Origin of the sequence: Quisquiliibacterium transsilvanicum (assembly GCF_014202215.1) — a bacterium.
Taxonomy (GTDB): Bacteria; Pseudomonadota; Gammaproteobacteria; order Burkholderiales; family Burkholderiaceae_E; genus Quisquiliibacterium; species Quisquiliibacterium transsilvanicum.
In genome coordinates this window covers 278,584-390,794 of the sequence record NZ_JACHGB010000002.1, presented here as the reverse complement: position 1 = coordinate 390,794, position 112,211 = coordinate 278,584, and the positions used below count along the sequence as shown (strand labels likewise).

Sequence of the window (112,211 nt, the reverse complement as noted above, 5' to 3'; positions counted from 1 at the left end):
ATCTTCCCGTTGGTGTTGTGCATTTTCCCCTCGATCTTGATCGTGGTTGCCGGGCCCGCAGTACTGCGGATCGGCAAGCTCCTGTCCACCTTCGGCCAATGACAATGGAGGTCCAATGGAAAGCTCGATGACCAGGACGGCAATGGCGGTGGCGGTGGTGGCCGCGTTGTCCGGCTGCGCGGCGTTCTCGCCCGGCGCGAAGGCCCCGCGGGCGACCACCGTCGCGCTGGAGCGCGTAAGCCACAGCGTCGGCGATGCCGGCGGGCAATACGCGCTCGGCAAGTACTACCTTGGACAGCGCCGCCACGCCCTTGCGCTGGTGGCCTTCACCAAGGCGATCGCCGCGGACCCGGCTCACGTCGAGGCACGCAACGGCCGTGCCGCCGCGCTGGCCCAACTGGGTGACCTGCAGGCGGCGGCTACCGAGCTCGAGGCCGCAATCCAGCGGGCGCCCGAGTCCGCGCATCTGCACGGCAACCTCGGCTACGTGCGCATGCTGGCCGGCGAGCACCGCGCGTCCGCAGAGGCCCTGCGCCGCGCTTTCGATCTCGACCCGCGCAACGAGCGTGTGCGCGCCAACTGGTCTGCGCTCGCCGCGAAGGTTGCCGAAGATCCGGCGAAAGCCGCAGTCCTTGCCGGGCGCCCGGCGGTCGCCAGCGCGGGAATCACAGCCCCTGCGCCGGCCGCTGTCACGCCGTCGGCGGTGCGCGAGGTCGTGTCTGCCTCCGTCATGAACCTTGCATATGCGCCCTCCCCTGTCGACGTGGGGACGATGCAGTCCGCCAGACCCTCCCTGACCGTCATCACCGTGCCCGCCGCCGGGAACAGCACGGCGATCTCCAAGGATTCATCGACCCAGGACGCAGGCCCAGCTCTTGCTGCCCCCTCTACGGTAGCGTCGGCAGCCGCATCGACGGCCAAGCTCCCGCCCTCGGCCCCCCTGGCTGCGCCACCAGCGGCGGTCGCTGCGCTGAAAGCGAGCAGCCTCGAACCGCCGCGCGCTCCGGCCAGAGCCCAGCCGCCTGCGCGTGTAGCGGTTGCCAACGGGAATGGCACCCCCGGCATCGCCCGTCGCTACGGAGAGGCACTGCGTTCTGGAAGCATGCAGGTCGTGCGGATCTCGAATGCGCCGCGCTTCGACCTTGCGCGCTCGAAGATCCTGTTCCGTGACGGCCATCTCGATTCGGCATTGGCCCTCAGCCGCCGCCTGGCCAGCAAACCCGAGATTCACCTCGACAACTCGATCCCGTCCCGCGTGGACGTGCAACTGGTCCTCGGTAACGATGCCCCCCAGGATGGGCCGCTTGCCGAGAACGAGGCAGGCCCTTCCCAGGTCGCATCGGTCTCGGAAGCGCGGACGGAACGCTGAGTCGCCTTGCCGCGCACTGCCACGTCCGCGACATGTCGCATTCGTTCGTCAATCGCGTCTTGCCGCGTCGGGGACCCGCCGACCGCGTTGCCTCCAGGCATCGAGGCGATGTCGGCCAGCTCAGGGTGCAGCCAGCCTCCAGAGCCGCCACGTATTCTGCGTGGCCTCCAGCCGCATGCAGGATGCCGGGACGCCTGCGAACGAGTTCTCGACCAGATGAGTGAACCCGAGCGCCAGCACCGCCACGCAGTCCAGGCGACCTGAGCCCAGGTCGAGGATGGCCCGCTGCACCTCCGGCCGTGCGGCCCCCAGCTCGAAGCCTGGAGAGATCCGTATCCGTCCGGGGTTATGGAACAGCATCGAGTACATCGGCGGCATGTTCCCCGCCAGCACGACTGAGCCGGGCGGCAGTTGGAACCGCACCTGATCGGCCCACTTGGGCACCTGCGGAGGAATGCTCAGCGCGCACAGCAGCAGCACGGCGGCGACCACCGATCGCAGCTTCGCACCGGACTGCGTCCTACTGCGGAGCAGTTCCTCGCCCTTTGCAGCCGCAATGAGCCCCAGCGCACACAGCATGAACATCGCCGCAACTACGTTGGCGTAGCGGATCTGATTGGACAGCAGGAAGAAGCCCGCGAGCAGCACGAACCTCGGCTCGGCGGCACCCTTGCCGATCGCCCAGGCGGCGCCCGCCGCCAGGAGCACGAACTCGGGCGCGGAGACCATCGCGAAGATACTCACGTTCTCCCCGACCGACAGCTCCGGGATACGCCTGCCAACCGCCTCCAGGGGCCAGACGAACGTAGCGACCAGTTCGCCCCCGGTCAGCCAAAGCCAGAGGAGCGCCCACGCGGTGCCCAGCGCGGCCGCTATCGCCAGCCGTGCGCGCAGTGAGGTCTGCAGCAAGAGCGCGGCCGTGTAATAGATCGGCGCCAGCCAGTAGGCGGACCCTAGCGCGACGCCTATGACGACCCAGAGCGCGATCCCACCGCGGCTCCGCGGAATCACCGCGGAAATTGCCCAGGCGGCCATGAATACCTCGGGTCGCGCCAAGGACAGGCGCAGCGCCAGCAGCGAGCACAGTAGCAGCCAGCCCGCCGCCACCCAGAACCAGCGATCCTCCCGGCCGGACAACACGCGCAGGCCCGCGCCGATCACCGCGAACGAATAACAGGCGAATGCCGCCGCCTGCGCAAGCCACATCGTGGCCGGGAGGCCGATGCGTTGGGCCAGGTACCCCAGCAACCCGTCGAAACCCGGGTACAGCGGATGCGGAGGTAGTGCTGTGTGGACGTACATGTCCTGGTAGCCCCGGGGCCAGAACGCCGAAGCGATGTGGCGCAACAGATCATCCGAGGCAGCGGGTGGCTGCAAGACCAGCCGCGCGAGGATCGCCGCGGCCGGAATCGCGACGAGCAGCCACGGCGCCGCCCCAAGCAGGCTGTCGACCCGCAGCGCGAGGCGGTCGGCGTTGGCCCAGACGAGGACCAGGAACGGCAGCATTGCCAAAGGCGACAAGCGTGCGAGCAGCACGAGGCCACAGACGAACACCAGGATGGCCCCGGCGTTCCGGTAGGGCGCGTCCTCGTAGATGCTGAGCAGTCGCCTGCTTGCGCCGAGGATGGGCAGGCGGGCGGAAACACCTTGCCCGGAAGCTGCTTGCGCCGGGGCCCTGGCGCCGGAATCGGGAGCCATGCGTCAGGGCCCGGAAACCTCAGGCGCTCAGGCCCCGACGTTCACGAAGATGTCGGAGATGATGCCCCGGGGCGTTTGCGTCCGGATTCGCACCGCCCCAGAGCCCACGCACTCGCCGCTGACCGGATCGCGCCCGCTGATCGCGAACGCATGGTACGTACCACCACGAGCGTTCGTGTTTGGCACCCTTGTCGGCTCGCTGGAGGTACTGAGCTTGAAGGCTCCGCCCGTATCCGCGGACACGACCGTGCCTTCCGGCATCGGGTTGCCATTCAGGTCCTGCAGCCAGAAGCCGACGACGGCCGAGCATGCAGCCCCGAGGGAGTAGCTCGTCGGAATGTTGCTGATGTTAGGTGACCCGAATACAGGAGAAGTTCGGAAATACGGCACCGACCCCGAGAACACGATCACACCACCCGAGCGCACGTGGGCTCTTCCCCATACGCCGTCGCAGGTGCCGGGTACGCTGGCCGTTCGCACGGCAGGCAGGGAATTGCTCGCGCAGGCGCCGCTCTGGGCCGTGAGGAAGGGGACGAACCGCTCGCCGGCCTCATACGCACCACTCTGGTTCCGGTCGATGAACAGGTAGCCCATGTCGTAGAAAGCCTCGCCGACGTCGTAGCGGTTGTTGCTGTTCCAGTCTTCGTAGTGCTCTTCTCCAACCGCGTAGGCGACCACACCTACCCTGCCATCCGAGGGCCTCGTGCCCTGGCTGAAGACGGAAACACGACAACGCCCCGGCGAGTCCTCCCCCGGCGAGTCCCCCCCCGGCAGCGGTCGTCCCGTTATGACACCGGTCTGGCAGTTGGCTTCCACCATGCCGTGGTCCGCAATGAAGCTGATTGCCGTTCCGTCAGGAACCGGATTGCCCATGGCGTCGGCCGCGATCACCCCGACAGAACCGCATTTGCCGTCGTAGCTCCAGCCTTCGCAGTTCAGCACCTCGAAGCTCGTCGAAAACCGGCTCTGTATCGGCTGCCCCGTCGACACCGCGAGCTGCACCGAGTTGGTGGTGACGGTACGCGTCGCGGTGGTGATTGATGCGATCACCCAGACCGGCGTCGGAAGAGTGCCCGACTGCACCTGAACCTCGACGAACCCGTTCGCGTCGGTCTGCTTGACCACGGGCCCGGGCAACTGGTCGATCAGGATGCCGCCGGTATCATTGCTCAGACTGAGGGTGACGTTGGTCGGCGTTGCGACCGGAACGCCGGCCTCGTCGACGACCTGGAATCGCACCGTGGAGATTTCCGGGAAGCGCACACCCGTGCCGGGCCCCTGCGTGCCCCCGGTCCCCCGCAGCGCGATCACCATCGGCGAAGCGCTTGCGAACTGGATGTTGGCCACCGACGGGCTTAGCACCGGGAGCGTGGCCGCGCGAACCACGCTGGTGCCTTCGACCGTGGCAGTGACCAGGTCCTGCGAGCCGCAGCCCTTGTCCACGTAGGTGGCCCGCGCGATGCCATTCACCGTGGAGACCATCGGCGTGATCGTCGCCCGCGGCGGGTTCTGCGCCGCGCAGGCCGAGGTGAACCGGACCTGCACCAGCGTAGAGGTCGGCACTCCGGAAACCGATACGGAGAACACCGTGGTTCCGTAGGCCGAGAGAGGCGAGATTCCGGGCGCAAGATCGCCGAGCGCCACCTGCGAGGCACCGACTGCGACGCTCGTGCTGCCGGTGAAAGCGCTCTCGCCGACCTGCACGCTGCCGCTGATCGCGTAGGCGCCCGCGGTGGACAGTCTGGCCGGGCCGAGATTCACGCTGGCAACGCCATTCTCATCTGTCAGCGCGGTCGCGGCCGGCGAAAACGTGATGGCCGCTTCGTCCGACGCGCTGAATCGCACCACTGTGTTCGGCAAGGCCTTGCCGTTGCCGTCCTTCACCAATGCCCGCACGAGCGACAGCGACGTGAACGAGATCGTGTTCCTTGCCGCGCCGGTGACCGGATCGATCACGCCGACGGTGACCGTCGCGGTTGTGGATGCGGGGGTCGATGGCGTGCTGATGCCGCCGCCGGGCAGGATCACTGTGTCCTTGGCAGGATCGGACGACCCGCCACCCCCGCAGGCCGCGAGCAGCGTAGTGAGAATCACCACGCCGCACCGGGGGGAAAGCGCCCGGAGTCGTGCACCGTTGAATCGAGCGGCCGTCGTCATTGCAGAGTCCTCGGGATTTGACCGCAACGATTATAGGTTCGGCATCCTGCGCGCCGTACCCACCCGATCGGGTGGCGTATCGAGTGTTTCGCGGCATTCGTCACAATCGCCACGCAAGAGCGGCCTGGAAGCCGCCGGCCGTGAAGCCGTTCCTTACGAATGCGATAACCTCCAGGCAACCTCCGGCGTATCGCCCGCATTTCCTGTCGAACCAATATCCACTTTCACCCCCGAGCCCCAGATGGACATCCTCATCATCGACGACCACCCCCTGATCGTTCAGGCGGTTACCACCGTCATCGAGGCCTTGGCGCCCGGGAAAAGGGTGGCTGCGGTGGATCGTGTCGAAGCTCTCGAAGATGTCGTCGCGAGCACAGACCCCGACCTGGTGCTGCTGGACCTCACCCTGCCAGGCATCAGCGGGCTTGAAGCACTCCGAGTGGTCCGGGCATGGTGCCCCACCGGCCGCATCGTGATCTTCTCGGCAATCCACGACCCACCGACCATCGCACGAGCATTGCGTTCGGGGGCGAGCGGGTTCATTCCCAAGACTTCGCCGCGCAGCGTCCTGTCACATGCACTGCAACTGGTTCTGGATGGGGGCATCTACGTGCCGCCAGACATCCTTTGCCTCATCGACACTGGCGTTCAAGATGCATCGGCTGTTCATGCAGCGGTGCATGACTCCGCCGTGGCGAAGGTCAACGCGCTCATGGCGCCGATCGGGCTCACCGCTGCCGAGCCCAGCACCAGCGCCCTTGCCAACCTGACCGAGCGACAGCGAGAGATCGTCGAGCTGTTGGCCGCTGGCCTGACCACGAAGCAGATCAGCCGGCGTCTCGCGATCTCGTCCAACACTGTGAAGTCCCACGTCGCGGTGATCTTCCGTACCCTCGGCGTAAGCAATCGCGCCCAGGCGGTGGCCGTCACAGGGGCCTCGCGCCGCACCAGCGAGCAGTCGACGAGCCCCTGAGGGCGCAGCGATCGACCTGCCTTCGCACCCCATAGGGGAACTCTAGCTGCCGGCCGGCGGATGGGTATGTCCGCTTGGGGGCAGTCAAGCACCCCTTTCTGGAGAACCCCGCTTCGGCATCGCACGAAGGGCCTCGGCGATCCGCTCCACAGAGATCGGCTTGTGTAAAGTGGAGATACCAAGCTGCGCCGCGCGCCCGATGACCTCTGCCCGGGTGTCTCCCGTGACGAGCAGGAAGCGGCAGTCCCGCAAGCGCTCTCGCATCGCCAGGATCGTCGCGATTCCGTCCATGCTCCCCGGAAGGCCGAAATCCACCAAGGCAACTTCGGGCATGAACCGTCCGAGCGCCGTCAGCGCGAGCGCCCCTTCTGCATCGGACGCAAAGCGGGCGTCGATGCCCAGCGATTCTGCGACTGTGCGCATCGCATCGATGATCAGGCGATCATCCTCAACCACGAGCATGCTGCTCACGTCGAGCGATGTGGCCCACCGCACTCGGGTCGCATGCGCAGGAAACAATTCCGCGTCGGCCTGGGCCCCCGGTACAGTGACCGAGAAACGCGTACCTCGGCCCAGTTCGGATACAACCGACACCGTGCCGCCCAGCAAGTCCAGAAGACGCCGGACGATTGCCAGGCCAAGTCCCAGACCTTGTCCCCGATTCCGATGGGGGTTTTCCGCCTGGAAGTAGTCGTCGAAGATGTGCTCAATGGCCTCCGGTGGAATCCCCCTTCCGGTGTCCGAAACCACGAACTGCATGTCACTGCCGTTACGAGAAGCCTCGACACTGACACCCCCCGCGTCGGTGAACTTGAGCGCGTTCTCGATGAGGTTTCGGAGCACCCTCTTGAGCAGCTCCGGGTCCGTGAAGGCGGCGAAGTCGCCCCCCACTACGCGCAGGTGAAGCCCCTTTGCCTGTGCCCGCGGCAGGTACTCTGCCTCGAGTGCGATCACGATCTCCGCCGGAACGCAGGCCCGGCTGTCCAGCCTTACGACGCCAGACTCGAGACGCGACATCTCGAGCAGCGAGGACAGTATTTCCTCGAGCGCCTGGAGCGGCGCGTCCAGCTTCTCCGCGACGGCGCGCATCGCCTGCTCGTCTCGTGCCGCCTGCATGGCTGACAGCAGGAGGCTCATCGATGTGACCGGCTGGCGAAGATCGTGGCTCGCCGCAGCGAGGAAGGCCGACTTCACCCCCATCGCCGACTCCAACTCCCGTCCGCGTTCCTCGAGTCGCTGACTCAATTCCGCCTCGCGCAGGCGCGCTCGGATGGCGTCGCGGATTGCACGATGCGCTGCACCGACCGTCTGTCGCACCGAGAACAGAAGCATCAGCGTGATGATTGCCACCAGCAGACCAGGGTAGCCGCCGTAGGCGGCCCAGGCCACAGAGAGCGGTCCGAGCAATGCCATGCCAAACAGGTAGGCCGACAGGGGATGCACCAGTGACACCACGACTGCGGCGGCGAACCAGCCGAAGAAGGCCACTGTGATCACCGCGCGCTCGATCTGCAGCAGCTCCGGGAACCAGATGACGGGCGCCAGTCCCGCAGCCAGGCCTGTGAATACCAGTATTCCACTCAGGACACGCGCCCGTGAACGCAGTGCGGCGTCCGCCAGGTCGGCCGAACGGAAGATGCGCGCCAGCACCCAACGGATCAGCAGGCTGAGCGCAATCAGCACGCCCCACCCGATGCGGTGCTCGCGCGATACGTGATCGCCGACGAAGAGGGACAGCACCGGCAGCAGGAGGACCCACATCGGCACTTGCGCGGCCTGCGCGATCAGGACCCGGTACAGCTCCGCGTCAATGGTCGGTGAATGGCCGTTGTCGTCGCCCTTGCGCGTCAATGCGCTCTCCGTGTCAGTTGCCGCGTCCGGCCACCTCTGGCACTGTCGGCGCTCGATTAGAACACCCGGCCCGCAATGCGCGACACCCCCCCGCGGGGCGGTTCGCGAGGAATCGAGCGTCACCCATCGGGGGCGGCGGCTGCGTGCACTCCTACGCACCACGGTCGCTGGGGTTCAGCTAAATTGGTGGAAACGGCAGGTACCACCACGCTAGCGATGGGCACCGCTACTTCGGCGGTGCCCATCGCGCCCGGACGAGGCAGGCAATCACGACCTGGCCGCTTGCTGCCCCCCGCGCGAGACCACACTGCAGACCACCGTCCGAAGTCGCGATGCTGACCCCTGAAAATCCCGCGTACGACTGGTTCGGTCTCAACCAACAGTTGTTCCTGCTGATAAATGGCGTGCGTGGCACGTTCGTCGATGCGTCGATGGCCCCGTTCAGCGTGCTGGGACACCCGCGCCTGTACCCTTTCTACCTCGCGCTGGCCGTATGGTTCGCATGGCGACATCCCGGCCGACTGCCGATGCGCAATGTCATCGTTTTCGCGATCGGATATGTGCTCGTCTCCGCCCTGATCGTGCCGATCCTCAAGAGTGCTCTGGATTTCCCCCGCCCGCTGCTGGCGCTCGGAACACGAGTTGCCGTGATCGGTGCGCAGGACGCCGTGCACGCCTTTCCGTCGGGGCACGCCGCATTTGCGGTCCTGACCGCATGCGCGCTTTCTCCAGGTGCCGCGCGGCCCCTCCGGATCACGCTCATCGCCTTCGCGCTACTCGTCTGCATCTCGAGAGTGTCCGTGGGCGCGCATTTCCCGGCCGACGTGGCGGGCGGCGCGTTCGTCGCCGCACTGGTCACGGCGCTCGTTCGCAGCGCCATCCGGCCTCGCGCCATCATCATGGGAGAGCAGGGATGAGGGAACTTGGCATCATCGCAGGGATCTACGCGGTCGCGATCCTGACGACCGCGGTACTCGCCGCGGCAACCGGATCGCCATTCACGTTCTGGTTTCCGGACGCAACCGTTTTCCTGACGGGATTCCTGGCGATCCTTCTCACGCTTGCAATCCTGTGGGACGGCGCGCTGATCACCATCGGCATGGCATCGCGGAAGCTGGCAGGCCACGTTCGCCACGCCGACGGTATGCCGACCATGGAATCGATGCGCCGCGTGCGGTTCTTCACCTGTGGAGTCCTGCCGATTCCGATGCTGATGCTGACCGCCGCAGCGATACACGGAACGTCGAACATAACGCTGCTCAGCCTGGACATGCTGCAGCACACGACCCAGTGGCGCGACCCGATTCTGTGGCACATCGAGGGGACATTGCTCGCGCACCTCAAGGACCTGCGCATTGACGCCGTCGCCTGGGATCGCCTCTATCACAGCGCATGGGCCATCGAGGTCTTCGCCGCCTTCGCGCTGGTTGTCGTAGGACGCGGGCCGCGAATCATTCTGCGCTACTGCGTGTCGATGATCCTGCTCTTCTATGTCGGCCGCCTCCTCGGCATGCTGAACCCTGTGATGGGCCCGGCCTTCTATCGCCCCGATCTCTTCGCCTACCTGGACGGATCGGCCACACAGACGGCAATGAAGGTGGTTGCCGAGGTGATGGCGCTCCCGCCGTCGGAGGCGATGCAGCGTGGCGGGATTCTTCTCGGCGGAGTCTCGGCGATGCCTAGCCTGCACGTAGCCATGGTTGCGACCACCGCGTTCTGGCTTGCGGTTGCCAATCGGCGAACGCTGTTTCTCACGGTTCCCTGGGTCCTGGCAGTCTGGACGTCAACGGTCCTGCTCGGATGGCATTACATCCTGGATGGCGCGAGCGGAATGTTGCTCGCGGGCTTGTGCGTCCTGCTGACGCGTGCATTGTTGAGGCGGGTAGAGCCCCTCACGGAGCCGGGAACAAGGCCGCCTTTCGCAGTCGGCGGTGCTCACGCGCAGGCGATGAAGCAGACCTCCGATCGGAACGGAGAACTGACATGAGCATGGATAGCGGAAGCGCCGGCGCAGTGGCGGACTCCCCCTATTCCGGGCGCGACAATCTGGACGCGATGCGCTCCGCCGTGCGCTACAACCGGTTCCTGGAGCAACTCGTCGCACGGCACGCGCCTCCTGGCAACGGGCCGGTGCTCGACTTCGGCGCAGGCCTAGGTGACTTCGCGCTGGCACTGAAGCGGCGTGGGCTCGATGTGAGCTGCCTGGAGGTCGACGCTAGCCTGGCCGCACGGGCGCAGGCTGGTGGCCTGCATACGGTCATGGCCATCGACGAGATATCGCCGCAATCGCTGCACTACGCCTACTCGCTGAACGTGCTCGAGCACATCGAAGACGACCGCGCCGCCTTGACAGGGCTGCGCACACGACTGCAATCCGGCGCGCGCGTCCTGGTCTACGTGCCGGCATTCCAGGTGCTTTACTCGGAGATGGACCGGCTGGTGGGCCACCATCGGCGCTACACGCGCCGCTCGCTCGAGGCCGCGCTGTCAGGCGCCGGCTTCCGGGTGGAATTCAGCCGCTACGTGGACACCCTGGGCTTCGCGGCAAGCCTGCTGTACCGCGCGATCAGCGGGTCGGGCACGCTCACCGCCGACTCGATCGCCCGCTATGACCGCCTCGTGTTTCCGCTGAGCCGGATGCTGGATTCGCTCACCGACCGATGGATCGGAAAGAACGTCTACGCAGTAGCGGTCGTTTGAGTCTGCGAAGGAAAGCCCAGTGGAAACCGATCTCTCCCCCTTGCGTGTCGTCGGAGGCACGACCCCGGTTCCGAGGGGGTCTGGCGACCGCAATCGTATCGACCTAGCCGTCCTGATCCCCTGCCACAACGAAGCAGTCTCGATCGCCGCGACCGTCGAGCGGTTCCGTAGAACGCTTCCCTCGGCGACGATCTACGTCTACGACAACCGCTCCACCGACGGCACCGCCGACATTGCACGGCGCGCGGGCGCCGTGGTTCGCTTCGAACCGCTGCCGGGCAAGGGCAGCGTGGTGCGCCGCATGTTCGGCGACATCGACGCCGACGTGTACGTGATGGCGGACGGCGACAACACCTACGAAGCCGAGGCTGCGCCGGCGATGATCCAGCGCCTGCTCGACGAACGGCTCGACATGGTCATCGGCATCCGGCGGGGCGTCCATGGCAACGCCCACCGCAAGGGACACGCCAGCGGCAACCGGGCCTTCAACGGGCTCTATCGACGGCTGTTCGGCGCCGGGTTCACCGACATCTTCTCCGGTTACCGGGTGTTCTCGCATCGCTTCGCGAAGAGTTTTCCAGCGATCTCCAGCGGCTTCGAGATCGAGACCGAGATGTCGGTATACGCGAGTCAGCTCCGCATGCCCGTGGCAGAGATGGACACGCACTACGCGCCCCGCGAGGAAGGCTCGCACAGCAAGCTGAACACCATGCGGGACGGCACGCGCATTCTCTCCGCGATGATGCTGCTGTTCAAGGAGGTCAGGCCGATGCTGTTCTTCGGCGGCATCGGCGTCTCCCTCGCGCTGCTTTCGCTGGTGCTGGCCTGGCCGCTGTTCCTCACCTGGCAGGAGACGGGGCTGGTGCCGCGTCTGCCGACGGCCGTCCTGGCCACCGGCCTGATGAGCCTTGCCGCGATGTCCGCCGGCTGCGGCCTGATCCTCGACAGCGTGGCGCGTGGGCGCCTGGAGCAGAAGCGCTTCAACTACCTGTCGCTGCGAAGACGCAGCCCGGAGCCCGACGGTACGCCCCACCGCGATTCGCTCTGACCGCAGGCTTCCTCGTCAGGCCTGCTCCGGGGCTCCCTGCGGCAAGGCCGCACCCACCGGCATCTCCGCCCCCCCCTCATACCTCGCCCGAACCACAAACGCCGGCCGCCGCTTCGACTCCACATAAATCCGGCCCACGTACTCCCCCAGCACCCCGATCCCGATCAGCTGCACCCCGCCCAGGAACAGCACCGCGGTCATCAGCGACGCATAGCCCGGCAGGTCGGCGCCGAACAGCAGCGTGCGGGTGACCAGCAGCAGGCCGTAGACCAGCGCCAGCAGGGCGACTGCGCCGCCGAAGTAGGTCCATGCCCGCAGCGGCACGGTGCTGAAGCTGGTGATGCCCTCCAGCGCCAGGTTCCAGAGCTTCCAGCCGGAGAACTTGGTGCTGCCAGCGGAGCGCTCCCTGCGCTCGTAGCCCACCGATTCGGTGCGGAAGCCCACCCACGCGAACAGCCCTTTCATGAAGCGGCGGCTCTCGGGCAGGCTCAGCAGTACGTCCACCACGCGGCGGTCCATCAGGCGGAAATCGCCGACGTTCTCGGGGATGGTGGGGTCCGAGAGCGCGTTGTGCACCCGGTAGAAATACTTCGCGGTGAGCCGCTTGAGGAAGCCGTCGGTGTCGCGGTTCACGCGGTGCGCCAGCACCACCTCGGCACCGGCCTCCCACTTCTCCAGCATCTGCACGATCAGCTCGGGAGGGTCCTGCAGGTCGGCATCCAGGGGGATCACTGCGTCGCCGCGAGCCTCGCCGATGCCGGCCGACAGCGCGGACTCCTTGCCGAAGTTGCGCGACAGGTCCACCACCCGCAGCACCGGAATCTCGCGCGACTTGCGGATCAGCGCCTCCAGCGTGGCGTCGCGGCTGCCGTCGTTGACGCACACCACTTCGAATCGGTAGCGCGCCTGCAGCGGCTCCAACACATGCATCAGGCGCGCGAACAGCGCGTCCAGCGCCGGCGCCTCGTTGTACATGGGCACGACGAGGCTCACCAGCTTGCGGGCTGCGTGGGTGTCGGGTGCTCCTGGGTGGGTCATTGCTCGTTCCGTGGACCTGGCCGCGGCAGGCGCGGACCGCTTGGTAAGATGCGCAGCTTCCGAATCGGCGCGCCGCCGCTCGATGCGGGCGCAGGCATTCTACGTCCACCATCCCGGGCGGCGCCGTCCGCCGGGTCGATTCGCCGCAGCCCCACCCGCCTGGAGTGTTTCCCGTTGAGCCCCGATGCCTACCTGGAGATGTCCGAGACCGAGGACCGTCACTGGTGGTTCAGGGGGCGCCGGCGAATCCTCTCCGGGCTGGTCGCATCGCTGGGTCTGCCTGCGCAGGCCCGCATCCTGGAGGTGGGCTCCGGCACCGGCGGCAACCTGCGCATGCTCGCGGGCTTCGGCAGCGTGAGCGCGATGGAGATGGACGCGAGTGCCCGCGAGATCGCCGCGCGCAAGCTGGGCAGCGGCTTCGACGTGCGCGCCGGGCGCTGCCCCGGCGAGATTCCCTTCGCTGGCGAGCGCTTCGACCTGATCTGCATGTTCGACGTGCTCGAGCACATCGAAGAGGACGTTGAGACCCTGCGCGCGCTGCGCGGCCTGCTCGCCGACGGCGGGCGCCTGCTGGTGACGGTGCCCGCCTGCCGCTGGCTGTGGAGCGCCCACGACGAGTTCCTGCACCACAAGCGGCGCTACACCGCTGCGGGCCTGCGCGAGGCGGCCTCCGGTGCGGGACTGGAAGTGCGCCGGCTGTCGCACTTCAACACCCTGCTCTTTCCGCTGGCTGCGCTCGCGCGCCTGAAGGATCGGCTGATGGGCAGCGCGCAGGCCACCGGCACCGCGGTGCCGGCGGGCCCGGTGAACGCGACGTTCGAAGGCATCTTCGCGCTGGAGCGCCACCTGCTGCCGCGGATGGACCTGCCTTTCGGGGTGTCGCTGATGGCGATCCTGGCGGCGCCGCCCGCGCGGCAAGACGGCCGCTGAGGTGGTGCGGCAGCTACGCCGCTTCGCGGTGACGGGAGTGCTCGCCACCGGCGTGCACGTGGCCGTGGCGGCCCTGCTGATCGAGCTCGCCCAGCGCTCGCCGCCCTTCGCCAACGGCGCGGCCTTCCTTGTGGCCACCGCCTTCTCCTACGCGCTGAACACGCTGTGGAGCTTCTCGGCCACGCCCGGCGCCCGCAGCCTGGCGCGCTTCGCCGTGGTCTCCTGCGTGGGCTGGACGCTGGCGGTGCTGCTGTCGGCGCTGGCCGACCGGCTGGGCCTGCACTACCTGCTGGGCATCGGGCTGGTGGTGACCGGGGTGCCGCCGGTCACCTTCCTGCTGCATCGGTATTGGACTTATCGCTGAGGCGTCGGCACGCCCGCCTCAGTGCACCACCCTCTCGAACACGAACTCGCCGTTCCTGAAGTCCACCGGGATCACGTCCTTCGGGCCGAACCTGCCCTCGAGCACCAGCCGCGCGACCGGGTTCTCGATCCTCTGCTGGATGGCGCGCTTGAGCGGGCGCGCGCCGTAGATCGGATCGAAGCCGGCCTTGGCGATTTCCTCGAGCGCCGCGTCGGTGACCGTCAGCGACATGTCGTGCGCGATTAGGCGCTGCTCCAGGTTGCGCAGCTGGATCCGCGCGATCGACTGGATGTTCTTCTGGTCAAGCGCGTGGAACACCACGATCTCGTCGATGCGGTTGATGAACTCGGGGCGGAAGGACTGCTTCACCTCGTCCATCACCGCTTCCTTGATCAGGTCCGGGCGATTGGTGGCGGGGTCCGACGACAGCCGCTGGATCTCGTGGCTGCCGATGTTGGAGGTCATCACGATCACCGTGTTCTTGAAGTCCACGGTGCGGCCCTGGCCGTCGGTCATGCGGCCGTCGTCGAGCACCTGCAGCAGCACGTTGAACACGTCCGGGTGGGCCTTCTCCACCTCGTCGAACAGGATCACGCTGTAGGGCTTGCGGCGCACCGCTTCGGTCAGGTAGCCGCCCTCCTCGTAGCCCACGTAGCCGGGAGGCGCGCCGATCAGCCGCGCCACCGAATGCTTCTCCATGAACTCGCTCATGTCGATGCGGATCATGTGGTCTTCCGAGTCGAACAGGAAGCTGGCCAGCGTCTTGCAAAGCTCGGTCTTGCCCACGCCCGTGGGGCCAAGGAACAGGAAGGAGCCGTAGGGCCGGTTGGGGTCGGCAAGGCCGGCGCGCGATCGGCGGATGGCGTCGGCCACCAGGCGCACCGCTTCGTCCTGCCCCACCACGCGTTCATGCAGCTTGTCTTCCATGCGCAGCAGCTTCTCGCGCTCGCCCTGCATCATCTTGCTCACCGGGATTCCGGTGGCGCGCGACACCACCTCGGCGATCTCCTCGGCGCCCACATGGGTGCGCAGCAGCCGCGGCCGCCCCCCCGCGCCTGATTTCGTGCGCCCGGCCTCGGCCTCGCTGGCGGCCTTCAGGCGCTCTTCGAGCTTGGGCAGCGTGCCGTACTGGATCTCGGCCATCTTGTCGTACTGGCCACTGCGCTGCAGCTCGGCCATCTGCGCGCGCAGGTGCTCGATCTCGGTCTTGATCTGGGCGCTGCCCTGCACCGCGGCCTTCTCGGCGCGCAGGATCTCCTCGAGGTCGGCGTATTCCTTCTCGAGCCGGCCGATTTCCTCCTCGATGAGGTCCAGGCGCTTGCGCGAGCCCTCGTCGGTCTCCTTCTTCATCGCCTCGCGCTCGATCTTCAGCTGGATGAGCCGGCGGTCGAGCTTGTCCATCGACTCGGGCTTGGAGTCGATCTCCATCTTGATGCGCGCGGCGGCCTCGTCGATCAGGTCGATGGCCTTGTCGGGCAGGAAGCGGTCGGTGATGTAGCGGTTGGAGAGCTCGGCCGCGGCCACGATTGCCGGGTCGGTGATGTCCACGCCGTGGTGCAGCTCGTACTTCTCCTGCAGGCCGCGCAGGATGGCGATGGTGGCCTCCACGGTGGGCTCGCCCACCAGCACTTTCTGGAAGCGGCGCTCCAGCGCGGCGTCCTTCTCGATGTATTTGCGGTATTCGTTCAGCGTGGTGGCGCCCACGCAGTGCAGCTCGCCGCGGGCCAGCGCCGGCTTGAGCATGTTGCCGGCGTCGATGGCGCCCTCGGCCTTGCCGGCGCCCACCATGGTGTGCAGCTCGTCGATGAAGACGATGGTCTGGCCTTCGTCGGCGGCGATGTCCTTGAGCACGGCCTTCAGGCGCTCCTCGAACTCGCCGCGGTACTTGGCGCCGGCCAGCAGCATCGCCATGTCGAGCGACAGCACGCGCTTGCCCTTGAGCGTGTCCGGCACCTCGCCGTCGACGATGCGCTGGGCCAGGCCCTCGACGATGGCGGTCTTGCCCACGCCGGGCTCGCCGATCAGCACCGGGTTGTTCTTCGTGCGGCGCTGCAGGATCTGGATGGCGCGGCGGATCTCGTCGTCACGGCCGATCACCGGGTCGAGCTTGCCCTGGCGGGCACGCTCGGTGAGGTCGATGGTGTACTTCTTCAGCGCCTCGCGCTGGCCCTCGGCGGCCTGGTCGCCCACGGTCTGGCCGCCGCGCACCGCGTCGATCGCGGCCTCCAGCGCCGTTCGGGTCAGCCCCGCCTCCTTGGCCACGCGGCCGGCCTCGCCCTTGTCCTCGGTCAGCGCCAGCAGGAACATCTCGGTGGCGATGAACTGGTCGCCGCGCTTGCCGGCCTCCTTCTCGCAGAGGTTCAGCAGCTTGACCAGGTCGCGGCCCACCTGCACCTCGCCGCCGGTGCCGGAGACCTGCGGCAGGCGCTGGATGGCGCCGTCCAGCGCGGTCTTGAGCGAGGGTACGCGCACCCCGGCGCGCTCGAGCAGCGCCCGCCCGGAGCCGCCGGCCTCGGCGACGATCGCGGCCAGCAGGTGCACTGGCTCGATGTACTGGTTGTCGTTGGCAAGGGCCAGGCTCTGCGCGTCGGCGAGGGCCTGCTGGAATTGGGTGGTGAGCTTGTCCAGGCGCATGGGTTCGGTTTCCGTGGCGTTGGCCGGAGATGCCGGCGGGTTGCGGTTGGCATGAACGTGGGGCCGGCCGCCGCGCTTTTCAAGCATGGCGCAGCCGGCGCGAACACGGTAGATTTCGGGACGATGAGCGACCGTTTCCACCCGCGGGGTCACCCGAGAATCCGAAGCGCAGCGATTCCGGGCCTCCGTGCTCCGGCCCTGCGGCTGTTCCAGGCGCCCAGCGCTGCGTTCGCCTTTGCCGCGGCAGTGGTCCGAAACCCGCGCGGTGTCGGCGCGGTGGCCCCGGCCTCCCGCTGGCTGGCCGACGCCATCGGCCGCGAGCTCGACGGCTGCGGCTGCGACACCCTGGTGGAGGTGGGCCCGGGCACCGGCGCCATCACCCGGGTGCTCAACGAACGGCGGCGCGAGTTCTCGCGGGTGCTGGCCGTGGAGCGCGACGAGTGGATGGTGTCGGTGCTGCGCGAGCGCTATTCGGAGCTGGAGATCGTCCACGGCTGCGCCACCGAGCTTGCGCGCCACGTGCGCTCCACCGCGCCAGTGGCCATCGTTTCCTCGCTGCCCTTCAAGTCGCTTCCGGAGGAAGTGGCCGAAGGCTGCATCCGCGCGCTGGCCGACACCATGGACACCGCGCCGGGCTCCATGCTGCTGCAGTACACCTACGGACTGGGCAGCCCGCCCTTCGCGTCGCCGGCGCCGCGCTTCGTCTGGAGGCGCGTCGGGCTGGTGGCGCGCAACCTGCCGCCCGCGACCATCTGGCGGCTCGACCACGTCGGCACGCGCACCCTCACGGGCGCGCGATGAACCCGGCGCCCTTCTTCCCGCCCGCGGCCTTCGACGACCCCGCGGCGGCGCTGGCGAAGGTGCGCGAAATCCATGAAGCCGGCGTCGCCTGGCTGCGCGAGGCGCTGCAGCGCTTCGTGGCCGGTGACGATCCGCCGCGGCACCTGCGCGCCTGCTACCCCTTCGTGCGCCTGCGCAACGACACCGTTTCGCGCTGGAACTCGCGGCTCAGCTACGGCTTCGTCGCCGGCCCGGGCACCTACGAGACCACCCTTACCCGCCCGGACCTGTTCGGCGGCTACTACCTGGAGCAGTTCGCGCTGCTGCTCGAGAGCCACCGTGTGCCGCTCGAGGTGGGCACCAGCCGCCAGCCGATTCCGCTGCACTTCGCGATCGGCCCGGACGACGTGATCGAGGGGCGGCTGGACGCCCGGCGCAGGATGCTGCTGCGCGACGTCTTCGACCTGCCCGACCTGAGCGCGATGGACGACGGCATTGCCAACGGCACCCACGAGCCGCGCTCCGGCGAGCCGCATCCGCTGGCGCTGTTCACCGCCCCGCGCGTCGACTACTCGCTGCAGCGGCTGCGCCACTACACCGGCACGCGGCCCGAGCACTTCCAGAACTTCGTGCTGTTCACCAACTACCAGTTCTACATCGACGAGTTCGTGAAGCTGGGCCGCGAGATGATGGCCCGCCCCGTGGGCGAGGACGGGATGGCGCGGCCGGTGGGCGACGACCGCTACGTAGCCTTCGTGGAGCCCGGCAACCTGCTGACGCGGCGCACCGGCGTGGCCGCGCGCGAGGGCGACGAGGACGGCGCCGCACCGCCGCGGCTGCCGCAGATGCCCGCCTACCACCTGATGCGCGACGACCGCGCCGGCATCACGATGGTCAACATCGGCGTGGGGCCGTCCAGCGCCAAGACCATCACCGACCACATCGCGGTGCTGCGCCCGCATGCGTGGATCATGCTGGGTCACTGCGCGGGGCTGCGCAACACGCAGGCGCTGGGCGACTACGTGCTCGCCCACGGCTACGTCCGCGAAGACCACGTGCTGGACGAGGACCTGCCGCCCTGGGTGCCGGTGCCCGCGCTGGCCGAGGTGCAGCTGGCGCTCGAGGCCGCGGTGGCCGAGGTGACCCGGCTGGAGGGCGCCGAGCTCAAGCGTGTGCTGCGCACCGGCACCGTGGCCAGCACCGACAACCGCAACTGGGAGCTGCTGCCCTCGCGCGGCGCCGCCGCCTCGCCAGAGCGCCGCTTCAGCCAGAGCCGCGCAGTGGCGCTGGACATGGAGTCCGCCACCATCGCCGCCAACGGCTTCCGCTTCCGCGTGCCCTACGGCACCCTGCTGTGCGTCAGCGACAAGCCGCTGCACGGCGAGATCAAGCTGCCCGGCATGGCCGACACCTTCTACCGCGAGCGCGTCGACCAGCACCTGCGCATCGGCATCCGCGCGCTGGAGCTGCTGCGCGAACAGGGGGTGGAGCGGCTGCACAGCCGGAAGCTGCGGAGCTTCGACGAGGTGGCGTTTCAGTAGGCAGGGGCCTGCTGCAGCACCAGGAGAGATCTGCGAGCCCCGGCCGGCGCGCACGCTTAGGCGCGTCTGGCTTTCCTGAGGTCTTCGATCAGGGCTTCCGCAGCCGCCAAACGCGCATTGGCCAAGGCGCGAGCCTGCTCGATGGCTGGGAGCCTCGCTGCGTTGGGCAGGCGCAGATCGAAGGGAAGCCGCTTGTCCGCGACGATTCTCGTCAGGAACACGCGCACTGCGTCGGACACCGTCAGCCCCATCGCCGCGAGGGCTTCAGTCGCCTGCGCCTTGAGCTGATCATCGACTCGGACGTGGATCATGGTGGTTGTGGGCATGGTAGAGCTCGTTTCCTTGATTGAGATACGACGTATCTCAACTCAAGAAAAGGCCGATCAGCAAGACTCGCCGCGGGCCTACGGCGAACGGGCGAGCAACCCGACGGTGGGAAACAACACAGTCTCATCCACCGACGGCCATAAGCCACACGACTCCCGCCACCATCGCCGCCATCCCGATGGCTTCGCGCCGGGTGGTGCCCTGCGCGAGCAGGCGGTGCGACACCGCCTGCGCGAACAGGATCTCCACCAGCCCCACGGTGCGAACCGCGGCCGCGGTCTGCAGCGAGAAGGCGAGGAACCAGAACTGGGATGCGAGCGCCCCGGCAGCGCCCGCGAGCAGCGAGGGCCGCCACAGGCGAAAGATGTCGGCCAGCACGGCGCGATCGCGCCAGGCCAGCCAGGCGCTGAGCACGGCGGTCTGCAGCGCCAGCGATGCAGCGAGCGTGGCCGTGGCGCGCGCAAGGAAGGGCCCGTCGCCCAACTCCAGGATGGCGCCTCGAAAGCCCACCGCGGACAGCGCGAACATCGCGCCGGCGGCGATGCCAAGCAGCGCGGGGCGCGCGCTGCCTGTGCTGCCTGTGCTGGCCGAGCCACTGCCCAGGAACCCGTGCGGCATCGACATCAGCACCACCCCTGCCGTGGCCAGCAGCACCGCTGCGCTGGCCTGGGCGCCCAGCCGGTCGCCGAGGAACACCAGGCCGAACAGCGCGATCAGCACCGGCTCGGTCTTCAGATAAGCGGTGGTGAGGACGAAGGAGCGCTCGCGCATTGCGGCGAGCATCAGCGCGGTGGCGAGGATCTGCGCGCCGCCGCCGAGCATGGTCCAGCCCGCGAAGGCCCACGACGGGCGCAGCGCAGTGAGCCCGACGGCCTGGCCGACGACAGCGAGGAAGATCAGCGCGAAAGGCAGCCCGAACAGGAATCGAACGTGGGTGGCGCCCACCGTGCCCAGGCGTTCGGTGAGCTGACGCTGCATGACGTTTCGCGCGGTCTGCACCGCCGCGGCGGCCAGCGCACAGGCCGCCCACAGCCAGGCGGGCGCGTCGGCGACGAAGCTCAACTTGCCAACCGGAAGCCGATGGCCGCGGCGGCCAGCGAACCGAACAGGTGCAGGCCGGCGTGCGCGAAAGCCCAGCCGACGTCGCCGCGCTGGATCAGCTCCAGCGACTCCGCGGAGAAGGTCGAGAAGGTGGTCAGCGCGCCCATGAAGCCGGTGACCAGGAACAGCCGCCACAGCGGCGAGAGCTCCGGGTGCCGGGAAAGCCAGGCGATGGCGGCGCCGACCAGCAGCCCGCCCAGCAAGTTGGCGACCAGCGTGCCCAGCGGCAGCGACTCGATGCTGCGATTGAGCAGCGCGCCCAGCGCGAAGCGCAGCCACGCGCCGAGCACCGCGCCGGCAGCGATCGCCGCGAAGCCCGCGGCGCCGATGCGGATCACGATGCGCCGGCCCGGATCACGATGCGCCGGCCCGGATCACAATGCGGCGGTCCGGGTCACGAGGCATCGGAGTCCCATCGCGCTGCGGCCAGGTCGTCGGAGCTTCGGGCCTCCACCCAGCGTTCGCCCTGCGGGGTGCGCTCCTTCTTCCAGAACGGCGCGCGGGTCTTCAGGTAGTCCATGACGAACTCGCAGGCAGCGAAGGCCTCGCCGCGATGGGCCGAGCTGACCGCCACCAGCACGATCTGGTCGAGCGGTGCCAGCTCGCCCACGCGGTGGATCACCCGCAGGTCGAGGAGATCCCAGCGGGCGCGGGCCTGCGCGCAGATCTCCTCGAGCGCGCTCTCGGTCATGCCGGGGTAGTGCTCGAGCGTGAGGGTGGACACGCCGGAACCGTCGTTGAGGTCGCGCACCAGGCCGACGAAGGAGGCAACCGCGCCCACCTTCGGGTTGCCGGCACGCAGCGCAGTGACCTCCGCGCCGAGGTCGAAGTCTTCCCGCTGCACGCGCACGGACATGTCAGCCTCCGGTGACCGGCGGGAAGAAGGCCACCTCGGCGCCGTCGGGCACCGGAGTGCCGTCGATGGCCATCACCTTGTTGACCGCGACTCGCACCGCCCTGCCCTCGCCCAGTGCCTCGGCCCACGGCGAGCCGCGTTCCCGAAGCCAGCCGCGCAGCTGGCCGGCTGTGCTCACGCCTGGCGGCAGTGCTGACTGCTCGCTGTCGGTGCCGACGGTTTCGCGCAGGCTGGCGAAGTAGAGAATGGTGATCGTCACGGCTGGGCGCTCAGGGGGAAGTTGCGGGGCCGCCCCGGAAAGCGGCTCAAGTGGGAATCAATGATACGCAACGCGACGGAAACGACCGCAGCAGATTCCGGTCCATCGTGACCATTCGGGTGTCCAGTCGCATGGCGAGCGCGACGAACTCGCAGTCGTAGGCCGAGCAGTCGCTGCCGCTGACGAGCTCCAGCACCAGCCGCGATTCAGCCGAACGGCTCAGACGCCACTGATCAGCATGTCGAACGCGGCCACGATCTCGTGCCGGCGAGACGCGAGCGACGCCACCTTGCGACCCAGCACCGAGCGCGACACGCCGGCCAGTTCGGGAGTGACGAAAACGAACTCCCGCCCCTCCAGCTCGAACACCGGCGTCAGGCGCGCGAGGGGACGCAGCACGGAATCGTCGGCACGAACGAGAGGAACGACGACGCGGCTGGCCAGATCACCCAGAAGATCGGACTGAACGTCGACCAGGTAAGGCATCCGCGCCCGGCTGCCCGGGTCTGCATTGGCGTGAACATCGAACTGCGCCATGGCTCCCAGCAGGGATGTCTGATGGGTCAGAAAGAACGCAGGCGGTCGCCAAAGCAGCCGTCCCGCTCCACATGAAGGTTGTAGGCCTCGATGGCCTCGCGGTTCTCGTCGCGCCAGCGCTGCTGTGCGGCAGTGCGGACGGCGTCGACGAGCGCGCGCTCAAGGACGGCAGAGAAGTTCACTCCGAGTTCTCGGGCACGCCGGAGGAGATCGGCATTGACCGACACGTTGGCGGCCCGCTTTGGCGCCGTGACGTCGTAGATGGCAGCCTGCTCGCGAACGGTATGTTCCATGCGCATACTTTATGCGCATGATTTCGGATCGGTCAAGCCTCCGAACGGTCGGTCCCTCCGTCCGAGGCTGGCCTGCGCGTCACCCCAGCAATCCCGCCATCGGCAAGAAGCGCACAGTCTCGCCGCGCGCGATCGCCCGGCCCGCGGGGTTGTCCACCAGCCCGTCCGCCCACACCGTGGAGGTGAGCACCGCGGAGCCCTGGTTGGGGAACAGGTCGAGCCCCCCATCGGAGTTGACGCGCGCGCGCAGGAATTCGCGGCGCTTGTCGGGCCGCGGCCAGTCGAAGTCGGCGCGCAGCGGGAAGGCCTGCGGCGCGATGTCGCGCGCGCCGGCCAGCCGCAGCACGAAGGGCCGCACCAGCAGCAGCAAGGTGACGAAGCTCGACACCGGGTTGCCCGGCAGGCCGATGAAGTGGGCGAACTCGCCGAGGTCGGGCCCGGCCGCAGCACCCGAGGCCGCAGTACCCGAGGCCGCAGCACCCGAGGGCGCAGCGTCGGCCGCGTCCTGCCGCCCGCGCCGCACCCGCCCGTAGGCCAGCGGCTTGCCCGGCTTGATCGCGATCTGCCACAGATCCAGGCTGCCTTCGGCCTGCACTGCGGGCTTGACGTGGTCGGCATCGCCCACCGACACGCCGCCGGAGGTGAGCACCAGATCGTGCCCGGCGGCCGCTTCGCGCAGCGCGGCGCGAGTGGCCTCGAGCGAATCGGGAACGATGCCGAGGTCGGTCACCTCGCAGCCCAGCCGGCGCAGCAGCGCGCCGAGAAAGAAGCGGTTGCTGTTGTAGATGGCGCCCGGCGGGAGCGACTCGCCGGGCATCACCAGCTCGTCGCCGGTGTGGAAGCAGGCGACGCGCACGCGGCGGCGCACCGGCAGTCGGGCAAGGCCGATCGATGCGGCCAAGCCGGTGGCCTGCGGCGTAAGCCGTGTGCCTGCCTCCAGGATGACACCGCCCTCGCGAATGTCCTCGCCGGTGCGGCGGATCCATTCGCCGGGCTGGGGCCGGTGCTGGATGAGGACGTGCTCGCCGTCCGCCTGCGCCTGCTCCTGCATCACGACTGCGTCCGCGCCGTCGGGGATCTCGGCGCCGGTGAAGATGCGCGCCGCGGTGCCGGGCTCGAGCGCAGAGCCCGGGTGGCCTGCGAGGATCTTCTGGGAGACCCGCAGGCGCACGGCTTCGCCGGTGGCGCCGGACAGGTCGGCGCAGCGCACCGCGTACCCGTCCATCTGGGTGTTGTCGGCGGCGGGCACGTTCATCGTCGAGCGCTGAGCCTGCGCGAGCACCCGGCCGTCGGCCTCCAGGGTGGGCACATGCTCGGTGCCGGCAACCGGTGCCGCGTGCGCCAGCAGCGCCGCCAGCGCATCGTCGAAGGGCATCAGCGGTGACTTCATCGTCCATTCTCCATGAGCGTGCAGAGGAACTCGGCCACCTCGTCGGGCCGGTTCAGGTCCAGCAGCGGCAGCGGGCCCGGCAGCGGGGCGTCGGCGGCCAGCGCGACGATGTGCGGGTCGCCCGGATGCAGCAGCGGCTTGCCGAGCGCCGGGCGGTGCACCTCGATCTTCGGGATCGGCGCGGCCTTGTAGCCCTCGACCAGCACCAGGTCGCAGGGCGAGAGCATCGCCACCTGCTCGTCGAGCGTGGGCCCGGTCTCGCCGCGCAGCTCGTGCATCAGCACCCAGCGCCTGTCGGAGGCGATCAGCACCTCGGTGGCGCCGGCCTCGCGGTGCCGGTAGGAGTCCTTGCCGGGCTTGTCGATGTCGAAGGAGTGATGCGCATGCTTGATCAGCGACACCCTCAGGCCGCGCGCGACCAGCCGCGGGATCAGCTGCTCGATCAGCGTGGTCTTGCCCGCCCCTGACCAGCCGGCGAAGCCGAACACGTTCATGCCTGCGCCTCCGCCTTCACCTGCGCCTGCGCCTGCGCCTGCGCCTCCGCCTTCACCTGCGCCTGCGCCTGCGCCTGCGCCTGCGATTTCACCTGCACCCGGGCTCGCGCACTGCGCCCGAAACCGACGCCGTTGACGAGCACGCTGCCGGCGAGGATCAGCGCCATTCCCGCGAAGGCCGGCGCGCCGAGCCGCTCGCCCATCATCAGCGCGCCCGCCAGCACCGCGATCATCGGCATCAGGAACATCGCCACCGAGGCGCGGGTGGCGCCCACGCGCTGCACCAGCAGGTAATTCAGCGCGGCCGGCAGGATGGTGCCGAACACGACCATCAGCAGCAGCCAGCCAATGGTGGCCGCATCCGGCGCCAGCGTCCACGGGCGCTCCGCGAGCAGCGCGACCGGCGCCAGCACCGCGCCCGCCACCACGAACATCCCGGTGGTGAGCACCAGTGCGTCGATGTGCTTCGAGCGGCGCATCAGCACCGCGCCGATCGCATAGGCCAGCGGCCCGCACAGCGTGATCAGCTCCGCCACCGCATGCGCGCCCAGCCCGCCCAGCAGCGAGGGGCCGATCACCGCCACCACGCCCGCCACGCCCAGCGCGACGCCGGAGAGCTTGCGCAGGCCCATGCGCTCGTCGTGCAGGATGAAGTGCGCGGCCAGCAGCGTGAACAGCGGCATGGTCGAGTAGAGGATGCCCGACAGCCCGCCGCTGATGGTGCGCTGGCCCAGCGCCAGCGCGCAGTACGGAATCACGATGACGCCGATCGCTGCGTAGACCACGGTGCGCAGGTCCTCGCCGCGGGGCAGCCTGCGCCCGGCCAGCCGCAGCGCCAACAGGCAGATGGGCGCCGCGAGCAGGGCCCGCGACGCCGCCAGCGTGAACGGCGGCAGCTGCCCGATCAGCACCTTGTTGATCAGGATGGAACTGGCGAAGCTGGCCGCGGTGGCCACCAGCAGCAGCCAGTGCCGCGCGGTCACGCCACGGCCGGACAGTGCGCGGCGATGTAGCGCTTGAGTTCGACCACGTCCGTCGGCATCAGCGTGAAGCGCTGGCCGAGCAGCTCGATGCCCTCGAAGGCAGCGGGACGCTCCGGCTCCTGGCCCAGCGCCTCGCGGATGGTCTCGGCGAACTTCACCGGCAGCGCGGTTTCGAGGCAGATCATCTTCACCCCGGCCTCGCGCCAGGGCTCGGCGACGAACAGCCCGTCGGCGGTGTGCGGGTCCACCGTGACGCCGTACTTCGACGCAGTCGCGCGGATGGTGGCGAGCCGGTCGGCATGGGTGCTGCGCCCGGACACGAATCCGTAGTCGGAGATCCGCGCGAACTCCGGCGTGCCGGCCAGGTCGAACTCGCCGCGCTCGTCGAGCTCGCGCCACAGCGCGGCGACGCGCTGCGGGTCGCGTCCCAGCAGGTCGAACACGAAGCGCTCGAAGTTCGATGCCCTGGAAATGTCCATCGACGGGCTGCTGGTCTGCGAGGTCTCGGCGGTGCTGCGCGCGCGGTAACGGCCGGTGCGGAAGAACTCGTCGAGCACGTCGTTCTCGTTGGTGGCCACCACCAGCCGGCGGATCGGCAGGCCCATCATCCGCGCGATGTGACCAGCCAGCACGTTGCCGAAGTTGCCCGAGGGAACGCTGAACGAGACCAGCTCGTCGTCGGCCTGGGTGACCGCGAGCCAGGCCTTGAAGTAGTAGACGACCTGGGCGACGACCCGCGCCCAGTTGATCGAGTTGACGGTGCCGATCGCGTAGCGCGACTTGAAGCCGAGGTCGGCGGACACCGCCTTGACCATGTCCTGGCAGTCGTCGAACACGCCGTAGACAGCGATGTTGAAGACGTTGGGGTCGCGCAGCGAGAACATCTGCGCGCGCTGGAAGGCGCTCATGCGGCCGTGCGGCGACAGCATGAAGACGCTGATGCCATGCTTGCCGCGCATCGCGTACTCCGCTGCGCTGCCGGTGTCGCCCGAGGTGGCGCCCAGGATGTTCAGCTGCCGCCCCTGCTGCTCGAGCACATGCTCGAACAGGTTGCCCAGCAGCTGCATCGCCACGTCCTTGAACGCCAGCGTGGGGCCGTTGGACAGGCGCAGCAGGTAGAGCTCGTCTTCCAGGCCCATCACCGGCGTGATGTCGGCGCTGCCGAACACCTGCTCGGTGTAGGTGCGCTCGATCAGCGCGCGCAGCGTGGATTCGCCGATGTCGCCGGCATAGCGGCGCAGCACCTCGAAGGCCAGCTGCGGGTAGGACAGCCCGCGCCAGGACGCCAGCGTGGCGGCGTCGACCTTCGGATATTCCTCGGGGACGACCAGGCCGCCGTCGGGCCCCAGCCCGCCCAGCAGGATCTCGGAAAAGCTCGACGGCTGGAGGCCGCCGCGGGTGGATACGTAACGCATGCTGATCGGGTTCCCGGTCTCAGTTCAGGTCTTCGAGGCGGATCCTGGTGGCCTTGGACAGCACCGTGGGCAGGGCCTCGATCCGCGCAATGGCTGCGATCGCCTGCTTCTCGATCGTGCGATGCGTGAGCAGGATGATGTCGGTCTGGTTCTCGCCCTCGTCGGGCTCGCGCTGCAGCGCCGCGTCGATCGAGATGCCGGCGTCCGCGAGGATGCGCGTGATGTCGGCGAGCACGCCAGGCTCGTCGGCCACGCGCAGGCGCAGGTAGTACGAGGTCTCCACCTCCTCGATCGCGAGGATGGGCAGGTCGGCCACGGCCTCGGCCTGGAAGGCGAGATGCGGCACGCGATTGCCGGGATCGGAGGTGAGCATTCGCGCCACGTCGACCAGGTCGGCAACCACCGCGCTGCCGGTGGGCTCGGCGCCTGCGCCCTTGCCGTAGTACAGGGTGTGGCCGACGGCGTCGCCCTTGACCAGCACCGCGTTCATCGCGCCCTCGACGTTGGCGAGCAGCCGCTTGGCGGGAATCAGCGTGGGATGGACCCGCAGCTCGATGCCGCGCAGCTTGCCGTTGTCCATGCGCCGGCGCGTGATGCCGAGCAGCTTGATCCGGTAGCCGAGCTGCTCCGCGTAGCGGATGTCTTCCGCCTGCAGATTGGTGATGCCCTCGACGTAGGCCTTGTCGAAGCTCACCGGGATGCCGAAGGCGATCGCCGCGAGGATGGTGGCCTTGTGCGCGGCGTCGATGCCCTCGATGTCGAAGGTGGGGTCGGCCTCGGCGTAGCCCAGCCGCTGCGCCTCGGCGAGCACGACGTCGAAGGCCAGGCCCTTGTCGCGCATTTCGGACAGGATGAAATTGGTGGTGCCGTTGATGATCCCGGCGATCCACTCGATGCGGTTGGCGGTGAGGCCCTCGCGCAGCGCCTTGATGATCGGGATGCCGCCGGCGACGGCCGCCTCGAAGGCCACCATCACGCCCTTGCGCGAGGCGGCCTCGAAGATCTCGTTGCCATGCACCGCGAGCAGCGCCTTGTTGGCGGTGACCACGTGCTTGCCGTTCTCGATGGCGGCCAGCACGAGTTTCCTGGCGATGCCGTAGCCGCCGATCAGCTCGACGACGATGTCGATGCCGGGATCGGTGACCACCGACATCGCGTCGTCGGTGACCTCGGCGCGCCCCGCGGCGATCTCACCTGCGCGCGCGGTGTTCAGGTCGGCGATGCGCGCGATCTCGATGCGGCGTCCGGCGCGCCGGGTGATCTCGGCCTGGTTGCGCCAGAGCACCTCGAAGGTGCCGCCGCCCACGGTCCCTGCGCCGAGCAGGCCGACCCTAACCGGTCCGAACTTTTCCACTCCGTTGTCTTCCACGATTGCTGGTTTCCCTGCCGGTCCGGTGGGACCGGCCGTCGATGAGGACCGCGCGCCGGGTTCGCCAGCGCGGGCCGTGTGCCGGGGCCCGGGGGCCCTCGGCTGTGAAGGGTCAGGCGGCGGCCTTGGGCAGGAGCCCGTCCTTGCGGAACATCTCCTTGATGCCGCGCACCGCCTGCTTGATGCGATGCTCGTTCTCGATCAGCGCGAAGCGCACGTGATCGTCGCCGAGCTCGCCGAAGCCCACGCCCGGCGACACCGCCACCTTGGCGTCGTTGAGCAGCTTGCGCGCGAAATCCAGCGAGCCCATCGCCCGGTAGGGCTCGGGAATCTGCGCCCAGATGTACATCGAGGCCTTGGGCACCTCCACCATCCAGCCCATCTCGTGCAGGCCGCGGGCCAGCACGTCGCGCCGGCTCTGGTACTTGCTGCGGACCTCCTCGACGCAGTCCTGCGGACCGTCGAGCGCGGCGATGGCCGCCACCTGGATGGGGGTGAAGGTGCCGTAGTCGTGATAGCTCTTCATGCGCGCCAGCGCCGCGACCAGCTCGCGGTTGCCCACCATGAAGCCGATCCGCCAGCCGGCCATGTTGTAGCTCTTGCTCATCGTGAAGAACTCGACGGCCACGTCACGCGCGCCAGGCACCTCCATGATGGACGGCGCGCGGAAGTCGTCGTACACGATGTCGGCATAGGCAAGGTCGTGCACCACGATGATGTCGTGCTCCTTGGCCAGCGCCACCACCTTCTCGAAGAAGGGCAGGTCCGCGCACATCGCGGTGGGGTTGCTGGGGAAGCCGAGGATCATCATCTTCGGCTTCGGGTTGCACTGCTCGACCGCCTTCTTCAGCTCGTCGAGGAAGTCCACGCCGTGGCGCATCGGCACCGAGCGGGTCTCGGCCCCGGCGATCACTGCGCCGTAGATGTGGATGGGATAGCTGGGATTGGGCACCAGCACCACGTCACCCTGGTCCAGCGTGGCCAGCATCATGTGTGCCAGGCCTTCCTTGGAACCGATGGTGACGATCGCCTCGGCCTCGGGGTCGATGTCGACGTTGTAGCGGCGCTTGTACCAGTCGGAGATCGCCTTGCGCAGCCGCGGGATGCCCTTGGAGACCGAGTAGCCGTGGGTGTGCGGCTTCTGCGAGGCCTCGACCAGCTTGTCGATGATGTGCTGGGGCGCCGAGCCGTCGGGGTCGCCCATGCTCATGTCGATGACGTCCTCGCCGCGGCGCCGGGCAGCCATCTTCAGCTCCGCCGTGATGTTGAACACGTAGGGCGGCAGGCGCTTGATGCGGGAAAACTCGCGCGACGAACTCATGAGTGGGCTCCATTGGGCCGGTGCAATAAACCTGTCAATGTAGCATTATCAGCCACTTAGATGCATGGCGCCCGCGCGCCCGAAGGAGCCTCCGTCTTGAAGCTGCACGCCGACCTCAATCCCGCGCTGAACACGGTCACCGCCTATGGCGAAGGCTGGATCGAGATCAACCAGACACGCCACGAAGGCGCCCTGGTGCTTCGCCCGCAGGGCGAGATCCTGGCCTGGCCGGTGGCCGGGTTCGACGCGCTGGAGAGCGCCCACTTCGAGGCGCTGCTCGAACACGCGCCCGAGGTGCTGATCTTCGGCACCGGCGCACGCCAGCGCTTTCCGCATCCGCGGCTCGTGGCGGCGCTGGCGCGGGCACGGATCGGCATCGAGGTCATGGCCACCGGGGCCGCCTGCCGCACCTACAACATCCTGATGGGCGAAGACCGGCGGGTGGTGGCCGCCCTCCTTCCGCCCTGACCCCGTCGGGAGCCTCCCGGTGCTGTGCTATCGTTTCAGCACGAATGTCTGCCGGGAGATGCCTCCGTGTCCGTCACCGTCGGCCAGCAGGTTTCCGACTTCACCGCCGCCAGCACTGGCGGCGAGGTTCGCCTCTCCGACCTCGCCGGCCGCAAGCTCGTGCTGTTCTTCTATCCCAAGGACAACACGCCGGGCTGCACCAGCGAGAGCTCCGATTTCCGCGACCGCTTCGAGGCCTTCGAAGCCGCGGGCGCCACCGTGTTCGGCATCTCGCGCGACGGCATGAAATCGCACGAGGGCTTCCGCGCCAAGCTCGGCCTTCCGTTCCACCTGATCTCCGACCCCGACGAGGCGCTGTGCGCCCAGTTCGGCGTGATGAAGCTCAAGAACATGTACGGCAAGCAGGTCCGCGGCATCGAGCGCTCCACCTTCCTCATCGACGCCGGCGGCAAGCTGGTGCGCGAGTGGCGGGGCGTGAAGGTGCCGGGCCACGTCGATGAAGTGCTGGAGTCCGCAAGATCTTCCTGACCGCAGTCCCCTCTCCATGGGGCGCCACCCGTACGCCCCATCGCCAGCCACGGCCGCTGCGCTCCGGAAAACCCACCGGACCGGCGGCCTTTTTCGTCACGAGCGAAGATGCCCCTGCCCAAAGCGCCGACCAAGCCGGCCACGCTGCTTGACCTGACCGATCTCCCGAAGGCCCGCGTTCGCGCCCGGCCTGCGCCTGCTGCGGCCGCCACCGCCGAAGCTGTCGCCGAAGCTGTCGCCGAAGCTGCGGCGGTGGCCCCGGCGCAGCCCGCGGCCGCCGCGGCCCTGCAGGCCAGCGAAATGCCGGCTAAGGCGGCACCAGCCGCCGCTGCGGCCAAGGCTGCGCCGGCCGTCGTCGAAAGCGTCGCCGAGGGCGCCGGTCCGTCTTCGCGCTCCGCGCAGCGTGGCAGGACGCGCGGCGCCGCGGGCAGGATGCCCGACGCCGCGACGGGCGCAACGGGAGCGACGGCCGCCACGGGCGCGGCGTCCGCTGCCACCGGGAGCGCAAGCTCCGGCTCCGCTGCCCCTGGCGCCGCCGCGCCCGCAAGGTCAGGAGCTGCCGACGTGCGCGCGCAGTCCTCCACGCCGCGGCCCGCACTGCGTCCGGTGAAGTCCGCGCAGAAGCGCTCCGCCGCCGAGCCCGCCAAGCTCTTCGTGCTCGACACCAACGTGCTGATGCACGACCCGAGCAGCCTGTTCCGCTTCGCCGAGCATGACGTCTACCTGCCCATGATGACGCTCGAGGAGCTGGACAACCACAAGAAGGGCATGTCCGAGGTGTCGCGCAACGCGCGTCAGGTGAGCCGCTCGCTCGACTCCCTGATCGCGCTGTGCGAGGGCTCGATCGACGAGGGCATTCCGCTGGCCGAGCTCGGCAACCGCGAGGCCGGCGGCCGTCTGTTCTTCCAGACGCAGGCGATCGCCGCGATGCTGCCCAGCAGCCTGCCGGTGGGCAAGGCCGACAACCAGATCCTGGGCGTGGTGCGCGAGCTGCACGACCGTTTCCCCGGCCGCGACGTGGTGCTGGTGTCCAAGGACATCAACATGCGGATCAAGGCCCGCACGCTGGGCCTGCCTGCGGAGGACTACCGCAACGACCAGGTGCTCGAGGACACCGACCTCCTCTACACCGGCCTGCAGGCGCTCCCCGAGGACTTCTGGGACAGGCACGGCAAGGGCGTCGAGTCCTGGCAGCAGGCCGGCGTCACCTACTACCGGGTCAGCGGGCCGCTGGTGTCGTCGTTCTCGATCAACCAGTTCGTCTACATCGACGCCGAGGGCGGCCTGCAGGCGCAGGTGAAGGAGATCAACGGCCGCACCGCGGTGCTGGCCACGCTGCGCGACTACGCCCACCTGAAGAACGCGGTCTGGGGCATCACTGCGCGCAACCGCGAGCAGAACTTCGCGCTGAACCTGCTGATGAACCCCGACATCGACTTCCTGACCCTGCTGGGCCAGGCCGGCACCGGCAAGACGCTGCTGGCGCTCGCCGCCGGGCTGGCGCAGACCCTCGAGGGCAAGCGCTACACCGAGATCATCATGACGCGCGCCACCGTGCCGGTGGGCGAGGACATCGGCTACCTGCCCGGCACCGAGGAAGAGAAGATGCAGCCCTGGATGGGTGCGCTCGAGGACAACCTCGAGGTGCTCAACAAGGGCGAGGGCGGCGAATGGGGCCGCTCCGCGACCAACGACCTGATCCGCTCGCGGGTGAAGGTGAAGGCGATGTCCTTCATGCGCGGGCGCACCTTCATCAGCAAGTTCCTGATCATCGACGAGGCGCAGAACCTCACGCCCAAGCAGATGAAGACCCTGGTCACCCGGGCCGGCCCCGGCACCAAGGTGGTCTGCCTGGGCAACATCGCGCAGATCGACACGCCCTACCTCACCGAGGGCTCGTCGGGCCTGACCTACGTGGTCGACCGCTTCAAGGGCTGGCCGCACTCGGGCCACGTGACGCTGCAGCGCGGCGAGCGCTCGCGGCTGGCGGACCACGCGGGCGAGGTGCTGTAGCGGCGCAACCGGGCCCGGCGCGCACCGGATCCCTGGCGCCGGCCCGCGCCTGCGCTACTCGTAGCCGCCGGCGGCGAAATTCTCGAACTTGGTGTACTGGCCGACGAAAGTGAGACGCACCGTCCCGATGGGGCCGTTCCGCTGCTTGCCGATGATGATCTCGGCAGTGCCCTTGTCGGCGGAGTCCGGGTTGTAGACCTCGTCGCGATAGATGAACAGGATGACGTCCGCATCCTGTTCGATCGCGCCCGAGTTATGGCTGACGATCCCGTCCGCCAGCCAGGAGGCCGGACCGGGAACGGTCAGGTCGAAAACCTCCTCCTCGCCGTCGGGAACGATCGAGACGACGCGATCCCAGAAGAGATCGTCCGATGCTGCGCGGCGCAAGCCTTCGTCGTCGAGGCACTCCGCGTACGACGCGACCGTATCGCGCGACGGAGCGAACGCGAAATGCGACATGCCACCGTAGGCAGTTCCGCGCATGGATGCCATGCGCCGGGTGCTCACGCCTCGGGCCGCCATCGCTGCGCGGACCTCGTCGAAGACCTCGATCGGAAGGGTGTCCACGTTGGTGCCCTGGCGGGAGGCAAGCTCCAGGACCTCGCTCAGGCGGCGAGCCGGCTCTTCCCGCGGCCCGAAGGCGCCGACCCGCTCGAGAAACCTGCGCTGGTCGGCAGCTCCGCTGACATCGACGTTCCAGACAGGCCGGCGACCGCTCCGGTGCAACGCCCTGAGGCGCCCGACGATACCCAGGCGCAGCAGCAGCGCCGCCACGTCGCGCGCTAGCGGCTCGCTGCAGGTGCTGAAGTAGACGCGCGGAGCGCCCTTGCTGCCCGCCGCACGAACGGAGATGCAGCCGTCGGTGGCCCAGAGGTGCCGCAGCAGCAGCGAGAGCTGCCCGCTCTCCAGCCCGAACACCGACGACGGCAGTCGCTTTTCGTGGGAGCGCTGCCCGAAGATGCCGAGTTCGCGCAGCCAGCGCCCCACGCCGTCCGGATGCCAGCGATTGCCGTTGCCGGAAATCACGAGCTGATGCCAGTTGCCTCGCCCCTCGTGCCGATTCACCCTGCAACCGAAGGCCTCCGCCGCCGCCCGAACCGCATCGCTGTTCTCCTGGGACCCGGTGGTGTAGCGCATCGGCTGATGCGACAGATAGCTGCCGTCGCCCACCAGATGCCCCAGCAGCACAAGCTCGTGATCCTGCCAGCGCACCGGACAGGCCGGCGCCGGCATGGCGCGACCCAGCGCCACTCTGTCGCCTTCGGAGAGCTCCCCGAGCAGGCGCCAGCCGCTTCCCGTGAACAGCCGATGCCGTGCGGTTGCACGCAGCACACGCCCGCTGGCCAGCGTCATCTTCAGCACGGGCTTGCGCCCCACCGACCACACTTTGTCGGACCGAGCCGCGACGATGCGGCGCGACTGGTCCATCGCGAGCACGTCGGGTTCGGTTCCGACGAGCTCGCGGATCGGCACGCGCCGACCGTCCGCGAGCAGGACAAGCGTGTCGCCAGCGACGCACTCGCGAAGATCGGACATCACCGGCCGCTTGTTCGGCCGCTGCTCGAGCGAGCGGTTCAGCTGGGACAGAGCGACCACCGGGCAGTGCAGTTCCTTGGCGAGCGCCTTCAGACCGCGGGAAATCTCGGAGATCTCGGTGGCGCGGTTCTCGTTGCTGCCGCTGGACGAACCGGACATCAGCTGCAGATAGTCGACGATGATCATGCCCAGCTGGCCGCACTGGCGCGACAGGCGCCGCGCACGGGCACGCAGCTCGAGCGAGTTCAGCGCCGGGGTCTCGTCGATGAAGAGCTGGGCCTCCTGCATCTTCTGGATGGCGCTGGTGAGCCGGGGCCAGTCGTCGTCGATCAGCCGTCCGGTGCGCAGCCGCTGCTGGTCGAGCCGGCCCACCGAGCACACCATCCGCATCGCGAGCTGGGTCGCGCCCATCTCCATGCTGAACACCGCCACCGGCAGGCCCTGGTCCACTGCGACGTGCTCGCCGATGTTGAGCGAGAAGGCGGTGTTGTGGGTGACGACGTAGTCGTCGGTCAGGTACAGGCGGCCGGGGTGCGAGACCGAGATGCACTGCGTGGCCGTCTCCCGCGTGGGCTCGATGCTGCGGATCACCGGCAGCTTGCGGCGCCGGCGCCCACCCGCCACCCTCGCCTGCTTGTCGCTCACCAGAAAGAGACTGGCGGGGTCAGGATGGCTGATCGTGCACACCCAGGCAGGCGCACCGGCGCGGCGCTCGCCGCCTGCGGTGCAGGTGGGCTGCTTGCCGCGGATCGAACACCAGCCGCCCAGCGAGCGCACCAGTTCGGCCATGTCCTGCGCAAGCTGTCGGCTCGCGGTCGACAGCCGCACGGTGCCCCAGCGCTCGGCCCAGCCGTCGGTGTCGAGCAGTCCGCGCAGCAGGTCGAGCCGTTCGGCGCGCGGCGCGTCCAGGTACAGGCGCGGGATGAACTTGTCGGCGCTGGTGCGCCCCCACAGCCCCATCTGCTCGAGCGCCCGGTTCAGCGGGTTGGCCTTCTGCCCGTGATGGCCGGCCTGCTTGCCGCGATCCTGCTGCACCAGCCGCCAGTCGCACCCTCCGGCCGGCACCAGCGCCAGCCCGTCGGCGGCGCGCGCCCGCAGGCGCGCCAGGGTTTCCTCGGCCTTGCCGGAGAAGCGCACCGCCGTGCCGCACAGGCTGCCGTCGCCCAGCAGGGCGCCCAGCACCCAGGGATCGACCGGGAGATCCGAGGTGTGGCCGAAGTCGCCGCTGGGCATGTCGATCCACAGGCGGTCGCGGTAGCGGGCGCGCCCGAGCAGCGCGATGATCTCTTCGGTGGCCAGCACCCGCGGCTGCGGCCAGTGGCGGCAGTGCACCTGCCACAGGTGCTCCGCGCAGCATTCGGCGCTGCGCCCGTCGGAGAAGGAGATCCGCCAGACCTGGCGCACTCCCTGCGGGTGGATTCCGGTGACGCTCGACGGCCGTCCGTCCACCGAGGCCAGCGCATCGCCGACCGCCAGATCCCCCATCCGCTTCCAGCCCCCGGGGGTGCGCACCCTCGAATCCAGCGGTTGCGCCTTGCCCATCGACGGCCGTCCGGCCACGATCACCAGGTCGCCGGGCTGCAGGCCTGAGGTCATCCGGTCGAGGTCGGCGAAGCCGGTGGCCACGCCGGTGACGTCGCTCGTGTTGCCCTGGCTGTAGAGCTCGTCGACCCGCTCCACCACCTTGCTGAGCAGGTCCTGCAGACCCTGGAAGCCGGCTGTGCCGCGCGAGCCTTCCTCGGAGATCTGGAAGATCTTCGATTCGGCCTCGTCGAGGATCTGGCGGGTGTCCTTGCCCTGCGGATTGAGGGCCGAGGTGGCGATCTGGTCTGACGTGGAGATCAGGTTGCGCAGGATGGCGCGGTCGCGGACGATCTCAGCGTAGCGGCGGATGTTGGCCGCCGACGGCGTCTCCTGCGCCAGCGAGTTCAGGTAGGGCAGTCCGCCCGCCTCGTCGGCCTTGCCAGCGGACTGCAGCGACTCGAAAACGGTCACCACGTCCGCCGGGTGGCTGCGCTCGATCAGGCGGTTGATCTGCTGCCAGATCAGGCGATGGTCGTAGCGGTAGAAGTCGTCCTCGCGCAGCACGTCGGCGACGCGGTCGAAGGCGTTATTGTCGAGCAGCAGCCCGCCGAGCACCGATTGCTCGGCCTCGATGGAGTGCGGCGGAAGGCGCAGGGCCGAGACCTCGCGGTCCCCCTGTCCCGTGGAGGAAGACTGGCTGGGATATGCGGACATGGGGCTATGTTAGCGAAGCCGGCGCGCGGCGCCCCGGAAATGCGGAAGGGGCGCAGAGCGCCCCTTCGAAGACTGCCGCTGCGGGGGCTTGCGCCCCCCTGCGATCAGGCCTCCTGGACCACCGTGACGCTGACCTCGGAGACGACGTCGGCGTGCGGAGCCACTTCGACCTTGAACTCGCCGAGGGCCTTCAGCGGACCGTCGGGCAGGCGCACCATGGCCTTCTCGATCTTGAAGCCCTGCTTGACCAGCGCTTCAGCGATGTCGAAGTTGGTGACCGAGCCGAACAGACGGCCGTCGACGCCAGCCTTGTTCGGGATCTCGATGGCCAGGCCGTTGAGCTTGTCGCCGAGCGCCTGCGCAGCGGCCAGCTTGTCGGCCTGGATCTTCTCGAGTTCGGCGCGCTTGGCCTCGAACTCTTCGATCGCCACCTTGGTGGCGCGACGCGCCATGCGCTGGGGGATCAGGAAATTGCGCGCGTAGCCGTCCTTGACCTTGACGACGTCGCCAAGCTGACCCAGGTTGACGACCTTTTCGAGCAGGATGATCTGCATCTTGTTTCTCCCGTGCTCAGTGGTTGTCGGTGTAGGGCATCAGGGCCAGGAAGCGCGCACGCTTGATCGCCTCCGACAGCTGGCGCTGGAAGCGCGCCTTGGTGCCGGTCAGGCGGGCGGGGATGATCTTGCCGGTATCGGTGATGAAGTCCTTGAGGATGTCGACATCCTTGTAGTCGATCCACTCGATCTTCTCGGCAGTGAAGCGGCAGAATTTCTTGCGCTTGAACAGCGCGCTCTGCGTCGGACGCTTCTTCTTGTCTTTGGAACCACGGCGGAAGTACGCCATATCACACCTCGATCAATTCGAATTCGGTTACGTGCAACACCAGCTGCTTCGACGAACGGCGCTTCGGCGCCAGGAACCCCCCGACCTGCAGGCCGGCGCCCAGAGGGACGCGGTCTGCGCTCGAGGCCAGAGGGCCCGCGAACACTGCGGCGATCTCGAGCTCCACCTTGCGCTCGGCCCCGGCTTCCTGCTGCCCGGACTCGTGCTGGAGGCTGGCCGAGAGGATCGGGATGCCTGCCGGGCTGTAGCGCAGCGACTCGCGCGCCGCCAGCCTGCCCAGCAACTCGATCCTGTTCGCCCTCACCTGCTCCGTTCGTCCAGCGAGCGCTTACTCGGCCGCAGCGGCAGCGGCGGGGGCAGGGGCAGGAGCCGGCTCGGCGGTGGCCTTGCGGGCCTCCTCGCGCTGGATCTGCTTCCACATCGGCGACGGGCCGGTCTCGGCCTTGCGCATCGACACCGTGAGGTGGCGCAGCACGGCGTCGTTGAAGCGGAAGGCATGCTCGAGCTCACCCAGCGTGACCGGACCGATCTCGATGTTCATGAGCACGTAGTGGGCCTTGGCGATCTTCTGGATCGGGTAGGACAGCTGGCGGCGGCCCCAGTCCTCGATCCGGTGGACCTTGCCTTCCTGGGCTTCGACCAGCGCCTTGTAGCGCTCGATCATGCCGGGAACCTGCTCGCTCTGATCCGGGTGGACGATGAATACGATTTCATAGTGACGCATTTACTCTCCTCGTGGACTTGGGCCGCCTGCGGCGTCGAACGCAGTGCGGCAAGGGAACCGTGGATGATATCAGGCGAAAGCCCGCGCCGTCCAGCCGGTGTCCTGCCCGTCGAACAGCGCCCGCAGGATGACCCGCTCGCGCGCGTCGATGCGGGCGAGGAAGACGGTCGCGCCGCCAATGCCCTTGAAGGCCCGGAAGCCGCGCACCAGGAAGTCGTGCATCGTCGGGACGCCCGCGAGCCTGGCCGGCCCCGCCATCGCGCCCAGCAGCCCGCCGAGCAGCGGCATCCGTACCAGTCGGTCCAGCGACCGGCCGATCGACAGCACCAGGTCGAGCTGATGCTCGCGATCGGCCCTCGGGGCGCTGTCCCGGTAGGCCCGGGCGTAGGACGCCTCATCGATGTCGGCCGCGTCGGCGCGGCGCAGCAGGCTGGCCATCGCCTCATCGAGCCGCTCGGAGAGGGCATCGAGCTCGACCGCGTCGGCCAGCGTGGCCAGCGCGCTGTTCGGCAGGGTGCGCGCCAGCACCGGGACCACATGGCCGAGCTCCGCGTCGCGCTGCGAGAAATCTTTCGCGCCGTAAAGGTCTTCGAGGAAGAAGCGCGCAGCTTCGCGGTGGCGGGGCTCGGCGAGCAGGTCGGCATGCGTGGCCGCGAGCCGGGCCGACTGCCAGTGCTTGAGCGCGACGCTCCAGCCGCGCAGGCGGGCATCTGCCGCGATGCCGGCCCGCAGGGAGGCCACCTCGGTGGCGGCGCGCAGGAGTCTTTCGGAATGTTCCATCGCGGCGCGATGATACCGGCACGGCCGCCCGGAAGAAGCCGTCGGCGGCGCGCGATTAGAGCGGCCGCTCTACGGGGCCCCGCCTAGAATCGACGGGATGACGACGCGACGCACATTCCTCAAGGCAGGGCTGCTGGGCGGCGCACTGCTGGCCGTGGGCGGGTTCACCGCGGTGCTCGTCGGCCGGGACCCCGACGCCGACCGGCGCCAGGTGCTGCTGGCAGTGATTCCGGCGGTGCTCGACGGCGCCCTCCCCGACGAACCCCAGGCGCGCGCTGCCGCCGTGGCCCGCTGCGCCGAGGGGGTCGACACCGCCATCGCGGGCCTGCCTCCGGCGGCGCGCGCGGAGGCCGCGCAGCTCTTCGCGCTGCTGGCGATACCGCCCAGCCGGATCGCGCTGGCGGGTGTGCGCAGTTCCTGGGACGAGACCGGCCGGGACGAGGTCGCGGCCTTCCTCGAGCGCTGGCGGCAGCATCCGGTCGCGCTGATGCGCAGCGGCTACGGGGCGCTGCACGACCTCACCCTGGCCGCCTGGTACGCCGACGAATCGACCTGGGAGTCGATCGGCTATCCCGGCCCCCTGAACCTCTGACCGACGGACCGCGCCGCCATGAGCAGCTTCCCCGACCCAATCGTCGCCGGCCTGGCCCGCGGCTGGAAGGTGCTCGACGGCGCCGACCCTGCGCCGCCACCGGCGGAGTTCGACTGCGACGTGGCGATCGTCGGCACCGGCGCCGGCGGCGGCGTCACTGCCGAGGTGCTCGCGCGCAACGGCCTCTCAGTGCTGCTGATCGAGGAAGGCCCGCTGCGCAGCTCGCGGCACTTCGACATGCGCGAGTCGCAGGCCTATCCGCAGCTCTACCAGGAGTCGGCCTCACGCCGCACCAAGGACAAGGGAATCAACGTGATGCAGGGCCGCTGTGTGGGCGGCTCCACCACGGTCAACTGGACCTCCAGCTTCCGCACCCCTGCGCGCACGCTGGAGTTCTGGCGCAGCCGCTTCGGCCTGGAGGGCTTCTCGCCCGAGGCGCTTGCGCCCTGGTTCGAGCAGGCCGAGCGCAGGCTGTCGATCGCGCCGTCGGTCTTCGAGCCGAACCGCAACAACGAGCTGCTGCGGATCGGCGCCCATGCGCTGGGAATCCCGGTGGCGGCGATCTCGCGCAACGTGCGCAACTGCTTCAACCTCGGCTACTGCGGAATGGGCTGCCCGACCAACGCCAAGCAGTCGATGCTGCTGACGACGATTCCGGCGGCGCTGGACCTCGGCGCGCGGCTGCTGACCCGGGCCCGCGCGCAGCGGCTGCTGCTCGTGGGCGGGCGCCCCACGGGCCTGGAAATCGAGTGGCTGGACGCGACCGGCCTGCAGCCGTCCGGCCGGCGCTCGGTGGTGCGGGCCCGGCACTACGTGCTGGCCGGCGGCGCGATCAACACGCCGGGGCTGCTGCTGCGCTCGGACGCGCCCGACCCCCACGGCCTGATCGGCACGCGCACCTTCCTGCACCCGACGGTGATCTCGTCCGCCCTGCACGAGGAGCAGGTCGACGGCTTCGACGGCGCGCCGCAGACGCTGTACAGCGATCACTTCCTGGACTCGGTGCCGATCGACGGCCCGCTCGGCTTCAAGCTGGAGGCCCCGCCGCTGCATCCGGTGCTGTTCTCGACCACGATGCAGGGCTTCGGCCGCCAGCACGCGCTGCAGATGCGCGACTTCCGCCACACCCATGCGCTGCTGGCGCTGCTGCGCGACGGTTTCCATCCGCTGTCCAAGGGCGGACGGGTGGAGTTGCGCAGCGACGGCAGCCCGGTGCTCGACTACCCGCTGGACGAGACGATCTTCGACGGCGTGCGCCGCGGGCTGCTCGCGATGGCCGAGATCCAGTTCGCTGCCGGCGCGCGTTCGGTGGTGCCGGTGCATGAGCGCGCAGGCAGCTACGACAGCTGGAAGGCGGCGCGCGAGGCGATCGTGGCGCTGCCGATGGAGCCGCTGCTGGCGCGCGTGGTGTCGGCCCACGTGATGGGCGGCTGCACGATGGCCGCCGACGAGCGGCGGGGCGTCGCTCGCCCGGACGGCAGGATGCACGCGCTGGAGGCGGTGTCGGTGCACGACGGATCGCTGTTCCCGACCTCGATCGGGGCCAATCCCCAGCTGTCGATCTACGGAACGGTGGCGCGCCTGGCGACGGAGCTCGCGGCCAGCCTCACCGGCCGCACGCCCGTCGGGCTGGCGTAGCATCGGCGCATGCAGATCGCACGCATCCTTCGCATCCTCGTCCTCCTCGAACTTCTCTGCGCCGCCGGCCTCGCCACCTGGCTCGGCGCCGACGCCGGCTGGAGCTGGGCCGCGGCAGTCCCCGCCGGGCTGGCGGCCCCGCTGCTGGTCCACGCGGGCGTGGTCGGCCTCAACTTCGGAGTCGCCTCGCTCGCGGGCAGCCCCACGCCCGAGGCGCAGCGCCTGAGCCTGGCCGGCGCGGCGTCGACCTACTTCAGGGAGGTGGCCGACTCCATCCGCACCTTCCAGTTCGCCCTGCCCTGGCGGCATCCGGCGCCGCTCGCGGGCGCGGGCCCCTCGTCATCCGAGGTGCCGGTGCTGCTGGTGCATGGCTACTTCTGCAACCGGCAGATCTGGCGCCCCTTCGCGGCCTGGCTGGCGGAGCGGGGCCATGCGGTCGAGGCCCTGGACCTCGACCCCGCGTTCTGCTCGATCGACGACTACGTGCCGCAGTTGAGCGAGGCGGTGCGCCGGCTGCGCGAGCGCACCGGCGCGCATCGGGTCGCGCTGATTGGCCACAGCATGGGCGGCCTGGTGGCGCGCGCCTGGATCCGCTCGACCGGCGGAGACCTGGCCGCGCGCGTGGTCACCATCGGCACGCCGCACCGCGGCACCTTCCACGCGCGGCTGGGCCTGGGCGAAGGCACCCGGCAGATGCGCATGGACAGCGCCTGGCTGCAGGCGCTCGACGCATCGGAGGACGCGGAACTGCGCAGCCGCTTCACCGTGCTGCTCAGCCACCACGACAACATCGTCGCCCCGCAGTCGATCCAGACGCTGGCGGGCGCGCGGACCATCGAGTTCTCCGGCATCGGCCACCTCTCGCTCGCCTACGACCGGCGCGTGTGGGCGGCCGTGGACGAGGCGCTCGCCTGGGCCGACTGAAGGCAGGCCGGCGTCCCGACTAGAAGTGGATGCCCCGCATCAGCTGCTGGAAGGCCACCTGGTCGGCCGTCAGCTGGGGCGCCTTGCCGCCCTCCCCGTGGCGGGCGGCGTCGGAGTCCGGAAACATCCGGAACGAGGTGTTCATGACGATCTGCGCCAGCCGCGGCAGCATGGCGTGCATCACCTCGCCGAGAATGCCAAGCCGCGTGGCGATCTGCACCGGCCGGTTGACGATGGCGTCGGCGATCAGGTCGGCAGCCTCCTCGGGCGCCAGCGTCGGCACGCTGTTGTAGAGCTTCGTTGGCGCGATCATCGGGGTGCGCACCAGCGGCATGTTGATGGTGGTGAACTTCACGCCCAGGTCCGCGTACTCCGAGGCGGCGCAGCGGGTCCAGGCGTCCAGCGCGGCCTTGGAAGCGACGTAGGCCGAGAAGCGCGGCGCGTTGGTCAGCACGCCGATCGACGAGATGTTGATCACGTGGCCGCGCCGCTTCTCCACCATGGCAGGCAGCAGGCCCATGGTGGTGCGCAGCGCGCCGTAGTAGTTGAGCTGCATGCAGCGCTCGAAGTCGTGGAAGCGGTCGTAGCTGTTCTCGATGCCGCGCCGGATCGAGCGGCCGGCGTTGTTCACCAGCACGTCGACGCCGCCGTAGGTGTCGGCCAGCCACGTCGTCATCCGGTCGCAGTCGGCCATGTCGGCGAGGTCCACCGCGAAAGTGACCAGCTGGTGGCCATCGGCCTCGACCAGCGCGCGGGCCTCGTCGAGCTTCTCCTGGTCACGCCCGCAGATGATGGTGATCGCGCCGGCCTCGGCGATCTTGCGGGCCGCGGCCAGGCCGATCCCCGAGGAGCCGCCGGTGACCAGCACCACCTTTCCGCCGACCTGCCCCTTGAGCGTGCGGTCGATGAAGAGGTCGGGATCCAGGTGGCGCTCCCAGTAGTCCCACAGCACCCAGGCGTAGTCGCGCAGCCGCGGGCACGCGATGCCGCTGCCCTTGAGCGCTGCCAGCGTCTGGCGGCAGTCGAAGCGCGTGGGGTAGTTGACGAAGTCGAGGATGTCGTCGGGCAGGCCGAGATCGCGCATCACCGCGTCGCGGATGCGGCGCACCGGGGTGAGCGCCATCAGGCTTTTCTTGACGCCCTTCGGGATGAAACCCAGCAGCGCGGCGTTCACCCGCAGCGACATCGAGGGCGCATGCGCGGCGGAGGCGAAGGCGTTCAAGACGTCGCCCACGCGCATCGGCTCGGGGTCCACGAGGTGGAAGCACTTGCCGTCGTGGTTCGGCAGGTGGGCGATGTGGTCCATCGCGTCGACCACGAAATCCACCGGGACGATGTTGATGCGCCCGCCCTCGATGCCGATGGTGGGCATCCACGGCGGCAGGATCCGGCGCAGCCGCTGGATCAGCTTGAAGAAGTAGTAGGGGCCGTCGATCTTGTCCATCTCGCCGGTCCGGGAGTCGCCGACCACCAGGCCCGGACGGTAGACGCGGAACGGCACCTTCAGCTCGGTGCGCACGACTTTCTCGGAGTCGTGCTTGGTGGAGAAGTACGGGTGGTCCAGCCCCTCGGCCTCCTCGAACATGTCCTCGCGGAACATGCCCTCGAACATCCCCGCCGCTGCGATCGAGCTGACATGGTGGAAGCAGCCGGCGCCGATCTCGTTGGCCAGCCCGACCACGTTGCGGGTGCCTTCGACGTTGACGCGCGCCTGCGACTCGGCATCCGCCTTCAGGTCGTAGATGGCGGCGAGATGGAAGAAGTGCTTCACCGCGCCCTTGAGCGCCTTGCGGTCGGCCGCGCGCAGGCCCAGGCCGGGCTGGGCGATGTCGCCCTGTACGGGGATGGCGCGCTTGGCGGTCGTCTTCCAGAACTCGTACAGCGGCGCAAGCTTCTCGGGGGAGGCGTCGCGCACCAGGAAGTAGACGACGCTGCCTCGGCGCGCGAGCAGCTTCCTGACGAGCCGCCTGCCAATGAAGCCTGAAGCGCCGGTGATGAAGTAGGCCATGGGAGATCCTCCGAACGTGGATGACGATCATTGCACCCGGTCGGCAGCGCGGCAAGCGCGGCCCGGCTTTAGTGTGCTGTCTCTAGGGGAGACGCCTAGAGTGGCGACATCCCGAGAAGCCGGGGGATGGCCGGCATCATCCACAGGAGAGAAAAAAATGGTCAAGAAACTGAAGGCGATGGCGAAGGACAAGGACGACAACCAGCTGGCTCGCGCAATTCGCGAGTCCGCCCACCAGATCTGGCTTGCGGGCCTCGGTGCCTTTTCGACCGCCCGCCGGGAGCGCACCAAGGTGTTCGAGGCGCTGGTCAAGGAAGGCAAGGGAATCCAGCAGCGCACCCGCGAGATGGCGGGCGAGCGGATCGACGAGGTTTCCGGCAAGGTCAGTGAAGTGACCGGCATGGTGGGCAGGCAGGCGAGCGAGTCCTGGGACCGCCTCGAGCAGGTGTTCGAGGACCGCGTCTCGCGCGCGCTGGCCCGGCTCGGCGTGCCGACCGGCAAGGACATCAAGGCGCTGGCCAAGCGCGTGGACGAGCTGACCGCGAGCGTGCAGGCGATGGGCGGCAAGGTTCCGGCGCGCCGCAAAGCGGCTGCCGCGGCAGCGGTCAAACCTGCGCGCAAGACCGCAGTGAAACCGGTCCGCAAGGCGGCTGCCCCGCAGGCTGCCGTCAAGCCGGCCCGCAAGCCGGCGGTGCGCAAGGCTGCCGCGCCGCGCAAGGCTGCGCCGCGCAAGGCGCAGGTCGAGTCGGCCGCGCCGGCTGCGGCCGAGTCGGAGACCCCGGCGGGCTGAGGCTGAGCGATGACGGCCACACGTCGCGCCGCCCGGAGCGCTCCGGGCATCCGTTCCCGCCGGGCCGTCGGCAATCCGCGCCGGGCACGGCGCGGAGCGGGCGGCATCGGGCTGGCCCTCGCCGGCGGCGGCTTCCTGGGCGCGGCCTATGAGCTTGGCGTGCTGGCGGCACTGGCCGAGGCCGTCCCCGATCTCGACCTGAACGCGCTCGACGCCTACGTGGGCGTGAGCGCGGGCTCGTTCATCGCCGCTGGCTTGGCCAACGGCAAGACGCCTCACCAGATGGTGCGCATGTTCGTGGAGGACGCGGAAGACGCGCTCGACCCGGCGACCATGCTGCGCCCCTCGGCCAGGCTCTGGCTGCGCGCGCTGCGCTCGGCGCCGCGCGCGTTCGGCCAGGCGATCGACGCCGGGATCAGCGAGGGTCTGCGCGGCCCGCGGGCGGTGGCCTGGCAGGCAATCGAACGGATCGGCCGGCTGCTGCCCTCCGGCTTCCTGGACACCGGTCCGGCCGAGCGCACCCTGCGCGCGCTGTTCGGCGAGGAAGGACGCACCGACGACTTCCGCCGCCTGCGCGGCGCGCTGCGGATCGTCGCCGCCGACATCGACACCGGCGAGCCGGTGGAGTTCGGCGCGCCCGGCTTCGATCACGTGCCGATCTCGCGCGCAGTGCTCGCATCGAGCGCCCTGCCCGGCCTGTTTCCCCCGGTGGAGATCGACGGCCGCTTCTACGTCGACGGCGCGCTGAACAAGACGCTGCACGCATCGGTGGCGCTCGACGAGGGCGTCTCGCTGCTGCTGTGCGTGAATCCGCTGGTGCCCTACGTCGCGCCTGCCGGCCGCGGCGCGGGCGTGATCGCCCACGCAGGGCTGCCCGTCATCCTCTCTCAGTCGCTGCGCACCGCGATCCGCTCGCGGATGGGGGTGGGGCTGCAGAAGTACTCGATCACCCACCCGGACGCGAAGATCCTTCTGTTCGAGCCGCGCGGCGACGACGCAGCGACCTTCTTCACCAGCATCTTCACGGTGTCCAGCCGGCGGCGCGTCTGCGAGCAGGCCTACCAGCACACCCGTGCCGACCTGCTGGCGCGCCACGAGGAATACGCAGCCCGCCTCGAGCCCTTCGGCCTGCGGCTGAGCCGGGGTGTGCTGCAGGACAGGACGCTCACGCTGGTGCGCACCACGCCTGTGCCGTTACCTCGGCGCCCCCGCGGGCTCGAGGACAGCACGCTGCGGCTGCGCCATGCGCTGGACGACCTGGAACGCGCGCTGAAGGTCTCCGGCGCCGCCTGAGTCACGCGGGCGGGCCGCAACACGCGGCCGCGCGCTGCGGGAGGGCCGCAACACGCGGCCCCGCGCTACACTGGATCCGTTCCGACTGCCCACGCCAGCGACGACCGATCCATGGAGCGCAAACCGCCGCGCCGCACCCGCGAACGCATCCTCAGCCTGGCATTGCGCCTGTTCAACGACCTGGGCGAGCCCAACGTCACCACGAGCGCGATCTCGGACGAGATGAACATCAGTCCCGGAAATCTCTACTACCACTTCCGGAACAAGGACGACATCATCAACGCGCTGTTCGAGCAGTTCGAGCGCGAGATCGACGAGCTGCTGGACACGCCCGCACGAGCGGACATCGGCTTCGAGGACGCATGGCTGTTCCTGCACCTGCTGTTCGAGTCGATCTGGCGCTACCGCTTCCTGTACCGCGACCTCAACGACCTGCTGTCGCGCAACCGCAGGCTCGAGACCCATTTCAAGACCATCCTCGAACGCAAGACCCGTGCGGCGCACCGCTTGTGCAGCGCGCTGGCCGAAGCCAGACAGCTGCAGGCCGGCCCGCGCGAAGTCGAGGCCCTGGCGACCAACATGGTGGTGGTGGCCACCTGGTGGCTGTCCTATGAATACGTCGGCAACGCCCGCCGCTTCAACGACCCGGACTACCAGAACGCCGCGATGGCGCGCGGCGCCTACCAGGTGCTGGTGCTGCTCGCGCCCTATCTGAGCGAGGACGGGCGCGCGCTGTTCAACCGGCTGGCCAACGAATACCTCAGGGCCTGAGCCCACCCAGGAGACTGCAATGGCGAAGTGGATCGCGTTCCCGCACCCCGACAAGGCCTACCTTCATACCCAGGCCTCCCTGAAGAAAAGCTGGGCGCGGCTGCACCGCGGCGACTGCGAGCCCTTCCCCAAGGACGCCGGCGCGATCGACGCCTGGATCGCGTATCACGCCGGGGACTTCGGCCGCGCAATCGAGGCCGGCACCGCGGCGGGCCACGCGGGCTGGAACGCGGCGAACAAGGCCGCCGCCGTCTACGCCACCTACCTGGAGACCGCCGAGAAGCGCAAGCTCGCGCTGCTCGAGGAAGCCGCCGCCCGCGCCGAGGAACTGCAGGCGGCCGAACCCGCCAATGCGAACGCCTTCTACCTCTACGCGTTCGCCGCCGGCCGCTACAGCCAGGGAATCTCGATCGCCAAGGCGCTCGCCCAGGGGCTCGGCGGCAAGGTCAAGGCAGCGCTCGAGACCACGCTGAAGCTGCAGCCGAAGCACGCGGACGCGCACATCGCCTTCGGCTCCTGGCACGCCGAGATCATCGACAAGGTGGGCTCGATGATCGGCGGCGTCACCTACGGCGCGAAGCGCGACGCCGCGCTGACGCACTTCCGCAAGGCGCTCGAACTGAATCCGGACTCGGCCATCGCCCGCGTCGAATACGCGAACGGGCTGGTCATGCTGGAGGGAAAAAAGGGGCTCAAGCAGGCCGAAGCCCTGTACGCGGAAGCGGCCGAGTGCGAGCCGGCGGACGCGATGGAGCGGCTGGACGTCGAGCTGGCGCGCAGCGAGCTGGCCGACGACTGAGATTCGGCTCAGGCCAGCCGGCCGAGCGTGGCGACCGCGATCGTGAGCACACCGAGCGCGAGGTTCAGCACCACCAGCCGCCGGATGCCGTTGAGCGCGCCGGCGGCTGCCGGCCAGTCGGCGCGCGCGACGCCGTCGCGCAGCCTGGGCCAGTACCGCAGGCGGATCACCAGGAACACCAGCGTCATCGCCAGCCCCAGCCCCATCATCGCGTGCCAGGCGGCGGGCGCCGCCGCGAAGCCGGTGGCGAGCATCATCGCCAGTCCGCTCACCCACAGCACCGCGAGGGCCGCGGACACCTGGGCGAAGAACCTGCCCAGCGCGCCCGCCAGCAGCGGCAGCCGCTGCGGCGGCGGCAGCGCCAGCGCGGACGGGCGCATGCACAGGTGCGCGAAGGCCATCCCGCCGACCCAGACGACGACGGCAACGATGTGCAGGAATAGCCAGAGCTCTCTCATGCCGGAGCGCTCCGGGCCTGACGCCGCCGGGCGGGCGCACGGCGTGAGCCCGCGCCGAACAGGCGACGCTCGACCTCGGCCGGATCCAGCAGCCCGGCCTGCACCAGTTCGCGCGGCAGCATCGACAGCGTGAGCAGCAGGCGCTCGAACTCCGGCTGGAATTCGTCGATGATGAGTTGCGGGTCCGGGCAGATTCGGGTGTCGGCGATGACCCCGAACTCCACGCCGGGTCCGTAGGACAGGATCGACACCCCGAGACCGATGTCGCCGGACTGCGGCACCCAGAACATCATCCTTTCGATGCGGCGGCCCAGGATGCCGATCGGCATGCGGGGGCCGGGCACGTTGGTCATCACCGCGGTGGCCTTGCTGGCCAGGTAATCCAGCACCAGCTTCTGCGCGGGCCGCGGGGCGGCGCCGAGCGCGGCCAGCACCCCGAAGGTGATCGGCCCCTGGTAGCCGCCCTTGAGCTCGTTCATCCGCCGGCGCACCTCGTAGAGCCGCTCGATCGGATTGGCGATTCCCACCGGCAGGATCAGCGGCACCAGCCCGAAGCGATTGCCCAGCGACAGCGGCTCGTCGAGCGGGCGCAGGTTCACCGGCACCGTCGCCCGCAACTCTTCGCCCTGCGTGCGCTCGCCCTGCGACTCCAGGTAGCGCTGCAGCGCGCCGGCCACGCAGGACAGCAGAACGTCGTTGACCGACACGCCGAGCACCTTGCAGACCGCCTTGACCTCCGGCAGCGGCAGCGGCGTATTCCAGGCCACCCGCTTGCGCCCGCCCGGCCGGCCTTTGAGCGCGGTGTGCGAATCCTCGGTCATCAATGCGATCTTCATCGCGTCGCCGGCCGCCTTCGGCAGCGCGGCGAGCAGTCCCTTGCGGGCGTCTTCGTCGCCGACCAGTTCGGCCGACGCGCCCAGCGCGGCGCCGGCCGCCCGCGCCGCGCGGACCGCGCCCCGGGCCAGCGGACCGAGCAGGTTCTCGACGACGTGCAGGTCCTCGTGCTCGGGATCCTCGGTGTCGTCGGGAGCGCCGGCGCTCTCCTGCCGATCCGTTTCGCCGTCCGGCAGCACGGCGGCATGCGCGGCATGCGCGGCATGCGCGGCATGCGCAGGATGCGCGGCGGTGGCGAGCGGGTCGGAGACCGGTTCGGACTCGTCGTCGGTGAGCGAAAGCGCCACCCGGACCAGCGCGACTCCGTCGGCGATGCAGTGGTGGATGCGCAGGACAAGCGCGGTGCCGCCCGCATAGCCCTCGACCAGGTGGAACTGCCACAGCGGATGACGGGCGTCCAGCGGGCGCGAAGCCAGCCGCCCCACCAGCGCGCGCAACTCGTGCTCGCCGCCGGGCGCGGGCAGGCGCGCACTGCGAAGATGCCGATCGAGGCGGAAGTCGTCGTCGTCGACCCACCAGGCGCCGGTGGCTTCCGGCTGGACCTTCTGGCGGAAACGGTCGAACTGCAGCAGCCGTTCACGCAGGCGCTGGCCGAACTCGTCCTCGCCCAACGGCTGCGCCAGGACCCACACGCCCACGATCATCATCAGGTTGCGCGGACTGTCCATCCGCAGCCAGGCATGGTCGACCCCCGACATCCGCTCACGAGCCATCTGTTCTCTCCCGGCGGGTGTCCCGCAGCCTACCTATAATACCGACGACCCCCACCGAACGGCACGCGCCGGCAGGAGAAACCACGATGGCAGACCTGAAGCAGACCTTCGAGGAAGCGGTTGCCGCCTCCAAGCAGCTCGACGAGCGGCCGGACAACGCCACGATGCTGAAGCTCTATTCGCTCTACAAGCAGGCCACCGAGGGTGACGTCGACGGCAAGCGCCCGGGGATGACCGACATGGTCGGCCGCTTCAAGTGGGATGCCTGGAGCGAGCTGAAGGGCGTGTCGGCCGAGGACGCGATGCAGCGGTACATCGATCTGGTCGAGGACCTGAAAGGCTGATCCCGGGCGCGGGCGGAGCGGCGCGCTGCCGGGCTGGCGCCGCCGCGAGCTGCCCGCCGCCGCCCGCCCGCCGGCCCGCGCCGCACCGCGCCGGCGGCGCCCGGCCTCAGACGAAATATCGGTCGAAGTTCTCGTTGACGTGATCTTCAATCCGGTGCCGGAACGCAGACAGCAGGAAGCCCAGCTTCGCGTCCAGCGCGACCGAGTCCTTGGCCACCTCGAGCGAGCCCTCGACGCCGCTGCGCGAGAAGCGCAGCACGTTGCCGTCCCATTCGCTCTCCATCCCGTACTCCTGGGCGAGGTCGTCAGCGACCTTCTGGGCGGCGACCTTGGCCTTCTTCAGGCCGATCGTGTGCTTCCTGTGCAGGTGGATCTCGGACATCTCGGTGGCCTCCGGGGCGTTCAATCGGGCAAGGGCACGGGCGTGAGCGGCCCCGCGCCCTCGGCCCAGGACATGAGGTTGCGCGCGGCGAGCATCGCCATGCCCAGCCGCGAGCTGCGGGTGGCGCTGCCCAGGTGCGGCGCGAGCACCACGTTGGGCACCTCGAGCAGCGCAGGATCCAGGGCGGGCTCGTTCTCGTAGACGTCGAGGCCGGCGGCGCCGGGCCGGCCCGCGCGCAGCGCACGCACGAGCGCGGCATCGTCGACGATGCCGCCGCGGGCGATGTTGACCAGCGTGGCGCCCGGCTTCATCCAGCCGAGCTCGCGCGCGCCGATCAGGTGATGGGTCTGCTGCGAATAAGGCACCACCAGCACCACGTGGTCGGACTCGCGCAGCAGCGCATCGAGCCCGCGGCGCTGCGCGCCGAGCTCGGCCGCGTTCGGCGCGGGCGTGCGGTTGCAGTAGAGCAGCCGCATGTCGAAGCCGCGCGCGCGCCGCGCGATCGCCGAGCCGATGCGCCCCATGCCGACGATGCCAAGCGTGGCGCCGTGGACGTCCTGGCCAAGGAACTGGTCCCAGGCCCAGGCCTTCCAGTGCCCGGCGCGCAGCCAGCGCTCGGACTCCGACAGCCTGCGCGCGGCCGCCATCAGCAGCGCCCAGGCCATGTCGGCGGTGGCCTCGTCCAGCACGCCCGGCGTGTTGGTGACGACGATTCCGCGCGCGCCGCAGGCAGCCAGGTCGACGTGGTTGTAGCCCACCGAACCGGAGGCAACGATGCGCAGCGCCGGGGCGGCCTCGAGCAGCGCGGCATCGACGCGGTCGGAGCCGGTGACGTAGAGTGCATCGCGGTCGCGCACCCGCTCGCGCAGCGCCGCGGCGGGCCAGGGCTCGTCGGCCGGGTTGGCGTCGACCTCGAAGCGCTCGCGCAGCAGTTCGAGGACTTCCGGGAAGACCCTGCGGGTGACCAGCAGCTTCGGATGGCTCATCGGCGCGCGCCCTCCAGCGCGCTGGCGTGCGCAGCGATCACGCCCCCTCCACGATCAGCAGGTGCACCCGGTAGGGCCCGTGGGCGCCGAGCACGATGGTCTGTTCGATGTCGCCGGTGCGCGAGGGGCCCGACACCAGGTTCATCGCGCGCGGCGGCGTGCCGAATTCCTCGCGCATCAGCGCGAAGCCGTCCTCGTAGTGACGCAGCACGCGCGAGGCGGGCACCACGGCCACGTGGGTTTCCGGCAGCAGGTGGGTGGAAGCCGGCGTGCGCGGCCCGGACATCAGCATCAGCGTGCCGGTCTCGGCGATCGCCGCGAACACGCCGGTGACGCCCAGGCGATCGCCGTCGCGTGGAGCGCGCGGCTCCAGCGCCAGGCCGGCGCCGGCCCAGTTCAGGTCGGCCAGGGTCTCCCAGCGGACGCCCTGTAGCGGCAGGCCGTTCTCGCGCAGCCAGCCGGCAAGCGCGGCGGGTGCGTCGGCAAGCGTGGCCACGCGGGCGGTGGTGCTCGACATGCGCTGCGCCTGCGCCTCGAAGTGCGCCACCGCGTCGTCCGCGATCCGGGGCCGCAGCGCCGCGGGGTCGGCCGGCGCCCGCGCCGTGCTGCCCGTGCTGCCCGTGCTGCCCGTGCTGCCCGTGCTGCCCGCCTTGCGGATCCTTGCGAGGATGTTCGCCCTGGCTCTCGAGCTGTCCATCTGTCGTCTCCTGTCCGGTCGGACGCCGCTCAGCTGCGGATCTCGAAGACCTGCCGCAGGTACTGCAGGTAGGCCTCGTCGTCGCACATGTTCTTGGACGGCGTGTCGGACAGCTTGGCCACCGGCTGGCCGTTGCAGCGGACCATCTTGATCACGATCTGCAGCGGCGTGTAGCCGAGGTCGTTGGTGAGGTTGGTGCCGACCCCGAAGGCGATTTTCGCGCGGTCGCGAAAGCGCATGAACAGCTCGATGGCAAGCGGGAAGGTGAGCGCATCGGAGAACACCAGGGTCTTGGTGCGCGGGTCGACGCGGTTGGCCTCGTAGTGGGCGATCAGCCGCTCGCCCCACTCGAAGGGGTCGCCGGAGTCGTGGCGCGCGCCGTCGAAGAGCTTGCAGAAATACAGGTCGAAGTCGCGCAGGAAGGCGTCCATCCCGAACACGTCGGCCAGCGCGATGCCCAGGTCGCCGCGATACTCGCGCGCCCACATCTCGAAGCCGAAGATCTGCGAGTCGCGCAGGCGCGGGCCGAGCGCCTGGCAGGCCTGCAGGTATTCGTGCGCCATGGTGCCCAGCGGCAGCACGCCGTGCTGCATCGCGTAGAGCACGTTGGAGGTGCCGGAGAAGTGGGCGCCGAGCTTCTTCTTGCACTCGAGGAGCACCTCCTCGTGCCACAGCCGCGAGAAGCGCCGGCGCGAGCCGTAGTCCGCGATGCGCAGCTCGGCGAGCTCCGGGTTGCCGGTGACCAGCGCGATCTTCTCATCGAGCCGGCGGCGTCCCTCCGCATAGTCCGGGATGCGCGCCGCGCGGCGGAACCAGACCTCGTTGACGATCGCCAGCAGCGGGATCTCGAACAGGATGGTGTGCAGCCACGGCCCGCGGATGAGGATGTCGATCTCGCCGTTGCCCTTCTCCGAGGGCGCGACGGTCACGTACTTCTTGTTCATCCTGAACAGGCCCAGGAAGTCGACGAAGTCGCTCTTGATGAAACGCAGGCTGCGCAGGTATTCGAGCTCGCGCTCGCGGAAGCGCAGCGTGCAGAGATGGTCGATCTCGTCGAGGATCTCGTCGATGCAGGGGACGAGATCCACCCCCTCGTTGCGGCACTTGAAGCGGTACTCGACCTGCGCGCCCGGGAAATGATGCAGCACGACCTGCATCATCGTGAACTTGTAGAGGTCGGTGTCGAGGAGCGAGTTGATGATCATCGTGTTCCGATTCTAACCGGGCGGATGGCCCCCGGCAGCGCGCGCCGGGCCAGTCCGCGGACCGCCGCCGGCGCGCGCGCTATAGTCGGCGCGCCATGGCCGGCGCGCGTGCCTGCTGCGTCACCGCGCGCGGCCGGAACCTCGCCCGCCCTCCCCCCGAACGCCGACCCGGAAGACCCGATGAACCCGCACCCCGCCCTGTCCGCCCCGCTGGCCGGATTCGCCCCGCGCCTGTCCCTGCCCCTGATCGCCGCGCCGATGTTCCTGGTTTCCGGCGTGGCCCTGGTCGCGGCGGCCTGCCGCGCGGGCGTGATCGGCTCCTTCCCCACCGCCAACTGCCGCAGCGTCGAGCAGCTGGATCAGTGGCTGGGCGAGATCCGCGCCGACCTCGACGCCTTCGAGCAGTCGGGCGGCCGCAGGGCGGCCCCCTTCGCGCCGAACCTGATCGTGCACCGCTCCAACACGCGGCTCGCTGACGACCTGGCCGCGGTGATCCGTCATCGCGCGGAGCTGGCGATCGTCAGCGTGGGATCGCCCGATCCGGTGATCGGCCCGCTGCACGACGCCGGCTGCAAGGTGCTGGTGGACGTGGCCTCGGTGCGTCATGCCGAGAAGGCGATCGCCGCGGGGGCCGACGGGCTGATCCTGCTCACCGCGGGCGCCGGCGGGCAGACCGGCTGGGCCAACCCGTTCGCGTTCGCCCGCGCGGTGCGCGCGCTGTGGGACGGCCCGATGGTGATGGCCGGCGGCATCTCCGACGGGCATGCGCTGTTCGCCGCGCGAGCGCTGGATTGCGACCTGGCCTACATGGGCACGCGCTTCATCGCCACCGAAGAGAGCATGGCGGCGCCCGCCTACAAGGGGATGCTGGTGGACTCGCGGCTGGACGACGTGCTGCTGACGCGGGCCTTCACCGGGCTGGAGACCAACATGCTGCGCCCGTCGATCGTGGCGGCCGGGCTGGATCCGGCGAACCTGCCGGTGCGCGGCTCGATCGACATCAGCAAGGACATCAGCGTCGAGGCCCGGGAGCAGCCGAACCCGAAGCGCTGGAAGGACATCTGGAGCGCCGGGCACACGGTGTCCGGCGTGCGCGAGGTGCTGCCGGTGGCGGAGCTGGTGGCGCAGACCCGCGCCGAGTACGCCGCGGCGGCGCGGCGCTTCGCCGCGCGCTGAGCGCTCCTCGCGGCGAAGGGCCGCGCCGCGAAGGACCGCGCCGGCGCCGCGCAGCGGCCATCGGCGCCGGGCAGCCGGAGCGCGCTGCGGCCCCGGCGTCAAGACTCAGAGAATGCGGCTCTTGTGCCCCGCCCAGTACTTGTCGCGCAGGCCCTTCTTGTAGAGCTTGCCGGTCGGCAGCCGCGGCAGCTCGTCGGTGAAGTCGATCGAGCGCGGCACCTTCTGGCGCGACAGATGCTCGGCGCAGAAGGCGATCAGCTCCTTCTCCAGCTCCGGCCCCGCCTCGACCCCTGGCATCGGCTGGATCACCGCCTTCACCTCTTCGCCCAGGTCTTCGTTGGGCACCCCGAACACCGCCGCGTCCGCCACCTTCGGGTGCGTGATCAGCAGGTTCTCGCACTCCTGCGGGTAGATGTTCACCCCGCCCGAGATGATCATGAAGGTGGAGCGGTCGGTCAGGTACAGGAAGCCGTCGTCGTCGACGTAGCCCACGTCGCCCACCGTGCTCATCGCGCCGTCGGCCGAGCGCGACTCCGCGGTGCGCGAGGCGTCGTTGTAGTACTCGAAGGGGCTGGCGGTCTTGAACCAGATCTCGCCCGGCACGCCCTTGGCCGAGGGCTTGCCTTCCTCGTCGAGAATGTGCAGGTCGCCCAGCAGCACGCGGCCGACCGAGCCCTTGTGCGCCAGCCACTCCGCGCTGTTGCACGCGGTGAAGCCCAGGCCTTCGGTGGCGCCATAGTATTCATGGATGATCGGTCCCCACCAGGCGATCATCTGCTCCTTGACCTGCACCGGGCACGGCGCCGCGGCATGCACCGCGATCTCCAGCGAGGACAGGTCGTGCTTGCGGCGCACGTCCTCGGGCAGCTTGAGCAAGCGGCTGAACATCGTCGGCACGAGCTGCGTGTGCGTCACCTTGTACTTCTCGACCAGCCGAAGGTAGTCCTCGGGGTCGAAGTGCTCCATGATCACCACGGTGCCGCCGTTGCGGATGGTCAGCCCCACCGCGGCCTGCGGCGCCGAGTGGTAAAGCGGCGCCGGCGACAGGTAGGTCATGCCTTCCCGGTAATGCCAGAGCTTGTTCAGGAAGTGGAAGAGCGGCAGCGGCTCCGACGGCGGGTTCTCCGGCAGCGGGCGCACGATGCCCTTGGGCCGGCCGGTGGTGCCCGACGAGTACAGCATCGGCGTGCCGAGTGACTCGTCGGCGATCGGCGTGCCCGGGTACTTCGACACCGCCTGCACGTAGTCGACGAAGGGGCCGTCGTCGCCGGCGCCGTCGACGATCAGGCACAGCTTCACGTCCGGGCAGTGCTTGAGGGCCTCCAGCGCCACGTCGCGTCGCGAGCGCGAGGTGATCAGCGCCTTCGACTCGCTGTTGTTCAGGATGTAGGCGAGCTCGTCGGCCTTCAGGTAGGAGTTGACGCAGGTGTAGTACAGGCCGGAACGCTCGCCCGCCCCGCAGGTCTCGAGATAGCGGTCGTTGTTCTCCATGAAGATGGAGTAGTGGTCGAGGCGCTTGAGCCCATGCGCGCGCAGCAGGTGCGCGAGGCGGTTGGTGCGGGCGTCGAATTCGGCGTAGCTGACCGCTTCGCCGGTGGAGGCCATGATGAAGGCCGGCTCGTTTGCGCGTTCCTGCGCGTACTTTCCTGCGTACATTGAGCGGATCCTGCCTGGTTAAGTTGGGTGGATTGCGCGGCGACGATAGCATGCGCCAGCCGCGGTTTTCGACCCACCCGCCCCCGCTTTCGATGCTGCGCCGCCGCATTCCGCGGCGCGGCGCGCACGGGCGCCGGGCCCGCCTTGCTCGCTTACAGGATGCGGCTTTTGTGCCCTGCCCAGTACTTGTCGCGCAGGCCCTTCTTGTAGAGCTTGCCGGTCGGCAGCCGCGGCAGCTCGTCGGTGAAGTCGATCGAGCGCGGCACCTTCTGGCGCGACAGATGTTCGGCGCAGAAGGCGATCAGCTCCTTCTCCAGCTCCGGCCCGGACTCAACGCCGGGCATCGGCTGGATCACTGCCTTCACCTCTTCGCCCAGGTCTTCGTTGGGCACCCCGAACACCGCCGCGTCCGCCACCTTCGGGTGCGTGATCAGCAGGTTCTCGCACTCCTGCGGGTAGATGTTCACCCCGCCCGAGATGATCATGAAGGTGGAGCGGTCGGTCAGGTACAGGAAGCCGTCGTCGTCGACGTAGCCCACGTCGCCCACCGTGCTCATCGCGCCGTCGGCCGAGCGCGACTCCGCGGTGCGCGACGCGTCGTTGTAGTACTCGAAGGGGCTGGCGGTCTTGAACCAGATCTCGCCCGGCACGCCCTTGGCCGAGGGCTTGCCTTCCTCGTCGAGAATGTGCAGGTCGCCCAGCAGCACGCGGCCCACGGTCCCCCTGTGGGCCAGCCACTCCTCGCTGTTGCAGGCGGTGTAGCCCAGGCCTTCGGTGGCCGAGTAGTACTCGTGGATGACCGGGCCCCACCAGGCGATCATCTGTTCCTTCACCTGCACCGGGCAGGGCGCGGCGGCGTGGACCACGAACTGCAGCGAGGACAGGTCGTACCTGCTGCGCACCTCCCCGGGCAGCTTGAGCATCCGGCTGAACATCGTCGGCACGAGCTGGCTGTGCGTCACCCGGTGCTTCTCGACGAGGGCGAGGTACTGCTCCGGGTCGAAGCGCTCCATCAGGATCGCCGTGCCGCCGTTGCGGATGGTGAGCCCGACAGCGCCCTGCGGCGCCGAGTGGTACAGCGGCGCGGGCGACAGGTAGATCATGTCCTCGCGGCACTGCCAGGCGTTGGCGAGGAAGTCCCACAGCGGCAGCGGCCTCGACGGCGGGTTCTCCGGCAGCGGGCGCAGGATGCCCTTGGGCCGGCCGGTGGTGCCCGACGAGTACAGCATCGCCGTGCCGAGCGACTCGTCGGCGATCGGGGTGGCCGGAAGCTTCGACACCGCCTGCACGTAGTCGACGAAGGGGCCGTCGTCGCCGGCGCCGTCGACGATCAGGCACAGCTTCACGTTCGGACACTGCTTGAGGGCCTCCAGCGCCACGTCGCGGGTGACGCCCGAGGCGATCAGCGCCTTCGACTCGCTGTTGTTCAGGATGTAGGCGAGCTCGTCGGCCTTCAGGTAGGAGTTGACGCAGGTGTAGTACAGCCCGGAGCGCTCCCCCGCGCAGCAGGTCTCGAGGTAGCGGGCGTTGTTCTCCATGAAGATGGAGTAGTGGTCGAGGCGCTTGAGCCCATGCGCGCGCAGCAGATGCGCGAGGCGGTTGCTGCGCGCGTCGAGTTCCGCGTAGCTGACGGTCTCGCCGGTCGAGGCCATGATGAACGCCGGTTTGTCCGGACGCTGCTGCGCATGCATTCCCGTGTACATCGATGCTCCGTGCGGCGGTGGTGGTCCGGTTCGACGTTATCACGCAGGTCCGGCGCAGCGGATCGTCGGCCGCGCCATTCCCGAAACTCGTCGATGCGCCCGCCTCAGGCCTGCCCGGCCGCCGCGCGCTCCGGGAAGTCGGGACGGACGAAGCGCATGATCATCTCCTCGCTGCTGCGCCAGTGCGCCTCGAGGCGCGCCGGCTCGCGCAGCCCGCGGCCGAGCACCGCGGACAGCGTGTAGCTGTTGGAGAGGTAGAAGTAGCCGAGACCTGCGATGGCGACGTAGAGCTCGGCGGCGTCGATGCCAGCGCGAAAGATGCCGCTGCGCTCGCCTCGCGCGAGCAGCCCGCGCAGCAGCTCGACCACCGGCGACACCAGCTCGGGCAGGCGCGCGGAACGGTGCAGCTGGCGCGCGCGCTGCAGGTTCTCCGCGTTCACCAGCCCGATGAACTCCGGGTGCTCCAGGTAGTAGCGCCAGACGAAGCGGCAGAAGACGGACAGCGCTGCCGCCGGTTCCAAACCGTCGAGGTCGAGCGAGCGCTCGGCCTGCCGCAGCGACACGTAGACATGCTCGAGGGCCTCACGATAGAGCCCCTCCTTGCTGCCGAAGTAGTAGTAGACCATGCGCTCGCTGGAGCGGGCCCGCTGCGCGATGCGCTCGCCGCGCGCGCCCGCCAGGCCGTAGCGGGCGAACTCGCTCACCGCCGCTTCCAGGATGCGCGCGCGGGTGGCCTCGGCGTCGCGGACTCTGGTCGCCATCAGAGCGCCAGGTAGCGGCCGCGGACGTCCTCGTCCGCGTCGAGCATGGCCATGCTCCCGGCGAAGCGCACCTGCCCCTTCTCGAGGACATAGGCGCGATCCGAAACCGCGGCGGCAAACGGCAGGTTCTGTTCGGAGAGCAGCACCGAGAGCCCCTCCTGCTTCAGCGCTCCGATCACGTCGGCCATCTGCTCGACGATCAGCGGGGCGACCCCCTCGGAGGGTTCGTCGAGCAGCACCAGCCGCGGGTTGCCCATCAGCGTGCGCGCCACGCTGAGCATCTGCTGCTCGCCGCCACTCATGCGTCCGCCCGGCCGATCGGGCATCTCGCGCAGGTTCGGGAACAGGTCGAAGATCTTCGCCACCGTCCATTCGGGCGCATCCTCGCGCGGCGGCCTGCGCCCCACCTCGAGGTTCTCCAGCACCGTGAGGTCGGTGAAGATGCGCCGGTCCTCGGGCACCCAGCCGACGCCGAGCCGGCTGATGCGGAAGGGATCGAGACCGAGCAGCTCGCGGCCGTCGAGCCGCACGCTGCCCCGGCTGCGCTCGAGCAGCCCCATGATCGCCTTCATCGTGGTCGACTTGCCGGCGCCGTTGCGCCCCATCAGCGCAACCACCTCGCCGCGGCCGACCTCGAGGCCGAGGTCGAACAGCACCTGGGCGCGGCCGTAGAAGGCGTGCAGGCCCTGCACCTGGAGCAGGGGCGGCGCTGCGGCGGAGAGCGGCACGGAAACGCGGGGGTCAGGCATGGGCGTCGCGCCGCAGACCGAGCAGCCTGCCGCTGCCGAAGTAGACCTCGGCGACTGCCGGATCCTCGCGAATGAGCTGCGGCGGCCCCTCGGCGATCAGCCGTCCCCGCGCCAGCACGATCACGCGGTCCGCGTGCGCGAAGACCACGTCCATGCTGTGCTCGGTGAACAGGACCCCGATGCCGCGCTCGACGGACAGGCTGCGAGTGAGCTCCATCAGCGCGCCGCGCTCGCCGGGAGCCATTCCCGCAGTGGGCTCGTCCATCAGCAGCAGCCGGGGCCGGTTGGCCAGCGCCACTGCCAGCTCGACGGTCTTGAGGTCGCCATAGGCCAGGGTGCCGCAGGGCTCGTTGGCACGCTGCGCCAGCCCCACCTGATCGAGCAGCGCCATCGCCTCGTCCCGGTGGCACGCGGCCGCGCGCCGCCAGAACGAGAACAGCCCTCGCTCGCGCGAGATCAGCGCCATCTGCACGTTCTCGAGCACGGTCATCGAGCCGTAGGTGGCTGCCACCTGGAAGGTGCGGCCCACGCCCAGCCGCCAGATCTCGCGCGGCCTGCGCCCGGCGATGTCGACGCCGGCGAGCAGGATGCGGCCCCGGTCCGGCGCCAGCTGGCCGTTGATCATGTTGAAGCAGGTGGACTTGCCCGCGCCGTTGGGGCCGATCAGCGCGAGCAGCTCGCCGGCGCGCAGCTCGAAGCCGACGCCGTCGACCGCCTGCACGCCGCCGAAGGCCTTGCTCAGATCCTGTACGCTCAGCAGCGGCGCGGCGTCGCCCGTCCGCTCGGCTGTGCGCTCGGCTGCGCCCACCGACCCGGCTTCCATCACCGGCCCGGCGTCCCCCACCGGCGCGGGCGCCGCACCCCGGGCGCGGCTCACGTGCGGCTCCCCTGGATCGGGCTCACGCGATCGCGCAGCCGCGCGCCGAGCGCCAGCAGCCCGCCGACGATGCCCTGCGGGAAGGCAATCACCAGCAGCAGCACCAGCGCTCCGAGCAGCGCGCGCCAGTACTCGGTGGCCCGCATCACCCAGTCCTGCAGCCAGACGAACACCGATGCGCCGACCACCGGTCCGGCGAGGGTCTGCACGCCGCCCAGCAGCACCATGACCAGGCCGTCGATCGAGCGGCCGACGGAGATCGCCTCGGGCGAGATGGAACCCTTGGCGAACGCGAACAGCGCGCCGGCGAGCCCGCAGAAGAGGCCGGCCACCATGAAGGCCACCCACTGCACCCGCGCCACGTCGATTCCGGTGGCCTCGGCGCGCAGCGGCGCATCGCGCGCGGCGCGCATCGCGTAGCCGAACGGCGAGAACAGCATGCGCCGCAGCGCCCACACCCCGGCGGCCGCCAGCGCCAGCGTCAGCCAGTACCAGGCGGCGCGCGAGCCGAGACGCTCCGAGGGCCAGATGCCGATCAGCCCGTTGCTGCCGCCGGTGAAGTCGTCCCACTGGAAGGCCACCGACCAGACGATCTGCGCGAAGGCCAGCGTCAGCATCGCGAGGTAGACGCCGGCCAGGCGCACGGCGAACCAGCCGAACAGCGCGGCGCCGCCCAGCGCCAGCAGCGGGCCGAGCGCCAGCGCGAGCTCCATCGGCAGCTGCCACCGCAACAGCAGCAGCCCCGCGCCGTAGGCGCCGAGCCCGAAGTAGGCGGCGTGCCCGAACGAGTGCATTCCGCCCGGACCCATGATGAAGTGGAGGCTCGCAGCGAACAGCGCTGCGATCAGCATGTCCACCAGCAGCACGGTGGCGTAGGGGAAGCGCTCGGCGCCCAGCGGCACCAGTGCAAGCACCAGCAGCAGGCCCCACACCCAGCGGCCGGCGGCGCGGCCCATCGGGCGCAGCGGCGGCTCGACGGCGCCGGGGCCGCGCGCCACCGCCTGCGCTCGCCCAAGCAGCCCCCATGGGCGCCAGACCAGCACCGCCGCCATCACCAGGAACTCGACGACCAGGGTGAGCTTGGAGAACGCCACCGTGACGCCGAACAGCGTGACCGTGCCGATGCCGTAGCAGAGCGCCTTGACGGTGGCGATGAGCAGCGCGGCCAGGTAGGCGCCGGTGATGCTGCCCATGCCGCCGACCACCACGACGACGAAAGCCTCGCCGATCACGGCAAGGTCGATCGCGAGGTTCGCAGGTTCTCGCGGCAGCTGCAGCGCGCCGCCCAGCGCGGCCAGCCCCGAGCCCAGCGCGAAGATGCCGGTGAACAGCCAGGCCTGGTTCACGCCCAGCGCGCCCACCATTTCGCGGTCCTGGGTGGCAGCGCGGATCAGCACGCCGGCCCGCGTGCGGTGCAGGATCAGCCAGAGCAGCCCAAGCACCGCCGGCCCCACCGCGATCAGGAACAGGTCGTACGCCGGGAAGGCACGACCGAGGATCTCCACCGCGCCCTTCATTCCCGGCGCCCGCGGTCCGAGCAGGTCCTCCGGCCCCCAGAGGGCCAGGGCGGCGTCGCGCAGCAGCAGCACCACGGCGAAGGTGGCCAGCAGCTGGAAGAGCTCGGGAGCGTGGTAGACGCGGCGCAGCACCAGCATCTCGACGGCCGCGCCCAGCGCCGCCACCGCCAGCGCGGCCAGCGCAACCGAGCCCCAGAAGCCCAGCGGCCCTGCGCCGAAGCGCTCGGTCAGCGAGTACGCAAGATACAGCCCGAGCATGTACATCGAGCCGTGCGCGAAATTGACGATGCGCGTGACGCCGAAGATCAGCGAAAGCCCGGCCGCCAGCAGGAACAGCGTGGAGGCCCCTGCGAGGCCGTTGAGCAGCTGTGAGACGAGCCCGGAGATCACTGCTGCGGGCGCAGCTTGAGCACCTCCGCGTCCGGGGGCAGCACGCTTGCGCCGTCGACGTAGCGGAATCCGGTCATCACCCCGCGGCCCTCGCTCAGTGCGGTACGGCCGACGAAGGCGCCCATGGTGGCCTGGTGATCCGAGGCCCGGTAGGACACGCGGCCGAAGGGCGTGTCAACCTCCACACCGCGGAAGGCCTCGACCAGCTTCTCGGTGTCGACGCTGCCCGCCCGGCGCACCGCGGCGGCGATCGACATCATCGACGAATAGCCCACCACCGAGCCGAGCCGCGGGTACTCCTTCCAGCGGCGCTGGTAGGCCTCGAGGAACTTCGCGTGCGCAGGCGTGTCGATCGAGTACCAGGGATAGCCGGTGACCAGCCAGCCGATCGGCGCCTCGTCGCGCAGCGGATCGAGGTACTCCGGCTCGCCCGACAGCAGCGAGACCACGGCGCGATCCCTGAAGAGCCCGCGGGTATTGCCCTCGCGGACGAATTTGGCGAGGTCCGCCGCGAACAGCACGTTGAAGATGGCATCCGGCTTCGCGTCGGCGAGCGCCTGCACGACCGGGCCGGCGTCGATGCGCCCGAGCGCCGGCGCCTGCTCGGCGACGAACTCGACGTCCGGCTGTGCCGCCTTGAGCATCTTGCGGAAGGTTTCCGCGGCGGACTGGCCGTATTCGTAGTTGGGATAGACGATCGCCCAGCGCTTCTTGCGCAGCTTGGCGGCCTCGGGCACCAGCATCGCCACCTGCATGTAGGTGGAGGGCCGCAGCCTGAAGGTGTAGCGATTGCCGTTCTGCCAGGTGATCTTGTCGGTGAGCGGCTCTGCGGCGAGGAACAGCACCTTGCGCTGGCGGGCGAAGTCGGTGACCGCCAGGCCCGTGTTGGACAGGAAAGTGCCGAAGATCAGTGACGCGCGCTCGCGGGAAACCAGTTCCTCGGCGACGCGGACCGCGTCGCCCGGATTGGCGTTGTCGTCGCGCGAGATCACCTCGACCCTGCGGCCGAGCAGGCCGCCGGCCGCGTTGATCTCCTCGAGCGCGAGCTGCCAGCCCTGGCGGTAGGGCTCGAGGAAGGCCGGCTGGGCCTTGTAGCTGTTGAGCTCGCCGATGCGCAGCGTGCCCTGGGCGGCGGCGGAGGTGCAAAACGCGAGGCTGGCGAACAGCGCCGCCGCGGCGATCCGGAAGTTCATCGTTGGGGTCCTCTGGCGGGCGGGCGGCGAGCAGGCCGCTGTGGACCGGGCCGCGGGCTGATGAAGTGAAGTTCGAAGGATGTACTACGGACGTACGAAACGTTTTATGAAGTGTCTACTTCATTATTGGTCGAAAAGGTACGCCACGGTAGAATCCGCGTCAATCCTGAAGGACACCTACCACCATGACCCACGTCGTTCTCGACTCCTGCATCCGCTGCAAGTACACCGACTGCGTAGACGTCTGTCCGGTCGACTGCTTCCGGGAAGGACCGAACATGCTCGTCATCGATCCGGACGAGTGCATCGACTGTGCGGTGTGCATTCCAGAGTGCCCGGTGGAGGCGATCGTCGCCGAGGAGGATGTGCCCAAGTCGCAGCAGCAGTTCATCGAGCTGAACGCCGAACTGGCCAAGGAGTGGCCCAGCATCACGCGCACCAAGGAGCCGCTGCCGGACGCCGACGACTGGAAGGACGCGAAGAGCAAGCTGGACCAGCTGCAGCGCTGACCGGCCTTGCGGTCCGCCCGCCGCAGCGGGTCCGAATTCCCTGAATCGCGCAGGTTTCCTTCGGGATTGATGCCGATTGTGCATCGCGTCATGCAGCCGTAAACTGAACGCTTAATCCGCCAGTCCGGTGGCATCACAGGAATTCCGAACCATGCTCTACGAAATGCGCGAAGCCCAACGGGCCGTGCTCACCCCGCTGTCCGATTGGGCGGGCTCGATGAGCAAGCTCTACGTGAACCCCTACAGCCCCTTGTCGATGCTGCCATTCGCGCGGCGCGCGTCGGCCGGCTTCGAGCTGCTGCACCGGCTGGGCAAGGAATACGAGAAGCCTGAATTCGGCATCCGCACCACGGTCATCGAGGGCCAGGAAGTGACGGTGGCCGAGCGCATCGAACTCTCGCGGCCCTTCTGCCGGCTGCTCAAGTTCGACCGCATGCTGCCCAAGGCGCTCTCCCAGCACCACGACGACCCCAAGATCCTGGTGTTCGCACCGCTGTCGGGCCACCATGCCACGCTGCTGCGCGATACCGTGCGGGCGCTGCTGCCCGACCATGAGGTCTACATCACCGACTGGATCGACGCCCGGATGGTGCCGATGGCGCACGGCGCCTTCCACCTGGACGACTACATCGGCTATGCGATCGAGTTCATCCGGCATCTCGGGCCCGACGTCCACCTGCTCTCGGTCTGCCAGCCCACGGTGCCGGTGCTCGCCGCCGTCTCGCTGATGGCCACGCTCAAGGACGACAACCAGCCGCTCTCCATGACCATGATGGGCGGGCCGATCGACACGCGCGAGAGCCCCACCGAAGTCAACAACCTGGCCACGACCCGCAGCCACGCCTGGTTCGAGAACAACGTCATCCACACGGTGCCGGCCAAGTATCCAGGGGTGGGCAGACGCGTCTACCCGGGCTTTCTGCAGCACGCCGGCTTCGTCGCGATGAACCCGGACCGCCACCTGAACTCCCATTGGGACTACTACCAGGACCTGGTGCGCGGAATCGACGGCGATGCCGAGGAGCACCGCAAGTTCTACGACGAGTACAACGCGGTGCTCGACATGCCGGCCGAGTACTACCTGGACACGATCGGCACGGTCTTCCAGGACCACCTGCTGCCCCGCGGTCTGTGGGACGTGCGCTACCAGGGCCGCACCATCCGCGTGGCTCCCGAGGACATCCGGGGCACCGCGCTGTTCACGATCGAGGGCGAGCTCGACGACATCTCCGGCTCAGGCCAGACCCGCGCCGCCCACGCGCTGTGCAGCAACATCCCCGCCGAGCATCGCCAGCACCTCACCGCACCTCGGGTGGGTCACTACGGCATCTTCAGCGGCCGGCGCTGGCGCGAGAGCATCTGTCCGCAGGTTGGCGAGTTCATCCGCGCGCACCCGCAGCGGATCGGCCGCCACCTGAGCGCGGCAGCCTGAGGGCCGCGACCCTGCAGGCATGACCGGAGCGCTCGCCGACCGCATCGACGCGATCCTTCCGCAGACCCAGTGCACCAAGTGCGGGTACGAGGGCTGCCGGCCCTACGCGGAAGCGATCGCCGCCGGCGAGGCTGCGATCAACCGCTGCCCGCCCGGCGGCGCACTGGGGATCGCCAAGCTGGCGGCGCTGACCGGCGCCGTCCCGGCGCCGCTCGACGCCGACTGCGGCAGCGAAGGTCCGCTGCAGGTTGCCCGGATCGACGCTTCGCTGTGCATCGGCTGCACCAAGTGCATCGCGGCCTGCCCGGTTGACGCGATCATCGGCGCCGCCCGGCGCATGCACACCGTGGCCGAGGCGCTGTGCAGCGGATGCGATCTGTGCGTGCCTGCCTGCCCGGTGGACTGCATCTCGATGGCGCCGCCCAGGCGCCGGGCCACGCTCTGGAGCGCCGGGGACGCGGCCGCCGCGCGCGAGCGCTTCGAGCGCCGCCGCGCGCGACTGCAGTCCGACAGCATCGAACAGGACCGCAGGCTGGAACGCCACGCAGTGGCTCCGGCGGCCACCGCGGGTCAAGCCGACAAGGGCGCCCGGCCGGACGAAGGCGTCCGTGCCGACGAGGGCGAGCGCCCGGCCGCAGGCGTCCAGGCTGTGAAAGGCGCTGCGCCTGCCCGATTCGACGGCGACCGGCGCCGGGCGCTGATCGACGCCGCGGTGCGCCGCGCGCGCGAGCGCCTCGCGGCTGGCGCACCCCGCTGAGCGCGCCACCGGAATGAACGCAGGCAAGCGCCACGAGATCTTCGCGCGGCTGCGCGCGTTGAACCCCGAGCCGACCACCGAGCTCGAGTACGGCACGCCATTCGAGCTGCTGGCAGCGGTGCTGCTGTCCGCCCAGGCCACCGACCGCGGCGTCAACGAGGCCACACGGCGCCTGTTCCCGGTGGCCAGCACCCCCGCGGCGATCCTGGCGCTCGGCGTCGAGGGCCTGGAGCAGTACATCCGCACCATTGGTCTGTATCGGTCCAAGGCACGCCACCTGGTGGAGACCTGCCGTCTGCTGGTCGAGCACCACGACGGCGAGGTGCCGCGCACGCGCGAAGCCCTCGAGGCATTACCCGGCGTCGGACGCAAGACCGCCAACGTGGTGCTGAACACCGCCTTCGGCGAGCCGACGATCGCGGTCGACACCCACATCTTCAGGGTCTCGAACCGCACGCGCATCGCCCAGGGGCGCAATCCGCTCGAGGTCGAGCAGCGGCTGCTGCGCAACGTGCCGGCCGAGTTCCGGCGCGACGCGCACCACTGGCTGATCCTGCACGGGCGCTACATCTGCAAGGCCAGGCGGCCGGAGTGCTGGCGCTGCCCGATCGCCGACCTCTGCGAGCACCCCGACAAGACCCCGCCACCCCGGAGCTGAGCCAGACCATGTTCGATCCCTCCCAGGCCGACGTCCGCCGCTTCTTCTGCGGCGCCTGGCGCAAGCACCGCGCAGCCGAGGTGCTGACGCCGCTGGAGGCGATGGCGCTCGACTGGATCCTCGAGCACCCGGAGTACCACGAGGACCTGGCCGACGTGGAGCGCGCGCTGGCCGCCGACTACGGCGGCGACGCCGGGCGCACCAACCCCTTCCTGCACCTGTCGATGCACCTGGCGATCTCCGAGCAGTTGTCGATCGACCACCCCACGGGAATCCGGGCCGCGCACGAGGCGCTGGCGCATCGGCACGGTTCGGCGCACGCTGCTGCCCACGAGATCATGGAATGCCTGGGCGAAACGGTGTGGCGCGCCCAGCGCGAGCGTACGCAGCCCGACGGACAAGCCTACCTGGACTGCATCCGCCGACGGGCGCGCGGCTGAATCCAGCCGCCCCCGACAGCGATTCTCAGTGCATATCTGTTACCCTTCGCCCGCCTTCAACGGTCCAACCCCGAGACATCGCTCATGTTCGGCAGCCTGATGCCCCGCGAGGGCAAGTTCTTCAACCTCTTCGACCAGCACGCCGCCCATATCGCGGCGGGCAGCCGCGCGCTCGCGTCGCTGATGTCGAACTACGCCAATCTGGAGTTGCGCCAGGCGGGCATCGACGAGATCGACCGCGAGGAGAAGAATGCCGACCGCATCACGCACGAGACGGTGCACCTGCTGCACAAGACCTTCATCACTCCGCTCGACCGCGACAGCATCCACCAGCTGATCACGCGGATGGACGACATCCTCGACCTGATCCAGGACGTGGCGGAGTCGGCGATGCTCTACGACCTCCAGCGCATCACCCCGGAGGCGCAGCAGCTTGCCGACCTCAACCAGATGTGCTGCGAGCGCGTGCAGGCGGCGGTGGGCATGCTCTCGGACATGGAGAACGCCGAGGCCATCCTGAAGGTCTGCGGCGAGATCGACCAGCTCGAGTCCGACGCGGACCGGGTGATGCGCTCGGCGATGTCCAGGCTGTTCCGCGACGAGAGCGACGTGCGCCAGCTGATCAAGCTCAAGGCGATCTACGAGCTGCTCGAAGCCGTCTCGGACAAGTGCGAGGACGTCGCCAACATCATCGAGAGCGTCGTGCTCGAGAACGCCTGACGGCGCCCAGACGGACATCGAGCGGAATACGGGGCGCATGAGCGAGCTGCAGATCACCTTCGCGATGCTGGCAATGCTGGTCGGACTGGCGCTGCTCTTCGACTTCATGAACGGCTTCCACGACGCGGCGAATTCGATCGCCACCGTGGTGTCGACCGGCGTGCTCAAGCCCTACCAGGCAGTCGTCTGGGCGGCCTTCTTCAACTTCGTGGCGATCTTCATCTTCCAGCTGAAGGTGGCGGGCACCGTCGGCAAGGGCATCGTCGACCCCTCCGTGGTCGACCAGTACGTGATCTTCGGCGCGCTGATGGGCGCGATCGCCTGGAACGTGATCACCTGGTACTACGGCATCCCGTCGAGCTCGTCGCACGCGCTGATCGGCGGCATGATCGGCGCCACCATCGCCAAGGCCGGCACCGGGGCGCTGGTGGCCAGCGGCATCCTCAAGACGGCGGTGTTCATCCTGGTCTCGCCGCTGCTTGGCTTCGTGCTCGGCGCGATGCTGATGATCGCGGTGTCATGGATATTCTTCAAGGCGACGCCCCGCGGCACCGACCGCTGGTTCCGGCGCCTGCAGCTGCTGTCCTCGGCGATGTACAGCCTGGGCCACGGCAGCAACGACGCGCAGAAGACGATGGGAATCATCTGGCTGCTGCTGATCGCCGCCGGAGTCAGCTCGGCCCAGGACGCGCTGCCGCCGACCTGGGTCATCGTGTCCTGCTACGTGGCGATCGCCGCGGGCACGATGTTCGGCGGCTGGCGCATCGTCAAGACCATGGGCCAGAAGATCACCAAGCTCAAGCCGGTCGGCGGGTTCTGCGCCGAGACCGGCGGCGCGGTCACGCTCTTCCTCGCATCCGCCTTCGGCATCCCGGTCTCCACCACCCACACCATCACCGGCTCGATCGTCGGGGTCGGAGCCTCGCAGAAGATCTCGGCGGTGCGCTGGGGCGTGGCCAGCAACATCGTCTGGGCCTGGGTGCTCACGATCCCCGCGTCGGCGCTGATGGCCGCCATCGCCTGGTGGATCGGCACCCGGATCCTCTAGATCAGCTCCGGAACAGCCTGGACGGCCGAGGAATCCGATCGATGCAGAACCGCGAACAGCTCTGGCTCGAACTGCCGCCGATGTCCCCCGAGGCCCCGCGGCGCCTGCTCGTGTTCCTGCACGGCGCGGGCTCGAGCCCGGAGGCCTTCGCACCGGTGGCGCTGGCCTGGCAGCTGAAGTTTCCCGGCGCCCAGGCGGCGATCCTGCAGGGCCCGGAGGCCCACCCGGGAGGCGCCGCCCACGACTGGTTCGACACCCGGGCGGTGGCTGCCGACCGCGCCGAACGCGCCGCCCTTGCCGCGGCGCGGCTCGCGCAGCGCGTGGCAGTGCTGCAGCAGTCGACTGGAGTGGATGCGGAGCGCACCGTGCTGGTCGGCTTCTCGCAGGGCGCCACCGTGGCGCTGGAGATGGTGCGCAACCGGCCCGGGCTGGCGGCAATCGTCGTCGCCTACGCGGGGCGGCTGGCGCGCCCGATCCGCAGCGGCGAGCGCCTGGACGCCACCGTCCACCTGCTGCACGGCGAATTCGACAGCCTGGTGCCCGTGGTGCACGCCCACCAGGCTCTGCGCGCGCTGCACGCGAGCGGCACCGAGGCCACGCTGGACATCGTCGCCGACAGCGGCCACGTGATCGATCAGCAGCTGATCATTCTCGGCACCACGCGAGTGATGCAGACGGTGTTCCGCGGCCGGCGCCGCGCTGCGGGCGACGGCCGAACCCTGCACTGAGGACCGCGCCCGGCCGGAGGGCCCGCCGGACAACGGCAGACCGGCGAGGCCGGGCCCGCCGTCCATGCCGGATCGGCGGCCTGGTCGCCTCGCCTCAGCGCCCCTCGAAGCGCGGCTCGCGGCGCTCTGCGAACGCGCGCATGCCCTCCTTGGTGTCCTCGGACTGCGCCAGCGGCAGCAGCTGCAGGTAGACGTGGTGGACATGGTCCTGGAAGGTCTCGTTCCAGCCCATGCGCATCATCCGCTTGGAGGCCTGGACGGCCAGCGGGGCGTTGGCTGCGATCTCGAGGGCAAGCTCGCGCGCCCGCGCGGCCAGCGCATCGGCGGCCACCACCTCGGAGGCCAGCCCCCATTCGACGCACTCCTGCGCCGTCAGGGTGCGGCCGGTGAAGATCAGCTGCGCCGCCTTCGACCAGCCGATCATCCGCGGCAGCAGCCAGGTGCTGCCGGACTCGGGCAGCACGCCGCGCTTGCAGAAGGCCGCGGCGAGCTTGGCCGGCTCGGCCATGATCCGGATGTCGCAGCCCAGCGCGAGGTCCATGCCGTAACCGGCAGCCCCGCCATTGACCGCGCAGATCACCGGCTTGTCCATCGCGTGCAGCACGGTGGGCGGGGTGTTGCGCAGATCGAGCGTGGGCCGCACCGCGCCGCCGCTCAGGATGCCGGTGTCCCTGCCCTGCGCCATCGCGGTGACGTCCAGGCCGGCACAGAAGGCGCGTCCGGCCCCGGTGAGGATCACGCAGCGCACCTCGCGGTCCTCGTCGGCACGCACCAGCGCGGCGGTGAGCGCATCGAGCATCGTGCGCGAGATGGTGTTCATCCGCTGGGCGGCGTTCAGCGTGATCGTCGCGACGCGCTCGCTGACTTCGTACAGGACTTCGTCGGATGCTGCCTGGGTCATGTCGTCTCCTCGTGTGAAAACCTGGTGCGCCCCCTGCCCCAGGGCGCCGACGCGAGGCAGGCCCAGCCGGCGATGAAGGCCAGCCCCCCGAAGGGCGTGACCGCGCCGAGGCCGCGCGCGCCGGTCAGCGCAAGCAGGTAGAGGCTGCCGCTGAACAGCAGCGTGCCGGCGACGAACAGCCAGCCGGCGGCGCGCACCCGCGGCCCGGGCCAGCGCGTTGCCGCCCCGGCCACCGCCAGCAGGGCGAACGCGTGGTACATCTGGTAGCGGGCGCCTGTCTCGAAGACGACGAGCAGGTCCGGTGCAACGATGGCCCGCAGCCCATGCGCCCCGAAGGCGCCGGCAGCGACCCCGAACAGCGCGGACAGCGCGCCCGCTGCGAAGAAGCCGCGCTCCATCAGGCAGGCGCCGGCCGGCGCGCCGTCAGCGGCCGCTGGTCGATCGGCGCGTGCATCACTGCAGCGAACAGGCCGAAGGCAATCACCATCGCCCAGGCCCAGTCGTAGGAACCGGTGGTGTCGAAGATGCGCCCGCCCAGCCAGGCGCCCAGGAAGCTGCCGATCTGGTGGCCAAGGAAGATCACTCCGCCGAGCAGCCCCAGGTGGCGCACGCCCCAGATCTGGCCGACCAGCGCGTTGGTGATCGGCACCGTCGACAGCCATAGCAGGCCGGTGACCGCACTGAACACGTACACCGACCAGGCGCTCAGCGGCAGCAGCAGGAAGATCGAGATGACGATCGAGCGCGCGATGTAGATCGACGCGAGCAGCCATTTCTTGGACATCCGCTGGCCGAGCACACCGGCCGAGAACGCGCCGATCACGTTGAACAGTCCGATCAGCGCCACCGCGTTGGCGCCGATCTGTGCCGGCATGCCCTTGTCCATCAGGTAGGCGGGCAGGTGCAGCGCCAGGAACACGACCTGCAGCCCGCAGACGAAGTAGCCCCAGAACAGCAGGTGGAAGCTGCGGTCGCCGAGCGCGCCGCGCATCGCGGCGCCCATGCGCTCGCCGGGCGCGACCGGACCCGCCAGCGGCACGTCGCCGCGCACGCCCAGCGCGAGCAGCAGGATCAGCGCGACCAGGCCAGCATGCACCAGCAGCGCCGCCTGCCAGCCGATGGCCGACAGCAGCACGCCGGTCAGCGGCAGGAACAGGAACTGGCCGAACGAGCCTGCGGCCACGCCGATGCCGAAGGCCAGGCTGCGCTTCTCGGGCGGCACCACCTTGCCCAGGGTGGCCAGGATGATGCCGAAGCTGGTGCCGCCGATGGCCACGCCCATCAGCATGCCGGCGGTCAGCGACAGGGTGAGACCGCTCTCGGCCCAGGCCATGCCGAAGAAGCCCGCGACGTAGAGCAGCGCCCCGAACAGCAGCGTGCGCATCGATCCGAAGCGGTCGGCCATCGCGCCCAGCAAAGAGCCGCCCAGCCCCCACATCAGGTTCTGCAGCGCGATCGCCAGCGAGAAGGTCTCGCGCGACCAGCCGCGCGCCTGCGTCATCTCGGGCATGAACAGCCCGAACGAGGAGCGCGCGCCCGTCGAGATCACCAGGATCGCGCAGCCGAACAGCAGCACCGGCAGCCAGCCGCCGTCCGGCTGCGGCGCGCCCTGCGCAGGCGAGGCACCCGGAGCACCCGCCGCGCCGCCCCTGCCCGCAGGCGGGTCCGCCCGCTGATCAGCGCCCGCCATGTTCAGGCCACCGCGGCCAGCGCCCGGTGCGCGGCGTCGATGGTCGCGTCGATCTCTGCGTCGCCGTGGGCACCGGAGAAGAAGAAGGCCTCGACCGGCGACGGCGGCAGATAGACGCCGGCGTCGAGCATCAGGTGATAGAAGCGCTTGAAGCGCTCGACGTCCTGGCTCTGCACCTCCTCGAAGAAGCGCGGCGGCGAAGCGAGCATGTAGCAGCCCGCCATCGCACCCTCCGACTGCGCGCAGAAGGCCACGCCCGCAACCCGCGCAGCCTCGTTGAGCCCGGCCACCAGCCGCGCGCAGCGCCGGGACACCTCGTCGAAGAAGCCCGGTTCGGAGATCAGCTCGAGCGTGGCCAGCCCGGCGGCCATCGCCAGCGGGTTCCCGGACAGGGTGCCCGCCTGGTAGACCGGGCCCAGCGGCGCCATCATGTCCATGATGCGCGCAGGACCCGCGACCGCGCCGACCGGCATGCCGCCGCCGATCACCTTGCCGAAGGCGGAGAGGTCGGGCGTGACGCCCAGCACCTGCTGGGCGCCGCCGAGCGCGACCCTGAAGCCGGTCATCACCTCGTCGAAGATCAGCAGCGCGCCATGCTGCGTGCACAGCCGGCGCAGGCCTTCGTGGAAGCCAGGCTCGGGGAGGATCAGGTTCATGTTGCCGGCGATCGGCTCGACGATCACGCAGGCGATCTCGTCCGGATGCTGCACGAAGAAGGCTTCGACGCTGGCCAGGTCGTTGAAGCGCGCCACCAGCGTATGGCGCACCACGTCCTCGGGCACGCCTGCGGAACTGGGGGTGCCGAAGGCGAGCGCCCCGGAACCTGCCTTGACCAGCAGGCTGTCGGCGGTGCCGTGGTAGCAGCCCTCGAACTTCACGATCTTCGTGCGGCCCGTGTAGCCGCGCGCCAGCCGCAGCGCCGACATCGCGGACTCGGTGCCCGAGCTGGTGAAGCGCACCCGCTCCACCTGCGGGAACAGCGCGCAGATGCGCTCGGCGAGCTCGGACTCCAGGACATTGGGCGCGCCGTAGGACAGGCCGCGCCCCGCGGCCTCGCGCACCGCAGCCACCACCTTCGGGTGCGAATGACCGACGATCATCGGCCCCCAGGAACCGAGATAGTCGATGTAGCGCCGGCCCTCGACGTCCCACATGTAGGCGCCCTCGGCGCGGGCGATGAAGCGGGGCGTGCCGCCCACGGCGCGGAAGGCCCGCACCGCGGAGTTGACCCCGCCGACGAGCACCCGCTGGGCGCGTTCGAATTCCTGCGTGTTGTCGAGCATGGCGATGGCGATCCTGCTAAGTTGTGCGGAGTCTAAACGATCACAGGAACCCATGACCGCCATGAGCCAGGCTCCCGCCGACACCGGCCGCATCACCGCAGAGCGCGACGGCCACGTCCTCGTCATCACGCTCGACCGTCCCGAGAAATTCAACGGCTTCACTCCCGAGATGTCAGTGCAGCTCGCCGAGGCCTACACGCTGCTGGAGGACGACCCTGAGCTGCGGGTGGGCGTGGTTCGCGCCAACGGCAAACACTTCACCGCCGGGCTCGACCTGCCCCGCTGGGCCGACATCATGAAGGCCGGCAAGCCGCTGGCCTCGTCCGAGCTGGTCGACCCCTTCGACCTGAGGCCCGAGCGGCGCCGGCGCACCAAGCCGGTGGTGTCGGCGGTCAAGGGCATCTGCTTCACTGCGGGAATCGAGCTGATGCTCGCGGGCGACATCGTGGTGGCCGCCGACGACTGCCGCTTCAGCCAGCTCGAGGTCAAGCGTGGCATCTTCGCCACCGGCGGCGCCACGGTGCGCATGGCCGACCGTGCCGGCGTCGGCAACGCGATGCTCTACCTGCTCACCGGCGACGAGTTCGACTCTGCCACCGCCTTCCGGCTGGGCTTCGTGCAGAAGGTGGTGCCCGTCGGTTCGGAGTTCGACGAGGCGATGGCGATCGCGCAGCGGATCGCCGCGGTCGCGCCGCTGGCGGTGCGCGAGACCATCCGCAGCGTGCGCCTGGGCGTCGAGCATGGCCCCGCCGCCGCGATCGCGGAGTTCGACGAACGCCAGGCGATCCTGGCCGCCAGCGAGGACGCGGCCGAGGGCGTGCGCTCCTTCGTCGAGCGCCGGCCGCCGAAGTTCACCGGACGCTGAACATGGGCGCGGATGCGGTCGTGGCGGGCGACGTGCTCGCCGCGCACGAACGCATCCGCGGCCAGGTTTCGGACACCCCCTTCCTGCACTCGCGCACGCTGTCGGCGATCGCCGGCTGCGAGCTTTACCTGAAGTTCGAGAACCTGCAGTTCACCGCCTCGTTCAAGGAACGCGGCGCGCTGAACCGCCTGCTGGCGCTGGACGCCGGCGAGTGCGCCCGCGGCGTCATCGCGGTCTCGGCCGGCAACCACGCGCAGGGCGTCGCCTGGCATGCGCAGCGGCTGGGAATACCAGCCACCATCGTGATGCCCCGCTTCGCGCCCTTCGTGAAGGTGGAGAACACCGAGGCGCTCGGCGCCGAGGTTCTGCTCGCAGGCGAGACCTTCGAGCAGGCGCGCCAGGCCATGCTGCGGCTCGCCGACCAGCGCGGCCTGACGGTGATCCACCCCTACGACGATCCGCTCACGGTGGCCGGCCAGGGCACCGTCGCGCTCGAAATGCTCGAGACCGGCCCCCAGCCGGAGCTGCTGGTGGTGCCGGTCGGCGGCGGCGGGCTGATCGCCGGGATGGCGGTGGCGGCGCGGCACCTGCGCCCGGACATCGGCATCGTCGGCGTGCAGGCCGAGCTCTATCCGGCCGCCTGGCGCGCGCTGCGCGAGGCGCGCGGCGAAGCCCTGCCGTCCGATGCCCCGCTGTCCGGCGGACCCACGATCGCCGACGGCATCGCCGTCGAGCGGCCGGGCGAGCTGACGATGGCGCTGATCCGGCGCCACGTCGACGAGATCCGGCTGGTGTCGGAGGCGCGGCTGGAGCAGGCCGTGGTGACGCTGCTGGAGATCGAGAAGAGCGTCGTCGAGGGCGCGGGAGCTGCCGGCCTTGCGGCGGTGCTCGACGACCCCGCGCGCTTCGCGGGCCGCCGGGTGGGGCTGGTGCTCAGCGGCGGCAACATCGACCCGCTGACCCTGGCCGATGCGATCCAGCGGCAGATGGTGCGCACCCGTCGGCTTGCGCGGCTGCGGATCGGCGCCCGCGACGCCCCCGGCGCGCTGGCCGCGATCGCGACCGTGCTCGGCGCGCAGGGCGCCAACATCGTCGAGGTGAATCACCAGCGTGCGTTCGCCGCGCTGCCGGTGCACCATACGCGCATCGAGGTGACGGTCAGCACCCGCGGTCCGGCGCACCTGGCGCGCGTGGTGCAGGCCCTGCACGATGCGGGGTTCGACTGCGCCGATGTCGATGAAAGCAATTCCGGTTGAGGTTCGGTGTTCGACCTTCTGACCCATTGGTTCAGCAGCTTCCTGCGCCGCCGCCGGCGGCTCGGAAACTTCGGCCGGACCGTGCTGCCGGGCCTTCTCGCCGCTCGCGGCCCCGGGCAGCCCGTTCCCGACCGGCTCGCGCCGGACCTGTTGCGCGCCGCGCTCGAGGAGCCCGCCGCAGCGATTGCACGACTCGAGACGCGCGCCGATGGCCTGAGCGCCGCCGAAGCCGCTGAGCGCCTGCTCGGCAGCGGCCCGAACGAGGTCGAGCACGAGAAGCCGCTGCCCTGGTGGCTGCACCTGTGGCATTGCTATGCCAACCCGTTCAACCTGCTGCTGACCGCGCTCGCGGTGCTGTCGTACCTGACCGAAGACGCCAAGGCAACGATCGTCATCGGCGCGATGGTGGTGCTGAGCACCGCGATCCGCTTCCTGCAGGAAGGCCGCTCGCACCGGGCGGCCGAGAGCCTGAGGTCACTGGTTGGCAACAAGGCCACCGTGATCCGGCGCCCCACCGGTCCGGCCGCGGCTGGCGTCGAGGCGGCTGCGGCGCATCTGGAGGTTTCGCGGCGCGATGTGGTGCCGGGCGACCTGGTCGCGCTGTCGGCGGGCGACATCATTCCCGCCGATTGCCGGCTGCTCACCGCGCGGGATCTGTTCGTGGCCCAGGCGGCGATGACCGGAGAGTCGCTGCCAGTGGAGAAGAACGCCGACGGCGGCAGCAGGGACGCAGGACCGCTCGAGCAGCGCAACCTCGTCTTCATGGGCACCAGCGTCGTCTCCGGATCGGCCACGGCGCTGGTGCTTGCAACCGGCAAGCACACCTACTTCGGCGCTCTTGCGGCGCGGGCGACGGCCACCGACACCACGCCCAACGCCTTCCAGGCCGGCGTCAACAGCGTCAGCTGGCTGCTGATCCGCTTCGCTGCGGTGATGGTGCCCATCGTCCTGCTGATCAACGGCATCGACAAGGGCGACTGGCTGCAGGCCTTCCTGTTCGCGCTGTCGGTGGCGGTGGGGCTCACGCCGGAGATGCTGCCGATGATCGTGACGACGACGCTAGCCAAGGGCGCCGTGCGGCTGTCGCGCAGGAAGGTCGTCGTCAAGCGGCTCGACGCGATCCAGAACTTCGGCGCGATGGACGTGCTGTGCACCGACAAGACCGGCACGCTGACCCAGGACAAGATCGCGCTGGCCCGCCACGTCGACGTCTTCGGTCAGGCTTCGGAGGAGGTCCTCAACCTGGCCTTTCTCAACAGCCATTACCAGACCGGACTGAAGAACCTGCTCGACCACGCCGTGCTGGAGCACGTCGAGCTGAAAGCCGAACTCAAGCTGGAGCAGAACTACCGCAAGATCGATGAGATTCCGTTCGACTTCGTCCGCCGGCGCATGTCGGTGGTGGTGTCGGAACTCGACGACCACCACGAGCTGATCTGCAAGGGGGCGATCGAGGAGATGCTGACGGTGTGCACTCATGTGCGCATCGAGAACGGCGGCGGTCCGCAGGTGCTGCCGCTCGATGCTGCCCTGCTCGAGCGCGTCCAGCGCGTCACGCGACAGTTCAGCCAGGACGGTCTGCGCGTGGTGGCGGTGGCGATGAAGGAGCTGCCGCCGGCTCAGAGCAGGTACTCGGTTGCCGACGAGTCGGGCCTGACGCTGGTCGGCTACATCGCCTTCCTGGATCCGCCGAAGGAGTCGGCCGCACCGGCGCTGAAGGCGCTGGCCGGGCACGGCATCCAGGTCAAGGTGCTGACCGGCGACAACGAGCTCGTCGCCGCGAGCGTGTGCAGCCGGGTCGGCCTGTCTGCCGAGAAGGTGCTGCTCGGCGCGCAGGTCGAAGCCATGAGCGAAGAGGAGCTGGCGCAGGCCGCCGAGCGCTGCCAGGTCTTCGCCAAGCTCACGCCGCTGCACAAGGAGCGCATCGTGCGCGCCCTGCGTGCCCGCGGGCACGTCGTGGGCTTCATGGGCGACGGGATCAACGACGCGCCGGCGCTGCGCGCCGCCGACATCGGCATCTCGGTCGATTCGGCGGTCGACATCGCCAAGGAGGCGGCCGACATCATCCTGCTCGAAAAGAGCCTGATGGTGCTCGACGACGGCGTGGTCGAAGGCCGAGCCACCTTCTGCAACATGCTGAAGTACATCCGCATGACCGCAAGCTCGAACTTCGGCAACGTGCTCTCGGTGCTGGTGGCGAGCGCGTTCCTGCCGTTCCTGCCGATGCTGCCGCTGCACCTGCTGGTGCAGAACCTGCTCTACGACATCTCGCAGACCGGCATTCCGTTCGACGACGTCGACGAGGAACTCGTGCGCGCGCCGCTGAAATGGAACCCGGCCGACATCGGCCGCTTCATGCTCTTCTTCGGGCCGATCAGCTCAGTGTTCGACATCACGACCTTTGCCATGATGTGGTGGGTGTTCAAGGCCGACACCGTCGCGGAGCAGACCTTGTTCCAGTCCGGCTGGTTCGTCGTCGGACTGCTGACTCAGACCCTCATCGTGCACATGATCCGCACGCCGAAGCTGCCCTTCGTCGAAAGCCGCGCCGCGGCTCCGCTGATGGCGATGTCGGTGGCGATCATGATCGTTGGCGTATGGCTGCCGATGGGGCCGCTGGCCGGGCACTTCAAGCTGCAATCGTTGCCGCCTGCCTACTTCGTCTGGCTGGCGGGCATCCTGCTCGGGTACGGCGTGCTGACGACGGCGATGAAGCGGATGTACATCCGTCACTTCGGCTGGCAGTAGCCGGCGCCGTGGCCCGGCTCGAAGCCGGGCTGGGCATTCGCTCAGACGGCTTCGGCCAGCAGCTGCTCGATGTCCGCGGCGATCGATTCCGGCGCGGCCTGCGGTGCGTAGCGCTTGAACACCGAGCCGTCGCGGCGCACCAGGAACTTGGTGAAGTTCCACTTCACCGCCTCGCTGCCCAGCAGACCGGGCGCCTCCGCGGTGAGCCAGCGCCAGAGCGGATGCGCTCCTTCGCCGTTGACCTCGACCTTGTCGAAGAGCGGGAACGACACGCCGAAGTTGCGCTCGCAGAACGCGCCGATCTCCGGCGCGTCGCCAGGCTCCTGCCCGCCGAACTGGTTGCAGGGAAAGGCGAGCACCTCGAGGCCCTGCGCGCCGAAGCGCTCGTGCAGCGCCTGCAGGCCCTTGTACTGGGGCGTGAAGCCGCACTGGCTCGCGGTGTTGACGATCAGCAGCACCTTGCCGCGAAAGTCCGCGAGGTCGACGGGCCTGCCGTCGAGGGAGCTGGCCTGGAAATCGAAGGCGGTGGTCATTGTCGGGCGCCTGTCTTGACGATATTGAGGAATCCGGATGCTAGCGCGAGCCGGCCGGCGCCGCCGGCTCGACCCGCACTGCGCAGAACTTGAACTCCGGGATCTTCCCGTCGGGGTCGAGCGCCGGGTTGGTGAGCAGGTTGGCGGCGGCTTCGGCGAAGGCGAAGGGCACGAACACGCTGGCCCGCGGCATGCCTTCGTCGGCGCGCGCGTAAAGCTCGATCGCGCCGCGCCGCGTGCGCAGCGCGATCCGCCCGCCGGACGCAACGCCCAGCCGCGCAAGCTCGTCCGGGTGCAGCGCGGCGGTCGCCTCCGGTTCGATCGCGTCGAGCACCGCGGCGCGCCGGGTCATCGCCCCGGTATGCCAGTGCTCGAGCAGGCGTCCGGTGATCAGCACGAAGGGGTAGTCGTCGTCGGGCCGCTCGTCGGCCGGCACCAGCTGCGTGGGCACCAGGCGCGCCCGCCCGTCCGGCGTCGGGAAACGATCGATGAACACGACCGGATGCCCGGGGTCGTCCTCGCTCGGGCAGGGGTAGGTGACACCGCCCTCGCGCTCGAGGCGCTCCCAGGAGATGCCGCGAATCGACTCCATTCCCAGGCGCATCTCCGCCCAGACCTCGCGCGGGTGCGCGTAGCGCCAGTCCAGGCCCAGCCGGCGCGCCATGTCGACGACGATGTCCAGGTCCTGGCGCGCCTGGCCCGGCATCGGCACGGCCTGGCGCGCGAGCTGCACGCGCCGGTCGGTGTTGGTGAAGGTGCCGGTCTTCTCGGGGAAGGCGGAGGCCGGCAGGATCACGTCTGCCAGCACCGCGGTCTCGGTCGGGAAGATTTCCTGGACGACCAGGCATTCGAGCGAGGCCAGCGCCTCGCGGGCGTGGCTCAGGTCGGGATCCGACATCGCCGGGTTCTCGCCCATGATGTACATGCCGCGGATGCTGCCGGCCATGGCTGCGTGCATGATCTCGACCACGGTGAGCCCCGGCTCGCGGTCGAGCGCGACGCCCCACAGCGTTTCGAAGATCGACGCGCCTGCGGCATCGCCGACCCGGTGGTAGTCGGGCAGCATCATCGGGATCAGCCCTGCATCCGAGGCTCCCTGAACGTTGTTCTGCCCGCGCAGCGGATGCAGCCCGGTGCCGGGCCTGCCGATCTGCCCGGTGAGCATCGCCAGCGCGATCAGGCAGCGCACGTTGTCGGTGCCATGCACGTGCTGAGACACTCCCATGCCCCAGAGGATCATCGACGCGCGGCTGCGCGCATACAGCCGCGTCACCTCGCGGATGACGCAGGCATCGATGCCGCATACCGTGGCCATCGCCTCGGGGCTGAACGCCGCCACGCCCGCCTTCAGGTCGTCGAAGTGCGTGGTGCGATCGCGCACGAAGGCCTCGTCGACCAGACCCTCCTCGATCACCGTGTACAGCATCGCGTTGAGCAGCGCGACGTCGCTGTCGGCGCGAAACTGCAGCACGTGCGTCGCGCGCCGCGCAAGCTCGGTGCGGCGCGGGTCGGCGACCACCAGCTTCGCGCCCCGGTCGACCGCGTTCTTGATCCAGGTGGCGGCCACCGGGTGGTTGACGGTGGGGTTGGCGCCGATCAGGAAGATCACTTCCGCGTGCCGGACATCGGACACCGGGTTGGACACCGCCCCCGAGCCGAGGCCCTCGAGCAATGCCGCCACCGACGAGGCATGGCACAGCCGGGTGCAATGGTCGACGTTGTTGCTGCCGAAGCCGGTGCGCACCAGCTTCTGGAAGAGGTAGGCCTCCTCGTTGCTGCCCTTGGCCGAGCCGAAGCCGGCGAGCGCGCGCGGGCCGTCGCGCTCGCGGATGCGCGCCAGGCCGGAGGCGGCGAGCGACATCGCCTCCTCCCAGCTGGCCTCGCGGAAGGCGTCGCGCCAGTCGTCGGGGACGCGCCCGAAATCGTGGCGCTTGGGGAAGCCCTCGCGCCGGACCAGCGGCACCGTGAGCCGCTGCGGGCTGGCCGCGTAGTCCATGCCGAAGCGGCCCTTGACGCACAGCCGGCCCTGGTTGGCGGGCCCGTCTGCGCCGTCGACCCGCACGATGCGCTCGTCGCGCACATGGAACACCGTCTGGCAGCCAACGCCGCAGAACGGGCACAGCGAGCGCACCTGGCGCTCGCCGGCCACGATCACTGGCGCGCCGGTGCGCGGATCGCGCGGCAGCAGCGCGCCGGTCGGGCAGGCCTGCACGCACTCGCCGCATCCCACGCAGGTCGACGCGCCCATCGGATCGTCGAGATCGAAGACGATCCTCGCCTCGTCGCCGCGCCAGGCGTAGCCGATCACGTCGTTGCCCTGCTCCTCCCGGCAGGCGCGCACGCAGCGCCCGCAACGGATGCAGGCATCGTGGTCGACCGCGATCGCGGGATGGGACAGGTCGAGCGCGGCCCCGGTGCGAGGCTCATGCGATGCGCCCGGGGCCGCGGCAGGCCCTGTGGCGGCAACCGCGGATCCCGCATGGCCGTCCCGCTGCCCGTCCCGCTGCCCGGCCGCATGCGCAGGGAAGCGCGATGTCTCCAGTCCCAGGGTCCCGGCCCAGCGCGACAGCTCCGATGCTTCGACGGACGCCGCAGCGGGCGCGTCGGCGAGCAGCAGCTCGAGCACCATGCGCTGCGCGCCGCGCGCCCGCCCGGAGGCGCTGCGCACCTTCATTCCCGGCGCAGGCGCGCGGCAGCACGAGGGCGCCAGCGCGCGCTCGCCGTCGATCTCGACGACACAGGCGCGGCAGTTGCCGTCCGGCCGGTAGCCGTCCTTGAAGCACAGCCGCGGAATCTCCACGCCAATGCGGTCGGCGGCCTGCAGGATGGTCTCGCCGGGCAGCGCCTGCACGCTGCGTCCGTCCAGCTCGAAGTCGGTCATCGGGCGCCCTCCAGCAGCTCCGGGAAGTGGCGGATCGCGCAGACCAGCGGATTCGGCGCAGCCTGGCCCAGCCCGCAGATCGACGCGTCGGCCATCGCCGTGGCGAGCTCGCCGATCAGCGCGCCGTCCCAGCGCGGCTGCGCCAGGAGCTCGTCGAGCCGCGCGGTGCCGGACCGGCAGGGAGTGCACTGGCCGCAGGACTCGTTGCGGAAGAAGCGCACCAGGTTGCGCACCGCCGCGCGCAGATCGTCCTGCCGGGACAGCACGATGACCGCGGCCGAACCGATGAAGCAGCCATGCGGCTGCAGGGTGTCGAAATCCAGCGGCAGGTCCGCCATCGAGGCGGGCAGCAGGCCGCCGGAGGCGCCGCCGGGCAGCCAGGCGCGCAGCTCGTGGCCCTCGGCCATGCCGCCGCAGTGCTCGTCGACCAGCTCGCGCAGCGTGATGCCGGCCGGCGCGATCTTCACGCCGGGCTGCCGCACCCGGCCCGAGACCGAGAAGGCGCGCAGTCCGCTGCGCCCGTGCCTGCCCTGCCCCGCGAACCACTGCGGGCCGCGCGCCAGGATCTCCGGCGCCCACCAGAGCGTCTCGACGTTGTTGACCAGCGTCGGGCGGCCGAACAGGCCCGCCTGCGCCACATAGGGCGGCCGCAGCCGCGGCACGCCGCGCCTGCCTTCGAGCGATTCGATCAGCGCGCTCTCCTCGCCGCACACGTAGGCGCCTGCGCCGCGGCGCAGGTGGATGCCGGGCAGCGGGTGCAGCGGCGGGTCCGCGCGCAGCGCGTCGATCGCGCGCGCCAGCCCCGCGCGCACCCCGGCGTACTCGTCGCGCAGGTAGATGTAGCAGTCAGTGCAGCCGGTGGCCCAGGCGCCGATCAGCATGCCCTCGAGCACCCGGTGCGGATCCTGCTCCAGCAGCACGCGGTCCTTGAAGGTGCCGGGCTCGCCCTCGTCGGCGTTGACCACCATCAGGCGCGGCGCGGGCTCCGCGGCGACGATCCGCCATTTGCGGCCGGTGGGGAAGCCCGCGCCGCCGAGGCCGCGCAGGCCGGCCTCCTCCAGCGCTGCGAACACCGTAGCTGCGTCGCGTCCCTGCGCCAGCAGCGCGCGCAGGGTCCGGTAGGCCTGCCGCACGTCGCTCGGGTTGGCAGGCACGCACTCGCGCAGGCCGTCGCGCACTGCGGCGGCCACGCGCTCCGCGGTGGCGGGGGCGACCGGATGGCGCTGCACCACCGCCACCGGCGCCTGCGCGCAGCGGCCGACGCAGGGCACCCGACGGACCCGGACCGAGGCGCCGAGCAGTTCCTCGAGGCGCCCGACGAGTGCGTCCGCGCCGGCCAGCGCGCAGGAAAGCGAATCGCAGACGCCGACCGTGAGCTCGGGCGGCGCCTGGCCGCCCTCCTTCACCACGTCGAAGTGATGGTAGAAGCTCGCCACCTCGAACACTTCGGCCTGCGGCAGCCGCATTTCCTCGGCCAGGGCCGCGAGCATCGCCGCCGACAGGTGCCCATCGGCATCCTGGATCAGGTGCAGGTGCTCGACCAGCAGGTCGCGCCTGCGCGGCGCATCGGCGAGCAGCGCCCGCACGCGCTCGCGCGCGGCAGGCTCGACCTGCCGCCCCTTGTTGCGGCCAACGGGGCGGCGAAACGTGACGGTCTGCATCGAAAGGGCTTTCCTCGGGCTCGGCGGGAAACGACGGTGACGGCGGCGGCGCCGCGGCGCACTCGCGTCAACGCTGTGCGGGCAAGCAGGAACCGTGCCGCACCATCAGAGTGCGATCTCCACGGACTCGAGGTGCTCGGGCACCCGCGCCGGCCAGCCGAGCTGCTCCTCGATTCGCTGGCGCAGGGTGTCGGCCGCCTCCGGCTCGCCATGGCAGAGATAGACCTGCGAGGGCGCTTTGCGCATGCCGCGCAGCCAGTCCATCAGTTCGTCCGCGTCGGCATGCGCGGAATAGCTGTCGACCTGGCTGACGTCCGCCCGCACCTCGTGCCAGGCGCCGTGGATCTTGACCTCGCGCGCACCGCCAACGAGGTGCGCGCCGCGGGTGCCGCCGGCCTGGTAGCCGACGAAGAGGACGTGGTTGCGGGGGTCGGGCGCGATGTTCTTGAGATGATGCAGCACGCGGCCGCCGGTCGCCATGCCGCTGGCAGCGATGATCACCGCGGGCACGCGCAGCTGCGCCAGGGACTTCGACTCCTCGACCCCGTTGACGATGCGCGCCACGCTGCACATCGCCCGGCACTCGGCCACCGTGAGGCGGTGCAGCGTGCGGAACTTGCGGTAGAGCGCGGTGGCATCGGTGGCCATCGGGCTGTCGAGGAACACCGGCAGGTCGGGGATCTCGCCGCGCTGCTTGAGCCGGGAGATCGCCAGCATCACGGTCTGGGCGCGCCCCACTGCGAACGAAGGGATCAGCACGGTGCCGCCGCGCGCGGCGGTCTCGCGGATCACGCGCCCGATCGTCTCCTCGCCGTCGTCCTCGGCATGCTTGCGGTCGCCGTAAGTGGACTCCAGGATCAGCGTATCGGCGCCCTCGAGCGCCGCGGGCGCCCGCATGATCGTGTCGTTCGGACGGCCGATGTCGCCCGAGAAGACCAGGGAATGGCGGCGCCGGCGCAGTTTCACGTAGGCGGCGCCCAGCAGGTGGCCGGCCGGATGCAGCGAGCACTCCAGCTCCTCGCCGAGGTCGAACTCCCGGTCGAAGTCGACCACCTTGAACAGGCGCAGCGCGCGCTCGGCATCGGCCATCGTGTAGAGCGGCTCGGCAGGCGCGTGCTTGGCGAAGCCGTGCTTGTTCGCGAAGCGCGCCTCGTCCTCCTGCAGGTGCGCGCTGTCGCGCAGCAGGATTTGGCAGAGCTCCCGGGTGGCCTCGGTCGCGTAAATGGGGCCGCGGAAGCCGTCGCGAACGAGCGCGGGCAGGTAGCCGCTGTGGTCCAGGTGCGCATGGCTCAGCACCACGGAATCGATGCGACGGGGCGAGACCGGAAAGCGTGCCCAGTTGCGCAGGCGCAGCTGCTTGTAGCCCTGGAAGAGCCCGCAGTCGAGGAGGATCCGGCGTTCGCCAGTGTCGAGCAGGTAGCGCGAGCCGGTGACGGTACCGGCCGCGCCCGCGAATGTGAGTTTCATCGTTGCGGCGCCTCTGGGGAGGGGGACGCAACGATGGTACGACATGTCGGACGCCCGGCAGGGACGGATCCCTCCGGGGCCACGCCACAGGCGCCTACTGGAAGAATTCCTTGACGCGGTCCATCCAGCCCTTGGTCTGCGGGCTGTGCTTGGGATCCTGCAGCGACGCGTCGAGCTCGCGCAGCAGCTTCTTCTGCTTGTCGCTCAGGCGCACCGGCGTCTCGAGCGCGACGTGCACGTACAGGTCGCCCGGGTAGCTGGAACGCACCCCCTTGATGCCCTTGCCGCGCAGCCGGAAGGTCTTGCCGGATTGCGTTCCCTCGGGAAGCTCGATCTCGGCGCGACCGGCCAGCGTGGGCACCTCGACCTTGCCGCCGAGCGCGGCCGTGGTGATCGAGATGGGGATCTCGCAGTGCAGGTCGTCGCCGTCGCGCTGGAAGACCTGGTGCTCCTTGACGTGGATCTCGACGTAGAGGTCGCCGGGAGGACCGCCGTTGACGCCGGGCTCGCCGTTGCCGCCGGAACGGATGCGCATGCCGTCGTCGATACCGGCCGGGATCTTCACCTCGAGCGTCTTGGTCTTGCGCACGCGGCCCACGCCGTCGCACGTCCCGCAGGGGTCCGGGACCACCTTGCCGCTGCCGTGGCAGGTGGGGCAGGTCTGCTGGATCGAGAAGAAGCCCTGCTGCATGCGGACCTGGCCCTGTCCGCCGCAGGTATGGCAGGTCTTGGGCTTGGTGCCCGGCTTGGCGCCGCTGCCCTCGCAGACCTCGCAGCTCTCCCAGCTCGGCACCCGGATCTCGGTGGTGTGGCCGCCGGCGGCCTGCTCCAGCGTGATCTCCATCGAGTAGCGCAGGTCAGCGCCCCGGTAGACGTTGCTGCGCCCGCCGCGCGCACCTGCGGCAGCGCCGAAAATGTCGCCGAAGATGTCCCCGAACACGTCCGAGAAGCCACCGGGCCCGCCCTGGCCGCCGCCGAAGCCGCCGGCCGCATTGGGATCGACGCCCGCATGGCCGAAGCGATCGTAGAGCTCGCGCTTCTTCGGATCGGAGAGGACCTCGTAGGCCTCCTTGACCTCCTTGAACTTCCCCTCGGACGCCTTGTCATCGGGGTTGCGGTCCGGGTGGTGCTTCATCGCGAGCTTGCGGTAGACCTTCTTCAGCTCGTCGTCGCTCGCGTTCTTCGCCACGCCGAGCACTTCGTAATAATCGCGTTTGGCCATTTTCGATGAGAAGGGGGAAGGGGGAAGGGGGAAGGGTCAGGCGTCGAGCCGCCTGCGCAGCGATGCCTGCAGTCCCATCAGCTTTCCGCTCACTTCGTCCAGCTGCTTCTCCAACTCCGTTGTGTTGTTCAAAAAGCCGAGTCGCCGTGCGAGCTCGATCAAGGTATCGAGCTCGGACAGCGACCCGGCGGCAATTCCCAGGAACCGGAGGAGTTCGCGCGTTCCGTCCCGGGCAAACACTTCTGCGATATTCGACGGCACCGATACCGCCGCGCGACGCATCTGACCGCTCAACCCATAGGTTTCGGAGGACGGGAAGCAGCGGGTAGCCCGATAGATCTCCTCGACCAGGCCGATCGAATCCTGCCAGACTTCGAGCCGCCGGTGGTTCCTGCGCACCGGCCGCCCCCTTCCCCCTTTTCCCTTCCCACTTCCCTCCTCAAGCGTCGCGCTTGACCTCCTTGAACTCGGCGTCGACCACGTCGTCGTCCTTGGGGCGCTTGGCCTCCTGCGCCCCGGCGCCGGCGCCCTGATCGCCCGCGGCACCCTGCTCGGCCTGCGCTTTCGCGTACATCATCTCGCCGAGCTTCTGCGACGCCGTGCCCAGCGCGGCGGTCTTGGCCTCGATCTCGTCCTTGTCCTCGGACTTGAGCGCTTCCTCGGCGGCCTTGAGCGCCTCTTCGATCTTCGCCTTCTCGGCGGCGTCGATCTTGTCGCCGTACTCGGCCAGGGACTTCTGCACCGAGTGAACCATCGAGTCGGCCTGGTTGCGGGCGTCGGCGAGTTCACGGCGTTTGTGGTCCTCCGCCGCGTTCACCTCGGCGTCCTTGACCATCGCCTCGATCTCGCTCTCGTTCAGGCCGGAGTTGGCCTTGATCGTGATCTTGTTCTCCTTGCCCGAGGCCTTGTCCTTGGCCGAGACGTGCAGGATTCCGTTGGCGTCGATGTCGAAGGTGACCTCGATCTGCGGCGTGCCGCGTGCCGACGGCGGGATGCCCTCGAGGTTGAACTCGCCGAGCAGCTTGTTGCCCGAGGCCATCTCGCGCTCGCCCTGGAACACCTTGATCGTCACCGCCGGCTGGTTGTCCTCGGCGGTGGAGAACACCTGCGAGTGCTTGGTCGGGATCGTGGTGTTGCGCTTGATCATCGCGGTCATCACGCCGCCCAGGGTCTCGATGCCCAGGGTCAGGGGGCTGACGTCGAGCAGCAGCACGTCCTTGCGCTCGCCCGACAGCACCGCGCCCTGCACCGCCGCGCCCACGGCGACCGCCTCGTCGGGGTTGACGTCCTTGCGCGGCTCCTTGCCGAAGAACTCCTGCACGCGCGCCTGCACCTTGGGCATGCGGGTCATGCCACCGACCAGGATCACGTCGTCGATCTCGGACGCCTTCACGCCGGCATCCTTCATCGCCATGCGGCAGGGCTCGATCGTGCGCTCGATCAGGTCGTCGACCAGCGCCTCGAGCTTGGCCCGGGTGATCTTCATGTTCAGGTGCTTGGGCCCGCTGGCGTCGGCGGTGATGTAGGGCAGGTTGATGTCGGTCTGCTGCGCAGACGACAGCTCGACCTTCGCCTTCTCGGCCGATTCCTTCAGGCGCTGCAGCGCGAGCACGTCCTTGCCCAGGTCGACGCCCTGCTCCTTCTTGAACTCGGCGATGACGTAATCGATGATCCGCTGGTCGAAGTCCTCGCCGCCGAGGAAGGTGTCGCCGTTGGTCGAGAGCACCTCGAACTGCTTCTCGCCGTCGACGTCAGCGATCTCGATGATGGAGACGTCGAAGGTGCCGCCGCCCAGGTCGTACACCGCGATCTTGCGGTCCTTGCCGGCGGCCTTGTCGAGACCGAAGGCCAGCGCCGCAGCCGTCGGCTCGTTGATGATCCGCTTGACCTCCAGACCGGCGATGCGGCCGGCATCCTTGGTGGCCTGGCGCTGGCTGTCGTTGAAGTAGGCCGGCACCGTGATGACCGCCTCGGTGACTTCCTCGCCGAGATAATCCTCGGCGGTCTTCTTCATCTTGCGCAGCACTTCGGCCGAGATCTGCGGCGCCGCGAGCTTGCGGTCGCGCACCTGGACCCAGGCGTCGCCGTTGTCGGCCTTGACGATCTGGAAGGGCATCAGGTCGATGTCCTTCTGCACTTCCTTCTCGTCGAACTTGCGTCCGATCAGGCGCTTTGCCGCGTAGATGGTGTTGCGCGGGTTGGTGACCGCCTGACGCTTGGCCGGCGCGCCGACCAGGATCTCGCCGTCTTCCATGTACGCGATGATCGACGGCGTGGTGCGCGCCCCTTCCGCGTTCTCGATCACCTTGGGCTTGCCGCCCTCCATGACCGCAACGCAGGAGTTGGTCGTACCCAGGTCGATGCCGATGACTTTGCCCATTGCTTGCCTCGATTTACAGAGAATTGTTCGGTTGACTGTCAGATGCGTGTGGCGGGCCGGAATTCAAGTCCGATCCGCTCGAGCGGGGGCCGCCGGGCCCGCGCGGTCAGCCCTGCGCCACGGTGACCAGGGCGGGACGCAGCACCCGGTCGTTGATCGTGTAGCCCTTCTGCAGCACGGACACCACGTGGTTGGCCGGCACCGGGGGCGTGACCGACGCGCCGGGCACCATGGAGATCGCCTGGTGCAGGTTCGGGTCGAACTTCTGTCCGACCGGATCGATCTCCAGCAGGCGGTTCTTCTCGAAGGACGAGGCCAGCAGCCGCAGCGTCGCGTCGACGCCTTCGCGCATGCTCTCGACGTTCGGGGTATCGGTCTTCAACGCGAGCTCGAGGCTGTCCTTGACCGGCAGCAGCGCCTCGGCGAACGCCTCGATCGCGAACTTGTGCGCCTTGGCCACGTCGTCCTGGGCACGCCGACGCACGTTCTCGGTCTCGGCCTTGGCGCGCAGGAACTGGTCCCTGAACTCGGCTGCCTCGGCCAGCGCTTCCGCGAGGCGCTGCTCGACCTCGTGATGCGACTTCGCCTCCAGCGCCTCGGGGGCCGGCTGGGCGCCGGGGGTCGCGTCCTGGCCTTCGGTCCGCCAGGTCGTGTCGTTCGCTTCGGTCTGGTTCCGTTCGTCCGCCATCGAGGTCATCACCCTTCTCAATCAAATTGTTGGCTCAAATCAAAGGGGACATTGGGACGCTTTCGCGGCTTTCAAGCCCGCCTGTGCCGCGCCGGGCGGTGTTAACCTCGTCTTTCGATCAATGTCGCGTAGAGGTGAATTCATGGGACTGCTCTCTTTCATCAAGGAAGCCGGCGAGAAGCTCTTCGGCACCGGCAGCGCGCAAGCGGCCGCGCCCGACAAGGCCGCGGCCAGCCAGGCTGCGTCGGACGCGATCGTCAAGTACATCCGGTCGATGAACCTGCCGACGGACGGGCTCACCGTCAGCTTCGACGCCGCCAGCTCCGCGGTCACGGTGTCGGGCAGCGTGGCCGACCAGCAGACCAAGGAAAAGATCCTGCTGTGCTGCGGCAACGTCGCAGGCGTGGTCCAGGTAAACGACCAGATCACCGTCACCAACCCGGTGCCCGACTCGAAGTTCTACACCGTGGTGAGCGGTGACACGCTGTCGAAGATCGCCAAGGAGTTCTACGGGAACGCCAACGCCTACATGCAGATCTTCGAGGCCAACAAGCCGATGCTCTCGCACCCGGACAAGATCTACCCCGGCCAGGTGCTGAGGATCCCGCCGCAGGCCTGATCCGGGCCGCCCGACGGGCCTGCAGCGCGCGCTCGCGCCTGCGGGCCCTCGTCGCTTCGGGAGCAGTCGTCCGTTCCCGAGTACGGGCGCCTGCCCGGCTTCTTCAGGTCTTCGCGCCGCGCGCGATGGCCCGCTCGCGGCGGCGTGCGAGTTCTTCCGCCCGCGCACGCTCCTCGTCCGGAACCAGGCGGCGCACCGGCCAGCCGGCGGTGTGCTCCTGCACCAGGTCGGCCAGCGCCGCGGCAAGACCCGCCGAGTCGTTCAGGCAAGGAATGTAGCGATAGTCGCGGCCGCCCGCGGCCAGGAAGCTGTCCCGGCCTTCCATGGCGATCTCCTCCAGAGTCTCGAGGCAATCGGCCACGAAGCCCGGGCAGACCACGTCCACCCGCCCCACCCCCTGCCGCCCCAGTTCCTCGAGCGTCCGGTCGGTATAGGGCTGCAGCCATTCGGCCTTGCCGAAGCGCGACTGGAAGGTGACGAGCGCCCGCTCGGGCGGCAGCCCCAGCCGCTGCGCGAGCAGCCGGCCGGTGGCCAGGCATTCGCAATGGTAGGGATCGCCCAGCTCCAGCGTGCGCCTTGGCACACCGTGAAAGCTCATCACCAGCCGGTCCGGCGGGCCATCATGGGTCCAGACCTCGCGGATTCGCGCGGCCAGCGCGTCCAGGTAGCCGGGATGGTCGTGGAAGGCGCGCACCGTGCGCAGCTCGGGCAGGTTGCGCCAGCCCGAGAGCTCGGCCCACACCGCGTCGAAAGCCGTGGCCGAAGTGCTGCCCGCGTACTGCGGGTACAGCGGCAGCACCAGCAGCCGCGTGACGTTGCGCTCGCGCAGCTCGCGCAGCACCGACGGGATCGAAGGGCCGCCGTAGCGCATCGCCCAGGCGACCTCCACGTCGACGCCCCGCTCGCCCAGGTGGCCGCGCAGCAGCAGCGCCTGGCGGGCGGTGTTCACGGCCAGCGGCGAGCCCTGGTCGGTCCAGATGGATGCGTACTTCGCGGCCGACTTGCGCGGCCGCGTCGTGAGGATGATTCCGTTCAGGATCGGCCACCAGACCAGCCGCGGAATCTCGACGACGCGGGCATCGGAGAGGAACTGGCGCAGGTAGCGCCGCACCGGACCGGGCTCCGGCGCCTCCGGCGTGCCGAGCTGAACGAGCAGCACGCCGGTGCGCGCCGGCGTCGCGTGGTCGAAGCGGGAGGCCGAGGAGTAGCGGGGCATCTGGGGGAAGGGGGAAGGGGGAAGGGGGAAGGGGGAAGGGTAACCGATGGCGGCGTGGTGCCGCACGGCACGGCGCGGCGCGAGGCCGGCCGCCGGGCCGGGCCGGCCGGCTATCGTGCCCTGCCCTCCTCGTCCTGGGCGGCGACCGAGGGGCGCGCTGCCTGCACCGCGGCCTCGGCGGGGAAGGCGGCCTCCGCTGGGACGTGGGCCTCCGCTGGGACGTGGGCCTCGGCTGGGACGTGGGGCTCGGCTGGGAAGGCGGCCTCGCGCGGCGCGGCCGATGCCGCCAGCCGGTCGAGCTGCTGCAGCGCGCGGCGGCCGGCGGCGCGCCGCAGCGCGGGGATCCAGCCCAGCAGCCAGCCCGCCGGCCCCAGGCTGGAACGGCTCCAGCGCCAGAAATCGAAGGCGTCCACCTGCCGCACGATGCGCCCGTCCCAGAAGGTGAAGGTCGATTCCACCTCGTTGGCTACGGCCCGGTCGCTGCCGGCCAGCCGCCAGCGCGCGCGCCACCGGACCCGTGCCTTGCGCTCGTCGCCGCCCAGGATGTCATAGGACACGCGCATGTCGGTTGCGCCGCGCGCCAGCAGGCGCCAGCGCCAGCCGACCCGCGCACCCCGAAGGTCGGGAAACAGCGGATCGCTGAAGCTCGCTGACGGGTGGTAGCAGGCTGCGAGCGCCTCGCCGTCGAGGCGGGCCAGCGCGTCGAACCAGCGGTGGACCAGGGCCTCGCTCAAGGCGACGGAGCCTCGGGACGGCACCGCTCGGGGTGGCACCGCTCTCCAGCGAACCGCCCGGCAGGGGCGCTCCGTGAAACCGCCTGCTGGCGCGCGCGCAGGATCGGGCTCACGCCTGGCTGAGCGCGGTGGAGACCAGCTTCGCCGTGATGTCGACGATCGGAATCACTCGGTCGTAGGCCATCCGGGTCGGCCCGATGACCCCCAGCGTGCCGACGATCTTGCCGTCGACCGCGTAGGGCGCCACCACCACGCTCACCTGATCCATCGGCACCAGTTCGGATTCGCCGCCGATGAAGATCTGCACGCCCTGGGCATGGCTGGAGGCGTCCAGCAGCTGCATCAGGCCGCTCTTGCGTTCGAAGAGATCGAACAGCCGGCGCAGGCGCTCCATGTTGTCGGAGAGGTCGGCGATACCCAGCAGGTTGCGCTCGCCGGAGATGACCACCGGCTCGGATTCCTCGGCCAGCGCCTTGCCCCCCGCCTCCACCGCGCGCTGCATCAGCCCGGTGATGTCGTCGCGCAGGCTGGCCAGCTCGCCGCGCAGCCGCGTGCGGATGGTCTCGAGATCGAGCCCGGCGAAGTTCTGGTTCAGATAGTTGGCCGCCTCGACCAGTTCGGAATGCTGGTAGTCGCGATCCATGTGGAGGATGCGGTTCTGAACGTCGCCTTCGGGCGTGACGACGATCAGCAGCAGGCGCCGCTCCGACAGCCGCACGAACTCCACCTGCCTGAACAGCGAGGAGCGCCGCGGGACCAGCACCACGCCGGCGAAGTGCGACAGGCTCGACAGGATGGAGGCCGCCGACGAAAGCACGCGCTGCGGCTCGTCCGGCTGCAGCCGCCCCTGGATCTGCTCGGTCTGCGCGCCCTGCAGCGGCTCCACCGTGAGCAGGGTGTCGACGAACAACCGGTAGCCGCGCGGCGTTGGCACCCGGCCCGCGGAGGTGTGCGGGCTGGCGATCAGCCCGAGCTCCTCGAGGTCGGCCATCACGTTGCGGATCGTGGCCGGCGAGAGCTCGAGTCCGGAGTACTTCGACAGCGTGCGCGAACCCACGGGCTGGCCGTCGGCGATGTAGCGCTCGACCAGGGTCTTCAGCAGTGTCTGTGCGCGTCGGTCCAGCATGCGGCCTATTGTATTGCCCCCTCCGGCCGAAGCAAGCCGGAGAGCCGCGATGCGCATTCGAAGTATGGTGTAATCGTTCGCATGAGCATCCCGTTCCGGACCGTCGCACTGGTGGGCCGCTATCAGTCCGATGGCGTTGCGGGCACCCTGGCCGAGATCGCCGCCTTCCTGCGCGAGCGTTCCGTTTCCGTCGTCGTCGAAGAAGACACCGCGGCGGCCATCGGCCGCACCGATCTCGAGCACGCCACGGTCGACGAGATCGGCCGGCACGCCGACCTCGCCATCGCCGTCGGCGGCGACGGCACCATGCTCGGGCTGGCCCGCCACCTCGCCCGGTACGACGTGCCGCTGGTGGGCATCAACCATGGCCGGCTCGGCTTCGTCACCGACATCCCGCTGGAGCAGTGGCGCGACGCACTGGGCCCCATCCTGGAGGGGCACTACACATCCGAGGAGCGCACCCAGCTGACCATCCGGGTGCTGCGCGGCCCTGACGAGGTCTGGAACCAGGTCGCGATGAACGACGTCGTGGTCAGCCGTTCGTCACGGGCCGGAATGATCGAGCTGCAGGTGCACGTGGACGGCGTCTACATGTACAACCAGCGGGCGGATGGCCTGATCGTCGCCACGCCCACCGGATCCACGGCCTACGCGCTATCGGCCAACGGTCCCATCCTGCACCCGCGGCTGGCCGGGCTGGTGCTGGTGCCGGTCGCGCCGCAGGCGCTGTCGAACCGCCCCATCGCCCTGCCCGACGACGCCCGCATCCACATCACGGTGGTCGAGGGTCGCGAGCCCCGGGTGGCTGGCGACATGCAGGTGTTCAGCGACCTCCAGGTCGGCGACGACATCATCGTCGAGCGCGGCCCTCACCGTGCGCGCTTCCTGCATCCGCCCGGCTACAGCTTCTTCGGCACGCTGCGCAGCAAGCTGAACTGGCACGAGCTGCCGATCCTCTCCCGCAACTGAACGGGTTCCCGATGCTGCTCGCGCTGCGCCTCAGGGACTTCGTCATCGTCGACGCTCTCGACATCGAGTTCGGGCCGGGCTTCACCACGCTCACAGGCGAGACTGGCGCGGGCAAGTCCATCCTGCTCGACGCCCTGTCGCTGGCGATGGGCGGGCGCGCCGATGCCGGCGTGGTCCGCGAGGGTGCTCCGCGCGCCGACATCAGCGCCACCTTCCGCAGCAGCGAAGCGCTCGACGCCTGGCTGGCGGAGCGCGCCCTCGCAGGCGACCCGGGCTGCGTGCTGCTGCGCCGCGTGATCGACGCCGAGGGGCGCTCGCGCGCTCTCATCAACGGCAACCCGGCCACCGCGGCGCTGCTGCGCGAGCTCGGCGAGCAGCTGGTCGACATCCACGGCCAGCACGCGGCGCAATCGCTGCTGCGTGCGGATGGCCAGCGGCAGCTGCTCGACGCCTACGCCGGGCTCGCCGACGACGCGCGCGCGCTCGGCGAGGCCTGGAGCGCCTGGCGAACGCTGGCGCGCGACCTCGAAGCGACCGAGGGCGGGCAGCGCGAGCTCGCGCTCGAGCGCGACCGGCTCGCCTGGCAGGCCGGCGAGCTCGAGCGGCTGCGGCTCGCCCCCGGCGAATGGGACGCGCTCAACGAGGAGCAGAAGCGCCTTTCGCATGCCGCCTCGCTGATCGAGGGCACCCGCGGCGCCGCGGAAGCGCTTTCCGACAACGACGACGCGCTGTCGTCCAGGCTGCACCAGCTGCTGCACCGGCTGCGCCCGCTGGCGGCGATCGACGAGCGCCTGCGCGAGGCGCTCGACCTGCTCGACGGCGCGGCGATCCAGATCGACGAGGCCGCTTCGGCGCTCGCGGCCTACGCCGACCGGGTCGACCTGGACCCTGCGCGACTCGAGCAGACCGAGCAGCGCATCGGCGCAGTTTTCGAAGCCGCGCGCAGGCTGCGGCTGTCGCCTGCGGACATTCCCGCGGAACTCGAGGCAATGCAGCAGCGGCTGCAGCAGCTCGAGGCGGCGCAGGACCTGGACGCTCTGCGGGCCCGGATGCAGGCGGCGCGCAAGCATTACGACACCCTGGCCACGGCACTGTCCGCGGCCAGGCGCAAGGCGGCCACGCGCCTCTCCGAGGGCGTGTCGCAGCACCTGGCCGGCCTGGGCATGGCCGGCGGCCGGCTGCAGATCGCCTGCGAGCCGACCGACCCCTCCGCCTCCGGCATCGACCAGGTGGAGTTCCGCGTGGCCGCGCACGCCGGGGCCACGCCGCGGCCGCTGGCCAAGGTGGCCTCGGGCGGCGAGCTCTCGCGCATCGGCCTGGCAATCTCGGTGATGGCGGCGCAGGCCAACCCGGTTCCCACGCTGATTTTCGACGAGGCGGACGCCGGCGTCGGCGGGGCGGTGGCCGACGCCATCGGCGAACTGATGCGCAGGCTCGGCGACGACCGCCAGGTGCTGTGCGTCACCCACCTGCCGCAGGTGGCGGCCAAGGCGCACCAGCACTTTCGCGTCAGCAAGGAGACCGTGGGCGCGGGCGTGTGCAGCCGCATCGAGGAACTGGACCGCGGCGCCCGCGTCGAGGAACTGGCGCGGATGCTCGGCGGCGCCGGCATCACTGCCACCACGCGAAAGCACGCGCGCGAGCTGCTGGCCCAGGCCTGACGCGGGCAGCCGGCGGCGCGCCGTTCAGCGCGCGCGGCCCCCGCAGGCTTCGCTCACGTGAGCTCGAGATAGGCGGATTGCACCGCCTCGCCGAGCAGCACGTTCTCCTTCAGGAAACGTTCGAGGAACTCATAGAGGCCCAGCGACAGCGCCTCGGCGACATCGCCATGCGCAAGCCCAGCCTGAATCGTTGCCGCGAGCCGGCGGGCCGGCCGGCCGGCCTGCTTCGGAAGCTGGTCGAGCAGCGCCTCGATCTCGTCGTAGCAGAAGCGCAGCGAGCGCGGCAGCTTGGGATCGAGGATCAGCAGCTCGGCCACGCGCCGCGCGTCGATCACGTCGCGGTAGGTGTCCTGGTAGGCCTCGAAGGCTGACACCGAGCGGAGCACCGCCGCAAGGCTGTAGTAATCGGCGATGTCGTCGGCCGGGGGCGTCGGACGTACGGCGGTGTCGACAGCGCCCTGCTTCACCGACAGGATGCGCGCGGTGTTGTCGGCGCGCTCGATGATGGTGCCCAGCCGGATGAAGGCCCACGGCTGGCCGCGCAGGATGGTGCCTGAGGTCACCCCCCGGAACTGGTGGCTGCGCTCCTTGACCCAGTCGAAGAAGCCGGCGTCGACCGGCTGGCCCTCCACGCGCCTGCGCTGCTGCAACTGCAGCCAGGTGTCGTTGATCGTCTCCCACATCTCGGAGGTGATCGCGCCGCGCACCGCGCGCGCGTTCTCCCGGCTGCTCTCCAGGCAGTTGGCGATGCTCGACGGATGCGCGGCATCCCATGCCAGGAAGCGCGCAACGCCCTCCGTGGTGCGCGGCCCGCCCGCCTCATCGAAGGCCACGAGGGTGTCGGTGATGATCAGCGGCTCGATGGCGGCGCCGTCGTCCTGGGCCGAGAGCAGCGCAAGCGACTGCCCGACGTCGAGGATGCGCGCCATGTTCTCGGCACGCTCCTGGTAGCGGGACATCCAGTACAGGTGGGAAGCGACGCGCGAGAGCATCAGAACCCCTCCGCTGCGCCGCTGGCGGAAACCTGTCCCTGGCCGACCGGATCGTGCGCCAGGCCGGCCCCCTGGCCGGCCGAGGCAGCCGACCCGCCCCGCGCAGGCGCATCCAGCACCCAGGTGTCCTTGGTGCCGCCGCCCTGCGAGGAATTGACCACCAGCGAACCGCGGCGCAGCGCCACCCGCGTCAGTCCGCCGGCCACCATCCTGACCTCGCGGCCCACCAGCACGAAGGGGCGCAGGTCGATATGGCGCGGCGCGACCCCCTCGTCGACGAAGGTCGGGCAGGTCGACAGCGCAAGCGTCGGCTGTGCGATGTAGTTGCCGGGGTTGGCCACCAGCGCGCGCCTGAAGTTCTCGATCTCTGCCGCAGTGCTGGTCGGGCCGACCAGCATCCCGTAGCCGCCGGCGCCATGCACCTCCTTGACCACCAGCTCCGGCAGATGCGCGAGGACGTAGGCGAGATCTTCCGGCCGCCGACAGATCCAGGTCGGCACGTTGCGCAGCAGGGGCTCCTCGCCGAGATAGAAGCGGATCATCTCCGGCACGTAGGGATAAATGGACTTGTCGTCGGCCACGCCAGTGCCGATCGCGTTGGCGATCACCACGTTGCCCGCCCGGTAGGCCGCCATCAGCCCCGGCACGCCGAGCGTCGAGTCCGGCCGGAAGACGAGCGGATCGAGGAAGGTGTCGTCGAGCCGGCGGTAGATCACGTCGACCCGCTGCGGCCCCGAAGTGGTGCGCATCCAGACGCAGGAATCGCGCACGAACAGGTCCTGCCCCTCGACGAGTTCGATGCCCATCTGTTGCGCAAGGAAGGCATGCTCGAAGTAGGCGCTGTTGTAGCGCCCCGGGGTCAGGAGCACCACTGTGGGGCTGTCCACCTCGGTGGCTGCACGAAGAGTGTGCAGCAGCAGCGCCGGATAGTGCTCGACCGGGCGGACCTGATACCGACGGAACAGGTCGGGGAACAGGCGCATCATCGTGCGACGGTTGCTGAGCAGGTAGGACACGCCCGAGGGGACGCGCAGGTTGTCCTCGAGCACGTAGAAGGCGCCGTCCGAGTGACGGACCAGGTCGACACCCGCAATGTGCGCGTAGGTGTCGTGCGGCAGGCGCGCGCCGATCATCGCCGGCTGGTACTGGTCGTTCTCCAGCACGTCTTCGGCCGGGATCAGGCCGGCGCGCAGGATCTCGCGGCCATGATAGATGTCGGCCAGGAACCGGTTGATCGCGGTGACCCGCTGGACCAGGCCGCGTTCCAGCAGCGCCCAGTCGTCCGCCGGAATGATGCGGGGCACGACGTCCGACGGGATCAGCCGCTCCGAGCCGCCCTCTTCGCCATAGACGGTGAAGGTGATGCCCGTGCGCCGGAAGATCAGGTCGGCCTCGGCGCGCTTGGCGGCCATGGCCTCGGCGCCCATCGAGGCCAGCCATTCTCCGCAGGCGCGGTAGTGCTCGCGGCACTGGCCCGCCTCGTCGAGCATCTCGTCGTAGATGCCCTGCGGCGGTGCGATCGGGGTAAGCGGATGTGCGGTCATGCGGGGATCTCCAGCAAGCCGCGTGCCAGGTTCAAGCCCGGCGATGCTCGCAGTCGGGTTTGGTGCAGTTGCCGTAAAGCGCGAGCGCGTGATCCTGCAGTTCGAAGCCTCGTTCGCGGGCGATCTGCTGCTGGCGCTTCTCGATATCGGAGTCGAAGAACTCCTCGACCCGGCCGCACTGCAGGCAGACCAGGTGATCGTGGTGCGCGCCCTCGTTGAGCTCGAACACGGCCTTGCCGGACTCGAAGTTGCTCCGGCTGAGCAGTCCCGCCTGCTCGAACTGCGTGAGCACGCGGTACACCGTGGCCAGCCCGATGTCCTGGTTCTCGGCCAGCAGCTCTCGGTAGACGTCCTCCGCGCTCATGTGGCGGCGGACCTTGCCCGCCTGGAAGATCTCGAGGATCTTGAGCCGCGGCAGGGTGGCCTTGAGGCCGATGCTGCGGAGGTCTTGGGTCGCTGACATGCGCTTGGGCAACCTGGGGAAATTGACTGGGAACGCCCACCGGCAGCGGGGGCCCGCATCATGCGCGGATCGAGTCGCTATCATATCGGGTTTGAGAACCCCGGTCGGCATCGCTGTCGCCCCCCAGGACCACGAGCCCATGATCGCCAGCCCCCCGCAGCACCCCCGTCCCGCCCGGGCCGACCGGCCGGAAGGCAGCGCTGCTGCGCGCAATGCCGCGGGCGCAGGCCGCGCCCGGCGCGCGCTCGCCGGCGCGGCCCTCGTGCTGCTGGTCGCAGCGTCGGCGGGCTGCGCCTCGCAGCGCTCCGACCGCAGCGGCCTGTTCGAGCCGTATCGCACCGACCTTCCCCAGGGCAACTACGTCACGCGCGAGATGCTCGACCAGGTCAAGCCCGGCATGAACCGTTCGCAGGTGCGAGCTGCTCTGGGTTCGCCGCTGCTCGACAACATGTTCCGCGAAGACCGCTGGGACTACGTCTTCCGCTACCTGCACGCCAGCGGCCGCAGCGAGCAGCGTCGCGTGACCGTCCGCTTCCGCGACGACCGCGTCGACGCGATCGAGGCCGACGAACTGCCGCAGCGCGAAGATCCCACCGACCCGGCGCTGCCGGGCACCCGGGCGCCGCGACGCTAGACCGGCGCAACAGGAACGACAACACGATGATGAAGATCGCAGTGGCCGGCGCGTCCGGCCGGATGGGCAGGATGCTGGTCGAAGCGGTGCTCGAGGCGCCGGACGCCGAGCTCTCCGGCGCGCTCGACATCGCCGGCAGCCCCGCGCTCGGCCGGGACGCGGGCGAGTTCCTCGGCCGGACCACCGGCGTGCGCATCACCGATTCGCTCGACGAGGCGCTCGCGGGCGCGGACGCGCTGATCGACTTCACGCGTCCGGAGGGCACGCTGCGCCATCTGGAGGCCTGCGCCGCGCGCGGCGTGCGGATGGCGATCGGCACCACGGGCTTCGACGAGGACGGCAAGGCGGCGATCGCCCGGGCCGCGCAGCGCATCGGCATCGTGTTCGCGCCGAACATGAGCGTGGGCGTCAACGTCACCTTCAAGCTGCTGGAGACTGCCGCGCGCATCCTCGCCGAAGGCTACGACATCGAAATCATCGAAGCGCACCATCGTCACAAGGTGGACGCGCCTTCGGGCACGGCGCTCAGGATGGGTGAGGTGATCGCCGATGCGCTCGGCCGCGACCTGAAGCAGGTGGCGGTCTACGGCCGCGAAGGGGTGACCGGCGAACGGGACCCGTCCACCATCGGCTTCGCCACGGTGCGCGGCGGCGACATCGTCGGCGACCACACGGTGCTGTTCGCCGGCATCGGCGAGCGCATCGAGATCACCCACCGCTCGGCCAGCCGCGTGACGTACGCTCATGGCAGTCTGCGGGCCTGCCGCTTCCTCGCCGAGCGCGAGGCGGGACTGTTCGACATGCAGGACGTGCTCGGGCTGCGCTGACGCGCGGCCCGGCGCGCGGGCGCCCGCAGGCGCCCGCGCGACTTCGACTTCACTCGAACAGCACGTCCAGGCCGTCGGCGCGCAGCGCCGCGGCCCGCGCCTTCATCCAGGCGTCGCGGAACTGGTCCTTGTCGGACGGAGGCCTGGTCGCGATGAAGCTCTTCCAGGCGGCGGCCAGCACTGCCTGGCGCTTGAGCAGGCCCTGGTTGTGCTTGTCGGCGGCGGCGTTCCAGATGCCCGCCTCGGCCAGCGCCTTCACCGCGCCTGCGTGGTAGGGCATGCTCCACTGCAGGTTCTGGCGCTTGCCCTCGAGTCCGTCCACGCCGGCGACCGAATCCTTGTAGTCGTCGTAGTGCTTCAGCATCGCCCGGGTGAGCGCATGGATCAGGCCGGTGTCCTGCGAGGCGTAGGCCATGAAGATCGGATACGGATAGACCGAGGTCTCGACCGGCTTCTCAGGGCTGAGTTGCGGGCCGCAGGTCGCCTTGTGCGGGTAGAAGTAGGGGCCAACCTTCTTCATCCGCTCCCAGCCGGCGGTGTCGGAGGCGGGCATCGGCACCCACATCACGCCGCGCGGCGAGCTGTCGATCTCCTTGGTGAGGCCGGAGATCGTCGACGCGAAAAACAGGTCGATCTCGCCGTTGACGACGCCCTTCATCATCGCGCCATAGCTGGCGAACTCGACCGCCCTGACCTCCTTGGTCGTCCAGCCGCCGAACGCGAGGAAGGCCAGCATGCTCTGGTTGACCGCCGGCGAGCCGACCACGAAACCGGCGCGCTTGCCCTTGAGGTCGGCGGCCGTCTTGATGCCGACGTCCGCGGCAGCGCCCAGCGACTGGCCGTTGCAGCTCGACGAGGACAGGATCAGCTGCACCGCCTGCGGCCCCCAGTCGGGGTTGGCGAACTCGAACACCCCCTCCTGCGCGAAGAAGGTGCCGATGCCCATCGCCGATGCGTTCGCCCGGCCCGCCTTCAGCGGCGCCAGGCGGGCGATGTCGTTGCCGGCCGGCAGCACCCGCACGTCGGTCGAGTAGCGCTTCTTGAGCATGCCGCCGATCGCGACCGCCTGGTTGAATCCGTTCGATCCGGTGTCGTAGGCGCTCAGCGTGATGCTGGCCGGCAGCGCGGGCTCCTGGGCCGCCGCAGCACCTGCGATGAGCCCCGCGGCCAGCGCGGCAGCGATCTTCGTGTTCATCCTCATCAGGGTCTCCTCCTGTTCTTGTCCCGTTGCGGGTGGCCCAGCCTACAGCGCGAGCCGACCGCATGGAAGCCCCGGCAAGGGTCATCCCTCAGCCGGTCAGCGCATCGACCTGCGCATCGCCTCGCAGGGATCCGGACGCGGGTGGACCGGGGTGAGCACCGCCAGGTCGAAGGCCGGCAGCGGTCCGCCGGGCTCCACGAATCCGACCGAGAGCACCCGGGCGCCCGGCATGAGCCCGGCCAGGTGGCGCGGCACGCCGAGATCCGCGCGGACGTGGCCATTGCCGGCGAGCAGCACCACCGGCAATCCGCTGGCGCGATGCGCCTCGACCAGCGCGCGCGCCATCTGGGCGTCGCGGGCCACCTGCGCGGCGGCCATCGGCACGATCGCGGACTCGGGCAGCATCCCGCAGTGCCCGTCGCGGATTTCGGCAGCCATGGCAGCGCGCTCGGTCGCGCCCCAGCCGGGCGGCAGCACGCCAGCAAGCGGGTGCGGCTCGCCGCGGGCGATGCGCCGCGCCTGCTCGTTGGACAGATTGGCAGCCACCAGCGGCAGCCCGCGCCGCAGCGCGAGCTCGACGTAGGGCGCGTAGAACGGCCAGTGCCAGCCGCGCGAATCGAAGCCCGCCGCCTGTGCGATCCGCAGCGCCGGGTCGGCGGACTGCGCCACCACCGGGACGCGATCGGTGGCGGATCCCGCCGCGCCACCCGCCGCCTCCTGGGTGCGCTGCGCCTCCCGCCGCGCTTCGTCCAGCGCGGGCTGGCGGTCGGCGTCCAGCTGCTCGATCGCCAGCACGAAACGCCCCTGCCCGGAAAGCTCGCCCAGCCAGCGGGCGCGCAGCCGGTGGTGCATCGGATGGTCGTGAATCTCCCCCAGCAGCAGGACGTCCACGCCGCCCGGCGTCTCGAGGACCTTGCGCAGCGACGCTGGCAGCGGCGCGTCGTCGCGGTCGACGGGCAGGGTCGGCTGCCGGGCGTGGTTGGCGACGGGCGCATTGACGACGGGCGCGTTGGCGACGTGCGCGTTGACGACGGGCGCATTGGCGACGTGCGCGTTGGCGACGCGCGGGGCGGCGACGGCGAGCGCGGGATCGGCGCCGCGCGGACCATCGGCTGCAAGCGGCGCGCAGGCGCCGAACAGGAGGGGCGGCAGACAGCAGGCGACCACGACGAACCGGAACACGAAGCACTCCCGTGAGCTTGGCGGCCCTCCCGCGGCGGGCGCAACCGGTCCCTATAATTGCACCGATGGAGCAGCGGCGTTGGGTGGCGGCCGGCGGCAGCCTGGCACTGCACGCGGCGATGGTGGCTGCGGCGGTCACGCTGGCCGGCCAGCAGCCGGTGCGTGTTCCGGTGCGCCCGGTGGAGGTGGTGCTGATTCCCGCGCCTGAACAGCCGCGCCCGGCGGCTGCGCCAGCTTCGCCGCCCGCGTCACCACTGCCCGCCCCGCCACCGCCTGCGCCCGCACTGCCTGCGCCCAGACCTGCGCCGCCGAAACCGCCGCCGCCAAAGCCCGTTCCCAGGCCCGCCCCGGCGCCGAAGGCGCCGGCGCCAAGACCCATTCCCGACCAGGTCCCGGCCGCACCGGCTGTCGATGCGCCTGGAACACCGAAAGCGCCTGCCGTGGACACGACGCCTGCGCCCGGCCAGCCCGCGGCAGGTCCAAGCCCAGGCCCCGCTGCCGCAGCCCCGAACGCGCCCGCCGCGCCGGCGGCGCCTTCGCCCGCACCCCCCGCAGCGCCCTCCGCAGGGCCCCAGCGCGCCGGCCCCCGGCTGGACGCCAGCTGGTCTGGCAACGCCCCGCCGCCCTATCCCGCAATGGCGCGCAGGATGGGCGACCAGGGCGAGGTGAGGCTGGACATCCACGTCGGCGCCGACGGCAGCGTGCTCGAGGTGCGGCTGCGCAAGTCCAGCGGATCGCAGCTGCTGGACCGCACAGCGATCGACACTGTGAAAAAATGGCGCTTCCGTCCGGCCACGGTCGATGGCAGGCCGGTGCCCGAGTGGTACCAGGACTGGAAATGGGTCTTCAAGCTGGAGAACTGAACGATGGATGAACGCGCGCTCGGCCTGATGCATTTCTGGGAGGCGGGTGACGCGGTCACGCACGGCACCGCCTGGCTGCTGCTGGCCATGTCGGTGCTCAGCTGGTACTTCATCCTGTCGAAGGCCTGGAGCGCCTGGCGGCTGCGCAAGGGCGCGCGCGCCGCGCTCGAACGGTTCTGGGAGGCGCGCACCCTGGACGAGGCGATCGCCACGCTGAAGCCGGCCGATCCGGAGGCGGTGTTCTTCCCCCTGGCCGAGCGGGCCAGGCAGGCCGCCAGCGTGCAGCCGGCGGCCTCGCTGGCCGCCTCGATCGACCGCACCGAGCTGGTCACGCGCTCGCTGCGCCAGGAGATCAACCAGGTCTCTAGTCGCCTGGAGAGCGGGCTCACCCTGCTCGCTTCGGTGGGCAGCACCGCGCCCTTCGTGGGTCTGCTCGGCACCGTCTGGGGGATCTACCACGCGCTGCTCGCGATCGCCGGCGACGGTCAGGTGCAGATCGACCGGGTCGCCGGCCCGGTCGGCGAGGCGCTGATCATGACTGCGGCGGGCCTGGCGGTCGCAATTCCGGCGGTGCTCGCCTACAACGCCTTCACGCGGGTCAACCGGCTGACGCTGGCCGAGCTCGACGGCTTCGCGCATGACCTGCTCGCACTGGTCACCACCGGCCGGCGGATGGGCGACGGCGGCGCCGACAGCCTGCGCACCGGCGTGGTCCCGCCGGGCAAGCCCACCCAGACCGTCGGCAACTGAGCGGGGGACGACACCATGGCCTTCGGAGGATTCGACCAGCGCGGCAGCGGCCAGCCGATGGCCGAGATCAACACCACGCCGCTGGTGGACGTGATGCTGGTGCTGCTGGTGATCTTCATCATCACCGCGCCGCTGCTGACCAACGCCATCCGGCTCGACCTGCCGAAGGCGGACGCGCCCGCCAGCACCGAGAAGCCCGGCACCGTGACGCTGTCGATCGATGCCTCGGATGCGCTGTTCTGGGACGGCGAGCCGGTGGCCGACCTGCAGGCGCTCGCCATGCGGCTTGCCGAGGCGGCGCAGCGCAAGCCCCAGCCGGAGCTGCATCTGCGCGCCGACCGCGACACCCGCTACCAGCGCATCGCGGAGGTGATGGGCAGCGCCCAGCGGGCGGGCATCGGGAAGATCGGCTTCGTGACCGAGCCGGCTCAGCGACGCTAGGCCGCCGCAGGCCGAACCCGCCGGCCACAGCGGGACGCATCCGCGCCGCGCGGGCGGGTCCGCCGGCGGCTACTTCCCGCCGTAGGACTGCCGCAGCGTCGGCTTGTGCACCTTGCCCGAGGCCGTGCGCGGCAGCGCCTCGACGAACTCCACGTAGCGCGGCAGCTTGAAGCGCGCGAGGTTCTCGCGGCAGTGGTCGAGGATCTGCTCCTCGGTGAGCGCCTGCCCGGGCTTGACCGCGACGATCGCCTTGCCCACCTCCCCCCAGCGCTCGTCCGGCACGCCGATGATCGCCGCCTCGGCCAACTGCGGGATCTGGTAGAGCACGCTCTCCACCTCGGCCGGATAGACGTTCTCGCCGCCGGAGATGTACATGTCCTTGGTGCGGTCGACGATGTAGTAGTAGCCCTCTTCGTCGACCCGGGCCGCGTCGCCGGTGTGCAGCCAGCCGTCGGTGAACGAGGCCTTGTTGGCCTCGGGCCGGTTCCAGTAGCCGGGAGTGACGTTGGGGCCGCGCACCCAGAGCTCGCCCATCTCGCCGGGCGCAACGTCGCGGCCCTGCTCGTCGACGATCCGCGTTTCGGTGTGCAGCACGGGCTTGCCGGCCGAGCCCACCTTGCGCACCGCGTCGCGCCGGTCGAGGCACAGCACGCTGGGGCTGGTCTCGGTCATCCCGTAGCCCTGGATCACCGGCACGCCGCGGGCCTGCCAGGCCTGCAGCAGCGGCACCGGCATCGGCGCGCCGCCGACGCCCGCCACGCGCAGCTGCGACAGGTCGGTGCGATCGAAGTCCGGATGCTGGAGCAGGAACTGGAAGTGCGCCGGCACCCCGAAGAAGTGGGTGAGCCCGAGCGCGGGGTCGGCGATCATCCGCAGGGCCTCGCCGGGTTCGAAGGCGCGCTGCACGATCACCTGGCCACCGGCATGGAACACCGGGTTGGAATAGCAGTTCAACCCGCCGGTGTGGAACAGCGGCAGCACCGCGAGGAACACGGTGTTGTAGCCGATCTCCGCGGGCATGCCCAGGTTGACCACGTTCCAGAAGGTCATCCCGTGGGTGATCATCGCGCCCTTGGGATGACCGGTGGTCCCCGAGGTGTACATGATGGTGGAGACGTCGTCGTGCGTGACGGGCTCGCAGGCCTCGGCGGCCAGCGGCTCGACCGAAGCCAGCGCGCGTTCGTAGTCGCTGGCTGCGCCGCCGCGGGCCAGCAGCGCAAGCCCCTGGACGGACTGCGCCAGCGCGTGCGCGGCCTCGGCGAACTCGGGGTCGTGGATCAGCACGCGCGGCGCGGCGTCGCCCACGATGAAGCGCAGCTCGGGCACGGTGAGCCGCCAGTTGAGCGGGACGAAAATGGCGCCCAGCCGCTGACAGGCGAACTGCAGCTCGAAATAGTCGGTGCAGTTCTGCGCCAGGATCGCCGCGCGATCGCCTCGCGCGACGCCCGCCTCGCGCAGCCAGGCCGCCAGCCGCGCGACGCGGCGGTCGAGCTCGCGATAGCTCAGCCGCCGGTTCTCGTGCAGGTCGACGGCGGCGCTGTCGTCTCCGGCGTTGCGGGCATGATGCGCGATCCAGTCATAGGCGCGAACGGACACGGTCTGTCTCCTCTTCTGTTCTCATGAGCGTGTGCGGGGAGTCTATCGGAGCGCGAGTCCGGCCAGGCCGAGGGCGGCGGGCCCCGGTTCCATTGCGCTACAAGGTCAGCGCCAGCCCCGACAGCAGCGCGCCCGGCGCGGTGATTGAACCGGAGCGCCGGCCCTCGTAGCTGTCGGTGTCCGGGATCGGCACTGCCTCCGACGTCAGGTCCTCGAGCGCTTCGCCCAGCATCCGGTAGACGCTGTCGTCGAAGCGCATCGGTGCGATCGGCGCCACCGCTACGCCGTCCTCCACCCAGAAGCTCGCGAAGCGGGTCATTCCGGTGATCCGGCAGGCCTCGCGGTCAGAGAAGTTCAGGTACCAGAGATTGCCGATCGCCACGCCGGTGCCAAGCCGCGCCAGCGCCTGCGCGCCCGGCAGCCCGCCGCCGGCCATCGACAGCGCCTCGGGGCACTCGGCGTCCGCCGCGCCGTTGTCGTCCAGGCCGAACTCGCGGCCGCTGCGCGGCGACACCAGCCAGCCGTCGAAGCGTCCGCCGTCCACCAGCGCCGCGCGCGCGGGGCGGGTGAAGCCGTCGGCCTGGAAGCGCGGCGCCCGGGCCTGCGCGAGGTCCTCGGCAATGCGCACCCGCGCATCCAGCGCCGCAGCGCCCGAGCGCAGCCGCGCGAGCGACGCATGGCCGCTGCGATGCGCCCGCGCCGAGAAGCCGTCCCAGGCCAGCAGCCCGAGCAGCTCGGCCACCGCGGCGGGCGCCAGGTAGCTGCGATGGCTGCCGGGAGCGAGTTGCAGCGCGGGCCGGCGCAGCAGCGCCGCCTGGGCCCGCGCGTCGCGCACCGAGCCGGCCACGCGCTGGGCCGACCAGTCACCGCCGGCCAGCGTGGCTTTCACCGCCTGCCCTTCGCCCACGTGGATCGAATGATCGAAGAACCAGGCATCGGCCTCGTGCCAGTGCGCATGCCCGAGGCTGCTGGCGAAGCCGCGCGCCAGCGGGCCGCTGGCATGGAAGCCGACCAGGTCCGCGTCGCCGGCGGCCGCGCGCACCGCGTCGACCGCTTCGTCGGCGCCCGGCAGCAGCGCGCGCTCGAGCGCAAGGCTGGCCGAAGGCACCGGCGAGAAGCAGAGCCAGGGGTCCGGGCCGCTGCGGCCGATCGCTGCGCGCAGCCAATCGAAGCCCGCAGCGACGCGCGCCCGGTCCTCGGCGGCCACGCCGCAGAGGGTGAGCGTGCGCCGCGCCTGGCGGTCGCCGGCGATCAGCCGCAGTTCGAGCGTGGCCCGCTCCACTGTGCCGCACTGGCGCACCCGCCCCCGGTTGAAGCGGACGAAGTCGGAGCGCTCCGCGGCGAGCCAGCCGGCGCTGGTCTCTCCCGGGCGCGCCGCCGCGCGCACCGCGTCCAGCGCCGGCAGGTATTGATCCCTGAGGCCCGCCGCCATCAGCCCTCCGCGCCGAACACTTCGACCCCGTCGAACAGACAGGCCGGCGCTGAGTGCCCCACGCGGACGATCTGCCCCGGTTCGCCCTTCCCGCAATACGGCGTGCCCATCACCTCGAAGCTGTCGCGGTCGCCGACCCGAGACAGGCTGCGCCAGAAGGTCGCCGACACGCCGCGGTAGTTGGGATTGCGCACCGCCGCGCCCAGCCGGCCGTCCTCGATCAGCTGGCCCCATTCGCAGCCGAACTGGAACTTGTTGCGCGAGTCGTCGATCGACCAGGACGCGTTGGTGCGCATCAGCACGCCCCGCTCCACGCCGGCGATCATCTCCGCCAGCGGCGTGTCGCCCGGCTCGACGTCGAGGTTGGCCATCCGGTCGATCGGCGCGCGATGCCAGCCGCTGGCGCGCGCGGTGCCGGCCGCGTCGAGCGCGAAACCCTCGGCGCGCGCGCGGGCCTGCGACAGCGCGCCACCCAGCGGACGCAGCAGCAGGCCGTGCTCGATCAGCATCACGCGGCGCGCCTGCATGCCCTCGTCGTCGGCCGCGCAGCCGGCGAATGAAGACTCGCGGGCGGGATCGACGCTGACGTTCAGCAGCTCCGAGCCGTAGCGATAGCTGCCGAACATCGCGGGCGTCACGAAGCTGCCGCCGGCGAAATTGCGCTCGTCGCCCAGGATGCGGTCCAGCTCCAGCGGATGGCCGATCGACTCGTGGATCTGCAGCATCATCTGGTCAGGCATCAGCAGCAGCGACATGCGGCCCGACGGGCAGTTGGGCGCCGCGAGCAGCTGCAGCGCCTCGTCGCCCACACGCCGGCCGCCGCCCGGCAGACCGGAGCTGCGGATCACCTCGAAGCCGCCCTGCTGGCAGAAACCGTTGTAGTGGCCGGCCAGCGTGCGGGTCTGCGCGCGCCCGCTGCTGGCCGCGGTGGCCTCCAGGTTCGGCTCGACGTGCATGGACTCCTGCTCGGCCACGAGGCTGCCGTCGAAGTGCAGGCGGTGGCGGCTGCGGGCGATGCGCAGCGTCGCGCACCAGTGGACGATGCGCTCGTCGCAGCGCAGGGCCGCAGCCTCGTCATGCAGCAGCGCGGCCAGGTCCCCGTCCGGCGGCAGCGGCTCGTAGCCCGGCGGCGCGCGGCGCAGGCCGGCCGCCTCCGGACGCGGCAGGGGGATGCCGTCGAGCAGCCCGGAGCGCGCCGAGACGCGCGCCCATTCGACCGCCCGGTCGGTCGCCGCCTGCAGGCTTGCGGCGCGCAGGTCGGCGGTGGCGCAGTAGCCGGTGCCGCCCGGCAGCCACGCGGTGACCATCGCGCCGCAGTCCACGACCGAGGCCAGCGGCTGGAGCACGCCGCGCAGCACGCTCAGCGTGCGCGACTCCTCCTCGACGAGGCGAACCGACAGGGCGACACCCGGCGGCGCGCGCAGCGCGGCGACGGCGGCATCGAAACCGGCGAGGGAGTTCGGCAAGTCCGGGGATTCCTCAGAGCCAGCGCAGCAGCGGCTCCCAGCTCTGGAGGTCGCGCTCCACGCGCTGCGGCGGCAGGTCGAACAGGGTCAGGCCGTGGGCCGTGAGCTGGACGTAGTTCTGCGTGTCGCGCAAGGTGGCGACCACCGGCAGGCCGAGCCCAGCCAGGAAGCGTTCGAGCTCCTCCGCTGCACGCGTGCGCGCGTCGACCCGCATGCCGACCACCCCGACCCTGCCATGCAGCCGGGCGCGGCCGCGCAGCGCGCGCTCGAGTTCCCGCAGGAAGCGCTGCATCGCGAGCACGTCGAGCATCGAGGGCTGCATCGGCAGCAGCACCCGGTCGGCCAGCTTCAGGACTTCGGCAAGACGGCTTGCCTCGATCTGCGCCGGCGTGTCCAGCACCACGTGGGTGACTCCGGCCGGCGGCCTGCGCAGGCCGCCCTCGCCGGCCTCGTCCCAGCCCTCGATCGGAGCGAGGCCTTCGGGACGCAGCGAGAGCCAGTCGCGCGAGGACTGCTGCCGGTCGAGGTCGCCGAGCATGGTGCGATGACCCTGGGCAGCGAAGGCCCCGGCGAGGTTGGTGGCCAGCGTCGTCTTGCCGACGCCTCCCTTCGGGTTCACGACCGCGACGACGGGCATCCGGAGGCTCCTGCTTGTGAAGCGCCGGCGCCACGCGGCCGGCGGAAGGCCCCTTGGCGGGACCGGCTCCGGGGCGAACGGTCCCGTCACGGAACCGGCCCTGGAGCGGGAATTTTACCTGCCGGCCGCCGGCGGCAGACCGGACCGGGTCGCCTCGACCGCCTCGCACAATAGTTTCATCGGCGCGAGCATCCGCGGCGTGGGGCGCTGGATCGCCCCGCTCAGCTGAACGAAGCCGGCCGGGCCATCGGGCGCCAGCAGGCCGAGCCGGGTCCAGGTGTCGCGCGCAGCTTCGGCCCGCTCGCCGCCGAAGGCCACGACCAGGCGCGGCGCCAGACGCAGCACCGCCTCGGCGCCGACCTGCGGCGCCGCCATCCGCTCGGCGCCGAACACATTGCGCGCGCCGCAGGTGCGCAGCACGTCGGCAAAGCTGTCGCGGTCGGACAGCGTGATCAGCGGCCGGGCCCAGACCTGGACGAACACCGGCACCAGTGCGCCTGCGGCATGACGCGCGCGCAGCGCGGCCACCGCCTGCCGGAAACTGCGCGCCTCGTCGCGGCCGCGCCGCGGGTCGTCGCCCAGCAGCGCGAAGCGCTCGAGCGTGCCGGCCACGTCATCGAGTCCCTTGGGCTCGGAGACGAAGACCCGCACCCCGAAGCCCTCGAGGCGATCGACGAGATCCCGCCCGACGGCTGCCCCCCATAGCACCACCAGGTCGGGGCGCATCGCCAGCAGCCGCTCCGGATCCGGACGGGGATGGGCGGCAAGCCGTGGCAGCGCGCGCACCTCGGCGGGGAAGTCGCTGCTGCGGTCCACCGCGACCACCCTCGGCCCGGCGCCGGCCGCGAACAGCAGCTCGGTGGCATGCGGCGCCATCGAGACGATCCGCTGCGGCGGGCCGGCCAGCGCCACGCTGCGCCCCCAGTCGTCGACCAGGCGCAGCGCGGGTGGCTTCGGCGCAGGGGCGGCGGCTGCGCCACCGGCATCCGCCCGCACGGAGCCCCCGGCCGCGACTGCCGCAGCCAGCAGCATCCGGGCAAGACAATGCCGCATCCGCGTCAGCGCGGCCGCCAGTTGAAGCCCACCAGCAGCGTGCGCGGCTGCGAGGCGTAGCCCCAGGCGGTCTCGTAGGCGCGGTCGCCGACGTTGTCCAGCCGCGCGAACAGATCCAGCTCCTGCGACAGCCGGTAGCCGGCCGTCAGCGCCAGCAGGCCATAGCCGGCCATCGCCTCGTCGTTGCTGTCGCGGCGCCGTCCCTGCGCCACCAGCTCCGCACCCAGGCGGAGTGCGCCGGGCTGCCAGTCGATCCCGAGGCTGGCGTGACGCTTGGCACGCCGCGCCAGCTGCCCGGAGACGAGGTCGCCGCCGACCGGGTCGAAGCGCTCGCCGCGCGGATTCTGCAAGGTCGCAGCGCCGCGCAGCGTCCATGCGCCGATCCGGTGGCGCCCTTCGAGCGTGAGCCCGTCGACCCGCGCGGAATCGATGTTGCGCGGCGTCCAGGTCGCGTCGAGCTCGATCGCATCGTCGATGCGGCTCGAGAACGCGGTGGCCTTGAACAGCGTCGGGCCCGCGCGGTACTCGAGCGCCAGTTCGCCGCCGCGCGAACGCTCGGGCCGCAGGTCCGGGTTCGACCCGAAGGGGTTGTAGAGGTCGTCGAAGGTCGGCGCCCGGAACGCGCTGGCCCAGGACGCCCGGGCCAGCCACTGCGGCGTCAGCCGATAGCCCCAGGCGACGGTGCCCGAGGTCTCGCTGCCCGCGGTCTCGATCCGGTCTCGGCGCAGCTGCAGGCGCAGCAGGTGACGGTCGATGCCAAGCTCGTAGCCGGCGAACACCGAATCGGTGCGCCGCGAATCGCGCAGGTAGGCGTAGGGCCCCGTCGTCAGCCCCTCGCCCTCGATGGTCTGGCGCAGCTGCTCGGCGCCCAGCAGCAGGCTGCCCACGGGCAGCGCGATCGAGTTCTGCCAGGTCAGCGTGGTCGACGCGGTGCGCGGCGAATACGAGAAGGCGTCGTAGTCGTAGTCGATCCGCGTCTGGCCCAGCCGCAGCTCGGTCTGCCAGCGCTCGGACGGACGCCCGCGCAGAAAGGTGCTCAGCGCGGAGGTGCGGTACTCGAAGCGGGCACTGTCGGGCGTCGACCAGGCGTCGTCGTAGCGCGCATGGCCGTCACTGACCAGCAGGCTGGCGCCGGCCTCCCAGCCATGGCCGAAGGAATGAGACAGCGAGCCGGTCAGGCTGCGGCGGCCGTTGCCGTCGCGGTCCTGCTGGTAGCTGCCGCTGTAGGGAAAGGTCACGTCCCAGCCGCCGGTGCGGTCGACCGAGGCCGCCAGCGAATAGCGGGTGGCGCCGCTCGCGCCGGACACGCCCGCCTGCAGCTGCGCGGTGCCGCGGCTGCCCGCCGCGGCCGACACGAAGGGACGCGGCGCGCCGGACCCCTGCCGCGTGAAGATCTGGATGACACCGCCCATCGCGCCGGAGCCGTACAGCGAGGACATCGGACCGCGGACGATCTCGATGCGATCGATCGCCGCCAGCGGCAGAGTCTCGAGGTTGGCGGTGGCCGAGGTCGGATTCTCGAGCCGCACGCCATCGACCAGGATCACGGTCTGCGAGGTCTTGGTGCCGCGCACGAACACTCCGGCCAGGCCCGCGCTGCCGCCGTTGTGCGAGATCTCGACGCCGCCGAGCGCGCGCAGCAGCTCGGGAACGCTGGCCGCGCCGGCCCGCGCGATCTCGTCGGCCTCGATCGTGGTGACGTCGGCCAGTGACTCGGACACCGGCCGCTCACTGCGGGTCGCGGTGACCACCACCTGGTCGAGGGATTGCGGCTGCGCGTACGCAGCCAGCACCGGAGCCAGCGTCAGCAGGGACGCGGCCAGAAACTGCCTTGAGGAACACATGGAAGAAATACCCTTCGCGC

General features: G+C 70.0%; 105 protein-coding genes and 1 pseudogene (1 of these 106 running past the window's edge). 42 read left to right on the top strand and 64 right to left on the bottom strand.

The annotated features are described in order from the left end of the window. Together HNQ70_RS05255 and HNQ70_RS05250 are read left to right on the top strand one after the other, a co-directional pair. Positions 1 to 102: the 3' portion of a type II secretion system F family protein gene (locus tag HNQ70_RS05255; protein ID WP_246434722.1), read on the top strand. The gene continues 852 nt to the left of window position 1, outside the view; the window shows 102 of its 954 coding nt (coding positions 853–954); the start codon falls outside the window, past its left edge; the stop codon is at positions 100 to 102. A 13-nt stretch (positions 103 to 115) separates the two neighbouring features. Next, complete coding sequence (locus HNQ70_RS05250) at positions 116 to 1,369, top strand: LytR C-terminal domain-containing protein (RefSeq protein WP_183964974.1); 1,254 nt, start codon at positions 116 to 118, stop codon at positions 1,367 to 1,369. 120 nt (positions 1,370 to 1,489) lie between these two features. On the opposite strand, the gene HNQ70_RS05245 is transcribed toward HNQ70_RS05250, so the two are convergent. Both HNQ70_RS05245 and HNQ70_RS05240 read right to left on the bottom strand, forming a co-directional pair. Then, a complete protein-coding gene (locus tag HNQ70_RS05245) occupies positions 1,490 to 3,067 on the bottom strand; it encodes a hypothetical protein (RefSeq protein ID WP_183964972.1) in 1,578 nt (525 codons plus the stop codon). 27 nt (positions 3,068 to 3,094) lie between these two features. Further along, on the bottom strand, positions 3,095 to 5,023 hold the full coding sequence (locus HNQ70_RS05240) for an Ig-like domain-containing protein (protein WP_221302646.1): 1,929 nt from the start codon (positions 5,021 to 5,023) through the stop codon (positions 3,095 to 3,097). On the opposite strand from HNQ70_RS05240, the gene HNQ70_RS20505 reads away from it, so the two are divergent. Then, positions 4,977 to 6,197, top strand: a complete 1,221-nt coding sequence (locus HNQ70_RS20505) for a response regulator (protein ID WP_221302645.1) — start codon at positions 4,977 to 4,979, stop codon at positions 6,195 to 6,197. The two genes, HNQ70_RS05240 and HNQ70_RS20505, sit on opposite strands and share 47 nt — an antisense overlap. A gap of 84 nt (positions 6,198 to 6,281) precedes the next feature. On the opposite strand, the gene HNQ70_RS05230 is transcribed toward HNQ70_RS20505, so the two are convergent. Next, entirely contained in the window at positions 6,282 to 8,048 is a 1,767-nt protein-coding gene (locus HNQ70_RS05230) for a hybrid sensor histidine kinase/response regulator (RefSeq protein ID WP_183964966.1), read from the bottom strand. 332 nt (positions 8,049 to 8,380) lie between these two features. On the opposite strand from HNQ70_RS05230, the gene HNQ70_RS05225 reads away from it, so the two are divergent. From HNQ70_RS05225 to HNQ70_RS05210, 4 genes are read left to right on the top strand one after another with little or no spacing between them, the layout of a single operon-like run. After that, on the top strand, positions 8,381 to 8,965 hold the full coding sequence (locus tag HNQ70_RS05225; RefSeq protein WP_183964964.1) for a phosphatase PAP2 family protein: 585 nt from the start codon (positions 8,381 to 8,383) through the stop codon (positions 8,963 to 8,965). Beyond that, a complete protein-coding gene (locus HNQ70_RS05220; protein WP_183964962.1) occupies positions 8,962 to 10,035 on the top strand; it encodes a phosphatase PAP2 family protein in 1,074 nt (357 codons plus the stop codon). The genes HNQ70_RS05225 and HNQ70_RS05220 overlap by 4 nt, the downstream gene beginning before the upstream one ends. Continuing rightward, positions 10,032 to 10,748 carry a class I SAM-dependent methyltransferase gene (locus tag HNQ70_RS05215; RefSeq protein WP_183964960.1) on the top strand — a complete coding sequence of 239 codons (717 nt, stop codon included), beginning with the start codon at positions 10,032 to 10,034 and terminating at the stop codon, positions 10,746 to 10,748. Before HNQ70_RS05220 ends, HNQ70_RS05215 begins: the two co-directional genes overlap by 4 nt. Positions 10,749 to 10,767: 19 nt before the next feature. Further along, complete coding sequence (locus tag HNQ70_RS05210) at positions 10,768 to 11,796, top strand: glycosyltransferase family 2 protein (protein ID WP_343060649.1); 1,029 nt, start codon at positions 10,768 to 10,770, stop codon at positions 11,794 to 11,796. A 15-nt stretch (positions 11,797 to 11,811) separates the two neighbouring features. On the opposite strand, the gene HNQ70_RS05205 is transcribed toward HNQ70_RS05210, so the two are convergent. Beyond that, positions 11,812 to 12,834 carry a glycosyltransferase family 2 protein gene (locus HNQ70_RS05205; protein WP_183964957.1) on the bottom strand — a complete coding sequence of 341 codons (1,023 nt, stop codon included), beginning with the start codon at positions 12,832 to 12,834 and terminating at the stop codon, positions 11,812 to 11,814. A gap of 174 nt (positions 12,835 to 13,008) precedes the next feature. Between HNQ70_RS05205 and HNQ70_RS05200 the strand changes: the two genes are divergently transcribed. Then, positions 13,009 to 13,764: a class I SAM-dependent methyltransferase gene (locus tag HNQ70_RS05200; protein WP_183964955.1), complete on the top strand. Its 756-nt coding sequence runs from the start codon at positions 13,009 to 13,011 to the stop codon at positions 13,762 to 13,764. A 4-nt stretch (positions 13,765 to 13,768) separates the two neighbouring features. Continuing rightward, positions 13,769 to 14,128 carry a GtrA family protein gene (locus HNQ70_RS05195; protein WP_343060648.1) on the top strand — a complete coding sequence of 120 codons (360 nt, stop codon included), beginning with the start codon at positions 13,769 to 13,771 and terminating at the stop codon, positions 14,126 to 14,128. A gap of 18 nt (positions 14,129 to 14,146) precedes the next feature. Here HNQ70_RS05195 and clpB read toward each other — a convergent pair whose 3' ends face one another. After that, a complete protein-coding gene (gene clpB / locus HNQ70_RS05190) occupies positions 14,147 to 16,762 on the bottom strand; it encodes an ATP-dependent chaperone ClpB (protein WP_183964951.1) in 2,616 nt (871 codons plus the stop codon). Between the two features lie 276 nt (positions 16,763 to 17,038). On the opposite strand from clpB, the gene HNQ70_RS05185 reads away from it, so the two are divergent. After that, positions 17,039 to 17,563: an rRNA adenine N-6-methyltransferase family protein gene (locus tag HNQ70_RS05185; RefSeq protein WP_183964949.1), complete on the top strand. Its 525-nt coding sequence runs from the start codon at positions 17,039 to 17,041 to the stop codon at positions 17,561 to 17,563. Further along, positions 17,560 to 19,083 carry an AMP nucleosidase gene (locus tag HNQ70_RS05180; RefSeq protein ID WP_183964947.1) on the top strand — a complete coding sequence of 508 codons (1,524 nt, stop codon included), beginning with the start codon at positions 17,560 to 17,562 and terminating at the stop codon, positions 19,081 to 19,083. The genes HNQ70_RS05185 and HNQ70_RS05180 overlap by 4 nt, the downstream gene beginning before the upstream one ends. A 56-nt stretch (positions 19,084 to 19,139) precedes the next feature. On the opposite strand, the gene HNQ70_RS05175 is transcribed toward HNQ70_RS05180, so the two are convergent. From HNQ70_RS05175 to alaC, 13 genes are all read right to left on the bottom strand, one after another. Then, positions 19,140 to 19,409 (bottom strand): type II toxin-antitoxin system RelB/DinJ family antitoxin, encoded by a 270-nt coding sequence (locus tag HNQ70_RS05175; protein ID WP_183964945.1) that lies wholly within the window; start codon positions 19,407 to 19,409, stop codon positions 19,140 to 19,142. 124 nt (positions 19,410 to 19,533) lie between these two features. Next, entirely contained in the window at positions 19,534 to 20,472 is a 939-nt protein-coding gene (locus HNQ70_RS05170; RefSeq protein ID WP_246434717.1) for an EamA family transporter, read from the bottom strand. Beyond that, positions 20,469 to 20,849: a fluoride efflux transporter CrcB gene (crcB, locus tag HNQ70_RS05165; RefSeq protein ID WP_425504331.1), complete on the bottom strand. Its 381-nt coding sequence runs from the start codon at positions 20,847 to 20,849 to the stop codon at positions 20,469 to 20,471. Before crcB ends, HNQ70_RS05170 begins: the two co-directional genes overlap by 4 nt. Before the next feature lie 56 nt (positions 20,850 to 20,905). Beyond that, on the bottom strand, positions 20,906 to 21,367 hold the full coding sequence (gene moaE / locus HNQ70_RS05160; protein ID WP_183964943.1) for a molybdopterin synthase catalytic subunit MoaE: 462 nt from the start codon (positions 21,365 to 21,367) through the stop codon (positions 20,906 to 20,908). A 1-nt stretch (position 21,368) separates the two neighbouring features. Then, the gene (gene moaD, locus HNQ70_RS05155) at positions 21,369 to 21,626 is read right to left on the bottom strand and encodes a molybdopterin converting factor subunit 1 (protein ID WP_183964941.1); all 258 of its coding nucleotides are present in this window, start codon (positions 21,624 to 21,626) and stop codon (positions 21,369 to 21,371) included. Between the two features lie 219 nt (positions 21,627 to 21,845). Continuing rightward, positions 21,846 to 22,163 (bottom strand): CcdB family protein, encoded by a 318-nt coding sequence (locus HNQ70_RS05150; RefSeq protein ID WP_183964939.1) that lies wholly within the window; start codon positions 22,161 to 22,163, stop codon positions 21,846 to 21,848. Positions 22,164 to 22,189: 26 nt separating this feature from the next. Further along, positions 22,190 to 22,456, bottom strand: a complete 267-nt coding sequence (locus HNQ70_RS05145) for a type II toxin-antitoxin system CcdA family antitoxin (protein ID WP_183964937.1) — start codon at positions 22,454 to 22,456, stop codon at positions 22,190 to 22,192. A 79-nt stretch (positions 22,457 to 22,535) separates the two neighbouring features. Next, entirely contained in the window at positions 22,536 to 23,846 is a 1,311-nt protein-coding gene (locus HNQ70_RS05140) for a molybdopterin molybdotransferase MoeA (RefSeq protein WP_183964935.1), read from the bottom strand. Then, a complete protein-coding gene (mobB, locus tag HNQ70_RS05135) occupies positions 23,843 to 24,340 on the bottom strand; it encodes a molybdopterin-guanine dinucleotide biosynthesis protein B (protein WP_183964934.1) in 498 nt (165 codons plus the stop codon). Before mobB ends, HNQ70_RS05140 begins: the two co-directional genes overlap by 4 nt. Then, positions 24,337 to 25,323 carry an EamA family transporter gene (locus tag HNQ70_RS05130; RefSeq protein ID WP_183964933.1) on the bottom strand — a complete coding sequence of 329 codons (987 nt, stop codon included), beginning with the start codon at positions 25,321 to 25,323 and terminating at the stop codon, positions 24,337 to 24,339. Before HNQ70_RS05130 ends, mobB begins: the two co-directional genes overlap by 4 nt. Next, complete coding sequence (gene thrC / locus HNQ70_RS05125; RefSeq protein WP_183964932.1) at positions 25,320 to 26,738, bottom strand: threonine synthase; 1,419 nt, start codon at positions 26,736 to 26,738, stop codon at positions 25,320 to 25,322. Before thrC ends, HNQ70_RS05130 begins: the two co-directional genes overlap by 4 nt. A gap of 19 nt (positions 26,739 to 26,757) precedes the next feature. After that, on the bottom strand, positions 26,758 to 28,107 hold the full coding sequence (locus tag HNQ70_RS05120; protein ID WP_343060645.1) for a homoserine dehydrogenase: 1,350 nt from the start codon (positions 28,105 to 28,107) through the stop codon (positions 26,758 to 26,760). 112 nt (positions 28,108 to 28,219) lie between these two features. Further along, positions 28,220 to 29,428, bottom strand: coding sequence for an alanine transaminase (gene alaC / locus HNQ70_RS05115; RefSeq protein WP_183964930.1), 1,209 nt, complete (start codon positions 29,426 to 29,428; stop codon positions 28,220 to 28,222). A gap of 96 nt (positions 29,429 to 29,524) precedes the next feature. Between alaC and HNQ70_RS05110 the strand changes: the two genes are divergently transcribed. From HNQ70_RS05110 to HNQ70_RS05100, 3 genes are all read left to right on the top strand, one after another. After that, positions 29,525 to 29,896, top strand: a complete 372-nt coding sequence (locus tag HNQ70_RS05110; protein ID WP_183964928.1) for an Mth938-like domain-containing protein — start codon at positions 29,525 to 29,527, stop codon at positions 29,894 to 29,896. 66 nt (positions 29,897 to 29,962) lie between these two features. Beyond that, positions 29,963 to 30,424 (top strand): redoxin domain-containing protein, encoded by a 462-nt coding sequence (locus HNQ70_RS05105; protein ID WP_183964926.1) that lies wholly within the window; start codon positions 29,963 to 29,965, stop codon positions 30,422 to 30,424. 108 nt (positions 30,425 to 30,532) lie between these two features. After that, the gene (locus HNQ70_RS05100) at positions 30,533 to 32,437 is read left to right on the top strand and encodes a PhoH family protein (RefSeq protein WP_183964924.1); all 1,905 of its coding nucleotides are present in this window, start codon (positions 30,533 to 30,535) and stop codon (positions 32,435 to 32,437) included. Positions 32,438 to 32,491: 54 nt separating this feature from the next. Here HNQ70_RS05100 and dnaB read toward each other — a convergent pair whose 3' ends face one another. The 6 genes from dnaB to HNQ70_RS05070 all read right to left on the bottom strand — a co-directional run bounded on the left by dnaB (position 32,492) and on the right by HNQ70_RS05070 (position 38,558). Next, positions 32,492 to 36,211: a replicative DNA helicase gene (gene dnaB, locus HNQ70_RS05095; protein WP_183964922.1), complete on the bottom strand. Its 3,720-nt coding sequence runs from the start codon at positions 36,209 to 36,211 to the stop codon at positions 32,492 to 32,494. A gap of 104 nt (positions 36,212 to 36,315) precedes the next feature. After that, a complete protein-coding gene (gene rplI / locus HNQ70_RS05090) occupies positions 36,316 to 36,765 on the bottom strand; it encodes a 50S ribosomal protein L9 (protein ID WP_183964920.1) in 450 nt (149 codons plus the stop codon). A 16-nt stretch (positions 36,766 to 36,781) separates the two neighbouring features. Continuing rightward, positions 36,782 to 37,054, bottom strand: a complete 273-nt coding sequence (gene rpsR, locus HNQ70_RS05085; protein WP_183964918.1) for a 30S ribosomal protein S18 — start codon at positions 37,052 to 37,054, stop codon at positions 36,782 to 36,784. A 1-nt stretch (position 37,055) separates the two neighbouring features. After that, positions 37,056 to 37,358 carry a primosomal replication protein N gene (gene priB / locus HNQ70_RS05080; protein ID WP_183964916.1) on the bottom strand — a complete coding sequence of 101 codons (303 nt, stop codon included), beginning with the start codon at positions 37,356 to 37,358 and terminating at the stop codon, positions 37,056 to 37,058. Positions 37,359 to 37,382: 24 nt separating this feature from the next. Further along, on the bottom strand, positions 37,383 to 37,778 hold the full coding sequence (gene rpsF, locus HNQ70_RS05075) for a 30S ribosomal protein S6 (protein ID WP_183964905.1): 396 nt from the start codon (positions 37,776 to 37,778) through the stop codon (positions 37,383 to 37,385). A 69-nt stretch (positions 37,779 to 37,847) separates the two neighbouring features. Then, on the bottom strand, positions 37,848 to 38,558 hold the full coding sequence (locus HNQ70_RS05070; RefSeq protein ID WP_183964904.1) for a DUF8198 family protein: 711 nt from the start codon (positions 38,556 to 38,558) through the stop codon (positions 37,848 to 37,850). Between the two features lie 97 nt (positions 38,559 to 38,655). On the opposite strand from HNQ70_RS05070, the gene HNQ70_RS05065 reads away from it, so the two are divergent. The 3 genes from HNQ70_RS05065 to HNQ70_RS05055 are packed head-to-tail and all read left to right on the top strand — an operon-like array spanning position 38,656 to position 41,712. Continuing rightward, entirely contained in the window at positions 38,656 to 39,150 is a 495-nt protein-coding gene (locus HNQ70_RS05065; protein ID WP_183964902.1) for a hypothetical protein, read from the top strand. A gap of 18 nt (positions 39,151 to 39,168) precedes the next feature. Next, positions 39,169 to 40,788 (top strand): GMC family oxidoreductase, encoded by a 1,620-nt coding sequence (locus HNQ70_RS05060; protein WP_183964900.1) that lies wholly within the window; start codon positions 39,169 to 39,171, stop codon positions 40,786 to 40,788. A 9-nt stretch (positions 40,789 to 40,797) separates the two neighbouring features. After that, positions 40,798 to 41,712, top strand: coding sequence for an alpha/beta fold hydrolase (locus HNQ70_RS05055; protein WP_183964898.1), 915 nt, complete (start codon positions 40,798 to 40,800; stop codon positions 41,710 to 41,712). A 19-nt stretch (positions 41,713 to 41,731) separates the two neighbouring features. Here the strand turns inward: HNQ70_RS05055 and HNQ70_RS05050 are convergent, their stop codons facing one another. Continuing rightward, positions 41,732 to 43,720, bottom strand: a complete 1,989-nt coding sequence (locus HNQ70_RS05050) for an SDR family oxidoreductase (RefSeq protein WP_183964896.1) — start codon at positions 43,718 to 43,720, stop codon at positions 41,732 to 41,734. 157 nt (positions 43,721 to 43,877) lie between these two features. Between HNQ70_RS05050 and HNQ70_RS05045 the strand changes: the two genes are divergently transcribed. The 4 genes from HNQ70_RS05045 (at position 43,878) to HNQ70_RS05030 (ending at position 47,373) form a co-directional block, all read left to right on the top strand. Then, positions 43,878 to 44,510: a phasin family protein gene (locus HNQ70_RS05045; protein ID WP_183964894.1), complete on the top strand. Its 633-nt coding sequence runs from the start codon at positions 43,878 to 43,880 to the stop codon at positions 44,508 to 44,510. A gap of 9 nt (positions 44,511 to 44,519) precedes the next feature. Next, the gene (locus tag HNQ70_RS05040) at positions 44,520 to 45,803 is read left to right on the top strand and encodes a patatin-like phospholipase family protein (protein WP_183964892.1); all 1,284 of its coding nucleotides are present in this window, start codon (positions 44,520 to 44,522) and stop codon (positions 45,801 to 45,803) included. 111 nt (positions 45,804 to 45,914) lie between these two features. Further along, positions 45,915 to 46,574, top strand: a complete 660-nt coding sequence (locus HNQ70_RS05035) for a TetR/AcrR family transcriptional regulator (protein ID WP_183964890.1) — start codon at positions 45,915 to 45,917, stop codon at positions 46,572 to 46,574. Between the two features lie 19 nt (positions 46,575 to 46,593). Beyond that, a complete protein-coding gene (locus HNQ70_RS05030) occupies positions 46,594 to 47,373 on the top strand; it encodes a tetratricopeptide repeat protein (RefSeq protein WP_183964888.1) in 780 nt (259 codons plus the stop codon). A gap of 8 nt (positions 47,374 to 47,381) precedes the next feature. On the opposite strand, the gene HNQ70_RS05025 is transcribed toward HNQ70_RS05030, so the two are convergent. Together HNQ70_RS05025 and HNQ70_RS05020 are read right to left on the bottom strand one after the other, a co-directional pair. Further along, a complete protein-coding gene (locus HNQ70_RS05025) occupies positions 47,382 to 47,831 on the bottom strand; it encodes a CopD family protein (RefSeq protein ID WP_183964886.1) in 450 nt (149 codons plus the stop codon). Further along, a complete protein-coding gene (locus HNQ70_RS05020; RefSeq protein ID WP_246434715.1) occupies positions 47,828 to 49,438 on the bottom strand; it encodes a wax ester/triacylglycerol synthase family O-acyltransferase in 1,611 nt (536 codons plus the stop codon). The genes HNQ70_RS05025 and HNQ70_RS05020 overlap by 4 nt, the downstream gene beginning before the upstream one ends. Positions 49,439 to 49,524: 86 nt before the next feature. Between HNQ70_RS05020 and HNQ70_RS05015 the strand changes: the two genes are divergently transcribed. After that, a complete protein-coding gene (locus HNQ70_RS05015; protein ID WP_183964884.1) occupies positions 49,525 to 49,782 on the top strand; it encodes an acyl-CoA-binding protein in 258 nt (85 codons plus the stop codon). 106 nt (positions 49,783 to 49,888) lie between these two features. Here HNQ70_RS05015 and HNQ70_RS05010 read toward each other — a convergent pair whose 3' ends face one another. From HNQ70_RS05010 to pncB, 4 genes are read right to left on the bottom strand one after another with little or no spacing between them, the layout of a single operon-like run. Then, positions 49,889 to 50,164: a polyhydroxyalkanoic acid system family protein gene (locus HNQ70_RS05010; protein WP_183964882.1), complete on the bottom strand. Its 276-nt coding sequence runs from the start codon at positions 50,162 to 50,164 to the stop codon at positions 49,889 to 49,891. Positions 50,165 to 50,184: 20 nt separating this feature from the next. Further along, entirely contained in the window at positions 50,185 to 51,150 is a 966-nt protein-coding gene (locus HNQ70_RS05005) for a 2-hydroxyacid dehydrogenase (protein ID WP_183964880.1), read from the bottom strand. Between the two features lie 37 nt (positions 51,151 to 51,187). Beyond that, complete coding sequence (locus HNQ70_RS05000; RefSeq protein WP_183964878.1) at positions 51,188 to 51,847, bottom strand: LutC/YkgG family protein; 660 nt, start codon at positions 51,845 to 51,847, stop codon at positions 51,188 to 51,190. A 29-nt stretch (positions 51,848 to 51,876) separates the two neighbouring features. Then, positions 51,877 to 53,052: a nicotinate phosphoribosyltransferase gene (gene pncB, locus HNQ70_RS04995; RefSeq protein ID WP_183964876.1), complete on the bottom strand. Its 1,176-nt coding sequence runs from the start codon at positions 53,050 to 53,052 to the stop codon at positions 51,877 to 51,879. A 180-nt stretch (positions 53,053 to 53,232) separates the two neighbouring features. On the opposite strand from pncB, the gene HNQ70_RS04990 reads away from it, so the two are divergent. After that, positions 53,233 to 54,228 carry an NAD(P)H-dependent flavin oxidoreductase gene (locus HNQ70_RS04990; protein ID WP_183964874.1) on the top strand — a complete coding sequence of 332 codons (996 nt, stop codon included), beginning with the start codon at positions 53,233 to 53,235 and terminating at the stop codon, positions 54,226 to 54,228. Positions 54,229 to 54,333: 105 nt separating this feature from the next. Here HNQ70_RS04990 and HNQ70_RS04985 read toward each other — a convergent pair whose 3' ends face one another. The 7 genes from HNQ70_RS04985 to HNQ70_RS04955 form a co-directional block, all read right to left on the bottom strand. Continuing rightward, on the bottom strand, positions 54,334 to 55,884 hold the full coding sequence (locus HNQ70_RS04985; RefSeq protein ID WP_183964872.1) for an AMP-binding protein: 1,551 nt from the start codon (positions 55,882 to 55,884) through the stop codon (positions 54,334 to 54,336). Positions 55,885 to 56,036: 152 nt separating this feature from the next. Continuing rightward, positions 56,037 to 57,587 carry an AMP-binding protein gene (locus HNQ70_RS04980; RefSeq protein ID WP_183964870.1) on the bottom strand — a complete coding sequence of 517 codons (1,551 nt, stop codon included), beginning with the start codon at positions 57,585 to 57,587 and terminating at the stop codon, positions 56,037 to 56,039. Positions 57,588 to 57,691: 104 nt separating this feature from the next. Beyond that, on the bottom strand, positions 57,692 to 58,348 hold the full coding sequence (locus HNQ70_RS04975) for a TetR family transcriptional regulator (protein ID WP_183964868.1): 657 nt from the start codon (positions 58,346 to 58,348) through the stop codon (positions 57,692 to 57,694). Then, positions 58,348 to 59,097, bottom strand: coding sequence for an ABC transporter ATP-binding protein (locus HNQ70_RS04970; protein ID WP_183964866.1), 750 nt, complete (start codon positions 59,095 to 59,097; stop codon positions 58,348 to 58,350). The genes HNQ70_RS04975 and HNQ70_RS04970 overlap by 1 nt, the downstream gene beginning before the upstream one ends. Further along, positions 59,090 to 59,974 (bottom strand): ABC transporter ATP-binding protein, encoded by an 885-nt coding sequence (locus tag HNQ70_RS04965; RefSeq protein ID WP_343060642.1) that lies wholly within the window; start codon positions 59,972 to 59,974, stop codon positions 59,090 to 59,092. Before HNQ70_RS04965 ends, HNQ70_RS04970 begins: the two co-directional genes overlap by 8 nt. Next, positions 59,971 to 61,881: an ABC transporter permease subunit gene (locus tag HNQ70_RS04960; protein WP_183964864.1), complete on the bottom strand. Its 1,911-nt coding sequence runs from the start codon at positions 61,879 to 61,881 to the stop codon at positions 59,971 to 59,973. Before HNQ70_RS04960 ends, HNQ70_RS04965 begins: the two co-directional genes overlap by 4 nt. Continuing rightward, complete coding sequence (locus HNQ70_RS04955; RefSeq protein ID WP_183964862.1) at positions 61,878 to 63,074, bottom strand: ABC transporter substrate-binding protein; 1,197 nt, start codon at positions 63,072 to 63,074, stop codon at positions 61,878 to 61,880. Before HNQ70_RS04955 ends, HNQ70_RS04960 begins: the two co-directional genes overlap by 4 nt. 185 nt (positions 63,075 to 63,259) lie before the next feature. Between HNQ70_RS04955 and fdxA the strand changes: the two genes are divergently transcribed. The 8 genes from fdxA (at position 63,260) to HNQ70_RS04915 (ending at position 69,366) form a co-directional block, all read left to right on the top strand. Continuing rightward, the gene (gene fdxA, locus HNQ70_RS04950; protein WP_183964860.1) at positions 63,260 to 63,583 is read left to right on the top strand and encodes a ferredoxin FdxA; all 324 of its coding nucleotides are present in this window, start codon (positions 63,260 to 63,262) and stop codon (positions 63,581 to 63,583) included. A 151-nt stretch (positions 63,584 to 63,734) separates the two neighbouring features. After that, positions 63,735 to 65,015: a polyhydroxyalkanoate depolymerase gene (locus HNQ70_RS04945; RefSeq protein ID WP_183964858.1), complete on the top strand. Its 1,281-nt coding sequence runs from the start codon at positions 63,735 to 63,737 to the stop codon at positions 65,013 to 65,015. A gap of 19 nt (positions 65,016 to 65,034) precedes the next feature. After that, positions 65,035 to 65,772: an RnfABCDGE type electron transport complex subunit B gene (locus HNQ70_RS04940; RefSeq protein ID WP_183964856.1), complete on the top strand. Its 738-nt coding sequence runs from the start codon at positions 65,035 to 65,037 to the stop codon at positions 65,770 to 65,772. Between the two features lie 13 nt (positions 65,773 to 65,785). Continuing rightward, complete coding sequence (gene nth, locus HNQ70_RS04935; RefSeq protein ID WP_183964854.1) at positions 65,786 to 66,430, top strand: endonuclease III; 645 nt, start codon at positions 65,786 to 65,788, stop codon at positions 66,428 to 66,430. 8 nt (positions 66,431 to 66,438) lie between these two features. After that, positions 66,439 to 66,870: a DUF1841 family protein gene (locus HNQ70_RS04930; protein WP_183964852.1), complete on the top strand. Its 432-nt coding sequence runs from the start codon at positions 66,439 to 66,441 to the stop codon at positions 66,868 to 66,870. Between the two features lie 84 nt (positions 66,871 to 66,954). Next, entirely contained in the window at positions 66,955 to 67,590 is a 636-nt protein-coding gene (locus HNQ70_RS04925) for a DUF47 domain-containing protein (protein ID WP_183964850.1), read from the top strand. Between the two features lie 37 nt (positions 67,591 to 67,627). Continuing rightward, positions 67,628 to 68,638 carry an inorganic phosphate transporter gene (locus tag HNQ70_RS04920; RefSeq protein WP_183964848.1) on the top strand — a complete coding sequence of 337 codons (1,011 nt, stop codon included), beginning with the start codon at positions 67,628 to 67,630 and terminating at the stop codon, positions 68,636 to 68,638. 41 nt (positions 68,639 to 68,679) lie between these two features. After that, positions 68,680 to 69,366, top strand: a complete 687-nt coding sequence (locus HNQ70_RS04915) for a dienelactone hydrolase family protein (RefSeq protein WP_183964846.1) — start codon at positions 68,680 to 68,682, stop codon at positions 69,364 to 69,366. 94 nt (positions 69,367 to 69,460) lie between these two features. Here the strand turns inward: HNQ70_RS04915 and HNQ70_RS04910 are convergent, their stop codons facing one another. Genes HNQ70_RS04910 through hemL form a run of 4 tightly spaced genes read right to left on the bottom strand, consistent with a single transcriptional unit; the run spans position 69,461 to position 73,333 of the window. Continuing rightward, on the bottom strand, positions 69,461 to 70,267 hold the full coding sequence (locus HNQ70_RS04910) for an enoyl-CoA hydratase/isomerase family protein (protein WP_183964844.1): 807 nt from the start codon (positions 70,265 to 70,267) through the stop codon (positions 69,461 to 69,463). Beyond that, on the bottom strand, positions 70,264 to 70,665 hold the full coding sequence (locus tag HNQ70_RS04905) for a DUF423 domain-containing protein (RefSeq protein ID WP_183964842.1): 402 nt from the start codon (positions 70,663 to 70,665) through the stop codon (positions 70,264 to 70,266). Before HNQ70_RS04905 ends, HNQ70_RS04910 begins: the two co-directional genes overlap by 4 nt. After that, complete coding sequence (locus HNQ70_RS04900; protein ID WP_183964840.1) at positions 70,665 to 71,957, bottom strand: MFS transporter; 1,293 nt, start codon at positions 71,955 to 71,957, stop codon at positions 70,665 to 70,667. Before HNQ70_RS04900 ends, HNQ70_RS04905 begins: the two co-directional genes overlap by 1 nt. A 2-nt stretch (positions 71,958 to 71,959) precedes the next feature. Then, complete coding sequence (gene hemL, locus HNQ70_RS04895) at positions 71,960 to 73,333, bottom strand: glutamate-1-semialdehyde 2,1-aminomutase (protein ID WP_425504330.1); 1,374 nt, start codon at positions 73,331 to 73,333, stop codon at positions 71,960 to 71,962. Between hemL and HNQ70_RS04890 the strand changes: the two genes are divergently transcribed. Genes HNQ70_RS04890 through mgtA form a run of 3 tightly spaced genes read left to right on the top strand, consistent with a single transcriptional unit; the run spans position 73,293 to position 78,109 of the window. Continuing rightward, positions 73,293 to 74,105, top strand: a complete 813-nt coding sequence (locus tag HNQ70_RS04890) for a crotonase/enoyl-CoA hydratase family protein (RefSeq protein ID WP_183964835.1) — start codon at positions 73,293 to 73,295, stop codon at positions 74,103 to 74,105. The two genes, hemL and HNQ70_RS04890, sit on opposite strands and share 41 nt — an antisense overlap. Positions 74,106 to 74,107: 2 nt before the next feature. Continuing rightward, entirely contained in the window at positions 74,108 to 75,361 is a 1,254-nt protein-coding gene (locus HNQ70_RS04885) for a threonine ammonia-lyase (protein ID WP_183964833.1), read from the top strand. 6 nt (positions 75,362 to 75,367) lie between these two features. Further along, positions 75,368 to 78,109: a magnesium-translocating P-type ATPase gene (gene mgtA, locus HNQ70_RS04880; RefSeq protein ID WP_183964832.1), complete on the top strand. Its 2,742-nt coding sequence runs from the start codon at positions 75,368 to 75,370 to the stop codon at positions 78,107 to 78,109. A gap of 41 nt (positions 78,110 to 78,150) precedes the next feature. On the opposite strand, the gene HNQ70_RS04875 is transcribed toward mgtA, so the two are convergent. The 8 genes from HNQ70_RS04875 to grpE form a co-directional block, all read right to left on the bottom strand. Continuing rightward, positions 78,151 to 78,642, bottom strand: coding sequence for a glutathione peroxidase (locus HNQ70_RS04875; RefSeq protein ID WP_183964829.1), 492 nt, complete (start codon positions 78,640 to 78,642; stop codon positions 78,151 to 78,153). A 40-nt stretch (positions 78,643 to 78,682) separates the two neighbouring features. Further along, a complete protein-coding gene (gene fdhF, locus HNQ70_RS04870; RefSeq protein ID WP_183964820.1) occupies positions 78,683 to 81,523 on the bottom strand; it encodes a formate dehydrogenase subunit alpha in 2,841 nt (946 codons plus the stop codon). Then, positions 81,520 to 83,184, bottom strand: coding sequence for an NAD(P)H-dependent oxidoreductase subunit E (locus HNQ70_RS04865; protein WP_183964817.1), 1,665 nt, complete (start codon positions 83,182 to 83,184; stop codon positions 81,520 to 81,522). The genes fdhF and HNQ70_RS04865 overlap by 4 nt, the downstream gene beginning before the upstream one ends. Before the next feature lie 105 nt (positions 83,185 to 83,289). Continuing rightward, positions 83,290 to 84,651, bottom strand: coding sequence for an MBL fold metallo-hydrolase RNA specificity domain-containing protein (locus HNQ70_RS04860; protein WP_183964815.1), 1,362 nt, complete (start codon positions 84,649 to 84,651; stop codon positions 83,290 to 83,292). A 94-nt stretch (positions 84,652 to 84,745) separates the two neighbouring features. Beyond that, the gene (dnaJ, locus tag HNQ70_RS04855; RefSeq protein ID WP_183964812.1) at positions 84,746 to 85,873 is read right to left on the bottom strand and encodes a molecular chaperone DnaJ; all 1,128 of its coding nucleotides are present in this window, start codon (positions 85,871 to 85,873) and stop codon (positions 84,746 to 84,748) included. Between the two features lie 36 nt (positions 85,874 to 85,909). After that, the gene (locus tag HNQ70_RS04850; RefSeq protein ID WP_183964810.1) at positions 85,910 to 86,272 is read right to left on the bottom strand and encodes a four helix bundle protein; all 363 of its coding nucleotides are present in this window, start codon (positions 86,270 to 86,272) and stop codon (positions 85,910 to 85,912) included. Between the two features lie 40 nt (positions 86,273 to 86,312). After that, positions 86,313 to 88,253: a molecular chaperone DnaK gene (gene dnaK / locus HNQ70_RS04845; RefSeq protein ID WP_183964808.1), complete on the bottom strand. Its 1,941-nt coding sequence runs from the start codon at positions 88,251 to 88,253 to the stop codon at positions 86,313 to 86,315. Between the two features lie 106 nt (positions 88,254 to 88,359). Beyond that, positions 88,360 to 88,941: a nucleotide exchange factor GrpE gene (gene grpE / locus HNQ70_RS04840; protein WP_183965487.1), complete on the bottom strand. Its 582-nt coding sequence runs from the start codon at positions 88,939 to 88,941 to the stop codon at positions 88,360 to 88,362. Positions 88,942 to 89,083: 142 nt separating this feature from the next. Between grpE and lysM the strand changes: the two genes are divergently transcribed. After that, positions 89,084 to 89,560, top strand: coding sequence for a peptidoglycan-binding protein LysM (lysM, locus tag HNQ70_RS04835; RefSeq protein WP_183964806.1), 477 nt, complete (start codon positions 89,084 to 89,086; stop codon positions 89,558 to 89,560). Between the two features lie 103 nt (positions 89,561 to 89,663). Here the strand turns inward: lysM and hemH are convergent, their stop codons facing one another. From hemH to hrcA, 3 genes are all read right to left on the bottom strand, one after another. Then, on the bottom strand, positions 89,664 to 90,776 hold the full coding sequence (hemH, locus tag HNQ70_RS04830; RefSeq protein ID WP_183964804.1) for a ferrochelatase: 1,113 nt from the start codon (positions 90,774 to 90,776) through the stop codon (positions 89,664 to 89,666). 110 nt (positions 90,777 to 90,886) lie between these two features. Continuing rightward, positions 90,887 to 91,510 carry a nuclear transport factor 2 family protein gene (locus HNQ70_RS04825; RefSeq protein ID WP_183964802.1) on the bottom strand — a complete coding sequence of 208 codons (624 nt, stop codon included), beginning with the start codon at positions 91,508 to 91,510 and terminating at the stop codon, positions 90,887 to 90,889. A gap of 109 nt (positions 91,511 to 91,619) precedes the next feature. Next, entirely contained in the window at positions 91,620 to 92,636 is a 1,017-nt protein-coding gene (hrcA, locus tag HNQ70_RS04820) for a heat-inducible transcriptional repressor HrcA (RefSeq protein WP_183964800.1), read from the bottom strand. A gap of 81 nt (positions 92,637 to 92,717) precedes the next feature. Between hrcA and HNQ70_RS04815 the strand changes: the two genes are divergently transcribed. Next, positions 92,718 to 93,605 (top strand): NAD kinase, encoded by an 888-nt coding sequence (locus HNQ70_RS04815; protein WP_183964798.1) that lies wholly within the window; start codon positions 92,718 to 92,720, stop codon positions 93,603 to 93,605. A gap of 11 nt (positions 93,606 to 93,616) precedes the next feature. Beyond that, positions 93,617 to 95,266 carry a DNA repair protein RecN gene (gene recN, locus HNQ70_RS04810; RefSeq protein WP_183964796.1) on the top strand — a complete coding sequence of 550 codons (1,650 nt, stop codon included), beginning with the start codon at positions 93,617 to 93,619 and terminating at the stop codon, positions 95,264 to 95,266. A 53-nt stretch (positions 95,267 to 95,319) separates the two neighbouring features. Here the strand turns inward: recN and HNQ70_RS04805 are convergent, their stop codons facing one another. From HNQ70_RS04805 to fur, 3 genes are all read right to left on the bottom strand, one after another. Beyond that, on the bottom strand, positions 95,320 to 96,258 hold the full coding sequence (locus HNQ70_RS04805; protein ID WP_183964794.1) for an alpha-E domain-containing protein: 939 nt from the start codon (positions 96,256 to 96,258) through the stop codon (positions 95,320 to 95,322). Further along, positions 96,258 to 97,748, bottom strand: coding sequence for a circularly permuted type 2 ATP-grasp protein (locus HNQ70_RS04800; protein WP_221302676.1), 1,491 nt, complete (start codon positions 97,746 to 97,748; stop codon positions 96,258 to 96,260). The genes HNQ70_RS04805 and HNQ70_RS04800 overlap by 1 nt, the downstream gene beginning before the upstream one ends. Positions 97,749 to 97,833: 85 nt before the next feature. Beyond that, positions 97,834 to 98,265, bottom strand: a complete 432-nt coding sequence (gene fur / locus HNQ70_RS04795; protein ID WP_183964790.1) for a ferric iron uptake transcriptional regulator — start codon at positions 98,263 to 98,265, stop codon at positions 97,834 to 97,836. Between the two features lie 139 nt (positions 98,266 to 98,404). On the opposite strand from fur, the gene HNQ70_RS04790 reads away from it, so the two are divergent. After that, the gene (locus HNQ70_RS04790; RefSeq protein ID WP_183964788.1) at positions 98,405 to 98,899 is read left to right on the top strand and encodes an outer membrane protein assembly factor BamE; all 495 of its coding nucleotides are present in this window, start codon (positions 98,405 to 98,407) and stop codon (positions 98,897 to 98,899) included. A gap of 26 nt (positions 98,900 to 98,925) precedes the next feature. Then, entirely contained in the window at positions 98,926 to 99,726 is an 801-nt protein-coding gene (gene dapB / locus HNQ70_RS04785) for a 4-hydroxy-tetrahydrodipicolinate reductase (protein WP_183964786.1), read from the top strand. A 49-nt stretch (positions 99,727 to 99,775) separates the two neighbouring features. Here dapB and HNQ70_RS04780 read toward each other — a convergent pair whose 3' ends face one another. After that, positions 99,776 to 100,927 (bottom strand): TAXI family TRAP transporter solute-binding subunit, encoded by a 1,152-nt coding sequence (locus HNQ70_RS04780; protein WP_183964783.1) that lies wholly within the window; start codon positions 100,925 to 100,927, stop codon positions 99,776 to 99,778. Positions 100,928 to 101,023: 96 nt separating this feature from the next. Then, on the bottom strand, positions 101,024 to 102,109 hold the full coding sequence (locus HNQ70_RS04775; RefSeq protein ID WP_183964781.1) for a ChaN family lipoprotein: 1,086 nt from the start codon (positions 102,107 to 102,109) through the stop codon (positions 101,024 to 101,026). Positions 102,110 to 102,174: 65 nt separating this feature from the next. Here HNQ70_RS04775 and HNQ70_RS20355 point away from each other — a divergent pair, with 65 nt between their 5' ends. The 3 genes and pseudogenes from HNQ70_RS20355 to HNQ70_RS04760 all read left to right on the top strand — a co-directional run bounded on the left by HNQ70_RS20355 (position 102,175) and on the right by HNQ70_RS04760 (position 104,333). Next, positions 102,175 to 102,972, top strand: coding sequence for an energy transducer TonB (locus tag HNQ70_RS20355; RefSeq protein WP_343060639.1), 798 nt, complete (start codon positions 102,175 to 102,177; stop codon positions 102,970 to 102,972). A 3-nt stretch (positions 102,973 to 102,975) separates the two neighbouring features. Further along, positions 102,976 to 103,722, top strand: a complete 747-nt coding sequence (locus HNQ70_RS04765; protein WP_183964778.1) for a MotA/TolQ/ExbB proton channel family protein — start codon at positions 102,976 to 102,978, stop codon at positions 103,720 to 103,722. Positions 103,723 to 103,737: 15 nt separating this feature from the next. Further along, positions 103,738 to 104,333 (top strand): annotated as a pseudogene (locus HNQ70_RS04760) (ExbD/TolR family protein). On the opposite strand, the gene HNQ70_RS04755 reads toward HNQ70_RS04760, so the two are convergent. The 6 genes from HNQ70_RS04755 to HNQ70_RS04730 all read right to left on the bottom strand — a co-directional run bounded on the left by HNQ70_RS04755 (position 104,233) and on the right by HNQ70_RS04730 (position 112,191). Further along, positions 104,233 to 105,759, bottom strand: a complete 1,527-nt coding sequence (locus tag HNQ70_RS04755; protein ID WP_183964776.1) for a long-chain-fatty-acid--CoA ligase — start codon at positions 105,757 to 105,759, stop codon at positions 104,233 to 104,235. The pseudogene HNQ70_RS04760 and the gene HNQ70_RS04755 overlap by 101 nt on opposite strands. 97 nt (positions 105,760 to 105,856) lie before the next feature. Next, a complete protein-coding gene (locus HNQ70_RS04750) occupies positions 105,857 to 107,191 on the bottom strand; it encodes a metallopeptidase TldD-related protein (RefSeq protein ID WP_183964774.1) in 1,335 nt (444 codons plus the stop codon). After that, positions 107,191 to 108,615, bottom strand: coding sequence for a TldD/PmbA family protein (locus HNQ70_RS04745; RefSeq protein WP_183965485.1), 1,425 nt, complete (start codon positions 108,613 to 108,615; stop codon positions 107,191 to 107,193). The genes HNQ70_RS04750 and HNQ70_RS04745 overlap by 1 nt, the downstream gene beginning before the upstream one ends. Positions 108,616 to 108,670: 55 nt before the next feature. Continuing rightward, the gene (locus HNQ70_RS04740; RefSeq protein ID WP_183964772.1) at positions 108,671 to 109,294 is read right to left on the bottom strand and encodes a ParA family protein; all 624 of its coding nucleotides are present in this window, start codon (positions 109,292 to 109,294) and stop codon (positions 108,671 to 108,673) included. 114 nt (positions 109,295 to 109,408) lie between these two features. Further along, positions 109,409 to 110,326 carry a helical backbone metal receptor gene (locus HNQ70_RS04735; protein ID WP_183964770.1) on the bottom strand — a complete coding sequence of 306 codons (918 nt, stop codon included), beginning with the start codon at positions 110,324 to 110,326 and terminating at the stop codon, positions 109,409 to 109,411. Between the two features lie 26 nt (positions 110,327 to 110,352). Beyond that, on the bottom strand, positions 110,353 to 112,191 hold the full coding sequence (locus HNQ70_RS04730) for a TonB-dependent receptor domain-containing protein (protein WP_183964768.1): 1,839 nt from the start codon (positions 112,189 to 112,191) through the stop codon (positions 110,353 to 110,355). Positions 112,192 to 112,211 lie beyond the last annotated feature (20 nt).

Coding starts and splice junctions, on each gene's coding strand:
- rplI (WP_183964920.1), bottom strand. CDS start 36,765: ATGCAGATCATCCTGCTCGAAAAGGTCGTCAACCTGGGTCAGCTTGGC.
- HNQ70_RS04980 (WP_183964870.1), bottom strand. CDS start 57,587: ATGTACACGGGAATGCATGCGCAGCAGCGTCCGGACAAACCGGCGTTC.
- pncB (WP_183964876.1), bottom strand. CDS start 53,052: ATGATCATCAACTCGCTCCTCGACACCGACCTCTACAAGTTCACGATG.
- dapB (WP_183964786.1), top strand. CDS start 98,926: ATGATGAAGATCGCAGTGGCCGGCGCGTCCGGCCGGATGGGCAGGATG.
- HNQ70_RS05040 (WP_183964892.1), top strand. CDS start 44,520: ATGACGGCCACACGTCGCGCCGCCCGGAGCGCTCCGGGCATCCGTTCC.
- HNQ70_RS05020 (WP_246434715.1), bottom strand. CDS start 49,438: ATGGCTCGTGAGCGGATGTCGGGGGTCGACCATGCCTGGCTGCGGATG.
- HNQ70_RS05025 (WP_183964886.1), bottom strand. CDS start 47,831: ATGAGAGAGCTCTGGCTATTCCTGCACATCGTTGCCGTCGTCGTCTGG.
- lysM (WP_183964806.1), top strand. CDS start 89,084: ATGGGACTGCTCTCTTTCATCAAGGAAGCCGGCGAGAAGCTCTTCGGC.
- HNQ70_RS05140 (WP_183964935.1), bottom strand. CDS start 23,846: ATGAAGTCACCGCTGATGCCCTTCGACGATGCGCTGGCGGCGCTGCTG.
- HNQ70_RS05100 (WP_183964924.1), top strand. CDS start 30,533: ATGCCCCTGCCCAAAGCGCCGACCAAGCCGGCCACGCTGCTTGACCTG.
- HNQ70_RS04900 (WP_183964840.1), bottom strand. CDS start 71,957: ATGGCGGGCGCTGATCAGCGGGCGGACCCGCCTGCGGGCAGGGGCGGC.
- HNQ70_RS04915 (WP_183964846.1), top strand. CDS start 68,680: ATGCAGAACCGCGAACAGCTCTGGCTCGAACTGCCGCCGATGTCCCCC.
- HNQ70_RS04970 (WP_183964866.1), bottom strand. CDS start 59,097: ATGCCTGACCCCCGCGTTTCCGTGCCGCTCTCCGCCGCAGCGCCGCCC.
- alaC (WP_183964930.1), bottom strand. CDS start 29,428: ATGAGTTCGTCGCGCGAGTTTTCCCGCATCAAGCGCCTGCCGCCCTAC.
- HNQ70_RS04925 (WP_183964850.1), top strand. CDS start 66,955: ATGTTCGGCAGCCTGATGCCCCGCGAGGGCAAGTTCTTCAACCTCTTC.
- HNQ70_RS05070 (WP_183964904.1), bottom strand. CDS start 38,558: ATGGAACATTCCGAAAGACTCCTGCGCGCCGCCACCGAGGTGGCCTCC.
- HNQ70_RS04765 (WP_183964778.1), top strand. CDS start 102,976: ATGGATGAACGCGCGCTCGGCCTGATGCATTTCTGGGAGGCGGGTGAC.
- HNQ70_RS04790 (WP_183964788.1), top strand. CDS start 98,405: ATGATCGCCAGCCCCCCGCAGCACCCCCGTCCCGCCCGGGCCGACCGG.
- hemL (WP_425504330.1), bottom strand. CDS start 73,333: ATGCGGCCGGTGTCGGCGGGAGCCTGGCTCATGGCGGTCATGGGTTCC.
- grpE (WP_183965487.1), bottom strand. CDS start 88,941: ATGGCGGACGAACGGAACCAGACCGAAGCGAACGACACGACCTGGCGG.
- HNQ70_RS05065 (WP_183964902.1), top strand. CDS start 38,656: ATGACGACGCGACGCACATTCCTCAAGGCAGGGCTGCTGGGCGGCGCA.
- dnaB (WP_183964922.1), bottom strand. CDS start 36,211: ATGTCCGCATATCCCAGCCAGTCTTCCTCCACGGGACAGGGGGACCGC.
- HNQ70_RS05050 (WP_183964896.1), bottom strand. CDS start 43,720: ATGGCCTACTTCATCACCGGCGCTTCAGGCTTCATTGGCAGGCGGCTC.
- mobB (WP_183964934.1), bottom strand. CDS start 24,340: ATGAACGTGTTCGGCTTCGCCGGCTGGTCAGGGGCGGGCAAGACCACG.
- HNQ70_RS05055 (WP_183964898.1), top strand. CDS start 40,798: ATGCAGATCGCACGCATCCTTCGCATCCTCGTCCTCCTCGAACTTCTC.
- HNQ70_RS04885 (WP_183964833.1), top strand. CDS start 74,108: ATGGGCGCGGATGCGGTCGTGGCGGGCGACGTGCTCGCCGCGCACGAA.
- HNQ70_RS05150 (WP_183964939.1), bottom strand. CDS start 22,163: ATGGCGCAGTTCGATGTTCACGCCAATGCAGACCCGGGCAGCCGGGCG.
- HNQ70_RS05045 (WP_183964894.1), top strand. CDS start 43,878: ATGGTCAAGAAACTGAAGGCGATGGCGAAGGACAAGGACGACAACCAG.
- HNQ70_RS04875 (WP_183964829.1), bottom strand. CDS start 78,642: ATGACCACCGCCTTCGATTTCCAGGCCAGCTCCCTCGACGGCAGGCCC.
- rpsR (WP_183964918.1), bottom strand. CDS start 37,054: ATGGCGTACTTCCGCCGTGGTTCCAAAGACAAGAAGAAGCGTCCGACG.
- HNQ70_RS05215 (WP_183964960.1), top strand. CDS start 10,032: ATGAGCATGGATAGCGGAAGCGCCGGCGCAGTGGCGGACTCCCCCTAT.
- HNQ70_RS05000 (WP_183964878.1), bottom strand. CDS start 51,847: ATGGACAGCTCGAGAGCCAGGGCGAACATCCTCGCAAGGATCCGCAAG.
- HNQ70_RS04910 (WP_183964844.1), bottom strand. CDS start 70,267: ATGACCCAGGCAGCATCCGACGAAGTCCTGTACGAAGTCAGCGAGCGC.
- clpB (WP_183964951.1), bottom strand. CDS start 16,762: ATGCGCCTGGACAAGCTCACCACCCAATTCCAGCAGGCCCTCGCCGAC.
- fur (WP_183964790.1), bottom strand. CDS start 98,265: ATGTCAGCGACCCAAGACCTCCGCAGCATCGGCCTCAAGGCCACCCTG.
- fdhF (WP_183964820.1), bottom strand. CDS start 81,523: ATGACCGACTTCGAGCTGGACGGACGCAGCGTGCAGGCGCTGCCCGGC.
- HNQ70_RS05010 (WP_183964882.1), bottom strand. CDS start 50,164: ATGTCCGAGATCCACCTGCACAGGAAGCACACGATCGGCCTGAAGAAG.
- HNQ70_RS05220 (WP_183964962.1), top strand. CDS start 8,962: ATGAGGGAACTTGGCATCATCGCAGGGATCTACGCGGTCGCGATCCTG.
- moaE (WP_183964943.1), bottom strand. CDS start 21,367: ATGTCCGTGCGCGTGCAGCGGGAAGACTTCGACCTCGGCGCGGAGGTC.
- HNQ70_RS04975 (WP_183964868.1), bottom strand. CDS start 58,348: ATGGCGACCAGAGTCCGCGACGCCGAGGCCACCCGCGCGCGCATCCTG.
- HNQ70_RS05145 (WP_183964937.1), bottom strand. CDS start 22,456: ATGGAACATACCGTTCGCGAGCAGGCTGCCATCTACGACGTCACGGCG.
- HNQ70_RS05015 (WP_183964884.1), top strand. CDS start 49,525: ATGGCAGACCTGAAGCAGACCTTCGAGGAAGCGGTTGCCGCCTCCAAG.
- HNQ70_RS04920 (WP_183964848.1), top strand. CDS start 67,628: ATGAGCGAGCTGCAGATCACCTTCGCGATGCTGGCAATGCTGGTCGGA.
- thrC (WP_183964932.1), bottom strand. CDS start 26,738: ATGCGTTACGTATCCACCCGCGGCGGCCTCCAGCCGTCGAGCTTTTCC.
- HNQ70_RS05035 (WP_183964890.1), top strand. CDS start 45,915: ATGGAGCGCAAACCGCCGCGCCGCACCCGCGAACGCATCCTCAGCCTG.
- HNQ70_RS04890 (WP_183964835.1), top strand. CDS start 73,293: ATGACCGCCATGAGCCAGGCTCCCGCCGACACCGGCCGCATCACCGCA.
- rpsF (WP_183964905.1), bottom strand. CDS start 37,778: ATGCGTCACTATGAAATCGTATTCATCGTCCACCCGGATCAGAGCGAG.
- HNQ70_RS04860 (WP_183964815.1), bottom strand. CDS start 84,651: ATGAAACTCACATTCGCGGGCGCGGCCGGTACCGTCACCGGCTCGCGC.
- HNQ70_RS04955 (WP_183964862.1), bottom strand. CDS start 63,074: ATGAACTTCCGGATCGCCGCGGCGGCGCTGTTCGCCAGCCTCGCGTTT.
- HNQ70_RS05225 (WP_183964964.1), top strand. CDS start 8,381: ATGCTGACCCCTGAAAATCCCGCGTACGACTGGTTCGGTCTCAACCAA.
- hrcA (WP_183964800.1), bottom strand. CDS start 92,636: ATGCTGGACCGACGCGCACAGACACTGCTGAAGACCCTGGTCGAGCGC.
- HNQ70_RS04740 (WP_183964772.1), bottom strand. CDS start 109,294: ATGCCCGTCGTCGCGGTCGTGAACCCGAAGGGAGGCGTCGGCAAGACG.
- HNQ70_RS04940 (WP_183964856.1), top strand. CDS start 65,035: ATGACCGGAGCGCTCGCCGACCGCATCGACGCGATCCTTCCGCAGACC.
- HNQ70_RS04930 (WP_183964852.1), top strand. CDS start 66,439: ATGTTCGATCCCTCCCAGGCCGACGTCCGCCGCTTCTTCTGCGGCGCC.
- HNQ70_RS05030 (WP_183964888.1), top strand. CDS start 46,594: ATGGCGAAGTGGATCGCGTTCCCGCACCCCGACAAGGCCTACCTTCAT.
- HNQ70_RS05060 (WP_183964900.1), top strand. CDS start 39,169: ATGAGCAGCTTCCCCGACCCAATCGTCGCCGGCCTGGCCCGCGGCTGG.
- HNQ70_RS05250 (WP_183964974.1), top strand. CDS start 116: ATGGAAAGCTCGATGACCAGGACGGCAATGGCGGTGGCGGTGGTGGCC.
- HNQ70_RS04800 (WP_221302676.1), bottom strand. CDS start 97,748: ATGCTCGACGAGGCGGGCCAGTGCCGCGAGCACTACCGCGCCTGCGGA.
- HNQ70_RS04990 (WP_183964874.1), top strand. CDS start 53,233: ATGAACCCGCACCCCGCCCTGTCCGCCCCGCTGGCCGGATTCGCCCCG.
- HNQ70_RS04750 (WP_183964774.1), bottom strand. CDS start 107,191: ATGGCGGCGGGCCTCAGGGATCAATACCTGCCGGCGCTGGACGCGGTG.
- HNQ70_RS05175 (WP_183964945.1), bottom strand. CDS start 19,409: ATGCCCACAACCACCATGATCCACGTCCGAGTCGATGATCAGCTCAAG.
- nth (WP_183964854.1), top strand. CDS start 65,786: ATGAACGCAGGCAAGCGCCACGAGATCTTCGCGCGGCTGCGCGCGTTG.
- HNQ70_RS20355 (WP_343060639.1), top strand. CDS start 102,175: ATGGAGCAGCGGCGTTGGGTGGCGGCCGGCGGCAGCCTGGCACTGCAC.
- dnaJ (WP_183964812.1), bottom strand. CDS start 85,873: ATGGCCAAACGCGATTATTACGAAGTGCTCGGCGTGGCGAAGAACGCG.
- HNQ70_RS05205 (WP_183964957.1), bottom strand. CDS start 12,834: ATGACCCACCCAGGAGCACCCGACACCCACGCAGCCCGCAAGCTGGTG.
- HNQ70_RS05180 (WP_183964947.1), top strand. CDS start 17,560: ATGAACCCGGCGCCCTTCTTCCCGCCCGCGGCCTTCGACGACCCCGCG.
- HNQ70_RS04815 (WP_183964798.1), top strand. CDS start 92,718: ATGAGCATCCCGTTCCGGACCGTCGCACTGGTGGGCCGCTATCAGTCC.
- recN (WP_183964796.1), top strand. CDS start 93,617: ATGCTGCTCGCGCTGCGCCTCAGGGACTTCGTCATCGTCGACGCTCTC.
- hemH (WP_183964804.1), bottom strand. CDS start 90,776: ATGCCCCGCTACTCCTCGGCCTCCCGCTTCGACCACGCGACGCCGGCG.
- HNQ70_RS05245 (WP_183964972.1), bottom strand. CDS start 3,067: ATGGCTCCCGATTCCGGCGCCAGGGCCCCGGCGCAAGCAGCTTCCGGG.
- HNQ70_RS05005 (WP_183964880.1), bottom strand. CDS start 51,150: ATGAGCCATCCGAAGCTGCTGGTCACCCGCAGGGTCTTCCCGGAAGTC.
- HNQ70_RS04985 (WP_183964872.1), bottom strand. CDS start 55,884: ATGTACGCAGGAAAGTACGCGCAGGAACGCGCAAACGAGCCGGCCTTC.
- dnaK (WP_183964808.1), bottom strand. CDS start 88,253: ATGGGCAAAGTCATCGGCATCGACCTGGGTACGACCAACTCCTGCGTT.
- HNQ70_RS04805 (WP_183964794.1), bottom strand. CDS start 96,258: ATGCTCTCGCGCGTCGCTTCCCACCTGTACTGGATGTCCCGCTACCAG.
- HNQ70_RS04905 (WP_183964842.1), bottom strand. CDS start 70,665: ATGGAGCGCGGCTTCTTCGCAGCGGGCGCGCTGTCCGCGCTGTTCGGG.
- HNQ70_RS04945 (WP_183964858.1), top strand. CDS start 63,735: ATGCTCTACGAAATGCGCGAAGCCCAACGGGCCGTGCTCACCCCGCTG.
- HNQ70_RS04780 (WP_183964783.1), bottom strand. CDS start 100,927: ATGAGGATGAACACGAAGATCGCTGCCGCGCTGGCCGCGGGGCTCATC.
- fdxA (WP_183964860.1), top strand. CDS start 63,260: ATGACCCACGTCGTTCTCGACTCCTGCATCCGCTGCAAGTACACCGAC.
- HNQ70_RS04865 (WP_183964817.1), bottom strand. CDS start 83,184: ATGCAGACCGTCACGTTTCGCCGCCCCGTTGGCCGCAACAAGGGGCGG.
- HNQ70_RS04735 (WP_183964770.1), bottom strand. CDS start 110,326: ATGCTGCTGGCTGCGGCAGTCGCGGCCGGGGGCTCCGTGCGGGCGGAT.
- HNQ70_RS04730 (WP_183964768.1), bottom strand. CDS start 112,191: ATGTGTTCCTCAAGGCAGTTTCTGGCCGCGTCCCTGCTGACGCTGGCT.